Below are 115,343 nucleotides of genomic sequence, written 5' to 3'. Positions count from 1 at the left end.
GGAATTCACGCGACAACCCCTGCTTCGCTAGTCTGTACATCGTTCCAGCCGAGTTGTTGTATCGCCATATCGATTTTGCTGTTCAGTTCGATGTTGCTAAGAATACCTTCAATCAATGCCCTACAGGGACCAAAACGACTAACAGCATCCGCTTCGGTGCCGTTACCATGTATCTGGTTGCTGAGCTCAGAGAATAGGTCATATCCCTGCCCCGAGAACTGAACTGGGATTATTCGAGCCTCTTCGTCGACTTCCTTGAGTAGATGAGCAAACGGCTTGCGTCCACCATTCTTTCCTTCGATCGGCAGTTCATATGCAGCTGCCGCTGCGTGTGTAACTACTTCCATGATCTTCCTCAGATAAACCATTGCCCCGGCTCCCAATCCGACTTGATGAGCGACGATGGCCCGCTGAAGAAGCTGATACGGGTCAAGCACGACCTCGTCATCCTGAACAGGTTGGACCTTGCGGTGCTCTACCATTCGATCGAGACAAACCATCGGGGCGGGGCTGAAAAGGTCGCCTCTAACGCATCGGATGATAAACCAGGCACCGACCCGTTGAGAACATCCTGGGCAGCCGAGAACGGTGTCAATACTTGCACTGTGGCCTCCCATAACCAAGCACGAGAGCTTGCCGCGAGACTGGAATGAGCGCTGGTCCTTGCAGGTTTCGCACTCATAGTTCCTGAACACGGTGCCAACGTCCACGTTGCGGTGAGCACCTCGAGCAATACGCTTTGAACCTAAAAAATTCTCTACTTGCAGCGGATCGTTTGCCCGATCGACCGAACGGCTAAGCACTTCACTCAGTCTCATATCCGGCTCCTTCCAGACCTGCAACGATCGCATCAATCGCCGTCCGCAACTCGGCCTGCCGTGCCACGATCCGAGCGATCTCGGCATTCAGTTCGATTATGTCGACGGTCTCACTAAGGTTTTCGTGCTCGACGTAGCTGGACACTGCGATGTTGTAGTCGTTGATGGAGATATCCTCATTTGCCACCAGCTTCGCAAGGTGGTCTGCGTCCACGCGAGCTGCAAGAGTGTCGAGGATGTGATCTTGGTTCTCCGGAAGCAGCTTATTCTTATTGCCGAGGCGCTCAAACTCGGCCGAAGCGTCGACAAACAGAACGCTGTTGTCTTTCTTGGACTTCTTCAGCACAATGATGCATGTCGCAATCGTGGTGCCGAAGAACAGATCTGGAGGTAGCTGGATCACAGCATCGATGTAGTTGCTATCGATCAGGTACTTGCGGATCTTTGCCTCCGCACCACCGCGGTACAGCACTCCCGGGAACTCGACAATCGCCGCCGTGCCGTTGACCGCCAGCCACGACAGGATATGCATGGTAAACGCCAAGTCGGCCTTGGACTTCGGCGCAAGCACTCCCGCAGGGGCGAATCGTTCATCGTTGATCAGCAACGGGTTGGCGTCGCCCTCCCACTTGATCGAATAGGGCGGATTAGAGACAATCGCTTCGAACGGCTCGTCATCCCAGTGCGCGGGGTCGGTGAGTGTGTCACCGTGGGCGATGTTGAACTTTTCGTAGTTTACGTCGTGCAAAAACATGTTGATGCGAGCAAGGTTGTAGGTGGTCAGACTGATCTCCTGGCCGTAGAATCCGCCTACGTTCTCCCTGCCGAGCACCTTGACGAACTTGAGTAGAAGCGATCCCGACCCGGCAGCTGGGTCGTAGACCCGGTTGACCCGCTTCTTTCCCGCGACGGTGATCTTTGCGAGCACTTCGGAGACTTCCTGCGGCGTGTAATACTCACCGCCCGACTTACCGGCCTGCGAAGCGTACATCTGCATCAGATACTCGTAGGCATCGCCAAAGAGGTCGATCGAGTTGTCCCCGAAATTACCAAGCGGCAGATCCCCGATTGCGTCGAGCAGTTTGACTAACTTCGCGTTGCGTTTGGCGACGGTATTGCCGAGCTTGGAGCTATTAACATCAAGATCGTCGAATAGACCTTTGAGGTCGTCTTCGCTGTCAGTCCCGACCGCCGAACCTTCGATATTCTTGAAAACTCGCTCCAGGGTCTCGTTCAGATTGACGTCCTGTGCAGCGCGTTCACGGACGTTCTGAAAAAGCTCAGACGGTAGTATGTAGAAGCCCTTTTCCTCGACAGTATCCTTGCGGCCAAACTCGGCATTCGCATCAGCGAGTTTTGAATATTCGAAGCTCGCGTCCCCAGCTTGGATCTCAAGCGTGTTCAGGTATACGGTCAAATTTTCGGAGATGAATCGGTAAAAAAGCATACCCAAGACGTAGGTCTTGAAGTCCCAGCCGTCGACGCTTCCACGAAGATCGTTGGCGATCCGCCAGATGGTTTTGTGCAGCTCGGCTCTCTGGCCTTCTCGAGTTGAAGATGACATTTGCGGTTCTACTCCTACGCCTGTGGCAGACGAGCTTGCTCGTCGGTGTTTCCACTACCGTAGCGGTGTCGCTCAGCAGCAGGAAGGCACCACGCCCAGGGTTGCGGGAACACCTGGCCGAACAGGCTCAATCTTGCTGCGCACAACTGAGGACAACTCGACGTACTGCCATTTGCACTTGGGAACGCACAGATTCATCGATAATTCCGGCCGCGTCATGGTCATCCAGCACAACCATCGCACTGACGTAGGCAGTCGGGATCGTCAGTGGTGTGGAGCCGTGCAGCTACCGAGGCACCAGGCCAGCCACGATCCTGCCTGCCCTCCGCTCCAACGACTTCAACACCCGCTTCTTGAGGCGTTTCGATGACCGTACGCTTGAGTCTGATCTCCACCGACACCTGCGATAACGTGCGCGGAGTTCGCCCTGTCGATGCCGTGACGCCTGATCAACACCGAGGCCTCTCGAACGTCGATTGCCGCCAAGCACCGCAGAATCCCATGGAGCCGATCCGGCAGCCCATACCGCACCTCCGGCAGGATCTCCTTTACGTCTTGGATCGTGCCGCAGACACCCTCGGCGACATCATCTTTGACTGCGCAATCACGATCGGCTGGATATTCGTCGGCTGCACCAGCGGTTCCGGCAGAATCGGGGTCGACTGATCCAGCCCGCTCGCCAACAACGCACCCGCATCAGCGATATCGACGTCCACGAATTCCTCGGCCACCCCCGTCAACCCATCCAGAGCCGCCTTGTGCGCACCCAGCGAAGGATCCTCGTTCGTCCCGCCACCTACATAAACACGAACGCCATAGGCCGACCGTCGAGCCGCAGAATCGGACCCATCCGCTGAATCATCTGTCGCTTCGACGAACTGCTCGCGATGATCACCCCGGCATCCACCTCCGGCACACCAATAGTTCATTCAGCACTCGCGGCGCCAGCCGGAACCCACTCAGAGTGAAATCCGAGTGACCCCTGCCAAGTAACGGCTGCTGCGAACTGTCGGTACCCGATGCTTCGATGGCGGTATGTCACGACTCGACGAGGGGTTCCCGCCGCCGACGGCCTGTGTGCAGTGGTGTCAGCACCGCAGCTACGACCTCCATGTCCTCGACGACGGTGTGGAGGTGGACCTGGATTGGTGGAACGGCCACCTCGACAGGGCAGGTCATGATCTACGGCTGCGCGGCCGCAACCTAGACGGCGAAATCGTCGAGTACGGCGATGCCACCGTGCAGCGAAACGATCTTCGGTTCGGCACCGATCTGGCTGTAGGCGAACACGATTCGCTCGGACTGCTGTTTCTCTGCGCGGCCTGGCAGGGCAGCCACCGGCACCGCAGAGCGATGCGCCGATTCCCGGACATCATGAACCCGCACCTCAGCCGTCCCGACGAGAACCCCGTCGCCAAGACTCTTGCCATGCTCGACAGCTGTGTCCGCAACCGCGTAATGCCCGACCATCCGAACTCGACCTGGTCCGGCTGGCCCGACGCACCGGGCGTCGGAATGTCCTTGATGGCCACGTTCTTGTGGGCGGTGAAGGCGTCGGTCTATGGCGGACCGGCGCAGCTGATCGACCAATACGGAGTGTCGACACTCATCCACGAAGGGTGGCTCGAAGACCCGTCCGTCACCGGCTTCACTCGCCGCCGTTACGACCGCTACGTCGAACTCATCACCGCATGGGCCACCGACATCGACACCAGCCCCGAACTCGTCGAAATGTGGCTCGTGCAGCGCTGGAGCGCCCGCTTGAACGAAGCACGACACGGTCGGTACACCGCACCCACATTGTTTTGAACGGCCTAGTACCAACGCACCTCAGACCGACTTCCGCCCGCTCGTGACGACGCACCCGCCGGCAAGCGGTCATGATGTGGCGATGAGCATGCAGCTGCACGGGCGTTTCGGTCAGGTGCATCCCAAATGGTTCACCACGGCATTCTGGGTGATCCTCGTGGTGTCAACGTATTGGTTGGTCTTCAATTCGGATTGGCAATGGTGGTTTCTGCTCGCCGCATTCGGCGGAGCGGCCAATTACTGCTGGTGGCGGGTGCGACGGCCGCAAAAGCTGCGCGCACTGTGGGCACTGGCCTGTGGCCTGATCGCTACTGCCGCCCTGCTTTCCGCCGGGTGGGCCCTGCTGACTCCTTTCTCGGTGTCCAATGAAAGCGTAGGAAACAACCGAGTCGTCTGTGGCTCGATCGTCAACAGGGTCCCGGGCGACGACCCCCGCGAAACCGACGGCACGTCAGGAGAACTCATCGTGCGGGAGCGACCGATCCCGCAGAGAGAGTTCGTACGCGTATGTGCCAACAATTCGGACTACCGCACGAGCGACGTAGTGGGGGCTACCGTCACCGGGCTGTTGTTCACGTTTCGCGCGACCGGCCACCTCGTTCGGAGAGCGGACAGCACGACAGACGAGGCCACACAGTCGTTCAGGTCGTGAACCGTCGCTCACGGTGTCCTCGGCAGCTACCCTTCCGTCATGAGCCGCGTGAGGTCTCCGCTGATTCTCGTCGGCACCGTGGTGTTGGCGTCGACGGCGTGCTCGTCGAGCCTGAACCCGTTCACTGACGACGTCTCGTACCGCCCGCCTACAGCGACAATTGCTTCCTCCCCTGACTGTCTGGCCCAGAACATCTACACAAGACTGACTGGCTCGGGGCCATGGGATCCGGCGCTGACGTCCGATGCACCAGATCCGGGATACCCACCGGCCACTTTTCAGCCGGTTGCAGTGGTGAGATGTGAGCGGGGCACCGACGAAGCCGGGGGCATGACGGTCGACTCGGTACGGCTCGAAGGCAATATCGACGCCGTCGATACTGCGTTTTCGGCCGATTCGAAGCGCTTTCCCGACGGCGTCGTGGCTTCGTGTGTGTATGCCATGGATCCGGCGGTCGGCCTGTGGTTCGTGAACGAGGCCAGCGAAGCGTTTCGACCGGCATGGCCGGCGAGCCCGTGCGGTCTACAGAACGCACCGATGGAAGCACTCGCCGACCTCAACGAAGTGTCCAGGTCGCCTCACCCGACTGGCATCGACAATCGGTACAACACCTCGTGCGAAAGCAGTCCGTACGGACAGGGTTTCGACAACACGACACCGGAGGACGTGGCTGCTGCCGAGGAACGCGAACGGTCACAAGATGGTCCGGTGGTTCCGTCGTTGGTGATGCCGATAGAAGATGTGGACCAGTTGCAGTTGTGCACAGTTCGTACATCGAATCCTCTGGCTGCCGAGGGACTACCACCGGACTCCATCGTTTCTGCGGCTGGGACTTCGACGACTCTCGGCCGAGCGGAGAGCGCATCGATCGTCAGGTCGGTAGCGAACGCACCCCTCGCACCGGCCTGCAACGAGATCAGTACCCGCATTGCATCGACCGAACTACGCCGTCCTGACGGCTCGGGCCGATCATTCGTGTCCTTCGAGCTCGACGGTTGCCAACGCGCCGCGGGTTTCGGGTACTACCGCGCAATCCCCAGCGAAGCACTGTCGGCACTAACAGGCATCGAATGAAGGCCAGAAGCAGGGTTGTCAGAACACTCCACCATCTTCTATGGTTATTCCGGAATTACGGAATAACGGAATAACGGATGGGAGACCTCGATGCGACGCTCGACCTGGATATCGACAGCTTGTGTAGCTGCGCTGTTGGTGGGCGGATGCGCCACCGACAACGACGCAACCGCAACGACCGCCACCACTAACCCGACGCCGGATAACTGCGCTCCCGTCACGTCCACCGACCTCGCCACCGAGGACGGGTGGATCGGACTGATCGATCAAGCGCCCGACACCGTCGGCCTCGTCATCGACGACGGTCGCGGCCGAACCGTCGAACATCGGGCCGACCAAGAGCAGGTACTCGCATCCGCGATCAAGGTCGTGCATCTCGCCGCGTACGCCCAGGCAGTCACGAACGGCACCATCGACCCCAATGAGCAAGTGGCCCTATCGGATTGGGAACGCTGGTACGTGCCTGGCACCGACGCCAACGCTCACCCGAAGGCCTTGACCCGATTGGGCATTGCGAACGCCGGCACCAACGCAACCGACCCCAATGCCACGGTTCGTATCGACGCCATGGTGTCGGCCATGATCCAGGAGAGCGACAACTCGGTGCCCGACTACCTCCGATACCGACTCGGCGATCAGGCCCTCGTCGACGCCGCAGCAACCGGAGGTTGGGAGAACTTCGAGCTACCGAGCATGGTGGCCGACATGCTCTCGGTCTTCGATCCCGAACTCGCCGATGCAGATACCTGGGAGACCGCTCAGAAGTGGGCGTTCGACCCGCAGTTCCGGGCCCAGGTCGAGGCGTCCGTGCAAGTGCCGATCTACGAGGACCAGGCCGCCAGGGTCGAGAGCAGTTTCCGCGGCGGTTCGGCCGAAGAATTGAACGGAATGTATCGCGCCTTCACGGACGGGACCTACGGCGCGGCATCCGACACCATTCTGCGCCAACTGGAATGGCAACCTGCCGGCGACAGCGTCCGCGGTGTCGGGTTCAAAGGTGGCAGCCTCCCCGGTGTCCTGACCCAGGGATTCGAGCTGCGCCGCAACGACGGAACAGTCGCGACGGCGGTGTGGCTCACCGACGGACTGTCGGCCGACCGATTCGATCAAGCCATGGCCGGAACCGGCACGCAGCAGCAACTCATCATCGAGGCGATGCTCTCGACGGAGGTTCTGGACCGGATAGCCTGCGTGGTGTGAGCACAGAGTTCGAGTCGAGACTGGCAGAGCTGGAAGCCCGCGTCGCCGAGCTGGAACGACGCGACGCCCCTGAGCAGCCAGAGGCCAGGGAAACGACAGGCGGCATGATCGCCTACCAAGGCGACGTGCACCTGTACGGCACGGTCCGCTGGGACATCGGATACTCCCCCGACGCCATCGTGGAGTTACCCGTCCCGTCGGCATCAGAAGTGCTTGCGGCTCTGGGACATCCGGTGCGGTTGCGGATCGTCCGAACGCTGCTACGCGGCCCCGCGAACGCGGCGGATCTGCACGCGGCGGTGGGAGTCGGCTCCTCCGGTCAGGTCTATCACCACCTCAAGACGCTGAGTTCGGCGAACATCGTCGAGCAGCAGGGCCGCGGCGACTACCGAATTGCCGCGAAACGCGTCGTGCCCGTGCTTGTTTCCATGCTCGCTGCCGCCGATATCGCGGGCGATCTGGGCACCTGACCGCCTCGCGCAACCGTCGGATCAGGGCACGAACAACACACCCAACCCAGGGATCAGAGCGTTCGATGCCGGCGGGGCTTGCCACTGCTCACGGTTGTGGGTGACCGTCACGACCACCGGGCCCGCACCGGTCTGCGCGGTCGCTTCGAGAGGCAGATTGACCGGATATCTCGGCTCCGCGTTGATCGGTAGCGATGGGTCCTCGAGGGCTTCCCAGTGCCGTATATCGACCGCTCCGACGGCACCGGTGGCGAGATTGCGCCAGTTCACCGTCAGGAAGCGGTAATTGAACTGGTAGTAGTACGGCCTGATGTCTGCAGCCGCGAAGCGCACCTCACCCGGCTTCTCACCGACTGTCGCCTTGATCGGAATCGTCTGAACGAGTCCACCTGGAACCCCAGCCGGTCCGAACTCCGGCCCGGTGACGACGGGGACCAGAAGCTCGGACGTCGTGGTTGCCGCCGTCGCCTCGCCCACTCCCACACCGAGAACCAGAGGCACGGAGAGCGCCAGCGCCACTACTCCGCGTCGCAAAGATGTTCGCATTGTGTGCCTTTCGTTCGCGCTCGAATCAGGGGACCAGTACTACGCCGGCACCGGGGAGAAGAGTGTCGAGGTACGGAGAGCCCCACTGACCGCCGTTCGAGTAGTCCCGGGTGTGCGTCACCGTCACCACGACCGGACCCGAGCCGGTGTTCGCGACCACCTCGAGCGGAAGATCTTCCCTGCCGTAGGGACCTTCCGCCGGCGGTGTCGGATCGTCTTGCCAATGCCGAAGATCGGCCGCGCCCGTTGCACCCGTCGCCAAGTTCCGCCAGGTCAGGTTCAGATACCGGTAGGGATACTGGTCGGCGAACGGGGCGATGTTCGCCGCCGAGAAGCGGGCAACACCGGGCTCGTCACCCACGGTGGCTTTCATCGGAATGGTCTGGAAGAACCCGCCGGGGACGGCTCCGGGAGCGATCTGGAACCCGGTCACGATCGGCACTTGCAGATTCGTCACCTGCGGGGCCGCTGCTGCCGTACCCACCCCGATACCGAACACCAGGGGAACAGTGAGTGCCGTCGCTACTACCGCTCGTTGCAATGACTTTCGCAATCTGTATGCCTTTCGTCGATGTCACACAACGTGATTCCAGACAAGAACAAGTCTCACACCAGGCGTCTCAGGTTGAAGCTGAAACATCAACTGGTTCTTGAGTGTTCCGTCGTTTCACACTCGCAGGCGAAATGGCCGATAGTCCAGCCGTATACCGATTCGTGACGCGGTCGTGACACGAAAGACGTTAACAGACCACTTGGCCTGCTCGATAAAAGTGCCAAGAGGTGATGCACTTCGCAGCCACCGGTGAGGACGAACGAATGAGGCAAGTCCGCAACATCGTGGCCATGTGTGCCCTGGTCGCCGCGACCACCCTGGGAACCACCGCGTGTGGTTCCCAGGAGCCGACCAGCACCGATCCAGCACCGGTCACCAGCGCAGCGCCCGCTCCGTCAGCCGCCGACTCCCCCGACGTGGGCGGTGGCGCCGGAACGGACGGACCAGCGGTCGAGGCTCCGGAGGTGGTAACTCCGGCACCGGATCAGCCGGCCGATTCGGGACCTGCCGCTGTGGCGCCCGCTCCCAACCGCGACGACGTCAACGTCGATGCGCGCGATTTCGAGGAGGCCGGCAGCCAGTACTTCTTCCAGTCCCCCAGTGGGAATGTGTTCTGCGCATTCAATTCGGCCAATGCACCCGGGACGATCGTGGGCTGTCAGGTCCGCTACTCGGTACCAGGCAACACCGGCCGGGAATGCCTCAATACCGAGAACAACACCTACGGGGTGCAGATCCGCGAAGGCGGCACAGTCGAACAGATCTGCACCAACCAGGGAATCTTCTTCGGCGGGAATCCTGGCCCTCGAGTTCTGGAATACGGCCAGGTCATCGGAGTGACCGGCAATTTCTGCCGGTCCACCGAAGCCGGTATCACCTGCTACGACGGCGACAGAGGCTTCATGATCTCCCGCGACGCCAACATCGCTTTCTGATGAAGGAGCTCCGAATGTTACGCAGAACAGTCCTACTCGCAGCCACTGCTGCCCTCACTTTCGCACTGACGGCCTGTGGCGGCGAGGATGCCCCCACTGCTGCTCCGACCGCGGCCCCCACCGCCGCGTCGCAAATTCCCGCGCCGCCTCAGGTGACCATTGCAAACCCTCCGGTCGACACCACGGACACCGCCGCCGCACCGGAGTCCACCGATCCAGCGCAGAACCCCGCGAACCCCGTCAACAACACCGCACCGATCACACCCGTCGACCCGGCCCGCTACACCGCGTACGGCGACCAGGTCGGGTGGAAGTCCCCCTCGGGCAAGATCTATTGCAAGATCGGCGCGTTCGAATTCTCGTCCGGTTGCCAGTCGGGAGATGCTCCGGTACCGGACGGCGCGAATTGCGTCAACCCGTCGTTCACGATCGACCAGCTCAGTAAGGGCTTCTACATGACGCCGGGCAAGGTGACGCCGACCTGTTTCAACCAAGGCGAATTCGGAGTCGAGAACGCGCAGACGTTGGAATACAACACCTCCATCACGTTCAACGGGATGACGTGCTTCTCCCGCGCCGAAGCGATGATCTGCGACGCGGGCGGCGGGCACGGATTCGTGTTGTCGATGCAGCAAGCGACGTCGAACTGATGACGCGCAACAGGATTCGCACCGTTGTCTCCGCCCTGGCCATTGGGTGTGCCGGCATTCTTTTTACGGGATGTGACAGTTCGGACGCACCGACGGATGCAATGCCGTCGGTCATCCCCACTGTGGTCGGGGGTGCGCCGACTGCATCGAACGACGCGTCGCCACCGGTCTCCAGCGTTCAGCCCCCGATCAGCAGTGAACCCGACTCCGGTTCTGTCACAACACCATCGACCGAGACAACACCGATCACCCCGGTCGATCCCACCCGATACGCCGCGATCAACAACGAAGTCGGCTGGAAATCGCCGTCGGGAAACGTCTATTGCAAGCTCGGGTCCACGGAGTTCTCGTCGGGCTGCCAGGCCACGGACGCTCCCGTGCCCGACGGCGCGGACTGCGACAAGCCACCGTTCTCGGCCGACGAAATGAGCAAGGGGTTCTTCCTGGACTCGGGCAGAGTGACGCCGATGTGCTTCAACCAGGGCGCATTCGGAGTCGAGAACGCTCAGCCGTTGGACTACAACACATCCATCTCGTTCAACGGCTACACCTGCTACTCCCGAGTCGAGGCCATGATCTGCGACGCGGGCGACGGACACGGATTTGTGCTGTCGATGCAGCAGGCGACCTGGAACTGACCCGGAGGGTCAAGCAGTCATGAAGTCCCGGAGCACGGGGAGTCGCGTCGCCGAGCGATTCGCAAGAGTGGGGACGCAACCCAACAGACCCTTAGTGTACGGATGCGTCGCGGTTGCGACGATTTCCGCGGACGCCTTCTGCTCCACCAACTCGCCCCGGTACATCACCAGCATGGTGTCGGAGAATTCGAGGCACAGCTTGATGTCGTGACTGACGATGAGTAGCGCAGTCCCCTGCTCCTGGGTCAGGTTCTGCAGCAGCTCCATCGTTCCGCGAGCAAGAGATGCATCGAGCGCGCTGGTCGGCTCGTCGGCAATCAGCAGACGCGGAGACCCGCACAACGCCAAAGCCGTCATCACTCGTTGACGCATTCCGCCGGACAACTCGTACGGCCGACTCCGCATCACCCGTCGTGTGTCGGAGAGCCCAACCTTGTTCAACCAGTACGCGGTGGTATCCGCACGCTCACGCCTGCCCTTGATTCCCGCTCCCGCGAGCACGTGCTTGAACTGGCCCCCGATGGTCCACACCGGATCGAGTGCCGTCATGGCGTCCTGAAACACCATCGCAATTCCGTCGGTTCGCCGTGGCACGCTGCGACCGGTCTCCGGCCGGGCCGGGCTGCCCTCGAATTCGAGACGCGTCGATTCGACTGTTGCGCCCGCCGATACGTCGAGCAATCCAGCGATCGTCATGGCCAAGGTCGACTTCCCCGAACCCGATTCACCCACCAGAGCAACTCGCTCGCCGGGTGCAATCTCGAACGATGCCTTCCTCACCGCGACCACCGCAGAGTCACCGGTTCCGTACGTCACAGTGAGATCCTCGACACCGAGAACCGGCCGGTCGGTTACCAGCGAGTAGTCATCGGTGTCATGATCGCGACTGGAAAGCGAAAGCGATTCTCGCTCTGCGGTTGTCGTCATAGGGAACTCCTGCCGATACGCCGTCGATTAAGTACGGTGCCAATGGTCGCGGCACGGTGTTTCCCTGAGCCGCGTCGGCGGTAAACAGCGCATTACGCAACTCGTGCGCCGCGTCCATACGCCTCTGAGCGGGTATTTGTTCGTAAATTTCTTCGTTAAGGCCGCAGCGCAGACAACGGGTCGAACCCCGATGTCCGATATGCTCGTAGTCATCATCGGTGATCTCGACGTCGCGGCCACCTCGGATCTCCCATGCGCATCCCCGAAAGGCGATGACAGATGACTCGCCCCTTCTTCGACGACCAATCCGGCTCCGTTGCCGCCCATCTACGCAGACAGGCCGATGAGCAACGCGCGAGATACATTCGCGCGCAATCGAACCGCGGCGAGAAGTCCGTCACCTCCCCCCGCCGTGTGTACGAACTGATCCGCTCGGGAATCCGCCGCGGAACGATGCCGCACGACGAGGTTCTCTCCGAGCAACATCTGATCGAGACGTTGGGAGCAACGAGAAACGCTGTGCGCAAAGCACTTCAGATGCTTGCCGACGACGGCGTCGTACTGCGCGCACGCCGAGCAGGGACGTCGATCGCCCACGACATCGTGGCCGTACGCGACGGCGAAGTGGGCCCGAGAGCGTGGGCGGGCATGCCGGACGCAGGCCGACTGACGGTGGAGACACTGGAATGCAGACGCATCACTGCACCTGCGGTCATTCAGGAGTTCATCGGTACCGACGTGGAGTCGGTGATTCTGCTGGAACAGATCGGCCGAATGAACTCGAAGCCGCTCTACCTTCGCGTCGGCTACTGCATCACAGACTTCGACATCGACGAGTTCACCGAACGCATCGAAAGCAACCACTCGGAGTTCCCACCGATTTCCGTCGCGCATCATCGAATCTTCGGCACCACCTACGGCGGAAGCAGCTCCGTCGTCGAGGCCATCTCGTGCCAGGAACGGGCGGCCGAGCTACTCGAGATGCAAGTGGGATCACCGGTACTGTTGCGCGAGTTGATCACTCGAGATACCGATGGCCGTCCGTCAGAGCTCAGTTTCACTCACTTCCGAGCCGACCGAGTCGCCATCATCGGATCTACGGTCACTGCCGGTACCACCACCCTGAACTGACACCAGGGGGTCGTGCGAATACCGACCCCCTGGTGTCGATCAGTCAGAAGTCCAGCAGATTGTCGCGGAACTGCTTGTATGCATACGTATCTCGTACCAATCCGCGGCGACGCAAAGCAGGCACCAGCCCGTCGGTTACCTCGGTGTAATACCGACGCCCGAGCCGACCGGTCATCAGGAAGCCGTCACCACCGACAGCATCGATGACGTCCTCCATCTGTGCGGCCACGGTGTCGGGCGTGCCCACCAGCGGCACCGACGTGATCGACCACGTGGCAGCCAACTGGCGCAACGTCTTCGGAGTTCCGTCCTCGTTGAACTTGCTGCTACCCGAACCCGCGAGAAAATCTGCGAGCGTCGTACGGTGACCGTTGGTCGTCAGCTCCGGTGGCGGGGCATCGATGTCCATCGTCGACAGGTCGTTGCCTGTCACCGCGGAAATATGCGCCAGCGCAGCGTGCACACGTCCATCGGTGGCCTCGCGAGACCGCTCATCGAGTTCGCGAGCTTCGCGGTCGGTCTCACCCAGCACCGGGGACACGATGTAGAGAATCTTGATCGAATCCGGATCGCGGCCTGCGTCCGAGGCCATCGCCCGAACGTCCTCGCGATAGGCCTTCATCGCCTCGATGCCCTGAGCCTGGCAGATGATGGTGTCGGCATTGCGAGCGGCGAATGCGCGTCCGCGCGGAGATCCACCGGCCTGGCAGATCACCGGCCTGCCCTGGGGCATCGGCAGCGTGTTGAGCGGCCCACGCGTGCGGTGGAACTTGCCGACGTAATTCGCGTCGTGCACCTTGGTGTGATCGACGTAGGTGTTCGATGCCTTGTCCATCATCAGCGCGTCGGGTTCCCACGACTTCCAGAGCGCGTCGACTGCCTCGACGAATTCCTCGGCGCGCTCGTACCGTTCGTCGTGTGGCGGCAGTGCGTCCATGCCGAAGTTCTGGGCGGCGCGGTCCTCACTCGACGTCACCACGTTCCACCCCACCCGTCCGTGGGACATGTGATCGAGAGTCGACACCACCCGCGCCAGCAGGTAGGGCGGGTAGAAGCTGGTGGACATCGTGGTCACGATCCCGAGTCTCGACGTTGCCGCGGCCAACATCGGCACCAGTGCGACCGGATCGTGCTTCGGCGCATACTGCGCCTTCGCCAGATCGAACTCCGTCGTGCCGCCGTAGATGTCGGACACCATGGACGAATCCTCGAGCATCAGATAATCGAACCCTGCACGCTCGAGCGCCTGGGCCATCTCGACGTGAAAACGCCCGTCCGCCCAGGAATCGGAATCGGATCCGGTCCAGTGCGAGCTCCACACCGGTGGACGAAAGCTGGTGAACCAGCCCAGATGCATGCGCGGTGTACTCATCGGGCACCTGCCAGGTGCTCACGGAGATTGCCACCACGGTATCCGGTGCCTGCGACGCCCCGTCGTGCGAGTTCGGGCATCAGCCCGTCGCACACGTCGTCGACGTACCGACGATTGAGCACTCCACCGCCACCTCCGAAGAACAGGAAGCCGTCCCCGCCGACTTCGTCGATCACACTTTCCATCTCGTCTGCCACAGCGGCCGATGTGCCGACGAGCCGCAACGATTCTGTACGTTCCGTGGCCACGGTCTCGCGAATCGACCTGCCGTTCGCCCATTTCTGCAGGTTGTCCAGAATGCTGGTGCTCCCCTCGGTCTTCAGGTCGTCCGGAATCGGTTGGTCAACATCGAATGTCGAGAAGTCGATGTCCCCGGACAGCATGATCAGCCGGCGTGCGATGGCGGCATCGGTCGCCTGGTAGTAGCGCTCGGCCTTGCGCTTCGCGTCGTCCTCGGTCTCCCCCAGAATCGGCGTCACCATGTAGAGAACCTTGATGTCGTCGGGGTTGCGTCCGAATTCTGCGGCACGGGCCCGCACCGTGTTTCGGTACTCGCGCATTGCGTCTCGCCCCTTCGGCGCGGCGACAACAAGATCGGCGACTCGCGCCGCGAGATCGATCCCGGACTTCGACGCTCCCGCTTGGCACAGCACCGGCTTGCCCTGCGGACTCGGCAGGGTGTTGAGCGGGCCGCGGACCGAGAAGTGCTCGCCGACGTGATCGATGGTTCTGACCTTGGTGTGGTCCACGTAGGACTCGAGGCCGGGGCCGATCGGGGATGCGGCATCGGCGTCCCAGGACGCCCACAGCTGATTCGCGACGTCGACGAATTCCTCGGCGATCTCGTACCTGGCATCGTGGGTCGGCAGCGTGTCCTTGCCGAAGTTCTGTGCCGCTCGGTCCCCGGTCGAGGTGACGATGTTCCACCCCATCCGTCCGCGACTGAGGTGGTCGAGGGTCGACAGCAGCCGGGTGAGCAAGAACGGCGGGTAGAAACTCGTGGACGCGGTGACGACGATGCCGATTCGGTCGGTCTCGTACGCCAGGCGCGAGGCCAGTGCCATCGGGTCGTGCTTCGGTGCCCGGGGCGTCCATTTCAGTTCGGACTCGAACGTGCCGCCGTAGATATCGGTCAGCGCGGTCGAATCCTCCAGCATCACGAAGTCGATTCCCGCTCGCTCGAGCGCGCGCACGACGTCGACAGCGAAAGTTCCGTCGGCCCAGTCTGTTCCACCGGTTCCGGCATAGGGTCCGGTCCAGTCGGGGACGAGGTAGTTGGTGAACCAACCGAGAGTGAACGGTTGTGACATCGGTCCTCTTTTCCAAAGTGGTGGTCGTGAATGGTCGGGGCAGGGACGGCGGATTCCTCGGTGACGACCACCTTCGATTCGGGGGTCGACACGGCGACGGTCCGCCACGGCCGAAGTGCCAGTATGACGGCCAACGCCGCGACGGGGATGCAGGCGGTGAAGGCGAGAGAGTAGGACGCCTGAGCGATGACGGCACCGGCGACGAGCGGGCCGAGCATGGTGCCGACATCGAACGTGACCTGGTACACCGCAATGGGACTGCCGCCTCGCCCCGCCAGCACGTCGCCGACGGTCGCAGCGCTCGCCACCATGGCGCACGTGCCGCCCACTCCCCACAGCACCATCGTCAGCACCAGGATCGGCAGAGTCGGAACGAGGGCGAGAACGACGATCCCGAGCAGAATCAGACCGGATCCGAAGGCCAGCATGGGCCGTCGACCCCAGCTGTCGACGAGTTTGCCCGCAGGTTTCACGACGACGATCTGCACGACGGCGCCGACGACGAGAACCAACCCCGAGACGAAGGGGCTGCCGCCGATCACCGTCGCGACGAACAGCGGGATGAGGGTGAACCGCACCCCGTTGCCGACCCAGCCGTTGGCGAAGTTCGACGCGATCGACGCACGGAATCCACGGTGGCCGAGCGCACTTCGCAGCGTCATCGGCTCCGGTCGTGTTGTCGTATCGTGCGCGACACCGTTTGCGGCGTCCTTCTTGTCACTGGATCGGAACGCGAACCAGACGACGGCGACCCCGACGATCAGCGTCAGTGCGTGGGTGAGGAACGGTGCCCGAAGCGAGACGAGAGCGACCGCACCGCCGATCACCGGGCCCAGTACCCCGCCGATGAGGAAGCCGGACTGGAAGACGGACGCAGTTCTGCCTCCGGTTTCCGGGCTGCTGTAGCGGAAGAGTAGCTGCTGCCCGGCCACGGTGAACATCGCTGTTCCGACGCCGCCGACGGCCCGGAGCAACAACAGTGACAGAAACGTCGGAGCGAATGCTGCTGCCAGCGAGGATGTTGCGGCCAGCAGCAGTCCCGCGGTGAGGATCGTGCGTTCGTCGAACCTCATCAGCAGACGGGATGCACCGAACGACGCCAACACTCGGGTGAACGCGTAGATGCTCACCACCGACGAGGCCGCCAGATCGGACACCCCGAAGTCTCTGGCGAAGACCGGAATGACCGGAGCCACAACGCCGTAGCCGAGACCGATGCACACGTTGACGAAGGCCAACGCGTACACCGGGCCCGGTACCACCGAGTCTCTGCGTAGCAACCGCATCAGAAGGACATGAGATTCTCACGAAACATGTCGTGCTCGTATTCGGTACGGACGAGGCCGCGTCGTTGCAGCGCGGGGACGAGGCCTTCGGTGATCTCGCCGACGTAGCGTCGGCCGATGCTCCCGGTGATCAGGAATCCGTCACCACCGACGAAGTCCATCGTCTCGCCCATCTGCTCGGCAACAGAGTCAGGGGTGCCGACGTAGTGCACGTTCTTCATGGACCAGCCCAGTGCCGCTTTGCGCGGCGTATTGCCGTAGGACAGGAAGTCGCCGAGCGTCGTCCGGTGTCCGTTGGTGGAGAGTTCGGGGAACTCCTCGTCCAGTTCGTACGTCGACAGATCGATTTCGGTCAGCGCCGAAATATGGCCCAGCGCCGACTCGATGCGTGAATCGACGTCGGCGGTCATGCGCTCCACCTTGGCGCGCGCGTCGGATTCGGTATCCGCCAGCACGGGCTGGGTGATGAACATGATCTTGCAGCTGTCCGGATCGCGGCCCTCCTTCTCCATCCGCATTCGGATGTCGTCGCGGAACGCCTTCATCGCGGCCGGGTCCTTGGCCGCGCTGAGAATGGTTTCCGCGTTGCGCGCCGCGAATTCGCGACCCCGCGGCGATCCACCGGCCTGACAGATCACCGGTTCGCCCTGCGGTGACCGCGGCAGATTCAGCGGTCCGCGCGATGCGTGGTACTTGCCGCGAAAGTTCGTGACATGGACCTTCGTGTGATCGACGTACGTGCCGGTGTCCCTATCGAGGACCATCGCGTCCTCCTCCCACGAAGCCCACAACTGCTTGACGAGATCGACGAACTCGTCGGCGCGCTCGTACCGTTGGTCGTGTTCGGCCAGCTTGTCCATGCCGTAGTTCTGCGCGGCGCGGTCCTCGCTGGAGGTCACAACGTTCCAGCCGACGCGCCCGCCGCTGAGGTGATCGAGGGTGGAGAACCGTCGAGCGAGCAACCACGGCGGGTAGAAGGACGTCGAGCACGTTGCGATGATGCCGATGTGCTTCGTCGACGCAGTCAGCATCGGAACCAGCGTCACCGGATCGTGTTTGGGCGCATACAGTCCGTACTTCAGGTCCACCCTCGACGTCTGCTCGAAGGCGTCGGAGACCATCGACGAATCCTCGAGCATGATGTAGTCGAAGCAGGCTCGCTCGAGTGACCGGGCGAAGTCGACGTGCAATTCGCCGTTGGCCCACGTCCTGCCTTCGTCGCCGGCCCAGGTGGTGTTCCACGGCGGGTTGGAGAAGTTGGTGAACCACCCCAGATGAAATTTGGTCATGCCGTGCTCCTTGCTCTCGATGTGGGTAGATCACTTCTGTGCAGCCGAGACAGCTCGGCAGGTTCCTTCGGATGGATTCCGCGCAGGCCCGACGCCACGCTCGCCAGTAGCGCTGCGAATGCCATGGCGGCCACGGCGATGACGAATCCCGATGTCAACGAATCGGATCCGCCGTCCGGCAACATGTCGCTGTCGCCGGAGTACACCAATTCACGCAGCGTCGGCGGAAGTGCAGACACTGCGAGCACCAGGGCGAGCGCTGTGCTGAGGGTGACTGCAGTGTTGTCGAGGGACACCCGAAGTCCGTTGGCCATTCCCGAACGGTTCGGTGCCACGCCCACGTTGATCGCCGACGCATTTGCCGTCTTGAAGATCCCGCCACTGAGACCGAGAGCGAACAGCAGGGCAACGATGGGAACGTCCCGGGCCGGCCCCGCGATGTGCAGGGCGAGTACCGACAGCACCGTTGCGGTGCCGAGCGTGGACACCGTCGTCAACGTCCGCGTCGATACCCGCGTGGCCAGCGTGCCCGCGATCGGCGACATCACGGTGGTGCCGACGGCAAGTGCGGTGATCTGCAATCCGGCGTCGATGGGACTCGAGCCCACGACACTCTGCAGGTAGAGCGACATGGTCACGGCCACCGCGCCTTCCGCCATCGTCACCAGGAACGATGCGGTGTAGGCACTGCCGCGGAATCTGTCCGCCAGCAGTTTCGGATCCACGATCGGATCTGCGGCTCGCTTCTCCCACCACCAGAACAGCGGCACAGCGACCACGACGCACGCCAGCGGTACCACCGACTGCCACGCTCCGAAACCGCCACTGCCACCGCGATTCACCCCGTAGACCAGGCCACCGAGGATGACCATCGAGCCCAGCGCACCGCCGTAGTCCAAGGGTGCCCCGGCCGTCGGACGTGGTGTGCGGCGCAGGGTGATCCATGCCCAGACCGTCCCGACAACGCCCAGCGGAACCACGATTCCGAACACCCCACGCCACCCGACGGTTTCGGTCAGAACGCCACCGAGCAACGGTCCGACAGAGATGGCGAGCGACATGATCGTGATGTTCCAGCCGATACCGATCGAGAGCTTCTGCGGCTCGAACGCTTCGACGAGAAGCGCAGTGGTGTTGGTGATCACTGCCGCCGCGCCGATGCCCTGCACGACGCGTAAGCCGATCACGATGTCGGGGTCCGTCGCCGACGCGATCACCGCGGCACTGACTGTCAGACAGGCCAAGCCTGCGAGATACACCGGTCGGCGTCCGACAAGATCGGCGAGTTTGCCGAGCACCAGAATGAACACTGCCGTGGTGAGCAGGTACGCGAGTATGAACCAATCGGTTTGCGCTGCAGAGGCTCCGAGTCCCGCACTCATGTCCGGTAGAGCGACGGGGAGCATCGACACCGATACGAACGTGATGCTCATCCCGAGTCCGGTGACCGACAGCACGCGCCAGGGATACGAGTCGGGTCGCACCTGCGTCGACGGGCCGACCCCTGCAGCGACGATCAGAAGTCCATCAGGTTGTCGCGGAACAGTTCGTGCGCATATCCGTCACGAATCAGTCCACGCTTACGCAGCTCGGGCGCCAGACCATCGGCGATCTCACTGATGTACCGCCGGTTCACGCTTCCTGCGATGAGGAAACCGTCACCGCCGACCTCGGCCGCGATATCACCCATCTGCTCCGCCACCGCGTCGGCTGTGCCGATCAGTTGCACGGACTTCCTGATGTCCGAGCTCGCCGCCTCGCGCAGTGTCATCCCGGTGGTGTTGGCACCGATCAGGGCCATCGTTCCCCGGCCCGCATTGGTCTCGACGGTGGGAATCGGCGCGTCCAGATCGAATTTCGAGAAGTCGATACCGCTCGCATAGGACATCGAGGCCAGATTGACGTCGATGTTGTTGCGGAAGCCGTCGAGGATCCGCTCGTTCTTGTCCTGCGCTTCTTGCTGAGTCTCACCGAGTACCGGGCTGACGATGAACATGATCTTGCACGAATCTGGGTCCCGCCCCTCCACGATCATGCGGGCACGGACGTCGTCGCGGTACGTCTTCATGGCCTCGACGCTCTCGACCTGAGCCAGAATGGTTTCGGCGTGTTTGGCGGCGAAGCCGCGGCCTGCAGGAGAACCGCCGGCCTGGCAGATCACCGGTCGGCCCTGCGGCGTCGGAGTGGTGTTCAGCGGTCCGCGGGACGAGTGGTACTTGCCCTTGAAATCGATGTTGTGGACCTTGGCGAAATCCGCGAAAACGCCCGCTTCTCGGTCTAGGCGCACTGCGTCCGGCTCCCACGAGGACCACAGTTGCTTGACGAGGTCGATCCACTCGTCGGCCATCTCGTACCGATGATCGTGCTCGAACATTTCCTCGTAGCCGAAGTTCTGTGCCGTGCGCACGTTGTGCGAGGTCACCAGATTGACCCCGGCGCGCCCGTTACTGAGGTGGTCGAGCGTGGCTGCCGTGCGGGCCGCCATGTACGGCGGATGGAACGACGTCGTCATCGTGGCGATGAGGCCGAGACGCTCGGTGTGCTGACTCAGAATGGGAAGCAACGAGTTCGGGTCCTGCTTGGGCACCGACCGCGCATTGGCCAGCCACCACTCGGACGAACCACCGAACGAGTCCGGGACGAACGAACCGTCCTCGAACATGATGTAGTCGAATCCGGCACGTTCGAGCGATCGAGTCATGTCGATGTACAGCTCGGGGTGGTTCCATTCGGTGCCGCCCTCCCCCGACCACATCTGGTTCCACGACTGCACCTGCCAGCTCAAGAACCAACCAAGGTGGAACATGTCTTCTCCTCTTGTGTCGAGACCTACGGTCGGTCGATCAGAATGCGCGAAGGTTCTCGCGGAAGTGACTGTGCTCGTACGACGTTCGAGTCAGTCCACGTCGCTTGAGCGCGGGCACCAACCCGTCGGTGATCTCGGCGACGTAGCGCCGGTTCATCGGAGCTCCCGCAATGAGGAAGCCGTCGCCGCCCACCTCCTGCATGACGCCGTCCATCATGTCGGCGACGTCGTCGGGAGTACCGACGAAATCCAGGGTGTCGATGGCGCTGTGGCCGGTGATGCGCTCGCGTAGGGTCTGCGTTCCGTCGCCTTTGAACTCGGCGAAACTGCTTCGGTGCCCGTTGCTTTCGAGATCTGCCGGCAGCGGCTCGTCGAGGTCGAACTGGCTCAGATCGATACCGGACAGGTGCGAACGCCCGGCGAGGAGCGCGTCGATATTGCTCGACGCTGCATCTGCCCGACGCTTCTGCTTGGCCTTGGCCTCGGCCGTCGTCTCACCGAGGATCGGGGAGATCAGGTACATCACCTTGACGTCGTCGGGGTTGCGGCCGGCCTCGACGGCACCCTGGCGGATGTCCTCGCGGTAGCGTCGCATCTTCTCGGTGCCATGGGGATTGGAGATGATGGCGTCGGCATGCTTGGCGGCGAACTCCTTGCCTTTGTCCGAGCCACCTGCCTGCAGAAACACCGGCCGACGCTGCGGGCTGGGGATGGTGTTCAGCGGTCCCCTCGACTTGAAGAACTTGCCCTCGAAATCGATTCGGTTGACCTTCTCGTGGTCGGCGTAGATGCCGCCCGCCGAGGTGTCCGCATGCACCGCTCCGTCTTCCCAGGAGTCCCACAGTTTGCAGGCGAGCTCGACGAACTCGTCGGCGATGTCGTAGCGGAGATCGTGTTCGGGCATATCGAATCCGTAGTTCTGCGCGGCGCGAGTGTTGCTGCCGGTGACGATGTTCCAGCCGATTCGTCCCTCGGCGATATGGTCGAGCGTCGACATCAGACGCGCCACGGTGTACGGGTGGTAGAAGGTGGTGGTCAGGGTCGGAACGATGCCGAGATGCTTCGTCGTGTACGACAGGATTCCGGCGAGGACGGCAGGATCGTGTTTCGGTGCCGCGGATGCCGTTGCCAGGTAGTACTCCATCGAACCCTTGTAGGTGTCCGAGACCTGCACCGAGTCCTCCATGATGAGGAAGTCGAAACACGCCTGCTCAAGCGAGTGCGCCAGGTCCACGTACTGATCGGGCATCATCCAGTCGGTCGCACCGGTACCCGACCACGGCTGGTTCCAGGACTGAACGCCGAAGCCGGCTCCGAGGAACCATCCGAGGTGAAATTTGTTGGCAGTCATAGTTTTCTCCAGATACGAAACGAGTGAGAGGGTCAGAATTCGAGCAGGTTGTCGCGCAGATGATCGCTGCTGTACTCGGTCCGCATCAGACCTCGGCTCTGTAGAGCGGGCACGAGTCCGTCTGCGATCTCACCGATGTACCGCCGGTTGTGCGGCTGGCTCCAGATCAAGAAGCCATCCCCGCCGACCTCTGCCATGGCGTCGCCCATCTGCGCGGCAACAGCATCCGGTGTACCGACCAGCTCCATCGATTCGGTTCGGTAGGCCACGCAGGCCTCGCGGAGCGTTCGACCGTCGGCCCAGTTGCGGAAGTTCTCCAACGTGGACTGATGTCCGTTGGTGTGCACGTCCTCGGGCATCGGCTTGTCGAGATCGAACGTGGAGAAGTCGATCTCCATGCTCGCCGACCAGCCGATGAGCACACCCGCAGGATTGGCTCGAACCGCCGCCGCCTTGCGATCCTTACGCGCAAGCGCATCCTCGTGGGTCTCACCGAGGATGGGCGAGACCACGTACATCACCTTCGCCGAATCGGGATCGCGGCCGTGTAGTGCCATCCGGCGCCTGATGTCGGACCGGTACTCCTTCATCGCTGCAACACCTTTGGGCAGCGCCATGATCATGTCCGCATGCTTGGCCGCGAAGTCGCGGCCGGCAGGCGAGCCGCCCGCCTGCGTGATGACCGGTCGCCCCTGCGGTGACGGCAGAGTGTTGAGCGGCCCGCGTGAGGAGTAGTACTTACCCTGGAAGTCGATGGTGTGGACCTTGGTGTGGTCGACATAGGTGGACGTTGCGCGGTCCATCACCACAGCATCGGCATCCCACGAGTCCCAGAGCTTCTCGACCAGTTCCACGTACTCGTCAGCGCGCACGTAGCGCTCGTCGTGCGGGGGTAGCGCGTCCATACCGAAGTTCTGGGCTGCACGATCCTCGCTCGAGGTCACTACGTTCCACCCGATACGACCCGAGGACAGGTGATCGAGCGACGAGATCGAGCGTGCGAGAAGATAGGGCGGATAGAAGGACGTCGATGCGGTCAAGGCGATACCGAGATGACTGGTGGCCCGGGTGAGCAAGGGAGCCAATGCCATCGGATCACCTTTCGGTGCCCACCCGCCGGTCTTCAGGGTCGCTTCCGAACTGCCGCCGTAGGTATCGGAGACCATCGACGAATCCTCGAGGAGCAGGAAGTCGAAGCACGCGCGCTCGAGGGTCTTGGCGAAGTCGACGTAGAAATCTCCGTTCAACCAGTCTCCACTGTCGGAACCCTCGAACGCGGTGTTCCAGGACGTCGGTACGAAGCTGCCGAACCAACCGAGATGAAATCTGTTGTCTGTCATGGTCACATTCGTTCCTCGCTGGTCGTTCTTCCTCGGTGTAGATCAACTACACCGCGCGGATGTTTCGCCCGGCCACGTTCTCGGTAGCCGTCGGATTTCGCCGCGAATCACGGGCGTTTCCGCACGCAGTTCGGTCGGGAAGCCCGATATGACCACCGACCGAACTGCCTGCGGGAGTGCGCTCTACGAACCGAGCGTCAGATTGGAGTAGTCGATCCGGAAATCGGTGCGCTGTACGAACCCGCCGATGCCGGCGTCGAGGGCCACCGAGGGCCGTACCCTGGCGATGAAGATGTAGGGTGCCTGCTCGGTCATGCGGAGCTCTGCCTGATTCCAGAACACTCCGGCCTCGGGGCTCAGTGCATCACCGGCATCGAGCCCTTGGTCCACCATCGCGAGGAACTCGGGGTCGTTCCACAGCGCGATATTGGAGCCGCCACCCGGCTGGGTGAGCAACTGCAGCGAGTACGGCGGAGTCATCGTCACCGATGCACCGATGCTGAGGCTGGCCTGCACCTTTCCGGCCAAGGTGTCGGCATTGAGCTGCGCTGCAGGCACTTCCGCGATCGTGACGTCGATGCCCGCTTCGGCCGCGAACGACTGGATCTGAATCGCCGTGTCCTGCGCCGCCGGAAGCTGATTGTTGACGCTGAGGGTGAACGCAAGACCATCGGTCAAGCCGGCCTCCGCCAGCAGCGACTTGGCTCGCTCGGGGTCGCTGTCGTACTGGGGAAGATCGCTCCCGTCCCAGTTCGGTGCCTTGTCGTCGAGTACGTGGTTGTACTTGTATGCCCTGCCGAAGAAGACGTCGGACATGATCTGGTCGTACGGGATCGCGTATGCCATCGCCTGGCGAACGCGCACGTCGTCGAACGGCGCAGTGGTGGTGTTCATCGAGAACAGCAGGTACTGATTCGAAGTCGTCGTCGGGACGGTCACCGCGTCGTTGCTCTCCAGCGTGGCCTGGTCCGACGAGCGCAACGCCAGCGCGACATCTGCGTCGCCGCGGGTGACCATGTTCGCTCTCGTCGCGGGGTCGGCCACGACGCGTCGGATCATGCGCTTCACCTCGGGCTCACCGAGAACGAAGTTGGGGTTCGCCGTCATGACGATCTCCTGGCCGGGAGTGACGGACTCCAACATGTATGCGCCGTAACCGAAGTTGCCGCGCATCATGTCCTCGGCACCCCACGCGACGGCGTACGGGTCCTCGGGAGTGGCGTTCTCGATGAGGTAGTTGCTGTCGTAGATCGACCCGATGTTCTCGGCCAGGTTGGCCAACAGCGTCAGTCCGTAGCCGGCCTTCTCCACCGTGAAACTGACGGTGTAGTCGTCGACCTTCGTGATCTGGGTTGCCGGGTCGGTCAACATCGGCTTGTAATAGCCGGCCATACCGCCACCCGGGGTGGCGAACTTGCGCTCGAAGGACCACAGCACGTCGTCGGCGTCGAGCTCGTTGCCGTGCGCACTCATCACGCCCTGCTTCAGGGAGAAGGTGTAGACGAGCTGGTCGGGGCTGACCTCGTAGCTCTCCGCCAGGTACGGCTCGAAATTGTAGAAGTCCTGCACCAGTGCATCCGAGCCGTCCTCCTCGACGTACGGCTTGCGAATCAGCTGGGCGTGCATATTGTTGGTGACGTCCTGATTGTCGGTGCCTGCGGTGTAGCCGTAGTCGCGCACCACATTCGACGCCTGATCCGGTGTCACCACGACGATTTCGCCGGGGGTCGACGCCGAGGACTCGGTTCCGCCGTCCGAACAGGCACTCAACGCGAGGGCACCGACGAGCAACGGGACCGTCCACCTGAGTCCGATGGAAAGACGATGAGAGGTTTTCACGAGGATTTGTTCTCCTTCTTCGGTGCACGAGTGCAGGTGTCATCGCCGGTCGAGCCGGTGGCTTCGATCGCGGGAGATATTGGACAAGGGAGGTTTTCGCGGACCGCACTGTCCGTTGCGGCAGACGGCCGCTGTCAATGGGAGCGGCGGGTGCCTTTGGTCAACCTACGACCGACGATCGCCACCGAGGCGACGGTCAGACACAGCGCGAACGCGGGAGCGCCTGCCGACCACAGCTTTCCCATGGCGGCATCGCCTGCACCGCGGGTGATCATCGATCCCCACTCGGGGGTGGGCGGCGGCAGACCGACACCGAGGAAGCCGAGCGCTGCGGTGAGGATGATCGTCATGCCGAACACGACCGAGGCGTTCTGCAGCGCGGGGACCGACGAGTTGGGCAACACGTGTCGAAACACCAGTTGCGTCTCGGACAATCCAGCTTGGCGGGCCGCGTCGAGATACGCGTCGCCGCGCACCCGTAGTACTTCGGTGCGGACGAGCCTCGCCTGAATCGGCGCGAGAATGATCGAGAGCGTGAAAATCATGGTGATCGAGGACGTTCCGAAGAACGACACGACAACCAAGGCGACGATCACTGTGGGAACGGCTTCGAGCAGATCGAGGAAGCGCGCCGCGCCGCGGGCCAGAAAGCCGCCGAGTCCGCGGCCTGCCTCGTTCATTCCGATGGTGAGACCGATCAGAATTCCCGCCACGGTTGCGGCAACCGTGACCGCGAGGGCGATCGTCACGTCGATGCGGGCACCGGCGATGGTGCGCGAGAACACGTCGAGTCCGTTGGAGTCGGTGCCGAGAAGGAACTCGGAATCCGGTGACAGAGAGGGTGCGCCGACGACCTTGGTCGGATCGAACGGGACGATCCACGGCCCGATCAGGGTTATCAGCAGAATCAGGGCCAGCGGAACGAAGAGCACTATTGTGCCGACCGAGACCGATCTCCGTGTCGGCGGCCTCGCACTGCGAGTATCGGACTCGACTTTCTTCGGTACCAGAGCAACCATCAGGAACCACCTCCTGCTCGGCCCGGCTTGCGCCGCGGGTCGAGCAACATGTTGACGAGATCGACACACAGGAACACGATCAGCGAGATTGCAGCGACGACGAGCAGGAACCCCTGCAGCGCAATCAAATCCGTCGCCGCGACTGCCTCGACGGCGTATCGGCCCATGCCGCCGAGGCCGAACAGGGTCTCGAGGATGACCGCACCGCCGAGTAGAGAACCGAAGACCATGCCGAACAACGCGACGGTCGGCGGCAATGCTCGCCGGTACGCACTTGCATAGATGTACTTGCGGGCCGAGCCGGTGGCGATCTTGAACATCGTCGGTTGCGCGGTGAGACTCGAATCGAGAGCTGTCAGAAGCTGTTTGAGCAGAATCGGGGTGACCGAGAGCACCAGCACAGCGATCGGGAGCAGCAGGTGCGAGACCATCGAGGACACCACAACGGTGTCTCCCCGCAGAATCGCGTCGAGCAGCGGGAACGAGGTGAGCGGCTCGGGTTCGGTCAGTCCGGCCCGCACTCGGCCGGTAGGGGCGGGAACCACCTGCAGCGTGGCGTAGAACAGGAAGATTCCGACCACTCCGACGACGAATTCCGGAACGGCTCCGGCTGCCTGGGCGTAACCGCGAACAGCCCGCGCAGCAATGGATCTGGGCCGGGAGACGACTACTGCCGACAGCAGCAAGGTGATCGCCAGGAGAAACAAGAACGCAATTCCTGCGAGTTCGAGCATGCCCGGTAGCCGGTCTGCGATATCGGTTGTCACCGGCCTGCCGGTCATGATCGCGTTGCCGAGGTCGAAGTGCAGCAGGTCGCTCAGATACGACATCAACTGAGACCACAGGCTGCCGTCGAGACCGAGTTCGGCCTTCGTCGCCAGATAGTCGGCTTCGGTGGCTTCGGGACCGACCACTTCGCGGGCCGGGTCACCCGGGATAGCGCGTACCAGGAAGAACGCGGCGACCGCGAAGACCAGCAGATGCAGCGGTAGGACGGCCACTCGGCCGAGCCACCACCGTTGACGTCCGAGAAATGTCTTCATCGCGCAGCCGCCACGGCGAGTTGCTCGACTGCCTCGTCACCGCGGTACGCGTCGAGCAGCTCCGCCGTGTAAGGGTCCTGCGGTCGCTCGACGACATCGTCGGTGCTGCCGTGCTCGACGACGACTCCGTTCCGCATGACGACCAGGTCGCGCGCGATGAAGGCTGTTGCGGGGAGCCCGTGCGAGACGAAGACCAGTCCGCACTCCGATTCGATGCAGTACCGACGAAGCATGTTCAGGATCGCGCCCTGAACCGAGACGTCCAACGCGGACACCACCTCGTCGCACAGCAATATCCGGGGCCGAACGACCAAGGCCCGGGCTATCGAGAAACGCTGCCGTTGACCTCCTGAGACCTCCGAGGGATACCGGTCCGCCATCGAGGGGTGAATTTCGAGGGACTCCAATGTCTCGTCCACTCGTGCGTCTGCGGCCTTGGTGTCCATCCCGAGAAGCCGGAGGGCAGGTAGTCGTACCGCATCACGCAGTGTTCGGCGTGGATCGAAGGACGATGTCGTGTCCTGCGCGACATACTGCACCTTCGACCGGAATTCACGCCTGCCTGCCTTCGAGGACAGCACACCGTTCAGTTCGGCTCCGTTGTATCGCACGGAACCCGTCGTCGGCGAGAGCAGCCCGCACATCATCCGAACCAACGTCGACTTGCCGGATCCCGACTCACCGACGATTCCGATTGCCGAACTCGACGTGATCGTCATGTCGATGTCGTCGACAGCCGGTGTGCTGGATCCCGTGCGATCGAAACTCTTGCCCAGGTGTTCGACGTCGATCTCGGCGTACGCAGTGCGCGAATTGCCACTCATCAAGATCCTCCAAGCCGGTTGTCTCCAGCAGATCTGCTGCTTGTTCGCACAGCTTTCTCGACACGCATTACTGAAAGCGACCTCCGGCGTAACTGAAGTATTACGCCGCCTGAATCCGCTGGTCAGAGCCACCGTAACTTTATTAACGCCGTAGTGACGTAGGTCTCGGTAACCCTGCACGCCGGCATCGAGCGGCGTTATCGGAACCGACAAACCGCTCGAGCAGCGGTTGTTCGCGGCGTAATAACTCATTTACGCCTGCGCCACGTTGAGTAATCCCGTTGCAGCAGGCTTCGTTCATGAGCAACCGATGAGTTGCCCACCGTCACGAGAGGATTGGCATGAACGAGCACGCTTCCGCCGACAGCGTCGAGCCGACGCAGTTGTCCACCGATCGACTCCACTCGGGCGTTGCCCGATGATGCACCTCGGGTGGTTCTTCACCACCGGATTCGGAGTCTACGGCTGGAACCAACCGTGGTCGGGCAACGTGGCGTCGGACATCGGTCGCCCCGATCTGTTCGTCGATGCGGCAAAGAGCCTGGAGCGCGCCGGGTTCGACTACATCATGCTCGAGGATTCCTCGGTGTTGTCCGACGTGTACCGCGGAACCTTCGAGAGCTCGGTTCGACGCGGGACCACCGTGCGTTTCGACCCGATGCCACTCGTCCCACTGATGGCCGACGCCACCGAACGAATCGGCATCATCGCCACCGTCGCAACGACGTTCTACCCACCGTTTCTCGCCGCACGATTGATGTCGACCCTCGATCATGTGACCAAGGGCCGCGTCGGGATCAACCTCGTCACCGCGAGCGCCGACGGAGCCGCGCAGAACTACGGATTGCCCAAACAGATCGAGCACGATCTCAGATACGAGATGGCCGACGAATGGGTCGACGTCGTCTCGCAGTTGTGGGATTCGTGGGACGAGGATGCTCTTGTCCTCGACCCGGAGTCCGGAGTGTTCGCCGATCACCAGAAGATCCATCGGATCGACTTCGAGGGTGAGTACTACTCGTCGAGAGGCCCGCTGAACGTTCCGCGCAGTCCCCAGGGGCGCCCGGTGATCTGCCAGGCAGGGGGCTCTGCCGCCGGCCGCGCATTCGGTGCAAAACACGCGGACACCATCATCGCCAACGTCCGCGGACTCGACGCGATGAAGGAGTACCGAGAGGACATCAGCCGACGGTTGGTCGAGTACGGTCGTAAGCCGGACGACGTGAAAGTGCTGTTCCTGGTGAGTCCCATCATGGCCGACACCGACGACGAGGCCGCCGTGAAGCGCGACCGGATGCGCGAAGTCCAGAAGAACAACATCGACGGCATACTCTCCGCGATGTCCTACTTCAGCAGCACCGACTTCTCGCAATTCGACATCGACGCACCGGTACCGGATCTGACCCAGTACAACGGGCACCAGAGCACGTTGGCGGACATGGCGAAAACCGGCAAGACTTTGCGCGAGATCGTCGCCAACTACCCGACGACCGAATCCATGGAACTCGTCGGAACGGCCGAAACCGTGGCCGAAAAGATGGTGGAGGCAATGGAGTTCGTCGGCGGCGACGGATTCCTCATCGCATCCCCCGTTACTCGCAAGGTCATCTCCGAGATCAGTGACGGTCTCGCTCCCGCACTGCGTCGACGCGGAGCAATTCGCGACGGATACTCCCGAACCACGTTCCGCGAGAACCTCGCCGCCTTCTGACGTGGTGGCGTTGTGATCGCCAGGGTGCCATATCACCGCAGTACAGACCGCTGAAACATCCGCTGGGAGCGGCGCAATGGTTCCGCAACGATGGAGTCTCCGGACCGTCACGCACAACGTGTTGGCTGGTGCCGTCGCCTCGAAGAAAAGGTTCACGAATGAAAATCACTGTAGTAGCGGGCAATCCGAAACCCGAGTCGCGCACCCTCGATGCGGCGCGTGTTCTCGCCACCGCACTGACGGGTGAGCCCGGCAATACCGTCGACGTGATCACACTCGGCGCCGGGCTGCTCGGCTGGGGCGATGCTGCAGTGGCGGCCGCCGTCGAATCCGTCGCCTCGTCGGATCTCGTCGTCTTCGCCAGTCCGACCTTCAAGGCGACGTACACCGGGGTACTCAAGCTGTTCCTCGACCAGTTCGCCGGAGGCACCGGCCTGCAGAATGTCGTTGCCGTTCCACTCATGTTGGGTGCCGGGCCCGCTCATGCGATGGCACCGGACATGTTTCTCAAGCATGTTCTGGTCGAATTGGGCGCCATCACCCCCGCCCCAGGGCTTTACCTGATCGATTCCACCTACACCACCGATTCTCTTATCGCCGACTACGTCTCACGCTGGGGCGACACCATCGTCGCCGCAGCCCGAACCCGAACGGATGCATCATGACCCTGACCACCACAAGCCTCGACCAGTCCGTGCTACGAAACGCGTTCGGGCAGTTTCCCAGTGGTGTTGTCGCCGTCTGCGCAGAAATCGACGGGGTACAGGTCGGTATGGCAGCGAGCAGCTTCGTCGCGGTCTCCATCGATCCGCCTCTCGTCGCCTTCTGCGTACAGGACACCTCGACGACGTGGCCCAAGTTCACAGCAGCACCGCGCATCGGTATCAGCGTCCTCGGTGAGCTCCACGACGTCGCCGCACGAACCCTCGCGCAGAAGACCGGAAACCGCTTCGAGGGATTGACCACGACGACGACCGACGACGGTGCAGTCTTCATCGACGGCGCGAGCATGTGGCTCGACGCCACGGTGACCGAGCAGATCACTGCCGGTGACCACGACATCGTGCTGATGCGCATCAATGAACTCGAGATCAAGGACGGTATTGCACCGATAGTGTTTCACGGCAGCAAGTTCCGACGTCTCGCTGTGGATCTGTGATGAGTGCCGTCGAGCATGCCCTCGATGCACTTCGAGCCGGAAAGCCGGTGTTCGTCACCGACTCGGCCGATCGCGAGAACGAGGGCGACGTCATCCTCGCGGCCGACCGGGTCACTCCTGCGTGGACGGCGTGGACCGTCCGCAACACCTCGGGCCTGCTGTGCGCTCCGATGAGTGACGCCCGCGCGGACGCCCTGGAGTTACCGCCGATGGTGTCGAACAATCAGGACCCGAAGAAGACCGCCTACACCGTCACTGTCGATGCGGCCGTGGGCATCACCACCGGAATCAGCGCTGCGGATCGAGCCAGAACCCTGCAGGTCCTGGCCGATCCCGGTTCCGTCGCCACCGACATCATCCGTCCCGGCCACGTCCTACCGCTCCGGGCACGCCCCGGTGGCGTCCTCGAACGTCCGGGTCACACCGAAGCAGCCGTCGACCTGTGCGCGCTCGCCGGGCTTCCTGCGGTAGGTGTGATTGCCGAACTCGTCGCCGACGACGGTTCGATGATGCAGTTCCACGAGATCGAACGCCTCGGCTCTCGCATGCATCTGCCGGTACTGACCATCGAGGAACTCATCGCTTATCGCCGGCTCGTCGATCCCGCGCCGGTGGCGGTCCCCGCTCGTGTGGAACGAATCGTGGAGACCGTTCTCACCACACCGCACGGCGAGTTCCGGATGTTCGGCTACCTCGACCTCGAAACCGGCGCCGAGCACGTGGCGCTCGTCTCGGGAGATGTCCGCAACGACGCCATGGTTCGCGTTCACTCGGAATGTCTGACCGGCGAATCGTTCCTGTCGCAGCGATGCGAATGCGGCCCACAACTCACCACCGCTCTCGAGCGGATCGCCACCGAAGGAGGCGTACTCGTCTACCTCCGCGGTCACGAAGGTCGCGGAATCGGGTTGCTGAAGAAGCTTGCCGCATACCGACTTCAGGACGAGGGATTCGACACCGTGCAGGCCAACCTCGAACTCGACGAGCCTGCCGATGGACGCGAATACGGCGGCGCGGCAGCCATTCTCCACGACCTCGGGCTGACGACCGTTCGATTGCTGACGAACAACCCGGACAAGATTCGCGGCCTCGAAGCGCACGGTGTCGATGTCAGTACCCGCTTACCGATCATCGTGGGTGCGGCGCAGGCGAACATTCACTACCTCGAAACCAAGCGCGCTCACATGGGCCACCTGCTCCCCCGCAGTGTTGCCCAGGGTTGGTAGCCCACCCACTCGAACCGAGAACTACACCCGGCGCGCCGGAACGGTGATTCCGCGCGCGTCGAGGATGGGACGCACTCCCTCGGCGAAGTGATACGCCTCCTCGAGATGCGGGTAGCCCGAGAGGATGAACTCGTCGAATCCGGCGTCGTGGTACTCCCCGATGAGATTCGCGACCTCCTCGTGTGAGCCCACCAGAGCCGTACCCGCACCGCCGCGAACCAGGCCGACACCGGCCCACAGGTTTGGGTAGATCTCGAGCGAGTCCTTGCTGCCACCGTGCAGGGCCGCCATCCGCCGCTGGCCCTCGGACTGCGACGACGAGTGCAGCGCGTGTGCCTGGGACACCTGCTCCTCGGGGAGCTCGTCGAGGAGCTTCTGCGCGACGGCCCACGCCTCTTCGGACGTGTCGCGGCTGATGGTGTGCAGCCGGATGCCGTAGGTCAGCTTGCGGCCCTGGGCATCCGCCAGCGCCTGTACCTTCTCGATCTTGGCGCGAGCGTCGGCGGGCGGCTCACCCCACGTCAGATACGTCTGGACGTGCTTGGCGGCGACGGCCAGAGCGGGATCGGACGAACCACCGAACCAGAACTCGGGCAACGGGTCCGGCGCTTCCGACACCCGAGCGTCGGCGACCCTGAAGAACTCGCCCTCGTGATCGACCGACGACTCGGTCCAGATTCGATGCACGAGTCCGAGGAACTCGTCGGTACGGGCGTAGCGCCGATCGTGATCGATCCAATCCCCGAACCGACGCTGTTCGACGTCGTCGCCACCGGTGACGATGTTGAACAGCACACGCCCTTCCGAGAACCGCTGCAACGTCGCGGCCTGCTGCGCCGCCAACGTGGGCGGTGTGAGGCCGGGGCGGAAGGCGACGAGGAACTTCAGCCGTCGGGTGCTCTGCAGCAACGCGGCCGTGGTCAGCCATGCGTCCTCGCACCACGTTCCCGTCGGGGTCAGCACACCCTCGAAGTCGAGTCGGTCCGCGGCCTGGGCGACCTCGGTGAGGTAGCGCAGCGACGGGCGACGAAACCCGACCGGTTCGCGGAGGTTGCCGGATGCGTGGGACGCGCCGACGATGGAGCGGCCGTCGCCTGCGGTGGGGAGAAACCAGAAGATGCGTGCGGTCACGAGTGAACTCCTACGACGTGGTGGGTGATCAGTTGGTCGAGGCGGTCGCGTCGGCGATGGCGTCGTTGTACCGCGTGTCGACGAAGTCTGCGAACGTGTTGCCGCCGGGGATACTTCCGCTCTTGACGAACGCATCGAAGAGCGCCTGCTCGGACTCGATCACAGTGTCGTCCAATGCAATTGCGGGTCGCTGGCTTCGTCCTTGCGCCAATTCACCCGCAGCCGGGTCGATTCCGACGGCCGCGGAGTACGCCGCCGCCCACTCGGCCGGATTGGCCTCCGCCCATGCGGACGCCTTGGCCAGACGAACCACGAAGTCCTGGAGGGCAGTGTTCTTCGCGGGATCGTCCAATGCCTGCTGCGAGGCGATACCGAAGCCGTAACCGTTGGCGACGCCCTCGGCGGTCGTCAGCGTCTTCGAGCCGTTCTGCACCTGCGCTATCGCGGTGAACGGATCCCAGATCGCCCAGGCATCGACCTCACCGGAGGTGAATGCCGTCAGCGCATCGGCGGGCTGGAGAAAGACCAGCTGAACGTCGTCGGTGGTCAAGCCCGCCTTCTGCAGCTGGAGCAGCACATGGCCGTGCGCCGAACTTCCCTTGCCCACTGCGATCTTCTTACCTCGCAGGTCTGCGAACGACGCGAGAGTCGAATCTGCCGGCACGAGAATCTGATCCCCACTCGCATCGTTGCTGTAGGCGGAGACGACCTTGATGCGCGCGTTGGCTGCCACACCGAACACCGGCGGCGTGTTGCCCGTAACCGCGAAGTCGATCTGGCCGGCCGTTGCGGCCTCCACCTGAGGCGGGCCGGAGGTGAAGGTGGAGAACGCGACATCGTAGGGAGCCGAGTCCAGCTCCCCCGATGCGCGAAGCAGCGCCTCGGTGCCACCCTTCTGGTCGCCGACGTCGAGGGTGACCGTGGCGAGCTGGTCGTTGGAGACGAGTGCCGGGGCTTCGGTGGTCGCGGTGTCGCTGCCACGGGAGACGCAGCCGGTGAGTCCGACGACCGTCAGGGACAGGGCGGCCAGCACGCTGAGGGCGCGCAGAGATCGGTGTCGAGCGGGTGATGACATGCGTGAAAGATCCTTCGTATCAGTAAAATCAGTGGACGCCGAGAGCGCCGAGCAAGTGAGTGCGAATGCGAGAGAATCCGGCTGTTCCCCGGTCGCGGGGACGAGGCAGGTCGACGGGGACGGTCTCGGAAACGGCACCCCCGTCGAGCACCACCACCCTGTCCCCCAGGGCGATTGCCTCGTCGACGTCGTGGGTGACCAGCAGAATGCCGAAGCCGTGCCGTCCCCACAGATCGAGCAAGAGCGACTGCATGGTGAGCCGCGTGAGTGCGTCCAGCGCGCCGAACGGTTCGTCGAGGAGCAGCAGTTCGGGCTCCCCCACCAACGCCCGCGCCAGTGCTGCGCGCTGAGCTTGACCACCCGACAGTGTGAGTGGCCATGCGTCCCTCTTCTCGGCGAGACCTACCTCGTCGAGGGTGGCATCCGCGGCGATCAGTGCCTCGTTGCCCGTCACGCCCGCGGTGTTCAGACCGTAGGACACATTCTGCCGGACCGACCGCCACGGAAACAGACGTGGTTCCTGGAACGCCACCGCGGGATGTCCGGCGACATGCCGCTCACCCGTGTGGTCCGTGGACAGTCCGGCCAGGACGCGCAGAATGGTCGACTTGCCGGAGCCGGATCGTCCGACCAGCGACACGATTTCGCCTCGCTCGATGGACAGGTCGACGCCCTTCAGCACGTGACTGGAGCCGTAGAACTTGTCGATGCCGTGCAAGGTGGCGACGGACGTGGTTGTCGTGGTCATGATCGGGCATCCAATCGGTAACGGAGGGCGTGCTTTTCGAGGATTCGAACGATGCCGTCGGTGGCGATTCCCATGAGCGCGTAGACGACGAGTCCGAAGATGATGGTGTCCACCCGCAGGAAGTCCCGCGCATTGTTGATGATGTAGCCCAGTCCGGATTCGGCGTTGATCTGCTCGGCCACGATCAACGACAACCAGGCGATAGCCAACGACTGTCGAAGTCCCACCAACAACTGTGGGGCGATGCTGGGCAGGATGATCGTGGTGAACCGCTGACGCCACGAGAACCCGAGTACGACGGCCGTGTCGAGGAAGTCGCGATCGATCTGACGGATGGCCGAGAACGTGTTGAGGTACAGCGGAAACGCGACTCCGAGAGCGACCAGCAGGATCTTCGGAGTCTCGCCGATCCCGAACCACAGGATGAACAGCGGGATCAGGCCGAGGTGCGGTAACGCGCGCAGCATCTGCAACGGCGGGTCGACGGTTGCCTCGGCGAGCTTCGACAGCCCGACCAGCGCTCCGAGCGCAACCCCGATCAGCCCGCCGAGCAGGAGTCCCTGAACAACACGCGTTCCGGAAATAGCCAGCGCGTCGGCCAATTCACCGTTGCGCAGCAATTCCAGACCCGCGTCGAAGATCAGTGACGGTGCGGGCAGCACTCGTTCGGAGAGGACTCCGGCAGCACTGGCGATCTGCCACAGGACGAGGAGGACAACCGGTGACAGGGCGCGCAGCACCGTCCATCGGTACCGCTGCCACGCAGAGTCTTTCGGCGAGACGGGTGTGGCGCCGATGTCGGAGGCATCGCCGACGCGCGTGTCCACGGGTCCCGCGGGAGCGGCGTACGACGTCATGACCATGGGTACAGGCCTTCCGGTTGAGTGTGAGCAGGTTCGACTACTCACCTTCGATCACACCGGGGTCTACGACCAGGGTTCGAATCAGCGTGAATGCAAGTCGGGCAGAATCGGCCTTATGACTGTCGAGCCCATCCACACCGAGCGTCTGACCCTTCGTCTGTACGAACCCGACGACGCAGACCGGATTCTCGCGTACTACAGCGACCCGGAAGTCTGCCGCTACCTTCTGCACGAAGCGTGGACACACGCCGATGCCGTTGCGGCAGTGGGCAAACGGATGAAGCGATCAGGACTGCACACCCAGGCACTCGCGATGGTCGTCGAACACGAGGGAACGGTGGTGGGCAACGTCGAGGCATGGTTGGTCGACGGATCCCCGGCCCTCGTCGAGCTCGGGTGGACGTTCTCCCCCGACGTCGCGGGCCGCGGATACGCCACCGAGGCAGTGAACGCGCTGGTCGAGCACGTGTTCTCGCTACCCCAGATTCACCGGATCAGCGCACAGCTGGATGGCCGCAACGACGCGTCGGCCCGGTTGGCGGCGCGGGTCGGGATGCGTCAGGAAGCGCACTTCCGCCAGAACTGGTGGTGCAAGGGTGAATGGACCGACACCCTCGTCTACGCGATGTTGCGCGAAGATCGCTGAGTCGGTGGTGCGGAGGCATCGTGAGTAGAACCCGTGAGTGACGTTTCGACGCCGGGCCGTCGTTCGTCGTTTCGCCGGTTTCTGACGGCCGCAGTGATCAGCTCGGCCGGCTCGTCGGTGACAGCGGTTGCGATGCCCATCTTGGTCGTGCAGCTTCTGGACGCGACACCCTTCGAGGTCGGTGTGGTGAACGCTGCACAGTTCATCCCCTACGCGGTACTCGGGTTGGTCGCCGGGGTGTACGTCGATCGGTGGCGTCGCAAGCCGATTCTGGTGTGGGCCAGCGTCGGCCGCGCAGTGACGCTCGGCGCTGTACCGCTCCTGTGGCTCGCAGGCCTACTTCACATCTGGGTACTGATCATCGTGTTGCTCTTGTACGGATCCTTCTCGGTGTTCGGATTCGCTGCGATGCAGTCGTTGCTGCCTCGGTTGGTGCCACGCAGTCAACTGGTGCAGGCGAACGCTCGACTCGACCAAGCCGACGCGGCAGCAACAACATTGGGACCGACAGTCGGAGGCGGACTCGTAGGCCTGATCGGCGCTCCCCTGGTGATTGCCGTCGATGCCATCAGCTATCTCATCGATGCAGCACTCAATTCCAGTCTCGATGTGGACGAGCCTCGACCTACTGCTCCCGCCCGCAACCTGACCCGCGAAGTACGTGACGGTCTGAAGTTCACGTATCGCCACCGCACGCTCAACCCGCTCGCTGTCTCGACACACGTGTGGTTCCTCGCCAACGGAGCCGCATTGACCGTGCTGTCGCTCTTCCCGCTTCGCTCACTCGGGTTCAGCGCCGACACCTACGGATTGCTGCTGACGACGTTCGGTGCGGCCAGCCTCTTCGGAGCATCCATTGCCCACACGCTTGGCAAGCGAATCGGCTCGGGTCCAGCAGTCATCCTCGCCCGCACGTTGTATCCCCTCGCCTGGATTCTCGTAGCCCTCGCAACCGATACAACGGTCGGCCATGTTCTGGTTTTCGCAGCCCTCGGCCTGCAAGGCCTCGCGGCGGGAGCGGAGAACGCGAACGAGATGGGGTACTGGCAAGCGCTGACCCCGGATGAGCCGCTCGGGCGTGTGAATGCCGCCAGTCGCTCCGTCAACCGCACCATGGCGGCCGTCGGTGCCGTGATCGCAGGCCTGTTGGTCAGCATGATCGGTGAACGACCCACCCTGATCGGCGTCATCGTCGTATTCGCCATCGCCGCAGCCATAGTGGCATTCTCGCCACTGCGGCACCCTGAAGCCGAGTTCTGACACCACCATCCCAGGGCTGTGTCTGCGATGTGGTGCGTTCACCTCCAGACCATCTGTGGTTCGGTTCCGCGACATCGGCCGGTGACCGGAGTGCGACAGTCTCCGGGGAACTTCACTCGCACTCATAGGAGTTTCACGAATGGCCTCGCTTCGTAGAGCTGCCCGACTGGGCACACTCGCACTGGTCTCTGTCGTCTCCGCGTCCATGGGCGGCGTTGCCACGGCCGCTCCGGCCCGGACCGCGTCGCCGCTGTGTCAGGTCGCAGACCTCATCCCGACCGGATCGTCCGCAGGCCTCGGCTACCAATGTGCCGAAGCCGGTGAGCTTCTCGACCTCCCGATCGGCGAAGTGCATGCGACGCAACCGTCGCTCGGGTACGACGAGGTGTACTACAAGCTCGGTCGGTACACCCTCGGCAAAGACGAGATCAACAAGAAATTCGACGACTGGTGCGAGGCCAACGGCCAGGAAGAGGCCGCCTCCGCGTTGCCCGATGCCCGACTGGACAATCCGTCGTCGTTCACCTGCACCGTCCCCGTCGGCCAGGAAACGCCCGACACCATCGCGCCCATGAAGACGGTCGTCATCGGGCCGGGCGGTGTGCCGTACCTGACCGACGGGCACCACACGCTCACCTCGTTCTACGAAACGGCCGACGGCGGACCGAATCTGCACCTTCGCCTGCGGGTGGTCGCGAACCTCAGTGACCTGAGCCCTGCTGATTTCTGGGCGCGAATGAAGGCCGAGAAGTGGGTATGGAACTACGACGTCGACGGCAACGAGGTTCCCGTGGAGCAGCTTCCATCAGGAGTCGGCCTCGCCAAGTTCCAGAACGACAAGTACCGCAGCCTGATGTACTTCGCCCGCGACATCGGCTTCACCCCCGGCACCATCCCCTTCCAGGAATTCTATTGGGGTGCATGGGTTCGCGACTCCGGCTCTGTCGATATCAGCGGCTGGGACAGCAACAACCTGGCGAGCTACCTGAACACCGTCGAGTCTGTCTCCCGCGCTCAGGTGGCGGCCCCGAAAGACACTGTGATCGACAGTGGCCGAACCGCAGCGGAACTCGGCGCTCTGGACGCATGGAACGACGGGAAGGCAGCCACCAAGGGCGAATTCGGGAAGCTCTCGGCCCCGTACTCGGACGCCAAGCCCGGCAAACTGGCCTACGCCTTGCAGTACAAGTTAGGACTGCCCCGCTAGTTCCACGTCGCGTCAGTCCCACGTCGCGGTAGATCCAAGTCATGTCGCCGGGCCGGCGTCACAGACCGGCCCGGCGGCGAGACCGCAACCGCAAGGCCACGAAGACGACGACAGCAATCGCGACCGTCATGACGACGATCTTCTGCAGGATTTCGGCATACGCGTCGACCAGGTGCCAGTTCTCGCCCAGCTGATAGCCCGCGGTGACGAAAATGGTGTTCCAGATCAGACTGCCGATTGTGGTGAGTACGAGGAACTTCGTCATTCCCATCCGCTCGATTCCGGCCGGCAGGGAGATGAAGCTGCGAAACAGCGGGACCATGCGGCCCAGCAACACTGCCTTCGATCCGTGCTTGGCGAACCACGCTTCCGTTCGGTCGAAGTCGCTGGCCTTGATCAGTGGGATCCGCGCCACCAGTGCTCGCGTGCGCTCACGTCCGATGAGTGCGCCCACCGCGTAGACGATGATCGCGCCCAGGACCGAGCCGAGCGTCGTCCAGAAGAGCGCGGCACCGAAGGAGAACACTCCCTGACTGGCCGAGAACCCGGCAAGTGGGAGAACGAGTTCGCTCGGGATCGGCGGGAACAGGTTGTCGGCGCCGACGACAACGGCGGCACCGGGGCCGCCGAGCGCGTCCATGACACCGACCGCCCATCCGGCCAGCCCGTCGAGTTGCTCGGTTTCGGCAGCTGCAGCAATCAGTAAGTTGGACATTGCAATTCCCCTGTTCGTCGGTGTCGTGTGTCAGGAAGGACGCTGAAAACGCTATGAACTTCCTGACTGCGGGACATCGAGGAATACCGTCGAACATGACTGGGGTTGCCTCCGTGAAACCTTGCGGTTTTCCGCAATATCAGCGGCCCCACGCTCGGTTACGCTGCTCGAGTGCTGGCAAACCATGGCGTGTCCCCACCCGACCTGGCGGATCGAATGTCGATCAGCTCGGTTCTGCGGCGTTGGCTCACGGCACTGACCGGAGTTCTGCTCGGTAGCGTCACGGCGGTCCCGGCCCTCCTGTTCACCGTGGCAGCAGTACTCGCCCTCGCGCTGGCGCGCGTCCTCGGTCGGTGGGGACTGCCGTTGAGGGCTGCAGTCGATCGGGGCGCACTTGGTTTGAGCGAGTGGGAGATTCGGCGGATCACGCGCTTTCACGGCACACTCCACACAGACGTGCTGACACCTCGCCGCTGTCGCTGGTATCTCGGTGTGCGCTGGACGATCGGACTGCTCGGAACCGGCGTGGTCCTCTTCCTGATTCTGTGTGTCTTCGTGGCCGGCTCGATGGTCTCGGCGTGGATCCTGAACGGCAGCTGGGGGCTGGTCGAGAACTCCGACCGGGTCGACGGTGGACTCGTAGCGCTGGTGTCGCTGCCCGGAACTCTCCTGATCTTCGTCGCGGTTGTCGGGGTGGCCGGGGTGGGCTCGCTGGACCGCTGGTTCGCCGTCCATGTACTCGGCCGGCAGTCGGATCGGTTGCTGCACCAGCGGGTGGCCGAGCTGACGAGCAGCCGCGATCACGTGGTCGATGCCATCGACGACGAACGCCGCCGCATCGAGCGCGACCTGCACGACGGTGTGCAGCAGCAGTTGGTGGCGGTGGGGATGCTGATCGGCCGGGCTCGTCGCGCCGAAGAACCCGAGAAATTGCACGAGCTCCTCACCCAAGCCCACGTCGCATCCCAGGAAGCGATCAGCGAGCTGCGCGAGGTCGCCAACCGGGTGTACCCGATCGCGCTGGATCAGGCCGGTCTGCACACAGCGGTCGAGACGATGGCCGAACGGGCAAGTGTCCCTGTCCGATTCACGTACGAACTGACGGAGACGTTACGTCCGGCGGTGGAGACGGTTCTCTACTTCGTCATCTCGGAGGCGGTGACCAACGCAGCCAAGCACGCCTCGCCTCGACTGGTGGAGGTTTCCGTGACCCATCAGAGGTTCGACCGCGTTCTCGCAACCATCGTCGACGACGGGCCGGCGGGGCCGACCCGTGCGGGTCCGGCCTGTCCGGACTGTCCCGTCGTGTCGCGGCAATGGACGGCATCCTGACCGTGCACAGCCCGGTCGGCGGCCCGACTGTCGTGACGGCGAGCGTCCCGTGCGGGTGATCGTCGCCGAGGACTCCACGTTGCTGCGTGAGGGTCTGGTGCGCCTGCTGGTCGACGAGGGCCACGACGTGATCGCGTCCGTGGGCGACGCCGATGCTCTCCTCGCCGCCGTGGAACAAGATCGTCCGGACATCGTGGTCACCGACGTCCGGATGCCTCCCGATCACAGCGAGGAGGGACTACGGGCAGCACTGACGATTCGCGATCGATGGCCGGACGTGGCGGTGCTCGTACTCTCCCAGTACGTCGAAAACCGCTACGCGGCAGAGCTGATCAGCGGATCCGGAGGCAAGGTCGGATATCTGCTGAAAGACCGCGTCGCGCAAGTCGACGAGTTTCTGGACGCTCTGAACAGGGTTGCCGACGGCGGGACCGCCTTCGACCCGGAAGTGGTGCGACAGCTGTTGTCACGCTCCACGCGATCGAATCCACTCGAACGACTTACTCCCCGAGAGCGCGGTGTTCTCGAGCTGATGGCGCAAGGTCTCACCAATGCGCGAATAGCGGCCGATCTGTACATCTCGGTGAGCTCGGTCGAAAAACACATCAACGCTGTGTTCGACAAACTCGGATTGGCGAACTCCACCGGTATGAGCCGACGCGTCATGGCTGTGGTGGCCTACCTGCGCAGTCACAGCGATCCGTAGGTGGCGGATCCAGGCTGAACAGTCGTCAGTTTTCCCAGTCCGACCACAGCGTGCGGTACGGGCCGTCACGGGCGATGAGCTGATCATGAGTGCCGTCCTGCACGATCGCACCAGCGGACATGACCAAGACCCGATCGGCGTCCTGCGCAATGCGCAGCCGGTGCGCAATGGTGATGATGGTACTTCCGAAGAGGAGCTGCCGGACCGCTGTTTCGAGATGGCGAGCGGTGAGCGGATCGAACTGCGCCGTTGCCTCGTCCAAAACGACCACCTGCGGTTTCGCCAACACCATGCGCGCCAACGAAAGCTGCTGTTCCTCGACAGGAGTCAGCGGCCGTGGTCCTTCCGCAATCGGCCGGTCCAACATGAAAGTGTTCAGCAGGCTCGCCGCGCCTACTGCTGCCAGAACCTCAGCGAGGTTCTCGTCGTTAGCCGTCGGCGCGGCAATGCGCAGGTTGTCGGCAACACTGCCACTGAATACGAAAGAGTGTTGCGAGAGCATTCCCACCGTTCGACGCACTACCTCGGAGGGCAATTCCGCCAGCGGAACGTCGCCGTACCGAACACCCCCGGATCGAGGGGCATCGAGTCCCGAGATCACCCGTCCCAAGGTAGTTTTCCCAGCGCCTGACGGCCCGACGATGGCAACTCGCTGACCGGCGGGGACCGTCAGCGTGATGCCTTTCAGTACGTCACGGACCGACCCGCGGGATGGATCGCAGGGATACGAAAAGAACACTTCCGACACGATGAGATCGGCAGTGGTGTCGACGGAAGTGCGACCGTCGATATTGTGGCTTTCCAGTACCTTTCCGGAGGCACTGCTGTGAACAAATCCCTGCAAGCCCAAGATGCGAGCGAACGCCGCCCCGCCTACCTGGAGTTGATTCTGATGGGCGAGCACGGTGTCGATGTGAACAGCCAAATTCTGCGCGTACAAAGCTCCGGCCGTCACTGCAGCAAGTGGCGTTGCATCGTGGAGGTAAGCAATCCCGCCGAGTAGCAGCACCGTGGCAATCGGAACAGTGCGACCGAAATCGGCGATCACCCAGAAGGTCGACTGCAATCGCAAAACGCCCCGTTCAGCATCGCGGACGTCGTTGCAGGCGTCGACGATCCGCCTGTCCCACCACGACCCCCAGCCGTGCCGAGCCAAGGTGGGGGCTCCGGCACCGGACTCTGCCAATACCTGCGTCGCGACAGCCTTTGCAGCTTGGTTCGCCAGGAAGGCGGGGCGGGATCTACGCAGGAACCAACGGGTCACGGGAATCAAGATCGGCAGGCACAGCAGAAACGCAACGAGATATTTCCACCCGAGTAGGACCATCGCACCGAGCGTCATCACCATCATCAGAGAGGTGACGATCACCGCGGGCAACGAATTACGAGTGCCCCGCACCAATGCATCGATATCCCTGGTCACCCGGCTGAGTAGTTCGCCGACAGGAATCGCTTCCACCGTCGCCAACGGTGCCGCGAGGACCGACCTGATGGCGTCCTCCCGGAGTTCTGCCGCGATCGTCTCGGCCAGCGCGCCGGACAGGTACGTGGCCAACCACAGCGTGACGGCCTCGATCGCCAACGCGGCCAGCATCCAGCCTGCGATCGCCCACACTCGATCGGTCCCGTTCCGAACCTGATCCACCACCAGGCCGAGGAGGTAGGGCGACAGCAGTCCAGCCGCCACCGACGCGGCGTACGCCAACAGCGACGCCAGCGCCATGCTCCGATGCCGACGCAGAATGAAGACAGCTGCGCGGCGGACCTCGGACCGATCCGCAACAGGAATCACCGATGCGGGCACTACGCTTCACCTCGCAGCCGGCGGACCAGCCCTCGATATTCCGGCAATTGCAGAAGGTCTCGGTGCGTGCCCACAGCGGCGACGTCGTCTCCTGCACCCCCGAGCACGACGACTCGGTCGGCGTGCACCAGATGCGGGACACTGTGTGTCAGAACGACTGTCGTCCGGCCGGCACGCAGTTCACGGATACGCGACACGACGGCGGACTCGGTAGAGACATCCAACGCAGCCGTGGGATCCACCAGAACAAGCACCTCGGGTGCAGTACTCAGCGCCCTGGCAAGCCGCAGGCGCTGCCGCTCGCCGCCCGAAAACTCCATCGCACCTGCAGTCATGTCACTATCGACGCCATCCGGAAGGGCCGCGAGTATGTCGGATGCCATCGCGGCTGCCACCGCCGAAGGTTGCCGCTCGACGTCCTCGAACCCGTTGTCGCCCAGACCGTCACATGGTGGAGTAAGTACTTCACGCAACGTTCCGGAGAACAAATAATCTTCGGTGCCCACGATCTGAACCGTCTGGTGCCGACCAAAGGTGGCATTGGCGAGTTCGAGGCTGGTGGCGTGCCAGTCGCGCACATCCAACGACGTCACGCCCGTGTATGCGCCTGGGGTGATCGACGCGCCGATTACCGACTCGAGCCGCTTCAACGCTGCAGGGAAGTCCTGCTGACGAACTGCGGGTGTATGACTGATGGGATTGTCGGCCAACCATTCTTCGATTCGCTGTTGCGAAATGACGCCGGCTGCCCTGAGCTGACGAGCCCGCATGATGTAGTTCAGCGGATTGCTCAGAAATACGGTGTACCCGTATGCGGTGACGACGTTGCCCACCGTGATCGTGCCCGACAGCGCCAGCTTCGCACCGACGGCGACAGTGACGATCTTATAGATTCCCGACACCACCCCTCGGAATGCCGACGCTTGCGCATCGGCTTTCGAAAGATCGGTTCCGGATCGCTGAAGCGCCTGAGACGACGCAGCATAACGCTGTAGAAAGGTCTGCGCAGCGCCCAAACCTCGGATTACCCTGGCACCACCACCGATGTCTCGGGCAACCTGCGTCAGGTCGTCACTTCGTTTGCGTTGCGTCACCTGACGACGCCGATAGTTCAGCAGCACAACATCGTTCGATATCAGTGCGATGACCGCACCGACCAGGATTACCAGGCCGAGCTGCCACGACGTGGCCAGCATGGCGCCCCCGACCAACAGCACCGCGATCAGCCCGCCGATGCCGCGAGCGAGTGCGGAAACCCCGTTGGCGACGCTGCTGATATCCACCATGCCGAGGTTGACGGCGCTGTATGCCGATGGTGCAACTCCCAGGTTGGACGTCCGCCTCGACAGCACACGCATGAGCGAGACTTCGCACTCGACACGGAGGAGCATGCTGGTGCGTTCTTCGGCAAGTATCGCCACCGCGCCACCGGCGGCGATCGCCAAAAGCACGGCACAACGGTGCACGATGTCCGTGACGGTCGTACTCGACGCAACAATTGCGTCGATGGTGTTGCCGATCCACCATGGAGTTAGCGCGAAGAACAGCATCCAGCAGCAGGCGAAAGAAGTCGCCAGTGTCAGTCGCCGCAGAATATGGACACCATCGAACACGGCAAAAGACGATCCGGGTATCAGGCGCCCGAGACACCGCTTCCGGTGGTGCATGGCTGCGCTGTCGCCGGTCTTTGCCTCGTAGTCTGAACTGCCCGTGACGCACCCGCCGATCTGCTCGAACGGACCAAATCCTTCCCAGCATTCAACATACGCCATCAACTCTGCTCAGCCTGCTACCGCCGATCGCGTCGACTCGCAGCCAAGCGTCACGAAATCGATACGTGCAAAGCCTAATTGGCGACAAAACACCCAATTGTCGATAACCGCCCAGTGAGCGCAAACCTCATATTCCACGCCGACGCGATCGGTCTTGTTTGTCGTTGTTCGCCGAATACACAGCTGCGCCGAGCCGATTCGACTACCAGCGATCGACGTGCAGCACCGTCTCGATCGGATCCCGCGGAGCGATCTTGAACGTCTCACCCGTGTAGTACGCCGTTGGAATGAGCGCACCCTGGTGGAATCCCTCGGGGATGCCGAGTAGCTCGGAGATCTCGGCTTCCTTCGCGAGATGGATTGTCGTCCAGGCCGTTCCGAGGCCACGAGCGCGTGCGGCCAATGCGTAGTTCCACACAGCAGGTAGCAGCGAACCCCACAGTCCCGCTTGGTTTCCTGCCGGAAGCGTCTTGCCGGCCTGGATGCACGGAATCAGCAGCACCGGAACTTCACCCATGTGCTCGCCGAGCCATCCGGCACTGTCTCCGACGCGCTTCTGCACCGAGGCACGTTCCGGATCGTCGGCGAACAAGGCCGAAGCGGAATGCTTCGATGCCTGATACTCGGCGAACAGTTCGCCGTAGATCGCACCGATGCGGGCACGAAGATCAGGATCGGTGACGACGACCCACTGCCACCCCTGCTTGTTCGAGCCGGACGGTGCCTGCAGCGCGATCTCGAGACATTCCTTGATCAGCTCAATCGGCACCGGCCGCGTCAGGTCCAGGCGCTTGCGGACGGTGCGCGTCGTGGTCAGCAGTTCGTCGGGAGTCAGATCGACAATCGGGAAGGAAGTCACCTCTCGATCATGCACCATGCGGTCACCTCTGGGCCCGATCGACCAGTTCCTCGTTCGCAGCGTCCCACTGCGCGGCCATGGACCTGCCCCCGTGCCCGTCACCCTCGTCGACGATGAGTGTCGATCCGGGCCACTTCCGGTGCAGACGCCACGCAGTGAGGGCGGGTCCGGATACGTCGCGTCGGCCGTGGATCAGGACGCCCGGGACATCGCGTAGACCGCCGGCACGATCGAGGAGAGGCGGATCGCAGAACCCGTCGTGCGACCAGTAGTGCGCCGTCAGCCGCACGAAGGGCCAGCCGGAATTGGTCATCCTCCCACCTGGGATCGCGTCTGATACAGCCGGTGCCGATCGAAATGTGGACGTCTTCCCACAATGCCCATTCTCGGGATGCACTGTCGCGCAGTGCAAGGTCGGATGAATTCAACAGACGGTCGTAGGCGTCGACGATTCGACCGTGCCCGCGGCCATAGCCGACGCCGGCCTGCTCGGCGAAGGTAGCGAAACGATCCCACGCCTCGGGGAAGATCGCGCCGACGCCCTCGGTGATCCAGTCGACCTCTTCACGACCGGTCGTAGTGACGGCGCACAAGACAATGCCGAGGACACGCGTCGGATGTGCAAGGGCGTAGGCGACGGCGAGGGTTGATCCCCAGGACGCGCCGTTGACGATCCAGGCGTCGATGCCGAGGTGATCACGCAGGGCTTCGATATCGGCGATCAGGTGCGCAGTGGTGTTGGTAGCCAACGACGTCGAGGGATCCGACGCGTGCGGAGTGGACCGTCCGCACCCGCGCTGCTCGAATCCGACTGCGCGAACACGGGACAGGTCGAAGTGTCGACGAAACTGACTGGCGTTCAGGGTCCCGCCTGGTCCGCCGTGCAGGTAGACCGCCGGGACGCCGTCGGACGGACCCCGTTGCTCCCAGTAGATGCGTTGACCATCCCCTACATCCAACATTCCGTGCAGTGTCGGCTCGTCCTCCAGTGTCATGACGCCATCACATCATTCGAGAGGCAGCATCTGGCGGATCACTGCCCACGCGGAGGCGTCGACCCACGAGGGGTTGGATTGCTGCGGCGATCGAAACACCTCGAGCATCGACAGCTCCTCGATGGACCGAATATCCGACGCGAGGATCGGCTCATCGAACAGAGTGATGTTGGTCGAGACCTTCCACTGCGGGCCGGGGACCGGGGTGCCGGTCAACCGACCCGCACCCCAGATCCCGCGTCGCGGATGGCTACTGACCCAGAACAGCACGGGTTGCCCGGGTGCCATCAGACGCGTTCGGTAGTTGTCGGCGACGCACCAGTGCTCGTGAGCACGTCCGGCTTCGACCATCGGTGCCAGATCGGTCTTGTGCGGATTGCACTTGATCACCCACGCACCGAGCGTGTGGTCGGTAATCGCCCGTACGGTCACCGCAGCCAGCGTACCGAGCGTCAGGCCACTGCGTCGTTACCCTGAGCTGCCGAGACCACCAAATTGCTTGCCGTCAGAGCTGTTCCACCCTTGACGGCGTCGATCCACTGACCTGTCGACGCTACCGCCGCGAAGTTCGACTGAAGGAGCACCATCAGAGCCTTGTGCAGTTGCTCGGCCGAGACGGTGCCCGCCTCGTTGGAGAGGTTGATCGCGCCGGTGGCGTCGGACAGGATCTCGACGGTCAGGTCCAGCGCCTCGGCGTCGGCACTGGAGGCGAGGTCGCAGTTGTTGGTCATGTAGCCGACGATCGTGACAGTGTCGATGTTGTTGCCCTGCAACCACTTCGCGACGCCGGTTCCAGCGAACACGCTGCTGTACTTCTTCTCGACCCGCTCGAAGGACGGCTGCACGACGGCCTGAATATCGGGGTGCAGCTCGTATGTCGGGGTGCCCTTCACGAAGGCCGGTGCGCCCTCGGGCATCTCGTGCTGCACGATCGCAACGGGAAGTTCCTGCGCCACAGCCGCTTCGATGGCGCGGACGATGTTGGCCAACGACTCGTCTCGCGGCGGGTACTGGATCTGCAGCACTCCCTCGAAGTACTCCTGCTGGACGTCGATGACGATGAGTGCCCTGCGCGGTGCGGTCATGCTGTTCTCCCTCAGTGGACGTTCTCGGTCGCTTCTCATCCTCCGGTGCACACCTTGCGTTCACGAGTGGCACGGATGCATACTTTCGATGGATTTGCGCCAACGTTCGAGATCGGAGTCGGCCATGCGCATCGCGCTCTATGTGTTCGATGGCATCACGATGTTCCACCTCGCTGCGCCGTTGATGGTGTTCGGCGAGGTGACCCGACTCGGGCTCGCCGCGGACTGGGTGACGCGAGTGTGGTCCGACGAAGCCGGTTCGATCCGCACCGAGGAGGGGTTTCCGGTCGGTGAGATCGCAGGGCCCGATACCGTCGCCTGGGCCGATATCGTCATCGTGACATCGTGGCCGGAGTCGTTGCCTCACATAGGCACTGACTTCTCGAACGCACTCCGCAGAGCACATACGCGAGGCGCAGAGATCGCGGGCCTGTGCCTCGGTTCGTTCGCCGTCGCAGACACCGGGCTACTCGCAGGCCGCCCCGCAGTCACACACTGGACCAAGATGACCGAGCTGCGGGAGCGAAATGCACACGCCGGCGTCGACGAGTCGGTTCTCTACATCGACCACGGAGACGTGATGACCTCTGCGGGAACCGCGTCATCGATCGATTCCTGTCTGCACATAGTCCGCAAGCACCTCGGTTCGGCTGCCGCCACGCGTGTGGCGCGCAGCCTGGTGGTCGCACCCCATCGCGACGGTGGTCAGGCGCAGTACATCGAACGGCCGGTCATCGCGGCATCCGGCGATACCGCGATAGCCGACGTACAGAGCTGGGCACTCGAGCGACTCGACGAGCCCATGCCCATCGAGCGACTGGCCGAACACGCGCGCATGAGCCGACGCAGCTTCATCCGTCAGTTCCAGCTCGAGACGGGGTCCACGCCGGCCCGCTGGGTGTTGGACAAACGACTCGAGGAAGCGCGAAGCCTGCTCGAAACGACCGATCGCAGTATCGAGAACATCGCTGCCCTGTGCGGATTCGGCAGCACCGTCACTCTGCGTCAGAACTTCCGCTCGGCATTCGCGGTGACACCGACGGCATATCGACGGCAATTCGCCGTCGGTTGTGCGCCCACAGGTGCGGTCGACAGGCAAGGATGAGCGACGTGATCCTGTGGATAGTTGCCGGAGTAGAGCTCGCCGCCATCATCGCACTCGGTGTGGTCCTGATCGTCTCGCGCCGAAAGTTGAAGCACACGCGCCGAGCACTCGACCGCGCTCTCGAATCCCAGCAACGCCGTAAGCGACGCGGCCTGGTTCCCTTCGCTATCAGAACCGCCTTCCACACCACGGACTTGCTCATCAACAAGGGCTTCGGCGCAACGGTCCGCAACTCAGTCGAGGATCTCGCCGGCTGGGCGAAGGTGGAACGCCCCGATCTGGCACGCATGACCGCCGACGGCGACATCGTGGTGATGTTCTCCGACATCGAGGGGTCGACCGCACGCAACGAGGAACTGGGCGACCGCGGCTGGGTGAAACTGCTCGAGAAGCACAACAAGCTGATCCGCAAACACGTCGACGACCACGGCGGTCACGTGGTGAAGAGCCAGGGCGACGGATACATGATCGCTTTCTCCGACCCAGCGCAGGCGGTGCGCTGCGGAGTGAAGGTGCAGGAAGCGCTCTTGGAGAACCCCGATCGGTGGGACCGCATCCGCGTCCGCATGGGCGTGCACGTGGGCAGTTCGGTGCGACGCGGCGACGACCTCTTCGGACTCAACGTGGCCATGGCAGCACGCGTCGCAGGACAGGCCGATGGCGGTGAGATTTTGGTCAGCGAACCGGTGCGCAATGCAATCGGCGCGGCGCATGATCTGAGTCTCGGAACGCCCCGCGACGTCGAACTCAAGGGAATGAGCGGAAGTTTCCAGTTGTATCCGGTGACGCTGCCGGTGTTGCCGGCTGCCGAGGTCGCCCTGAACGAATGAACGCGCCATTCAGTACGTCTGAGCGCGTGAAAGTCGCATTGATCCCAACCGGGGCGGGCTGTGGACCGAATGTTGTTGCACCCCAATACGAATGAATGGCCCATTCACAACGTCTGAGCGCGTGAATGGACCATTCATTTGATGGGGGTGAGCCAGAAAGAACTACTGCTTCGCCGACTCCAGAGCCTCGTTGAAGGTCTTGGACGGACGCATCACAGCGGCGGTGGCTTCAGGGTCGGGGTAGTAGTAGCCGCCGATGTCGACTGCCTTGCCCTGGACCTCGTTGAGCTCGGCGACGATCTTCTCTTCGTTGTCGGCCAGCGTCTTGGCCAGCGCAGCGAAGTGCTTGGCCAGCTCGGTGTCCTCGGTCTGCTCGGCCAGTTCCTGCGCCCAGTACAGCGCGAGGTAGAACTGGCTGCCACGGTTGTCGAGTTCACCGGTCGAACGCGACGGGCCCTTGCTGTTCTCGAGCAGCTTGCCGGTGGCGGAGTCGAGTGCCTTGGCCAGGATGGTCGCCTTGACGTCGCCGGTCTTGGTGCCGAGGTCTTCGAGGCTGACTGCCAGAGCCAGGAATTCACCCAGCGAATCCCAGCGCAGGTGGTTCTCCTCGATGAGCTGCTTGACGTGCTTGGGAGCCGAGCCACCCGCGCCCGTCTCGTACAGTCCGCCGCCTGCCATCAGAGGAACGATGGAGAGCATCTTGGCGCTGGTGCCGAGTTCGAGGATCGGGAACAAGTCGGTGAGGTAGTCACGCAGGATGTTGCCGGTGGCCGAGATGGTGTCGAGTCCGCGGACCAGACGCTCCATCGTGTACCGGATGGCCCGAACCTGCGACATGATCTGGATGTCGAGGCCCTCGGTGTCGTGATCCTTCAGGTACTTGCGCACCTTGCCGATGAGCTCGTTCTCGTGCGGGCGGTACGGGTCGAGCCAGAAGACGACCGGCATTCCGGATTCACGCGCACGCGTCACGGCGAGCTTGACCCAGTCCTGGATCGGAGCGTCCTTGACGATGCACAGACGCCAGATGTCGCCCTCTTCGACGGTCTGCGTGAGCAGCACCTCGCCGGTGGCGATATCAGTGATGTTGGCGACGCCTGCCTTCGGTACCTCGAAGGTCTTGTCGTGCGAGCCGTACTCCTCGGCCTTCTGCGCCATCAAGCCGACGTTGGGAACGGTGCCCATCGTCGTCGGATCGAACTGGCCGTTGGTCTTGCAGAAGTTCACCATCTCCTGGTAGATCCGGGAGAAGGTCGACTCGGGGTTCACGGCCTTGGTGTCCTTGGGACGACCGTCCGCTCCCCACATCTTGCCGCCGGCGCGGATCATCGCGGGCATCGATGCGTCGACGATCACGTCGCTGGGCGAGTGGAAGTTCGAGATGCCGCGAGCGGAGTCGACCATCGCAAGCTCCGGACGGGTCTCGTGACACTTGTGCAGGTCTTCGATGATCTCGTCGCGCTTGGACGCCGGGAGCGTCTCGATCTTGGTGTACAGATCGGACAGGCCGTTGTTGACGTTGACGCCGAGCTCTTCGAAGATCTCGTTGTGCTTGGCGAACGCGTCCTTGTAGAACACGCGGACGGCATGGCCGAAGACGATCGGGTGCGAAACTCGCATCATCGTCGCCTTGACGTGCAGCGAAAGCATGACGCCGGTCTCGTAGGCGTCCTGCATCTCGGCCTCGTAGAAATCGAGAAGCGCCTTCTTGCTCATGAACATCGAGTCGATGACGTCACCGTCGGTGAGCGAGACCTTCTCCTTGAGCACGATCGGCTCGCCGTCGGCGGGCAGCAGCTCCATCTTGATCTCGCGGTCGCCGTCGACCACGGTCGACTTCTCACCGTGGTAGAAATCGCCCTCGCGCATGTGCGCGACGTGGGTGCGTGACGCCATCGACCACTCGGTCATGCTGTGCGGGTGCTTGCGCGCGAATTCCTTCACGGCCTTGGGCGCGCGGCGATCCGAGTTTCCTTCACGCAGAACAGGATTGACCGCGCTGCCGAGGCACTTGGTGTACCGGTCGCGGATCTCGCGCTCTTCGTCGGTCTTCGGGTTGCCGGGGAAGTCGGGGATCGCGTAGCCCTTGTCCTGTAGCTCCTTGACGGCAGCGAGCAACTGCGGCACGGAAGCGCTGATGTTCGGCAGCTTGATGATGTTGGTCTCGGGCAGCTGCGTCAGCTTGCCCAGCTCGGCGAGGTTGTCGGTCACTCGCTGGTCTTCGTTCAGGTAATCGGGGAACTCGGCGAGGATGCGATTGGCAACGGAGATGTCACTCGACTCGACGTTGATCTCGGCCGCGCTGGCGAAAGAACGTATGACCGGCAGAAACGCGTGAGTCGCCAACATGGGCGCCTCGTCGGTCAGGGTGTAAATGATGGTCGGCTTCTTCGCTGTCATGTTTCGCCTTTGCCTCAGTTTCAACGTCGTCTTTTGGATGCGTCCAACCTCGACTTTAATGGTCGAATCTGCTGCTGTGCGGGGCAGTGGGGTATCACTCCATCCACGCGCCGAAGTTACTGACCAGTAGCAGTTCTGCAGGTCGGCAGACCCACCTCCCCAGGCCCGGATCGACCGGCATGGCGCACCGGTACAAAAAGATGGCCGATTTTTACAATCGAGACATCGCACTGGGCGGGCACCATGGAGCGCACACCCCCACGACCGCCGCCGTGAACCGGGCGCACGCAAATCCACGAGAAAGAATTCCTCCGACAACAGGCTAGGCAAAAGTACCGCTGCACCGGCCGAAACCGACTTTCCGTAACCCGATTATCCGGGATGCACATTACCGATAGAACGCCGCATATCTGCCGAAAAACACGAGCAGGGTGCGGCTTTTGCATATCCTTTTCACGAAAGCCCAATCCCGACGCTGGACCACCAATCATGTTGCACCACATGATGTTCGGTGATCCGTTCTCCCTCACTACCCACTGGAAGTACCGGTGAGGTGATGGAAACGCAATGGATTCAGCGTTTAATGGACGCGACACAAGTCGAGTTTAGATTTCCGTCCATGACAAGAAATCGAATGATCTTCAATGCATTCCAGATGAATACCGTCTCGCACACCTATCACGGTCTGTGGCGCAATCCGAAAACCACCCAGGTGCACTTCGACACCCTCGACACGTGGGTCGACCTCGCCAAGACGCTCGAACGCGGCAAGTACGACGCCCTCTTCCTGGCGGACGTTGTCGGGATCGATCCCGCGTACGAGGGCAAGTGGAACGCGTACATCGAGGAGGGGCTGCACATGCCCTGTCACGACCCGGCTGCTCTCTGCGCTGCCCTCATCGGGGCAACCGACAACCTCGGACTCACGTTCACCAGCTCGATCCTCACCGAGCACCCCTTCAGCTTCGCTCGCAAGATGTCGACGATGGACCACCTGAGCAAGGGGCGAATCGGGTGGAACATCGTCACCAGCGCCACCCACTCGGCCGCGCAGAACTTCGGCTTCGACAAGATCGTCGAGCACGACGAGCGATACCGCTGGGCAGACGAGTACATGAAGGTCGTCTACAAGCTGTGGGAAGGATCGTGGGACGACGGCGCGGTGCTCGCAGATCGCGAAGCCGGGGTCTACGCCGATGCCGACAAGATTCACCGGATCTACCACCAGGGAGAGCGTTACAAGGTCCTCGGCCCACACATGGCGTCCCCGTCCCCGCAGCGCACACCGGTCATGTATCAAGCCGGATCGTCGAAAGTGGGACGTGAGTTCGCATCTCGTCATGCCGAGGCCACGTTCGTCGTCTATCCCACGATCGAGGGAGCTCGCAAGGGAATCGCCGAGCAGCGCAAGGAAACGGTGGCCGCCGGCCGCAACGCCGGTGACCTCAAGTTCATCCAGGGCTTCTCGTTCGTCGTCGGCTCCACCGAGGAAGAGGCCTGGCGCAAGTCCGCCGAAATCGACGAGGACATCAGCTATCGGGGCTTGGCCGCACACATCGGCCGCGACATGGGCATCGATGTGTCCGGCTTGGACCCGGACATGCCGATCGAACAGACCTCCATGTCCGGAGTGCAGGGATACGCCCGCATGTTCGAGGACTCCAACAACGGACAGAAGGCCAAGGTCTCCGATCTCGTCGGGGCCCTGTCGTACGCCAGCCGCATGGTGGGCACCCCCGAGCAGATCGCGGATCAGCTCAAGCAGTGGCAGGACGCGGGCGTGGACGGCGTCAACCAGATCATCCAGTACTTCCCACAGTCGGCGGAGGACTTCGTCGACTACGTCATCCCGGTGCTGCAGGAACGTGGACTCGCGCAGAAGGAATACGGATCCGGCACGTTGCGCGAACGCATGTTCCCGGAGATCGGCCCTCAGCTCCCCGATCGGCACGCAGCCGCCAAGTACCGAGGAGCCTTCGTGCGCGACGCCGAGGTCAGTGGCACGGGCGGAACACACGTCGACTGGGTCACCGCCGGCGTCTGACACGTCGCCGCAGCTCTCACACATCGCTCTGCAGGACGGGGGATGGCCGCACTCGGCGGCCATCCCCCGCTCGACCAGTCACCTTCAGCACTCAGAACGGCGGTCACACATGACTCGGATGGCAACACCACCCTCACTCTCACTCGTCGACGTCTCCGACGACACGAGCCTGCTTCGGAAGACATTCGCGCTGTTCCCGTCGGGCATCGTCATGCTGTCGGCCGTCATCGACGACGTGCCCGTCGGTCTCGTGGCCTCCTCCTTTCAGGTAGGGATCTCCGCCGACCCACCCCTCGTGCTGTTCGCCGTGCAGCACACCTCGACCACCTGGCCGAAGCTGCGCAGATCGCCGCGCCTCGGGGTGTCGGTGCTCAGTGGACTCCATCGATCCTCGATCGGTCAGCTTTCCTCGAAGTCCGGAGATCGATTCGACGGGATCGACTCGTTCACCTCCGAGACCGACGCGCACTTCATCGGCGGTGCCGCAGCGCACCTCGAGTGCAGCATTCACAGCGAGATTCGAGCCGGCGACCACGACGTCGTGCTGATGGAGGTGCACCGCATGGGCAGCGATCCGAACACCGAACCCCTCGTATGGCACGGATCCACCCTGCGGTCCCTGACCCCACCCGAACCCACTCACTGACCTCGACGCGAACGGACCCCTCATGCTCACCACGAATATGGTTGTCGCACTGTCTCTCACACCGACCGACCAGTCGGACCCACGGTGGCTGACCGACCCACCCGCCGCCGAGACCGTTCGCATCCGGGCAGATGACCTCGCCACGGCTCAGCTCGCCCGAGCACGCCTGCGCGCGGCGCACAGCGACCACGGGTGCCCGGCAGATGCGCCGTCGGTCGTTCTCGACGTCGCGGTTCACGTAGCGCACGACGCGAGAACAGCGCGCACGGAATTGGCCGACGCACGAGTCCACGTCCCCAGGACCGTCTGTTACATCGGCACACCGTCGGGTCTGGCCGGACTCATCGCCGACCTCGAGGCAGCACACGTGGCAGACGGGGTGACGATCGTTCCCCTGCTCGACACTCATCGTGCCGAGCTCGAACGCTGTCTTCTCGACGAGGTCCTGCCGATGCTGCACACCGAGGCAGCCCACTGCGAATCGACGTACCGCAGAACGGCCTGACGCACGACGACCGCCACGGTCGAGGTTGTTACGCCGGGGAAATACAGCCGTCAATCACGCGATCTACCGTCGAGCGGTCTGATCGCCGACACCGGGAGGAGGGCCCACGTGCCGTACTGGTCCACGTCCGGGCTGAGCCCCCAGGAACAGGTGAGCTACTGGGGTGACGTGGTGTGCGAGGCATTCACACCGTTGACCCCCCATCGAGGCCGTTCGCAACGGGACCGCAGCTCCGTACCCGACGGCGTCCCGGGCTGGGTCGACTCGCAGGAACTGGCCGTGATCAACTGCGCCGAAATATCATCGGTCACACAGGTTCTCGCACACGGTCGACGTGAAGTCGCGCGAGCGCCATTGGACGCCGTATTCGTCAACCTGCAACTGGAAGGGACCTGCCTAGCCGAGCAGGACGATCGTCGCTCGCTGATCACCCCCGGCTCGATCACCGTCTTCGACACCACCCGCCCCTACCGGATGGAGTATCGCGAACCGGAGGGCAGCGATATGTGGAAGGTGCTCTCGTTTCGCATTCCGCGGCAATTGTGGAATCCCGACCGAGTGACGGGAAGCTGCATCGACACCACGGCGGGTGCGGGCGCGCTGGTGGGAACGATGATGTCGGTGTTGTGGAAAGAGAGTACGACGCTGGACCCCGTCGCCCTCGCGACACTCGATCGATCGTTCGTCGACGTGCTGACCGCGGTGGCCGGATCGACGACGACCACCCGCGATTCGGAGACACGCGACAACGCCACCCGAATGATGCTGCGCCACTACATCCGCACCGCCCTACCGTCCGGCCGCGTCAGCGCCGACGCCGCAGCGCGCGAGGCGATGATCTCGACCCGCACGATGTACCGCCTACTGAACGCAGCCGGCACCACCTTCTCCGAATGCGTGCGCCACGAACGCATGAACGGCGCGATACGAGACATCCTCACTGCCGATCCCGCGGTCACTCTGGGCGAGATCGCTGCCCGGTGGGGCTTCTACGACAGCTCGCATCTGACGCGTACATTCCGCCGTCAATTCGATTGCACGCCCATGGAGTACCGGACGCGTCACCGCGACGGCGGGCCTCGCGCCCCTTCCTGACCACTGACGGAGCATCCGATTTGCCCGAATAGGAACAACGGGCCCCTCCCCGACCGTTGAACGAATCATGACGACCTACAAAACTGTCAATCCTGCCGACGGCACAACTGTCAAGGAATTCGAGACTCTCGACGCGGCCGGCGTCGAGCGCGCACTGGCCGACGCACACGCCGGTTTCCAGACGTGGCGCAAAACCCCACCCAAGCACCGTGCCGAAATTCTGCACAAGGTCGCCGACCTTTACACCGAGCGTTCCGACGAACTGGCCCGAACCATCTCCCTCGAAATGGGCAAGCCCCTCACCGAATCCCAAGGCGAGGTGGAGCTGTCGTCGAACATCTACCGCTACTACGCAGACAACGGACCCGCGCTGCTCGAGGACGAGACGCTCGACGTCCCCGGCGCGGAAGACACAGTGCTGCAGCGGAAGCCAGTGGGTGCCCTCGTCGGCGTCATGCCGTGGAACTTCCCGTACTACCAGGTTGCCCGGTTCGCCGGCCCGAACCTGATGGTGGGCAACACGATTCTGCTCAAGCACGCACCGAATTGCCCGCAGTCGGCTTTGCTGATGGAGGAGATCTTCCAGCAGGCCGGGCTCCCCCAGGACGCGTACATCAACATCTTCGCGACCAACGACCAGATCGCCGATATGATCGCCGACCCACGCGTGCAGGGTGTTTCGCTCACCGGCAGCGAGCGGGCCGGCACCTCGGTCGCCGAAACCGCCGGACGCAACCTCAAGAAGGTCGTGCTCGAACTCGGCGGCTCGGACGTGTTCATCATGCTCGACTCCGACGACATGGACGCCACGGTCGAGTCCGCGACCCGGGCGCGGCTGTCCAACGCAGGCCAGGCCTGCAACGCCGCCAAGCGCATCCTCGTCGCCGAGGAGTTCTACGACGACTTCGTCACCAAGCTCACCGCATCGTTCGAGGCCGTTCAGACCGGTGACCCGTTGGACGCGAACACCACCCTCGGCCCGCTGTCGTCGCAGACCGCCGCCGATACGTTGATCGAGCAGATCGACGACGCCGTCGCCAAGGGCGCGACGCTACTGACCGGCGGTAAGAAGATCGACGGACCGGGGGCATTCGTCCAGCCGACGCTGCTCACCGACGTCACCCCGGACATGCGTGCGTACAGCGAAGAGCTGTTCGGACCGGCAGCGGTGATCTACAAGGTCGAAAGCCCGCAGCAGGCAATCGAATTGGCGAACTCCTCTGCCTACGGCCTCAGCGGCTCGGTGTGGAGCGCCGACCTCGACAAGGCTCGCGACGTCGCCGAGCAACTCGAAGTTGGCATGGCCTTCGTCAACGAACACGGCACCACCCTGCCCGGCCTACCGTTCGGCGGAGTCAAGCGCTCCGGTGTCGGCCGTGAGCTGGGACCTTGGGGCATGGACGAGTTCGTGAACAAGAAACTCGTCAGAGTGTCCGCGAAGTAGATCCTGTTGGCACGGCTCCCCGGGCAGTTGTCCGGGGAGCTTTGTCGTGCCGCGGTCATACTGTTCCGATGATTGTCGAACACGCACTGTTGCACGTCGTCCCCAGTCGAACCGACGAATTCGAGGCCGCGTTCGCCGACGCGAAGTCGATCATCTCCTCGATGCCGGGGTTCGTGAATCTGACTCTGTCCAAGGGCATCGAGCAGCCCGATGTGTATCTACTGCTGGTGGAGTGGGAACGACTCGAAGACCACACCGAGGGCTTTCGACAGTCCGACCGGTATCAGGAGTGGAAGACCCTGTTGCATCACTTCTACGAGCCGTTTCCCGTCGTCGAGCATTTCGACCCGATACTGCAGGCGTAGGAGATAAGTTCGAGTCTCGTCCTTATCGCCGCTCCGAGGAGATTTTCGTGGCCAACGCTTCGACGTTCGTATCCAAGCAGGACGACATCGAGATCAGCACCTACACCTGGACCACGTCCGTCGATCCGGCTCGCGGCGTCGTACAGATCGCGCACGGACTCGCCGAACACGGCAGCCGCTACGCCCGCTTCGCCGCCGCGCTGAACGACGCCGGATTTCACGTCGTCGCGTCCGATCATCGCGGCCACGGAGAGTCGATCGTCGACACTCCGGGTGATTTCGGTGCCGCCGCCTTCGCCGGGTTGTGGGCCGACATCGAGCAACTCGGCGAATCGTTGCTGAACGAGTACCCGGACCTGCCACTGTTCCTGTTCGCTCACTCGATGGGTTCGTTTGCCGCGCAGCATGTTCTGATCGAGCGATCGGATCTGTACGAGGGTGTGGTGTTGTCGGGATCGACCACGCTGGACGTTCTCGCCGCCGGAATGGCCGACGCCCCCGCCGGGGACCTGAGCGTGTTCAACGCCGCCTTCGAGCACCGCACCGGATACGAATGGCTCTCTCGCGACGAGGCCGAAGTGGACGCCTACGTCGCCGACCCGCTGTGCGGCTTCGACCTCCCTGAGTCGACGGTCCCGGCGCTGTTCGGTGAGGCCGAGAAGCTCGCCGATCCACACAACCTCGAGCAGATCCGCACCGACCTGCCGCTGCTCATCACCTCGGGAACCGACGACCCTCTCGCAGACGGCGGACAGTTGATCGAAACCCTCGCGTCCCGATACCGCGAGGCCGGCATGAGCGACGTCACCGTCACCTTCTACCCCGGTGCCCGCCACGAGATCCTCAACGAGACGAACCGTGACGAGGTCACCGCGAACATCATCGGCTGGCTCACCGACCGCGCCGACTAGGACTACCGCCGTCGAAGCTGCACGGGCTGCCCGTCCTCCGGGAAGGGCAGCGACGTGAAGTTCAGCGGCGCAACGTAATCGGGATCGACCGACCAGTCGAACCACAGCAGCAGATGGTGCATGATCGTTTTGATCTCCGCACCCGCGAAGAACATGCCGATGCACTTGTGCACGCCGCCGCCGAACGGCTCCCAGGCATAGCGGTGCACCTTGTCCTCCCGGCGATCATCGGCGAATCGGCAGGGGTCGAACTTCTCGGGGTTCGGCCAGTACTGCGCCATGTGATGCGTGAAGTGCGGGGCAACCGACACATACGTCCCTGCGGGAACGAACTTGCCCTGCACCTCGGTGTCTTTGATTGCCCGGCGGGCAACCACCGGGGTCGGCGACACCAAACGCAGACATTCCTTCATCACCAGATCGACGCTGGGAAGTTCGTCGAGTTGCGCCAACGTCGGCGCATCGGTGCCGAGAGCCTCGGAATCGGCACGACACTTGTCCTGCCACTCCGGATGCTGGCCGAGGTACTGCATCATCGTCGACAGCGTGATCGTCGACGTGTCGTGCGCAGCCATGAGCAGGAAGATCATGTGGTCGATCACTTCGTCGTCAGAGAAGCGCTCGCCGTTCTCCCCTTCGATGTGGCAGAGAACCGAGAAGAGGTCGTCGGTTTCCTGTGCGCGCCTGGCCGGTAGGTAGCGGCGAAAGAAGTCGTCGAGCACAGCCCGGCCGTCCAGCCCCCGCTTCCACCGCGTTCCCGGAACCCGATAGCGCACGATCGAGGTCGCGGCCTGGACGCACGCCACGAAACTGGCGTTGAGTTCCGCGATGTCGGCGTCGGTACTGTCCTCGGCACCGCCCATGAAAATGCTCGTCGCAACTTCCAGCGTCAGGGCTTTGAGCGCGGGGTAGACCTGGAAGTCGCGTCCGCCCTGCCAGGCGTCCAATCCCGTTGCCGTGACCGGGTTCAACGCGTCGACGGACTTGGTGAGGCGGTCCCGGGTGAAGGCCTGCTGCATGATTCGGCGGTGCCGCAGATGCTCCTCGGAGTCGAGCAGCATCAGACCGCCGTGGAAGAAGGGCCCGATCAGCAGGGACCACCCGTCGCCGTTGACGAACGCCTTGTCCGCGTTCTGCAGCACCTGCTGGCACGCGTCGGGACCGAGGACGGTGATCCACTTCTGCCCGGCCATCGTCAGCCACGACACTTCGCCGTACTTCTCCCACCGACTCCCGAGCAGTTTCAGGGGGTCGCGGATGTACTCGAGGGTGTGGCCGACGACGGGCAGACCGCCGTCGCCGAACACCGGTTGTAGCGTCGAATCAGCAGGTGGAGCTGCGAGAGCACGGGACATTGTCGACCTCCATCAATCTGACAGAGCGTCCTGTCAGATGAGATGTAGTCTGCGTCACAGTTATCTCCTCTGTCAAGATCTATCCATGGCCTCCACCACCCGCCGCTACAACGGCATGAGCGCCGACGATCGCCTTGCCGACCGTCGGGCCCGTTTGCTCGATGCCGGGCTCGAGGTGTTCGCGGCCGCCGGGGCCAAGGGCGCAACCATGACCGCCATCTGCGCGCACGCCAAGCTGACCGAACGCTATTTCTACGAAAACTTCAGCAGCAGAGACGATCTACTCGAACGAGTGGTGGATTCGATATCCGACGAGATCCGAGCCAAGGCGCTCGACGCGCTGCACTCCCCCGCACCTACCGTCGAGGAACAGGTGCACAACGCCATCGCCGCGTTCGTCGGCGTGCTCACCGAGGACCCCCGCAAGGGCCGCGTCGCGATGATCGAATCGCTGGCCGTCGACTCACTCCGGGCGTACCGACGACAGTCCATGCGCGCGTTCGCACACCTGGTCGCCGAACAATCACGCGAACTCTACGGTGACCAGGCTTTCCCCCAACCGCAGTCGGAGATCAACGGCCTGCTGTTCATCGGCGGACTCGCCGAACTCGTGATCGCCTGGCTGAACGACGAAATAGACATCACGCCTGCAGACATCGTCGACGCCGCAACCCGGCAGTTCATCGCGACTGCGCACCGCTGAGGTGCCTTCGGCAGTGGCGTGATCAGGTGCCCGCTGAGGCACTTAGACGCACCACTGCGCCGAAGGCGCACTCCTACCGGTCGAAGTGCGACTTCGAGATCTGGCCGTGCACGCCGACGGTCTTGTCGACCACCTGCGAGACCGTGAAGTTCGCGGCAGCGGAGAGGTATGCGTACGCCGTCGCCCGGTCCATGCCGAGATCCGTCTCCAAGAAATCGAGAGCATTGACCACAGCGCGACGCATGGCGGCGTTCAGGTCCGAACTCTGGCCGCCGACAGCACCGTCCGGATCGGACAGGCCGATCGGGATCCATGAATCCTCGTTCTCTGCAAAAGGATACGAGTACGCGACGGATGGCGCGTCTCCACTGCCTGCCTTGCAGACGGTGAGACGGAAGGTGCCGCGCAGCGACCCCTCCATCGCGGTGAGCGCAACCTCGCCGTCGCCCATCGCCATGTGCGGATCGCCGACGTAGAACAACGCGCCCTCCGCGAACACGGGCAGGTAGAACGTCGAACCGACCCCGAGCAGACCGACGTCGATGTTGCCGCCGCCGAGCGTCGGAGGAATCGAATTGGCGTTCGGGGACGTCAGACCCGGGTCACTGGCGAACGCAACGCCCATCATGCCCATGAACGGTCGCAGCGGAAAGCGTACGGCCGCATCGCCGTACCGCATCACGCCCTGCCCGTCCTCGACTGCCGTGAACGTGGACACGTTGCCGTACTGCGTCGGGTCACCCGACTTCCTGCCGTCGTTTCCGATCGGCGGCATGACCTCGTCCAGGCTGATACCTGCAGGTGCCTCACCGGACGCGGTGACCGCCAGAGATCCCTTGCCGTGCCTGCTCGACACCACGCCGTACGGAACGCGGGGAATCGCCTCGAGCGTCTCGATCTTGAGCACGTCGCCGCGCTGCGCACCCTCGACGAACACCGGGCCCGTCACCACGTGCGGTCCGTCGAGGTCGAAGTTGCGCACCGTCCGGTCGTACCCGCCGGCAATGTCGATCGCGTCCTGCAGCACATCGGACTCGGAAACACCTTTGCCGCCAAAGAATTCGACGGGGTCGCGGCCCTGGTCTTCGAGGATCCCCTCATGGCTGAGCGCGTCGATGGTCACCGTTTCACCGGACTTCATCTGCAGCACCGATTCGGACTCGACCGTCGGGACGTAGCCCCACAGGACCTTGTCGACCTCCGAGCTCAGGTAGTGATCGCCGGAGATGTCGCCGGCTCCGGGCTGAAGAATGCCTACCGGTGCCGGTGCCGACGAACTCGAAGCGGAGGTGCTCGTCGACGAGGTCGAACACGCTGCCGTTCCAGCAATTCCGACGCCCGCGCCCAAGGCGGCGACCGCCTGGATGAATCCGCGACGACCGATCCCCTTGGTGATCGTCTCTGCTGCCTGCTCCGCCATCGAACGCGCCATGGTGCCTCCTGAATTGTCCGAATCTCGAACGTAGATCAGGGGTGTTTCTCGGCAGTTACGAACGCGCGTCGCCCCAATTGCTCAGCTGGGGTCGCTGCCCCCGATTGCCGACCACCAGAGCGCGGTGACTGCAGCCAGCAGACTGACTGCGACGAACTGAGCGAATCCTCCCCCATCGACGATCAGCCACAGCAGGCCGATGAACGGGCCGGCCACCGTGGCGGGGGCGTCGAGCATGATTCGGCGGCGTAGCGATCCGAATCTTTCACTGCGCGTGCGTAGATCGGACTCTTTGAGACGAGGGGCATCGAGGGGTGTTCCGGGAGGTAATGAGGTGCGACGTCGCCCCGACGGCAGCGCAACTATCCCCGGTTCGACGACAAAGGCCCGGCGTCCGAGAATCGATGTGCTCATGCGGGCATCGGCATCGGGGACGATCGCCAGCAGCCCGGTGTGGAAGTAAACCGGGTACCAGGCCCGCCCTTTGTTCTCGTGGACCTCCAGGTAACCGCGCGATCGCATGCGATGCTGAAAACGCACCCGTCGCACTGTGGTTCGAGCAGTAGCTGTCTGTGCTGATCGCCCGGACAGGAGAGCGCACGCCACCGACCAACCCGTCCAAACGAGGACGATCAGTGCGACGAACACACTCAGTGGAGCTATGACGACAACGGTCGATGCCGCGACAACCAGACTGATTGCCGCGACACCGACCGGATAGCCGAGCCCGTTCTTTATTTCAGGAACCCGACCTTCGAGTAGTCGAGATCGCCGAAGCCCGGTGCTCCGAAGTTCGCGAGATTCGACTTCGTCGCGTAGGTGAAGGGACGCTGGAACAGCGTCAGGCTGTGGCCCTCGGCCCAAATCGCCTTGTCCGCCTCGTTGTAGTCGGCGATACGTGCGTCGTCGTCGAGCTCGCCGGCCGCCTTGTCGAGCAGACCGTTGATCTCGTCCGACCCGACCTGACCGTAGTTCTGCAACGTGCTGCCGGGCGTCAAACGGAAGATGCCGTCACTGCTGGAGGTGTACGGCGTTCCCTCCCAGGTGAAGTGCGTGACGTCGAAAGCACCGACCAGAATGTACTTCTCGAAGAAGTCGTCCGACGGCACCGCGTCGATGATGAGGTTGGCACCGACAGCCTTGAGGTTCTGCTGGATGATCTGTGCTTCCTGCGTCGCATTCGGGGTATCGGCCGGAATGATGTCGTGCAGATCGAGCTGCTGGCCGTCCTTCGAGCGGAACTCACCGTTCATCGTCCAGCCGGCGGCGTCGAGCTCGGACTTGGCCTTCTCCGGATCGAACGTGACGTCTCCGTTGTTGGCCTGGTAACCCTTCTGACCGTCGACGTAGATATGACTGTTCAGCACCGTCGGGTTGGAGGTGATCTGACCGAGCTGCGAAGTGGCCAGATAGTCGCGGTCGATTGCCTTCATCAGGGCCAGCCGCACGGCCTTGTCGGACGTGATCCGACCCGGCGCACCGTTGAAGTCGAAGTGCCGGTACTGCGACCCGAGGCTCTGCCGCAGGTCGACGTCCGGAATGCCTCGGGCAACCTTGAATGCATCGGCACTGCTGCCCAATTCGAAGTAGTCGATCTCGCCGCTCTGCAACGCACCGATGGAGGCCGTGGTGTCGAGAGGCAGGTACGTGATGGTATCGAGCACAGCCGGATTCTCACCCCACCAGTCGGGGTTGCGCTCGGCAACAATGCGTTTGCCACCCGGTTCGATGTTCCGGATGCGGAACGGTCCTGCCGTGGCCGGCATCGTGCTCACGGAGCCAGTGTTGAAGGCCTCGACACTGCTCATGGATTCTGCGGGCATCAAAGGAACAAAGAGGGAGCGCCAGTCGCCGAACTTCTCGGCGTAGGTCAGGATCACCTGCTGGTCGTTCTCGCCGCGGACGACCGATTCGACCTTGTCGTACCCGGCCGTCGACGATGCCTCGTACGCCGGGTCCTTGCCGCTGTTAGCAGTCCACTGGGCGATGAGGTCGGTGTAGTCCAACGGACGGCCCGTGCTCCACTTGGCCTTCGGGTTGATGTTGTAGGTGACGACCTGTTTGCCGTCGACCTCCGACTCGGTGATGTCGGTGAAGAAATCGGTCGCGGTCGACAGGCTCGCGTCGGGTGCTGCCTTGAACGCCGTCGGCATCAGCGCGGCGTAGTACCGCGCGGCATCGACCGTCGTGCCGTCGATTTGGTAGTAGTTGTAATTGGTCGGCACCTGCGAGAGCGGGAAGTTCATGTTCCCGCCCTGTTGCAGATCGCTGATCGGATGCGGATTGATCTGCGCTCCGCTCTCGAAGGACGCAGGCGCATCGGGGTTGGGCCCGGTATCACCGGAGCTGCACCCCGCCACCAGTCCCACAGTGGTCACGGCCACCGCGATCGGGACCAGTGCCCGAAATAGCTTGGCTCTCATCAGTTCACCTTTCTCAGTGTGCCGTATCTTGCGGGTCAGATGGCGTCGGCCAGTTTTGCGGCCTCGGCGATTCGGGCTCGTTGGAGCACGGGATCGGGGATGGGGATGGCTTTCAGAAGTGCCCGTGTGTATGGGTCCTTGGGTGCGTCGAATATCTTCGCCGTCGGGCCCTTCTCCACGAACACTCCGTTGCGCATCACGGCCACTTCGTCGGCGAGGTGACGCACCACCGACAGATCGTGCGAGACGAACAGATACGCCAGACCGAGCTCCTCCTGCAGATCCTGCAGTAGGTTCAGCACGCCCGCCTGGATCGACACGTCGAGCGCAGACACAGGCTCGTCGAGGACCAGGATCGACGGCTTCAACGCCAAAGCCCGTGCAATACCGACACGTTGACGCTGCCCGCCGGAGAACTGCGTGGGATACCGATCCGCGAGTTCGGGACGCATTCCGACGGTGTCCATCAGTTCCCGAACCCTGCGGGTGCGCTCGTCGACCGGGACGCCGTTGATCTTCAACGGCTCGGCGATGATCTCCCCCACCGGCATGCGGGGATCGAGTGAGCCCATCGGGTCCTGAAACACGATCTGGATGTGTGCGCGCAACTTTCGTTGCTCGGCGCGGCTCAGGCTATAGGGCTCGACGCCGTTGATCTCGATCGAACCCTGCTGTGGCTTCACGAATTCCATGATCTCGAGCAGAGTCGTCGACTTGCCGCACCCGGATTCACCGACGATGGCCAGAGTGGATCCGGCGTGCACGTCGAAGCTGATGCCTTGCACGGCAGGCACGTCCCCGGCCCGACGCCGCAGCACGGAGCCCTTGAACATCGGGTAGCTCTTGTGCAGATCGGTCACCGACAGCACCGGAGCATCCTTCGGCACGGTCACCACCAACTCCGCCGGTGCCTCCGACCGCGGGGCACCCTCGAATTCCGCCTCCACCGACTCGGCCGTCGCCGCATCGATGCGGATGCACGCCGCGCTGTGATTCGGGGCAACCTGAATCAACGGCGGTTCGCCTTTGTCGCAGGCCTCCGTGTGCAACGGGCATCGGGGCCCGAACGGGCAGCCCGTCGGGAGATTCACCAGAGCGGGCGGTGTGCCCTCGATGGGCACCAGCCGCTCCTGCGCAGGACGGTCCGGGCGAGGGACAGAGCCGAGCAAGCCCACTGTGTAGGGCATGGACGGGTGCGCGTACAGCTCGTCGACCGGAGCAGTTTCGACGGCGCGCCCGGCGTACATGACCATGGCCCGATCGGCAACTCCGGCAACGACTCCCAGGTCGTGCGTGATGAACACGACGCCAGCGCCGGTGACGTCGCGGGCGGTACGGAGCAGATCAAGGATCTGCGCCTGGATCGTCACGTCGAGAGCAGTGGTGGGCTCGTCGGCGATGATGAGATCGGGATCGTTCGCGATGGCCATCGCGATGACGACGCGTTGGCGCATACCGCCGGAGAACTCGTGCGGATACGACTTCGCCCGTGTTTTCGGATCTGCGATGCCGACCAGATCGAGCAACTCCAAGGTGCGCTCCTCGACCTTTGCCTTGCTCAGCGACGGGTTGTGCACGGAGATCGCTTCGGCGATCTGGTCGCCGATGCGGTAGATGGGAGTCAGCGCCGTCAGCGGATCCTGCGAGATCATCGCCACCGAACGCCCACGCTCACGGGACATCTCACGATCGGACAGTCCCAGTAGCTGACGGCCGTTCAGCTCGATGGACCCGGTGACGCGTGCGCTCTGCGGGAGCAACCCCATGACGGCCAGGGACGAGACCGACTTACCGGAGCCGGATTCGCCGACGATGGCCATGACCTCGCCCTTGTCGACCTGATAGTCCAGACCACGCACTGCCGTGACACGGCCTTCTTCGCTCGGGAAGCTGACTTCGAGTCCGCTGACCTTCAACACCGGCACAGTCTCAGCCACGTGCCTGCCCCCTCGTCGAGTTCGGATCGAATGCGTCGCGCAGGCCGTCGCCGACGAAGTTCGTCGCCAGCACGATCAATACCAGCGCGCCACAGCAGAACGCGAACAGCCACGGATACGTCAACGCGGACGACGTACCGTCCGCGATCAGTGTGCCGAGAGAGACGTCGGGCCGTTGGACACCGAAGCCGAAGTAGCTCAGCGACGCCTCACCGATGATGGCGATACCCACGTTGAGCGTGACGTCGACGATGAGGATCGAGGCCATCGACGGCAGCACGTGCTTGCCGATCACGCTGCTCGGCGTTGCGCCCATGTACTTTGCGGCACGGATGAATTCGCGCTCGCGCAGCGATCGCGTCATCGCCCGGATGATGCGCGAGGTGATCATCCACGCGAACGCCGCAAGCAGCAGTACCAGGATGAAGAAGCTCTTGTCGCGAAACAGCGGCGAGCAGATCGCGATGACCAGGAAGCTCGGGACGACGAGCAGAACATCGGCGACCCACATCAGCGCGCGGTCGGTCCAACCGCCGAAATACCCCGCCACCGCACCGACGACACCTGCGAGCACCGTGGAGATCAACGCGACGAGCATGCCGATGATCAGCGACTTCTGCAGACCACGCAACGTCTGAGCCAGGACGTCCTGCCCGATCTGGTTGGTGCCGAACCAGTGCCGGGTGGTCGGCGGCGAATTGAGCGCGTACGCGTCGAGTTCCTCGTAGGTGAACGGGATGAAATGCGGGAGCACGAATGCGCCGACGAACATCGCCACGAGTACCACGATGCCCACCAGCGCCGGCCGGTTGCGCAGGAACCGGCGCAACACCAAGCGCCTGCGGGTGATCGGAGCCGTCGAGTCGCTCGGGCCGTCCACCGCGGTGATCTCGGGAACCACGGGTGTCGCCATCGCCAGTCCTTTCTTTCGTCCGAGGTGGTGGGTCAGTCCGCGTAGCGAACGCGCGGGTCGAGAGCGGCGGTGAAGATGTCGGTCAACATGCCGGAGACGAGCACCGACAGAGCGGTGAACAGCGAAACTGCAAGCGTGATGTTGATGTCCTGACTGGTGATGCCGTAGATCAGCCAGTCCCCCATGCCGTACCAACCGAAGACGCGCTCGGTGAACGTGGCACCGGTGATCACCGCGCCCATACCGAACGCGAACAGCGTCGCCATCGGGATCAGAGCAGTACGGAAACCGTGCTTGAAGATCGCGCGGCCGCGGGTGAGCCCTTTGCCGCGCGCCGTGCGGATGTAGTCCATGTTCAGCTCGTCGAGCATGGAGCTGCGCATGTAGCGGCTGTAACCGCCGATGGTGAACAACATCAGGACGACGGTCGGCAACAGCAAATGCTGTGCGCGGTCGATGATTTCGTTCATCAGACCGGGGGCGAGCGTTGTCGACGTCTCACCGGTGTATTGGAAGAACTGGCTTCCGGTGCTCTGATTGACCTGCACAGCAAGGTATTTGAGAACCGGTGCCAGAACCAGGATCGGAGTGCTGATGAGGATGAACGTCACGACAGTCGCGACGTGATCGAAGATCTTGTACTGCCGGACGGCACCGTACGCACCGACGAGCGTGCCGAGCACGGCGCCCAGGACGGTGCCGAGCACTACCAACCGCAGCGAGACGAGGATGCGTCGCCACAGTTCGTCGTTGACGGAGCCGGCCGCGATGGTCTGACCGAAGTCACCATGAAGCACAGCCCACAGCCACTTCAGATAGCGCAGCACGGGGTTGTCGTCCAGATGCAGCGCGGCGCGCTTGGCATCGAGTACAGCGCTCGACGGCGGCGGATTGCGACTGAGCAGATTGGACAGCGGATCGAACGTGAGCGAGGCCAGAAGATAGGTCAGAAACGTCGCGATGAGCAGTAGGACGACGTAGTTCAGCAACCTCCGCGCAAGATAACCGCCCACGCGAAACCACCTTCCATCGAGCACCACGGCCGTGCCCGATGGCACTGCTCTCGGCATTGTTCACACCGCGTGTTACCTGCTTGTTTCGTTAGCGGTGGAAACAGACATTCCACAAGATAGCACCACGAATTCGTCTTTCGTTCACGGTAGCGGAAGTACCTCCGGTACATCGGACAATGCGGAACAGGCGGTGCCAGAACAAGTCTGAACGTCGAATTTACGAAGGTTCACCTAAATCATCGGTTTCTGGAACGAATTCCCGACATTGCGGACAAGGCCGGAAATAGGTGCTTTCAGCTCACATCGGTAGATTCTCGACCATGCCGACTGATTCCACACCCGACGGGTTCGCCTTCGAGCGGTTCGATGTCATCGATGCCGGATCCATCGCCACGACCTTCGCGGCCAAGGATCACCGATCCGGGCTGTACATCCTGCACTTCACGAACGACGAGGCCTTCGTCGGATACTCCGACTCCGTGGCAGCCCAATTCGCCGCCGACCGCGCCATCTGGGCCGACATCGAGTCGCTCGACTTCGCCCCCGGGACCGAGGGCAAACTCGAGCAGTTGACAGCGCTCGTCTCGCAACTGATCGACCTGCGTCAGCGTCCGGCGGAGCCGACCGCGATCGGCGACGCACCGAGCGCGAAAGCCGCATTGCCGAAGGAACGCGCCAAGCGCGCAACGCTGCTGGACGCGGCCGTCGGGCAGAGCCGTCGACGGTTCTGGGAGCTGTCCGACCACATCGCTTACCCCGCCATCCGCAGCATCGTGGCCGACTACATCAACTCCTCTATCCCCGATCCGGCGAACACCGAGAAGTACCTGTGGCAGATCAGCGCTCTGTCCGACGCACAGGACGAGAGCGGTCCTCGACGTCTGCTGACGCTGACGTGCGGCGGATTCGAAACCCTTCGCGTCGACGAGATCATGCACGACGACGACACGATCGAGCTGGACCTGCGCATCAATACCAACGTTCCGCGCGACCGGACCGACGAGCAGCTCGAGATCTCCAACGAGACCGTCAGCGCCGGACGCGGACCGTACCGAGACGAACGCGTGTGGTCGTGGTCGATCGACCTCGGGGCGCTGCTGGAAGAGGACGTGGACGTTGACCTGGGTATCGACGACGACACTTTCGACGACCTCGCCTACGGCCTCAACGCTCGACTGATGCGGTCCGGAAACTCAACGGGCGCAGCGGCACACAACCACGATCTCGCGGCCGACCTACTCGCCGAAGCGTACCGGCAGCTGTTCGAGGCCGAATGAGCGAACGGCTGTGGTACGTCTCGTACGGGTCCAATCTGCTGCAAGAGAGGTTCCATACCTACCTGACCGGATCCGACGAGCACTCGGAATTCGGCGCGCACCCGCCGGCACCCGCCGCGTCACTACCTACCGAACAACGGTGGCTGTGGATCGATCATGCGCTGTACTTCGCGGGCGTCTCCCGGCGCTGGACCGGAGCATCCGCCTTCGTGTCGACGAAGGTCGATCCTGCGAATCGTTCTGTAGCGCATGGCTATCTGATCGAACGAACCCAGTTCGCTCACCTGGCTGCGGTCGAGAACGTCGTCGCAGCCATCGATGTCGGGGCGACGGAGACGCTCGCCGTCGGACAGTGGTCGCAGCTGGAAGTGGATCGCGAGGGCGAGAGCTTCCGCGGGAAATACGATGCACTGCTGCGGCTTCCGGACATCGACGGAATTCCGGCCTTCACACTGACCAGCTCGATCGTGCGGGAGCCCGGCGCACCGTCGAGCAGATATCGCTCGACGATTCGCCGCGGGCTGCTCTCCGCAGCGCTCGATGTGGACGTCGACGCTTACCTGGAAGCCGCCGTCGAACGATCGGCGGAGTTCACTTCAGCGCATCGAGGTTCGTCTTGAGCAGCAGCACGTTGTAGTCCGACCACCGAGATGCAGTGAAGTACAGGTCTTTTCCGCTCGACATCGGATGAATGAACGGTGCGTAGATACCGCCCGCCGTCTGGTTCGCGTCGAGGATCGTCTTCGGCGCGCTCCACGGTCCCTCGGGATTCTCGGCGGTGCGCGCGACCAACGTACGAGAGTTCTCGTCCCCGTACATCATCACGTACCGGCCGAGGTAGTCGTTCCACGCAACGGACATTTCGCTGACCGGACCCTTGACGATGGCGACGGTATCGCCGATGTTCTTCGACCACTGCTTGGTTGGGTCGGGATCCTGCGTCGAGTACTCGTACGCGTCGAGATTCTCGATGTCGGCCGACGCGACCCGTGAGACGAAGGCATCACCGAATCGTCCGTTGGGGGTGCCGAACTGGTACAGGGTCTTACCATCGCGGCTCAGCACGTAGGCACTCTGCTGGAATTTCCCCTGGCTCTCGTGGACATTGGTGAAGCCGGGGATCGTGACGCCCTTGTTGACGCGGATCGTCTTGGGATCCGTCGTCCAATTCTGGCCGTTGTCGGTCGATTTGGCCGTCGCGGAGTAGTTCGTGATCCAGCGACCGGGCGCGCCCCAGCTCTGCACCGACATGTAGTTGATGTACTGGGTGCTGCCGATCGCGATGGCCGCCGTGGGGATGGTCGTGTCCTCGACGCTCGGTAGCTTTGCGCTCGAGATGATCTCGGCGGCATAGCGTGGATTGTCGGCTCGGACAACAGCACCCGAGGTGCTGTTGTTCGGGTCGGCCGGGCCGATCTTGATCCCTTGGGAGAGATCGGTCGACGCCTTGTCCGACCGGAACAGAGCATTGCTGCGCCACTGCGCATTTCCGGACGAGCAATCGCCGAACGTGTCGCCGAACGCCATCAGGATCTGGCCGGAGCCGTTGTCCCAACTGATGCCCAGGTCGGTTCCCGACATCGCCAGAGTGTTGTAGGTGTCGTTCACGCTCTGCGGGCCGGTGACCCAGGCGATGCTCTGCGTGTTGCCGGTGAGGCGCGGAAGAGGGCCCTGCGGACCCTGGGGGTTCTTTCCCGACATCCCCGCGCTGCCCGAGGACCCGAAGAGCGGCGACGAGCCCGGTCCGCCGAGGCCACCACACGGCTCGGCCGAGACGGTCGGCGCGGTCAGAGCGCTGAGCCCGCTCACTGCCAGTGCCAGGACAGCCCCGACAGCGATCTGCCGACTACGTACACGCATGGACGAACCCACCGTTTCCCGTGTGACCCACGATACTCATGTGACTGATGGGACGAGTGTTACGCAAATCTACTCATCGCGCAACAAATGGGTCGTGTCGGTACTTGACAAATCGCCTACTGCGGGAATGACACTCGTGTGATTAGCCGGAAATCATGCGTGCGTGCGTCGTGTCCAGAACCAGCAGGGCTACGCCTTGGACCACAACTGCCGTTCCGTGGCCTAACGCCTGGTCGGCAGTGATCCGGCGGCGGAAGCGAGGCTTCCTGACGGCGATGTGCGCACCGGTCGCGATGTAGAGGACGTCGAGACCCGCGTTGATCCACAAGAGCCGGCTGAGGCTCGCAGCCGTCGGCGGCTTCGAATTCAGTGCGCCGGCACCCGCGATCGCCAGGTCGATCGCACCCCACCCGGCCGTCTGCAGACCGAACGCTCGTCGTGCGGGCGACGAGCCGCGCAACGCCAACATGGTTCCGGCGAGCACACTTCCACCACCCCACACCGTGAGACGACGGCCGAGCCGCTCGGCGACGATGGGAGCTTCGATTGGGGTCATGGTTTCCAGTGTGCCGTGTTCGGCGGCAGCGCAGTTCGAGGATGGAGCGCTCGACAGAGTGCGCTGTCACCGGGGCGTGCTGATCACCAACCGAACGGGTTCGAGTCGGATCCGGGCAGCCAGCTGTTGCCCGGTCCCGACCACCCATTGGCTTTGACCATCTTCTTCGCTGCACGCTGATTGCGTCCGATCAGGCGGTCGAGATACAGGTGGCCGGCCAGATGGTCGCACTCGTGCTGCAGACACCGAGCCAGGTAGCCCTCGCCCTCGACCGTCACCGCATTCCCCTCCACATCGACGCCGGTGACGCGGGCCCACTCGGCGCGTCCCGTGGGGTACCGCTCCCCAGGGACCGACAGACACCCTTCGGGGTCCTCCGGGGCTGGCATCGTCTCCGGGATCGCCGACGTCTCGAGCACCGGATTGATCACGTGCCCGCGGTGACGCACTCCGCTGTCGCGCAGGTCGTAGACGAAAGCTGCGCGCGGATCACCGACTTGGTTGGCCGCGAGGCCGGCCCCGTGCGCGGCGGTGTTCGTCTCGAACAGGTCGTCCACGAACGCTGCCAGTTCCGCATCGAACTCGGTGACGGGAGTGGCTCGGGTCGTCAGACGCGGGTCGCCGGCAATGAGGATGGATCGAATCGCCATGCGACGAGGTTACTGTCGAAGCATGGCCCACTCCCGTCGCTCCCCCACGGCTCACCCCGCGGACAAGGTCTGCGCATCGTGCGGGCGGAGAATCGAGTGGCGCAAGAAGTGGGAGAAGAACTGGGATGACATCAAGTACTGCAGCGACGCGTGCCGGCGACACAAGGTGAGCAGCACCGACAAGGAACTCGAAGACAAGATTCGCACCCTGCTCGACGCCAGATCCCGCGACGCCACGATCTGCCCCTCCGACGTGGCACGAGCACTGTCCGACGACGGATGGCGCGAGTTGATGGAGCCGGTCCGCCGCGCTGCTCGCCGCATGGTCGACGCAGGAGAAGTAGAGATCACCCAGAAAGGATCCGTGGTCGATCCGTCCACTGCGAAGGGCCCGATCCGTATTCGCTGGAAGCGTTGACCGGCGTCGCAGAAACGTGTCGGTGGGTGGGTATAGCTTTCGTGGTGTGAAGACATGGGGGGATGTGTTCGGGCTCGGGGACCAGGAATTGGTCTCCGAGCTCGCTGACGTGACCTCCCTCGAAAACGCACTCGCTGCAACCAGATTGACGCTGCTTGCTGAAATCGACCGACGCGGCTTGGCGATGAAACTCGGTCACTCGTCCGTCACCCGCTGGTACGCCCGATCGGTCCGGATCACCGACGGATCAGCCGCCCGCCAGAACGCACTGGGATACTGGCTGCACGATCACCACACCGTGCTCGACGCCCTCGCCTGCGGTGAGATTCACGCCGCGCACGCCGCAGCAATCGCCGAGGGCTACGACGTCGTTCTGCTGGCCGACCCCACCCTCGACGAGCAACGACGCGACGCAATCGTCGCCGAACTCCTCGACACCGCGATACGCAATACCGCCGGTCAGGTCACCTCACGTGCGCAAGCACTGGCGCACTCTGCGGCGGACGACGCCCGAGCTCGGCACGAGAAGGACCGACGCGAGCAACAACAACGAGAGCAGGAAAAGCGGGAGCAGGAGCATCAAGATCAGGCGGGGCGGAGCGATCATTCAGCGACTCCAAGCGGCAGGCTGCCCGACCCGGAACCGCCTGCACCCGAGCCGGTTCCGCCGACTCCCGCGCCGGCACCGGTGTCGGAGAACCCGGACCTGAACCGATTCGATCTTCATCCTCTCGCGAACGGTCGTTATCAATTCGGTGGCAACGCCGACCGATTGCTGGCCGAGAAGCTGCTCACCGCCCTGTCGGCGTTGACGGCTCCGCGGCCCGGTCCCGGTGGCGAGCGCGATCCACGGAGCCCGTCGAAGCGGCGAGCCGACGCCCTTGATCAGATCCTCGACCGACACCTGCGCGGCAGCAACCGCGGGTCGGCGGGCGGGTCTCGCGCGTCGGTGCACCTGATCGTTCCACTGCGGGACTTGCTCGCCCACCGCGGCAAGGAGCAACCCGGAAGCGCAACAACGGATCCGACGGGAACGAGTGCAGTCGCCGAGAGTGTTTCGAGCGGCGGTGCCGGCCGTCACGGTGTCGGTTCCGGCGGCGACGCTGTGCGTCACGAAGAGGGTGACAGCACCGGTCCCACCGACCCGCGTCCTGACGGCGCTGCCCGAGGCCATACCGACGCTCGCGGCGATGCAACAGCCGGCGGTGATGGCGGCGGGCAGAGGCCTGCGCCCGAGCCGGGCGATGCCGGTGCCCGCGGCAAAGTAGCAGCGGGCGGTGATGGTGCCGGGCAGAAGTCTGCGCCGGAGCCGGGCGACGCCGGTGCTCGCCGCGGGGCAGCAGCCGGCGGCGATACTGCCGGTGGTGGTGGTGGTGGTGGTGCCGGGCAGGGGTCTGCGCCCGAGCCGGGCGACGCCGATGCTCGCCGCGGGGCAGCAGCCGGTGGCGATACTGCCGGTGGTGGTGGTGCCGGGCAGGGGTCTGCGCCCGAGCCGGGCGACGCCGACTGGCCGTTCCACCTCGACTGGACCGGCCCGATCAGTCGCTTCCTTGCCGAACTTCTCACCTGTGACGCAGACCTGACCCCGGTCATCGTCGACCACCACGGCGTTCCGCTCGCGCTCGGGCGCACCACCAGGCTCGCCAGCGACGACCAACGCATCGCCCTGACCATCCGCGATACCTGCTGCGTGATGTGTGGCCGCCCCGCGCAGTGGTGCCAGGCCCACCACGTGAAGTTCTGGGAAGACGGCGGCGCAACCGATCTGAACAACCTCGCGTTGGTGTGCGGGGAATGCCACCGCCTCGTCCACCACGGCGACTGGCAATTGATCATGGGCGAGGACGGACACCCGTACGCCATCCCACCCGAATCCGTCGACCCCACAAGACAACCCATCCCCACCTACCACCGACGAAAACGGCGAGCAGCCTGACAACAGGTCAACCGCGCAACTCTCGCTTGAGCAGCTTCCCGCTCTGGTTGCGCGGTAACTCGTCGACGAACGTGACTGTCTTGGGCACCTTGAACGGGGCGATGCGACCCTTGACGTGGTCGATCAACGCCTCCACCGACAACTGCTGCCCGTCCTTCAGTACGACGACCGCAGTGACCGCCTCGATCCACCGGTCGTCGGGGGTCCCGATCACCGCGACCTCGGCCACCGCCGAATGGGTGTAGATCGCATCCTCCACCTCGCGTGACGCGACGAGAATGCCGCCGGTATTGATCACGTCCTTGATCCGGTCGACGACGGTGATGAACCCCTCGGCATCGCGGGTCACCAAATCGCCGGAATGAAACCACCCGTCCGAGAACGCATCTGCCGTCGCCTCCGGCTTGTCCCAGTAGCCGTCGCACAACTGAGGGGAACGGTAGAGGATCTCGCCGGGCTCACCGTCCGGAACATCGTTGCCGTCGGCGTCGACGACGCGGGTCTCGACGAAGAACACCGCGCGGCCGCACGACGCCGGCCTCGCTTCGTGCTCAGCAGGCAGCAATACCGTTGCCAGCGGCCCTATTTCGGACTGCCCGAAACAGTTGTAGAACTCGATGTCCGGATACCGCTCTCGCAGTCGGGTGAGCACTGTGACCGGCATTATCGACGACCCGTACTGCGCCTTCTTCAAGGACGAGAGATCGCGCGTCTCCAGATCGGGGTGATTGGCCAGCGGAACCCACACCGTAGGTGCCAGGAACAGCGACTTGATCTTCTCTTCTTCTATGCGGCGCAGGATTTCCGGAACGTCGGGCCTACGCATCAAACGCACAGTGGCACCCACAGACAGGTACGGCAGCATGAACACGTGCATCCCCGCCGAGTGGTACATCGGCATCACTAGCAGCGGATCGTCGTCCTGAGTGAACCCGAGAGCGATGACACACGAGACGTACTCCGCAACCAGCGCACCGTGAGACATCATCGCGCCCTTGGGTTTCGACGTCGTTCCGGAGGTGTAGAGCAACTGAGCGAGGTCGGTCGACTCTGCGGCGGAGTCGAGGTCGGAACTGTCGCCGTCCGTGCCCAGCACATCGGGAAGAGACACCACGTGCTCGATGCTCAGGTTGGTGCGAACCGAGTCGAGGATGGGTGCCAACGCTGGGTCGACCAGCACCGCGCGTGAGCCCGACTGATCCAGCAAGTACTGCAATTCCTCGCCCACGAGCGCGTAGTTGATCGGAACATGCACCAACCCGGCTCGGACACAGGCGAGGAACGCGACGACGTACGCGTCGGAGTTGACGCCGTACGCCGCCACACGGTCACCTTTCTCCAACCCCATCGCACGCAGTCGACGAGCGGCGCGGGTGACCGCGGTATCGAGTTCTCGGTAGGTGTGGCTGCGTCCCTCGAACGTCACCGCGAGACGGTCGGGGAATTTCGCTGCCGACCGTCGCAGGACGCCGTCGACGGTGTTCACTCGTGTTCCGCTGCTCATCACCCGACGTTATAGGACGTCCAAGCATTTCGTCCCGTGTTTGGCTGCCCTTACGGTTCGCACAGGACAAGTGGGGCATGCGGGAAGGTATGACAGCCAAACAAGCACTGGACAGCCTCGAATCGGCCTCCTTTCTCGACGGAGCCAGCAACGCGATCAACGGAGTTCTCGCGCCCGCACTCGACGACACCGCCATCGGTTCCGCGCTCCGCGGACGGTGGATCGGACACCCCATCCACCCTGCGCTGGTCAACGTCACCATCGGCAGCTGGACGAGCGCAGTGGTACTCGACCTGATGAATCACCAGTCCCGGGCGAGCAAACTGGTCATCTCCGTCGGGCTGGCGTCCGCACCGGCAGCTATCGCCACCGGTTGGGCCGACTGGTCGACGATGAACGTTCGCCAGCGACGGGTCGGGATGATCCACGCGGCCTCGAACGCGACCGGCGTATTCCTGTTCCTCGGCTCCTACCTACGACGCCGCAAGCACACCGACGGTGTTGCCAAAGCGCTCGCCGCGGCTGGTCTCGCTTCCGCCAGCGTGGGTGGACTCATCGGAGGTCACCTCGCCTACAGCTCGACCGGCGGTGACACGACATCAGTGGTTCAACACCACGCCTGACGCCGCGGAGTGCGCATCAGCGGTCTGGCCGTGGACTGTACGCAACGAGCCTGAGCAGCATTTCCGTACGCCGTACGGTAGACTGCGTCGGCCCCGGGCGAACCAGCGCCGGGGGCGGCGAAAGGCGACTCCCGCGCAATGACTCCAGCCCAGCCGATGATCTCCACTCCGCCAGCCACACCTGACCAAGACCTGTCCACCATCATCGTTCGCGGTGCCCGCGAGAACAATCTTCGTAATGTGAGCCTCGACCTGCCCAAACGTTCGCTCGTCGTGTTCGCCGGCGTCTCCGGGTCGGGCAAGTCATCGCTGGTGTTCGACACCATCGCAGCCGAGGCTCAACGACAGATCAACTCCACGTTCACCGCGTTCGCGCAGACGTTCCTTCCGTCCTACGGTCGGCCCGACGCGGATCTGATCGCCAACCTGTCGGCCGTCGTGATCGTCGATCAGAAGCGTCTCTTCGGTGGCCCGCGTTCGACGGTCGGCACGATCACCGACATCGGGGACTGGCTACGCATGCTGTGGTCCCGCGGCGTCACGCCGTCGATCGGCTACGCCAACGCATTCTCGTTCAACGACCCCGCCGGCATGTGCCCCGAGTGCGAGGGGCTCGGCGAAGCAAAGGTCGTCGACCTCGGCGAACTGGTGGACGAGTCAAAGTCCTTGCGAGAAGGGCCGTTCAAGCATCCGGACTTCGAGGTCGGCAAATGGCCGTACCGGGTGTTCTCCGACTCGGGTCTGTTCGACCTGGACGTCCCGATCGAGCAGTACTCGGCCCGCGAGCGCCACATCTTCTTCGACGCCAAGCCCGGCGAGGTCGAGGTGACGAACCCGGACGCAGCCATGAAGAGCTACGAGGGCATCGTCTCCCGCTTCCGACGCAGCTACCTGGCGAAAGACGCCGATGCGCTCAAGGGAAAGTCCAAGCTGGCGTTCGAGCGCATCGTCACCCGGGGCACCTGCGAGGACTGCGGCGGCTCTCGATACAACGAGACCATCCGAGGTGCCACCCTCGAAGGGTTGTCCCTGCCCGACGCCTTCGCGATGCAGGTCTCCGAACTCGCCGACCGCATCGACGGCTGGCAGATCAAAGGCCTGGGCACCTTCACCAGCGAAATCGTCACGCAACTACGCAGACTCGTCGATCTCGGGCTGGGCTACCTCAGCCTGGACCGCGCTACGTCGTCGCTCTCCGGTGGTGAATCGCAGCGCATCAAGATGGTCCGGCACCTGGGAGCCACACTCAACGACATGCTCTACGTTTTCGACGAGCCGACCACCGGGTTGCACCCCCGCGACGTGCACCGCCTCGACGACATGCTGCTCGCGCTCCGCGACAAGGGCAACACCGTCCTCGTCGTCGAGCACGACCCCGAGGTGATGGCCATCGCCGACCGCATCGTCGAGATCGGACCCGGTGCAGGAAAGGCCGGCGGCACAGTCGTGTTCGAGGGAACCTACGACGAGCTGCGTGACGCCGACACCCGGACCGGTGCCGCCCTGCGTCGTGAGAACATCGAATTGCGCACTCCCCGTACTCCTTCCGGCTGGCTGAGCATCACCGGAGCACGCACCCACAATCTGCGCGACGTCAGCGTCGACGTTCCGCTGGGCGTGCTGACCGCCGTCACCGGGGTCGCCGGTTCCGGCAAGTCTTCTCTCATCCACGGGCACCTCCGCGAGGCCGCGCCGGACGCCGTCATCATCGACCAGGCCCCCATCCGCGGCTCGCGCCGCTCCTCCCCCGCGACGTACACCGGGCTGCTCGACCCGATCCGCGCGCACTTCGCCAAGAAGACCGGCCAGCCACCATCGCTGTTCTCACCCAACTCCGACGGGGCCTGCCCCGACTGTCAGGGCAGTGGCGTGATCTTCACCGATCTCGGATTCACCGACCCGGTGACCAGCACATGCGAGACGTGCCAGGGCAGGCGATTTCGGTCGGGCGCGATCCGGCATACCGTCGACGGCGTCAGCATCGCCGACATTTTCGAGATGTCCGTCGAGGACGCGCAGGACTTCTTCGACGTCAAGAGGATCCGCGACATTCTGCGGCGGTGCCGAGACGTCGGGCTCGGTTACCTCTCCCTCGGCCAGAACCTCTCGTCGTTGTCCGGTGGCGAGCGCCAACGCCTCAAGCTCGCCACCGAGCTGGTCGGATCGTCACCGGTGTTGGTACTCGACGAACCGACGACCGGCCTGCACCCGTCGGACGTGTCGAATCTGATCGCGTTGTTGTCCGGGATGGTCGACGAGGGCAGATCGGTGATCGTCATCGAACACAACCTGGACGTCGTTGCCGCTGCCGATTGGGTCATCGACCTCGGCCCCGACGGCGGGCACAACGGCGGCCTGATCACGTTCACCGGAACGGTGGATGGGCTGCTCACCTCGGACACCCACACCGGGCGGTACCTGGCGCGCAGCCTGGGACGGTGACCGAAGACCCGATAGTGTTGGCCCTCCAGGGACATCGGACACAGGAGTGGCAGTGCAGCGTCGATCGGCACGAATGATCTCAGCAGGGTTCGCGGTCGTCGCGCTCGTTGCAGCCGGGTGCGGCAGTTCGACGACGGATGCACCGCCTGCCACCCCGTCCGCTGCGTCGAACGGGGAGTTTCCCAAGTCGATCGCGTCGGGCTCGGACGGCGGGACCGTCACCATCGACGCGATGCCCCGCACGATCGTCTCGCTCAGCCCGACGGCGACGGAGACCCTGTTCGCTGTCGGCGCGGGTGAGCAGGTTGCGGCCGTCGACGATCAGTCGGACTATCCTGCCGACGCGCCGAAGACCGGCCTGTCGGCATTCACGCCGAGCCTCGAGGCGATCGTCGCGTACGACCCCGATCTGGTGATCACCTCCACCGACTTGGGCATAGTGACATCCACCCTGGCCGATGCGGGGGTCCCGACGCTGTTGCTGCCGGCCGCCACGAGCCTCGACGACGCGTACTCGCAGATCGAACAGGTGGCCGACGCGACCGGGCACGACGCCGAAGGCGACGCAGTGGTCGCGCAGATGCGTGACCGGATCGACGCCGCCGTCGCGAGCGTGCCGACGCGCGAAGAGCCGTTGACGTACTTCCACGAACTCGACGACACGCTGTACACCGTGACCAGCCAGAGCTTCGTCGGGCAGATCTACGGCCTCTTCGGTCTGCGGAGCATCGCCGACGGCTCCGATGCAGGCGACTACCCGCAGCTGTCCGCAGAGACGGTGATCACCGCGGACCCCGATGTGGTCTTCCTCGCCGACGCCCAATGCTGCGGAGTGACAGACCGATCCGTCGCAGTTCGGCCGGGCTGGGGGTCGATGCGCGCCGTCCGGGACGGCAGGATCTTCCCGATGGACGAGGATCTGTCGAGTCGATGGGGTCCTCGAATCGCGGACCAGGTGGAGGCCGTCGCCGCGGTGGTGCAGCAGATTCCGGCGTGAGTCACTCGTACCCGATCCGCACCTCGTCCACGAACTCGTCTGCTGCCCAACCCAATCGAGCCCTGGTCAGGTCGGGCAGGGTGACCGTCATCTGTACGAGGTACTGATCGACAATGTGGTGGACGACGACATAGCGGGTCCGGGCGAACAGCGTCCGACCGTCCCAGTCGTATCGGCCGGCGATCGAGACGGACGGGAGTCCGCGCAGCGGTGCTCGGTCGCGACTGACTTCGACCCAACCCGGCAACGCCCGTGAGTCTCCGAACCCGCACTTCAGCAACGAGATCGGGTCCACTGATCGCGTGAACTTACCCACCAGAGCCATTGCATTCGGCACGAACCCGTCGACGGCGTTCGCCGGCGAACACAGCACCGCGGTGGCATGCGGGAACAGGTGCTCGGGAACCAGGTCCCAGCCCGGCATTGCCGGCAATTCGAGACCGAACCTGTTGCATTCGCTGCGATGTACGGGCACGAGTTCGACACCCTGCTGCTGCAGAAAACGTTCGATCGATCCCTCGCGAACCGTCACTGGACAGCATTCCTTCCAGCGGAGATCGAGGCGGCTCGGTCGGCGCGGATGCGCTCGAGCAGACTGGGTGGACGCAGCAACTCGCGCGCATCGTCGTGGCCCAGTTGCTCACGAGCCCAGGGATTGTCGCGACACCATTGCAACAGCGCGAGCAACGAGTTCGGTTCGACCTTCTTCTCGCACACCATCAGCATCAGCTCCTGATCCGATTCGCTGTCGGCTTCGCGATACACAACCCGGACAGTGGGGTACAAGTGCGGATGGGGCACCGCCGGATTCGGATGTGTTTGTGGCTGCAGTCCGAGAATCCCGTCCCACGGAACAACCGTGACGTCGCTGGTCACCTTCCATGCCCGACGTCGATAGATCTCCTGCACTATGCCGTCGGGATGCAGTGAAATTCTCGTCCGGTTGACGATGACGAATCCCAGGACGAAGCACAGCAGCACCACCGGGGCTCCGACGAGCGTCGATATCTCCGCCCTGAACTGGCGACGTCCGGGTTCGTCATCCCTCCAGTGGAAGTACGACACGCCGAGCAGAACCGCGAAGGCGAAGATCAAGGTCCGGAGCAAAAAGTCTCCGCGCCCAGGCACCGCCAAGCCACGTCCCACCACGGCAACATCGATCGGTCGTACGAAACGCGACAACCGAGCCGATCCGACACCGGACAGCATCACCGACTGCCCGAGTGCCACGATCACAAAAAACGCGAGCCAAGACAATCCCATGAGCACGTCTGGGTGAAGATGCTCGAACAGAACCACCACGGTCACGAGGATTGCTACAGATGCCCCCGCAAGACCGGCGAACGCTACGAGCCACCCGATATGGACACTTCGCCACGTTCTCACCCACAGTGGATACTTCTGTCCTACCACGCTTTTGCTCAGCACATCCTCACGCTGTGGCGTCCGGCTGTCCCTGTACTCGCTCATTTCCCTGCCGCCTCGAACAGCTTGTCCACTCCGTAGCTGACGAGTCCGCCCAGAGCGATTCCGCCAGCAGCGCCGACCACGGTCCCAGGTCCCGGAACGACGGAACCCGCCATGCCACCCAGGACACCGAACGCCCAGGTCGTAACTGCTCCCGCGGCAATCGGTGTGACCTCGACGATGACGGCTTCGGTCGGGTCCATGCCGTCATCAATTTTTCCCGCGATCCCGGGAATCGCGCCCGCAGCGACTCCGAAGACCCCGAGCCCACGGCCGATGTTCCTGGCAACATCGTCGACGGAATCGACACCGGGAAATTCCAGCGCCCGCCTCGTCACGGCGGCCATGCCGCCGATCACCGTCGATGCTACGGTCGTCGGCCAGTCCGGCATCCACGAGAACGATCCGTCCGGGTTCTCGACGAACTTTCCCGGCGGGCTGCCCAGCGCAAGAGCGGTCAGCAGCTTCGTGGGCTCGGCCAACTGCTGCGCAGCGTCGAGGGCGGCCCGCTCTGCCTGCTTCAGCGCATCCTGAATGTCCTCCGTCAACTGAACTGCAGCAGAGCGCAGTTCGTCGGCCTGGCGTACTTTCTCTTCGCCCAGGCTGTCCGGAATCAGCGCGATCATCCCGTCGGGATCGACCACACCGTCTGCCTGTACGGCGAACCCGCTCGCGGTCGCCGCCGACACCTGCGCCTGCAGATGCGCCTTCGCGGCGTCGACCATTCCTGCTGCGGTCTCGAATGCCTTACCGAGTGAATCGATCTCACCGCACACGGAGCTCATCCGGGAGCATTCGGCCACCACGCGTTCTGCCGCGGCGCTCGCTGCCTCGCCGGTCCACGTCTCGGCCAGCACATCCTGCTCCTCCAACACCCCGGTGCGCTGGCCGTTGACGCGCTCGACGATCTCGGCCAGTTCGATCATCGTCTTGCGCATCGACTCCGGCTCCCAGCCCGCAACGTGCGGCACGGTCGGCGTCATTTCGGCTGGTCCATCGCAGCGAGGCGGCGAGCGAGTTCGTCGTCGGCGATCTCGTAGTTCTGCGCGACGCCGCGGGCAATGTCTGCGACGCATTCGGCCCGGCCGGCCAGTGCTGCAACAGCTCCCGCCGCCGCCGCCGCGGCCGCCGCACATGCTGCGCCGAAGTCGGTACCCTGCAGCGCATTCTCGGACTCGCGGAACGGGGCGAGGGTATCCAACTCGGCGATCGCCTCCCCCGTTCCCGACAACACATTCGAGAACTGCCGCAGAATCACTGGATCCACATTCACTGTCATGACGCTCCCCCGAGTCGCACCGTATCGACGCCCGGTGAATCGGCGTCATCGGGTTTGACGCCCGTGGGCTCGGATCGGTTCCGTCCGGTCCGATTCCGGAGTCGTGAATGCGGCGGGTACCGTTGGCCCGGCTAACGATATAGGGGGTGCTCGCCATGAACGGCCGTCGACTGTCGTTCGCTGCCGCGGCCGGACTCGCGGCGGCGATGGGCGTCGGGCGATTCGTGTTCACGCCGCTGCTACCGATCATGGTCGATGCGGCAGAGCTGACACCGAGCAGCGGTGCCGTCATCGCGACCGCGAACTATGCCGGCTACCTCGTCGGGGCAATCGTGTTGTCCGTGCGCCCGTCGATCAATACGACGACGTCGTTCAGGCTGTGGACGGTCGTGCTCGTGGCCAGCGAATTGGCCATGGCTGCTGTGCATTCCACCGCAGCGTTCTCGGCGCTGCGGTTCCTGGCCGGCCTGGCGAGCGCCGCGGTCTTCATCGCGTGCGCGAGCACCGTGACGAAACATCGCGCCGACGGTGCCTCCCCCGGTATCGCGTTCGGCGGCGTCGGCGCAGGCATCGCGGCGTCGGGAATTCTGACGTTGCTCGTCGGGCCACATCTGTCGTGGGAGGCGCTGTGGGCGTGCTCGGCGATGCTGACAGTCGTCCTCGTCGCCCCGGCGTGGACGCTGCGGGTGCATGCCGAGCCAGCAACGCGGGCTGCGCCCGGCGACATCGACGGCAGGACCCGAACCGTATGGCGGACATTGCTGTTCGCGTACTTCCTCGAGGGTCTCGGCTACATCATCGTCGGTACGTTTCTCGTGGCGGCGGTCGGTGGCCACGGCAGCACATCGGTGGGTCCGGCGGTGTGGATCGTCGTCGGATTCGCCGCGGTACCGGCGACGGTGCTGTGGCAGGCAGTCGCCCGCCGAACCAGTATGCGCAACGCCCTGGTGGCAGCGTTCGCTTTGCAATCGATCGCAGCGGTACTCCCCGCCCTGACCGGGAACACCGTCGCCGCAGTGTTCTCGGCTCTGCTGTTCGGCGGAACGTTCATGGGCATCACGATGCTGACGATGAGCACCGCCCAGACATTGCCCATCGGACGTACCGCAGCGACGCTGACCGCGGTCTACGGCGTCGGGCAGGTACTCGGCCCACTGATCGTCGCACCTGCCATCGGCGACTCGTATTCGATTGCCTTCGCTGTCGCGACGGGAGTGCTCGTGCTCGGGACTGCCGGGGCCGTACAGGTGTCCCGACTGACCGCGTCGCGTTGAGGACAGCGCACTCGACTCAGTGCTGTGGGTCGTAACCCGGAACCTGTGCCAGAGTCTCGAACGTGCGTGCCCGGCCCCATTCCACGTGGGCGAACGCAACAGCGGCAGCCAAGTCCGGGTCCCCCTTGGCGATGGCGTCGACGAGGGAGACGTGCTCCCCGTGTCGCAGCGACGGATCCCGTTCGAGATTGGCCATGTTGAGTCGATTGCTGCGCTCCCGCAACGGTTCCATGATGACCGGGAACAGTCTGTTGGCGGACAATGCCTCGATCCCCGAGTGCACTCCTGCGCTTGCGTGATGAAATTCGAGTAGATCGCCCCGGTCGAGCGCTGCACCTGCACGGGACACGGCATCGACCAACGACGAGGAATCCGAGCCCGCCGCCACTGCGGACGCTGCCCGTCTAGCCACGAGTGGCTCGAGCGCGGACCTGATGTCGTACAACTCGTCGACAGAACTTCGGGTCACGGCCGTCACCACGGCAGGACGTCTCGGCGACAGAGTCACCAACCCGGCTGCTTCGAGCAACGGAAGAGCCTCGCGAATCGGCACCCTCGACACCTGCAGCTCGGTTCCCAGATTGCGCTCACTCAGTGTTTCACCAGGCCGGAGGCGGCCGTCGAGGATGCGTGTTCTGATCGCGTCGAACACCGCACGCGACAGCGACTCGCGACCTTCCGTGGAAGCCATGATGTTTGTATACCAGCGAGTTGAAGGTATACCGCGCATCCGCAGGCTCCGGCGGCGGATGTCGCAACGCTCAAACGTCCAAGGAAAGAACCAGGTGAGAGCATTTGGAAACGCAAGTGTTACTGCCAGGAAACCTTCCACGGCGCGCATCTCCGTAAATTCTCCGCTGTTGGTATACCACTGAGCGAGAGGCACTGGGATGAGCGTCCCGACCACGAACGAGAAGCAGTCACCGATCGACCCACCGCCCGAGGCGGCCGGTCTCAGCGAACAGATCGAGGCGTCGTACTCGAAGATCGGCCTCACCACTGCGCACTTCGGCATTGTCGCCATGGTCCTGTTCGGTGTGTTCTTCGACGCCGTCGAACAGAATGCCGTCGGCATCACCGGGCCGCTACTGCGTGAATCCTGGGGCCTCGGCGGCACCGAGATCGGACTGCTGAACACAGCGACGTTCACCGCCGTCGCACTCGGCCGCATCCTGGCCGGCGCGGTGATGGACCGTTTCGGTCGTCGAACCCTCCTCGGTGCAAACCTGCTCGTGTTCGCATTCGGCTCGCTACTGTGCGCATTCGCACCCAACTACGAAGTATTGGTGGGCGCTCGATTCCTGGTCGGGCTCGGACTCGGCGGTGAAATCGCCGTGGCGGTGATCATGCTCTCCGAGTTCTTCTCCGCCAAGCATCGCGGTACCGCGGTCGGCATGATCAACGTCGCAGCGGCCGGCCTGGGCAACATGCTCGCCCCACTGTTCGGCGTCATCGTCTTCGCCATCTTCACCGGTGACGATCGCTGGCGTTGGCTGTTCGGTCTGCTCGTGCTGCCGGCACTCGCGGTCGTGTTCTATCGCCGCTCGCTTCCGGAAACACCGCGCTTCCTCGCGGCGACGGGCCGTGTGGCCGAGGCCAACACCGTCATCAACCGCCTCGCGCAGGGCAAGCTTCGTGGCGCGCTCGACTCCGAGGTTCAGTACTTGAACGTCGACACCTCGGTCGACGAACAGGCCGCACCGCGCGCACGGTGGACGGAAATGTTCGGCAAGCGTTACCGCAGAAGCACTCTCGCCCTCGGCATCGCCGTCTGCATGTCCTACGCAGCCCAGATCTCGATGCTCACCCTCATCCCCGTCATCCTGACCGAGCGGGGAATGTCGATCTCGAGTGCGCTCTGGTACACCCTCGTGATGCAGTCCGGGTCGCTGATCGGCGCTCTGACCGCCGCGCTCATTGCTCGCAAGCTTCCACGTAAAGTGACGTTGACCTGCGGAGCGGCGCTCGGCATCGTTGCCGGACTCGGATTCGGCTTCTTCGCAACCTCTATCGGCCTCGTACTGTTCTTCGGTGCGCTGTTCAATTTCTCGGTCATCATCCTCAACACGACTATCTGGCTGTTCGCGCCCGAGCAATACCCGACGCGAATCCGTGGCCTCGCGACGTCGGTGATCCTGGCGCTGGGCTCCCTCTCCGGCGGACTGTTCCCGCTCATCGCCGGAGCCGTCCTGGACTCGTCCGGCGTGGGTGCCATGTTCGCGATGCTGGCGGGCCTGTTCATCGTGTGCGGAATCGCCGTGCAGTTCCCGAAAGAGACCTTCGGACAACCCATGCCGGAAGATGGCTGAACCGTGAAGATTCTCTTGATCAACCCCAACTCGAACACTGCAACGACGCAGCTGCTCGTCGACGTCGCGCGGCGTTGGCTCTACGACACAGAATTCACCGTCATCGGGGTCACCGCGGGTACCGGACCGGCGATGATCACCGGCACCGAACAGCTGCGTGCTGCCGAAGCGGATGTCGTAGCAGCGGCCCTCGACGCGATCGAGCACCATGACCCGGCCGCCGTGATCGTCGGCGCGTTCGGTGATCCCGGTGCGGCCGAACTCCGAACCCTCGTCGACATTCCGGTCATCGGGATCGGCGAGGCAGGAATCCTGCACGCCGCACGAGGCGGTCGCCGCTTCGCGATCGCCACCACCACAGCCGATCTCGCCGCCCCACTCGATGCACTGACTCGTGCCACCGTGCCCGACGGCGATTTCGCGGGTGTGTTCCTCACTGCGTCATCGCCGTTGGTCCTGGCCGAGGACCTCGCATCGAGCGTTGTCGAACTGGGAACAGCGGTCGATGCAGCAGCGGCCGCCGGAGCCAGCGCCGTCGTCATCGGCGGCGGACCGTTGAGCGATTCGGCTCGGCGGCTGGCGCTGCGCACCGACGTGGACGTCATCGAGCCGGTTCCGAGTGCCGTTGCGATGGTCGTCGACAGAATCTCGAGCGCGGTGCGCAGCTGAGCTACCGTCGCCCGAAGGCCCTGGACACCAGCCAGCCCTCGACCATTCCGGCGAGGAAGATGCCCGCGATCGGTGCGTACTTGCGCACCGGTTCGGGCAGCAGGCTCATCGCGTTCAACTCACCGCCGATCGGGCTCGCAACAGCAGCCCTCACCGCTGCCGGCGTGGTTGGATCGGCCGTAGCCGAACCACTGAGCAGCGCACCGAGATTGACGGCGAACTGCTGCAGCACCTTGTTCGAGACCGCGACGATCGCGCCCTTGCCGAACGAGACGATCTTTCCGCTGATGACCAGATCGGTGTTCAACGTCAACCGCGAGCGGTCGCCGATCGCCTCGACCGACAGATCCACCTGAGCCTCGGCATCGCCGTTTCCGTGCGAGTCCGCGCCCTTGGCTTCGAGTGAGAGCGTGCGGGTCTCGGCGTCGACCTCGAGGAACCGAATGGTGCCCGCGTACGAGGCGCTGATCGGCCCGACCTTCACTTTGACCCCGCCGAGAAATGTCTCACCGTCTTTGCCGGTGATGGCGGCACCCGGTACACAGGTCGCCACCTTCTCGACGTCGTTGATCAGCCGAAAGACGTCATCGGCCGATGCGTCGATCTCGAGGGTATTGGTCAGTATCACTGGGAAACTCCGTTCACACAGCCGACGCAGCGGCGCTGTTCGGCGCACGAGTCGATGGCCTCGACGATGGTCTGGTATCCGGTGCAACGGCAGTAGTTCGAGGCGACCACCTCGCGGATCTCCTCCTTGGTGGCGTCCGGATGCTCGGCGAGATAGCCCTCGGCCAGCATCAGAAATCCAGGCGTGCAGAATCCGCACTGCAGGCCGTGGTGGTCTGCGAATGCCTGCTGTAGGTCACTCAATTCGCCGTCCCGGCCGAGTGATTCGACGGTCCGGATGTCGGAGCTCTCGACCTGCGCCGCGAAGGTCAGGCAGGCGCGAGCCGGTTTGCCGTCGATCAGAACGGTGCAGGCACCGCACACGCCGTGCTCGCACCCCACATGGGTTCCGGTCAGCTGCAGGTCGTGCCGTAGCACGTCGACCAGGGTGCGGCGTGGCTCGCTGATCACTTCGTGCTCGATACCGTTGACGGTCAGTTCGATCAGTTGCTTGTTGCTCATGGCCTTCCCTTCGCCAGTGCCGCCTGTACTGCGACGGGAGTGATCGGTGTGTCGTTCAGTTCGACTCCGGTGGAACGCAATCCGTCGTTGACGGCATTGAGCACCGCGGCCGGTGCGCCGATCGTTCCACCCTCACCTGCCCCTTTGGCTCCGGATTCGGTGAACAGGCAGGGAGTTTCGAGGTGATGGATCTCGATGTCGGGAATCTCGCACGCCGTCGGCACCTTGTAGTCGATGAAGCTGGCGCACAGCGGGTTTCCATTCTCGTCGTACGACACCTGCTCGAACAACGCGCCGGCGATCCCCTGCGCGATCCCGCCGCGGCACTGGCCCTCGACGATCTTCGGATTGATCGCGACCCCGCAGTCCTCGACACAGACGTACTTCAGGATCTCCACTTGCCCGGTGCCCTCGTGCAATTCGACGACGACGCCGTGGGTGGCGTTGGAGAACGTGCCGTCGTTGAACACGTCGAAACTCGCCGTCGCGGACAACCCCGGCTCGACCCCCTTGGGCAGCAACTGTGCCTTCAGATACGCGACGTCGGCGATATCCCGGTAGGTGACGTACTTCGAGTGGTCGTCACGCTGACGCACCCGCCCCGAGGCCAGCTCGACGTTGTCGTCGCGAGTCTCCAGCAGGTGCGCGGCGATCTCGCACAGCTTGTCTCCCAATTTGGTCGACGCCAGCGCCACCGCACTGCCGCCGATGGTGATCGAGCGAGAGGCGAACGATCCGAAGCCGTACGTGATCCGGTCGGTGTCGCCCTGCACGATCTTGACCTGATCGACCGTGATTCCCAGTCGGTCGGCCACGATCTGCGCCATGGTGGTCTCGTGGCTCTGCCCGTGGCTCATCGTTCCGGTGGTCACGACGACGGTGCCGGAGGTGTCCATCCTGACCTCCGAGATGTCGAATCCGGGGACCACGTTCATCTTGCGGGCCGCGAATGCACTGCTGCCGTATCCGGTTCGCTCGCTGAAGCACGAGTAGCCGATGCCGATGTGTCGGCCGTCGGCGGTCGCCCGCTCCTGAAGGTCGTACCAACCGCCGTCCCGCAGCGTCTGCTCGCACAGGTTCAGGGCCTCGAGGTACGAGCCCGGGTCGTAGGTGATGTTGTTGACACCGGTGTACGGGAACGCGGTGATCACGTTGCGCCGCCTGATCTCCACTGCATCGAGCTGCAGTTCGCGAGCCGCTCGCTCGAACAGCCGCTCCATCACCATCACGTACTGCGGGCGTGACACTCCGCGGTACGGCGCCGTCGGTGCCTTGTTGCTGAACACGGAACGACCCCGCACCCGATAGGCCGGAACCTGATACACCCCCGGCATTTCGGCGGAGGCCATGAGCGGCTCGATGCCCGCGGTGAAGGGGTAGCACGAGTACGCACCCATGTCGCACACGACGTCGGCGTCGAGGCCGAGAATGTGCCCCTCGGAATCGAACGCGGCCCGCACGTCGTACTGCTGCTCGCGTGCCAGGAAGGACGCCGTCAGTGCGTCCTTGCGATCCTCGATCCACTTGACCGGGCGACGGAGCTTCAATGCAGCTGCCGCGACGGCGATCTCCTCGCGGCCGACGACGCACTTCTGCCCGAACCCGCCGCCCATGTCGGGCACGACGACCCGAACCTGGCGTTCGTCGAGACCGAGGCACTGCGCGGTGACTGTCCGAACCTGGTGCGGGACCTGCGTGCAGATATAGATGATCAACTGTTCGTCGCGGTCGTCCCAGTAGGCAATGCATCCGCGGGTCTCGAGCGGCAGTGCGTTCTGACGCCCCGTTCTGGACTGCACGGACACCACGGTGTGTGCGTCGTGAAAGATCTCGTCGATGCCCTCGGTGGCGAACATCTGCACGTCCACGACGGTGTTGTTCGGCACCGAATCGTGCACCAGGGGCACGCCCTCGGATATGGCCTGATCTGCGGAGGTGACTGCGGTGACGGTCCGGTACGACACTCGTGCCGCTTCGAGTCCGTCCTCGACGCTGTACGCATCGGCGGCGACGACGATGGCCAACGGCTCACCGACGTAACGTACGACGTCGTGCGCCAGGACGGGCATGTCGGTGGGCACGAATTCGCTGAGCGGACGGGATAATTCGGCGCGAATCGGCCGCAGGTCCAAGTCCGCCGCAGTGAAGACGCGGTGTACTCCCTCGACCCCTGCGACATCACCGACATCGAGACCGGTGATGTGTCCGGCCGCCACGGTGCTGCGCACGAACTGGGCGTGCAGCATGCCCGGCATCGCGATGTCATCGACGAATCTGCCTCGGCCGGTGAGCAATCGAGGGTCCTCGCGGCGTGCGACCGAGGTGCCGACGAACTTGGGCGTGAGAACCTGATCGACGCTCATGTGGGCACCCCCTGCGATACCAGTGCGTCGCTGCAGGCTTCGGCCACCAATGTGCGCACCAGGGTGCGCCGATATTCGGCAGTGACCATGCCCTCGTCCTCCAATTCCAGTTCCTCGGCTGCGGCATCCGCACAGTCGCCGAACGTTCCACCGGCGGCCAGAACGGCCTCACCTGCGGACGATCGAACGGGAGTCGCGCCCACTCCCGCGAGAGCGACGCGTCCACCCACCACGGCCACACCGTCGAGATCGAGGGATACGGCCGCGCCCACGATCGCGAAATCACCCTGTCGCTCGGCATACTCGGTCACCGCAGCGTGTGGTGCCGGGTGCGGGAACACGATCTCGACGATCATCTCGTCGAACGCGAGATCGGTGGAGTAGTACCCGAAGAAGAACGAGTCTGCCTCGACGGTTCGCCGCCCCCGCACGCTCTCGACGACGATGCGGGCGTCGAGCAGGATGGCGAGCAAGCACCATTCCGCGGTGGCGTCCGCATGAGCGATGCTGCCTCCGACAGTTCCGCGCGTACGGATCGGGTAGTGCCCCACCCACCGCATGGCCTGGCGAAGAACAGCGAAGTCCGTTCCCACGTCTCCGGATTCGACGTCGTGGTGGGTGGTGAGCGCTCCGATGTGGAGGCCGTCGGATTCTCGGCGGATGTAACGCAAAGTGTTCAACCCACCCACGTCGACCAGATGTCCGGGCCGGGCGAGGCGGAAGTTCATCATGGCGACCAGGGACTGGCCTCCGGCGATGATCTTCGCGTCCTCGCCCAGCTCGGCCAGCAGCCGCACTGCACCCGAGACATCGCGTGCCCGGTGGTAGTCGAACTGCGCGGGCTTCATCAGACCCGAGCCTCGCCTGCGACTACCTCGGCGGGTTCGTCGACGAGGGTGTCGAGTTCGCGCCCCTTGGTCTCCGGTGCGAAGTACGCCATCCAGATAACCGCGAACAGCACGAACGCTGTGACGATGCCGAATGTCAACGGCAGACCGAGGATCGGCCACATGACCGAACCGAACAGGAGAGGAGCGAATCCGGTGGCCACCCGACTGACCGAGGATGCGTAGCCGAATCCCGAGGCGCGAATATTGGTGGGGTACAACTCGGAGACGTAGCAGTACAGCACCGGGATGGTCAGCTGGATGACGAATCCGAAGATGCCCAGCCAGATCAGAGCTGCAGACTGGATGTCGAGCATGACAGCGAACAAGACCAGCGCACTACCGGCGATAGGACCCGACAACCCGATGACCCACTTGCGACCGAATATCTCGACTATGAACGCCGAGGTGAGCACACCGACGATGCCTACTCCGGTCATGAGCGTCGTACCGGCGAAGGCTGCGAACTCGCCGTAGCCCTCGGCCCGCAGGATGGACGGCATCCAACTGAGCGCCGCGTAGTACAGCAGCATGATCGACACGAACAGCATCCACGCTGCGGCGGTAATGCGTGGGCTGTAGCGCCAGACCGATTTCAGCTGTGTCAGAGCCGCTTTCATTCCGCCCGGCCCCTTCGGCGCGGTATCGGCGACGATGACGTACTCGACGGCCTCGGATCCGGTGCGCGTCACCATGTCGTCGATGACGGCGCGGGCCTCGACTTCTCGGCCGACCTTGGCGAGGTAGATCGGCGACTCGGGGATGCCGCGTCGAACCCAGAACAGCAGCAGCGCAGGCAGAACCATGAACAGCAGCATGTAGCGCCAACGAACGTCTCCGTCGATGGGGACGAGAAGCGTGGCGACGACGCCGCAGATGGTGGCACCGATGGGCCACCAGACGTCCATCGCGGACAGAATTTTGCCGCGAATTCGGCGGGGTGAGAATTCGCTGACCAGCGCGTAGTCCACGGGGATGCAGCCGCCGAGGCCGAACCCGGCCAGGAACCGCAGGATGATGAAGATCTCGAAGCTCGGCGCGAAAGCGCCGAGGACCGAGAACAGCGCAAAGATCAACAGCGTCAACGAGAATGCGCGCTTACGCCCGACTCGGTCGGCGATCGTTCCCCACACGACGGCGCCGACGGCCATGCCGATCAGGTTGCCGGTGGCGACGAGCCCGCGCTCGGCCTGGGAGAGGTCCCAGTAGCTGCCGAGCAGGGGCGTCAAGAATCCGTTCAGCGCTACGTCCCAGGCGTCGAACATGTAGCCCAGCCCGCCGATGATGAAGATCTTGCCCTGCACACCCCATTTCCAGGGGAGCTCCTGTACTACCTGATCACCAGTCTTCATCGCAGCCTCCGGCGCGGTGTTGTGGTCCGAGGTCGTCATCGGACGAACGAGTAATGGAATTTCTCGTCGTCGCTGTCGTCGAGCGGAGTACCGCTCCACAGCCAGTCGTACGAGATGTCGGACTCCCCATCGAACGACGCCAGTGTCGCGTCCCGCTTCTGCTGCTCGGGTCCATCGGGTATGTGGTAGAAAGTCTTGTTCTGCAGGCTCGCGTCCTGCACCATCCGCGCGTGCCGGGCTCGGCGAAAGACGTAGCGTGCCAACGCGTCGTCGATTCCGCTCGAGGTGACCTTCGCGAGTTCCTCGGCGAGCACGGCCGCATCTTCCATCGCCTGCGACGCGCCCTGCGCCTGGTACGGCAGCATGGCATGGCACGCGTCGCCCAGCAAGGCGACGCGGCCGTCGGTCCAGCGAGGATCGGGTCTGCGGTAGTAGAGCGCCTGGCACAGCACGTTCTCGTCGGCCTTCGAGAGCATCGCGTGGGCGCGGTCGTCCCAGTCCGGGAACGTCCCCATCAGTTCCTCGGGCCCGACGAGCCGCGGTCCGCCGTCGCGGACCTCGTCGGTACACGGGGCCAGCGCAACGACATTGAGGTACTCACCGTTACGGATCATGTAGTGCACCAGGTGTCGGTCGGGTCCGTACCAGATGGTGCTCTGGTATCGGTCGACGAGCCAGCGGGTGGCCGGGTCCTTGACGATGCGATCACCCGGAATCAAAGCGCGATAGGCCATTTCACCGGAGAACACGAGAGTATCGGGTAGACCGATCAGATCGCGCACGGTCGAACGAATACCGTCGGCTCCGATGAGCAGGTCCGACTCGTAGCGTCTTCCGGTTCCGGTGACCGCGACGGGCCGCGTCGGATTCGTTCGATCGACCTCGACGACCTTCGCGTCGGTCTCGAACACCACCATCGGGCCCGGGCCGTCGGGGTCCAGGCACTGCGCATGAATGGCCGAATGCAGGTCCGCGCGATGGTAATGCCAATACGGCGCATTGAACGTCTTCTTGCAGTACTCGCCGAGGGCGGTGAGCGCAATGACCTTGCCGTTCTCCCACCGCCTGCGCACCTGGTCCATCGGCTCGGTCTTGATCGCTTCCAGCTTGTCACGCATCCCGAGAGCGATGAGAATGCGGCTGGCGTTCGGTGCGGTCTGGATGCCTGCTCCGACCTCGCCGAGCTCGGCAGCGGCTTCGAGCACCGTCACCTGGATGCCCCTGTGCCGCAAAGAGAGCGCCGCGGTCAGCCCACCCAAACCGCCGCCCGCGATCACCACTTCGATCGGTGCCATGTCAGCTCTCCACCAATCGACCTTCGGTGACGACATCGATGCCGTCGATGGATACGGTGCAGGCGCGCATTCCGATGTCGAGGTGCGCGTAGGAATCTCGGCCGAGTACGGGATGCGGGCCGGTGGACCACAGGAAGCTGCCGGCGAACGCTCGGGCGTCCATGCCCATGATGTCGTCCTTGCCGTACATCGCCGCAGCGAACCAGTCGCCGGTCTTCATCAGTCCCCAGCCCATGTGAGACAGGTAGCGCGCCCACTTGTCGTTGGAGTCCGCGAAGAACATGTTGAGCAATGCAGCTTCACCCCCGCCGGTCACCTCGTCGATGTGGCCGTTGGTGACCGTCAGAGTCGTCTCGTCCCGGACGTATTCCTTGAACGGCAACAAGATATCGCCCTCGGAGAGCACGATCTTTCCATTCGAGATCTCCGGCCAACACAACACCATGGTGGACGGCCAGTGATCCCAGCGGCCCTTGTCGTCGGCGAAGCCCACCTGGAACTCGGGCTGCGAATTGCTCAGCTGCACGGTCAGATCGGTGCCAGCGTCGTTGGTGATGCGCATGGTCGAGCCGCTGCGGATCAGATCGACCCCCGCCTGGACCCGTTCTTTGTCGCCGTCCTGCGGCATGTTCCGGATCAACACGTCCGGGGCGTCGCAGACGAAGATGATGCGCGTGCCGGCGGCCAGAATTTCCTGCTGAATGGGCGCATGGATGAAGCCCTCACTGGTGAGGTCTACCACCAGGTCCGCACCCTTGAGCATGTCCTGAGCCACCGAACTGTTCATGACCGAGACAAGCCCGGGGCCTGCACCGGTGTGCGTGCTGGGCATCGGTGCGGGGCTGCCGCCCGGGACGGTGGCCGCGAGTACCTGTGCGCCCAGGCTCTGGGCCGCTCCGAAAGCAGCCGAGATGTAGTCACCACGGCTCGACGGTTCCGCGAGAATCACCACCTGTTCTCCGGGCTGAACTTTGCACAGCTCGAGCTGACGGGTGAAGGCGCGCAACAGATCAGCTGATCGCAGATCGAACATCTCGGTTCCTCTCGTGATCGTTCTCGGTCGTTCGTGTCTCGGTGATACCGCCCAGTCGGGCAAGATCTTTCAGATAGGGCACTTCGTCGCGTGCGTCTTGCAGTTCGCGTCTGGAGACCGTCGCCGAGACCGATCCGACGGTCTCGGCCATCTCGACGATGGTGCGGCCCTGCGGCCCGACAATGACGCTGTGTCCGGCGAACCGCGGTCCGTCGCCGGTCTGCCCGGTGAGCCCCGCTGCGGCCACGACAACACCGTTCTCGAGTGCGCGGGATCGCGTGAGCAGCTTCCACACGTGCAGGCGGACGTGACCGAAGGCCGACGGCACGGCGATGATATCGGCTCCTCGCTGCACCAGATCGCGGACGGTCTCGGGAAACCCTGCCTCGTAACAGATCACGACGCCGATTGATCCGAACGGGGTGTCGACCAGCAGACCGCTCTGCGCACCCGGGGTGAACACCGCGTTCTCACGGTCCCACAGAAACCGCTTGTGTCCCAGGGCAAGCAGACCGTCCGGACCCACGACGAGTGAGCTGTCGAAGACGACTCCCTCGGAATCGCGGAACACCATTGCCGTCACCAGAACCGTATCGGTCTCGGCGGCGAGTTCTCCGAGCGCGATCGATGTGCGGCCGGGCACCGACTCGGCCATCGCGTCGATGCTGCCGAGATCGTAACCGCTGGCGAACAGTTCGGGCAGCACGATCACCTTGGAGCCACCGGCGGCGAGAACACGGACTTCCGAGCTCACCGCGTCGATATTCTGCTGCCAGGCACCGGTTCGCGAACTGGTCTGCACCACAGCGATATCGAACGTATCGACCACCGGCCGAGCGTCGACGCCGCGCAGATGCGCCGAGGTGGTCATTGCGCCACTCGATTCATGTCGGTTGTGTAGAACGGGCCGGCCAACCTGCCGAGGAATCGGTGTTCGAGCGTGTCGACGTGCAGATCGTCGGTGAGCAACCCCGGTCTGCTGGTCACCGTCGTGACGGTCCCGAGCACGAGAGTGTCGGAACCGAGTGCGATTTCCTGGAGCGTCCGGCATTCGAGAGAGACCAGGGATTCGAGCACCGACGGGGCCGAGACAGACACCGATGGAACGGCCGTCATGTGCGAGAGCTCGAACTCGTCGACGTCCGCGTCCACTGTCGCGAAACTTGCGGTCACGGCGTTCACAGTCTCCGCCGACGGGATGTTGACGACGAATTCGCCGGTGTCGCGGATATTGACCAACGTGTCCTTGAATTCGCCCGGAAAGCCGATGCGCTCACCGATGGAGATCATCAGGGTGGCCGGGTTCCGTGACGCGACGTTGAAGAAGCTGAACGGTGCCAGGTTGCGAACACCGGTGCCGGACACTGTGGAGATCCAGGCGATCGGGCGTGGCTGCACCGCACAGGACAAGAGTTTGTACACATCCCCCGACGACATCGAATCGATGTCGTGGCGGGTGCGGTCCGTGAGCTCCAGAGAGTCGCCTACCTGGGAAGTCATCGAAACGAGCCTTCTTTCGCTTGCTGTGCAACCGGTCGTGCAACCGATTGCGTAGCCCTGACGATAGGGGGGTTTCACGCTCGATGTCGAGCATTGGCCAACAAATCGAAGACCAATTAATGGCACCGTTACACGGGCACCGATCGCGTAACCTCCGCCTTACTCGCCGCGCAGACCGGCCCTGGCCGTATCGATCGGACTGCCGTCTCGACGCGGAGGTCCGTACCCCTCCGACGTCCCGTCGACGATGCGAACCTCGTCCTCCCACGGAACTCGGTAGGTTCCGTCGGCGAGATCGCGGACGTAGGTGTACGGGCAATCGCGCGCCCCGCCGTCGAGCGCGGTGTACCCACGATGCCCCAATTGATAGATGTTGTTCTCCACGCCCCACTCGCGCCGGGCAGCATCGGCGCGGGCCGGTTCGATCGACACCGTCACCACCCGGTCGGGGGTGGAGTCGCCGCGCTCGACGATCGTGCCCTCGAAGTCGCACACCATCGCCTCACCCATGGACGGGATACCGTTGCCGTCCTCCCCGGCCAAACAGACCGAGGCCGTGAACGCCAGGTTGTGGAATGCATTGGCCTCGTTGGTGATACGCCAAGACTGCCGAAGCGGGAACTTGTATCCGGCCGTGCGCAGCAGCACATTGGCACCGCGGTAGCTCGCCTCCCGCGCCATCTCCGGGAACATCCCGTCATGACAGATCAACAGCGACAGCACCGAACCCTTCGGCCCCGTGCAGACCGGTAGGCCGATGTCGCCGGGCTCCCAGGGCTCCTTGGGCGTCCAGGGATGAAGTTTGCGAACGTACAGGGCTATCTCCCCCTGATCGTCGACGACGATTCCGGAGTTGAACGGCGCTCCGCCGGGGTTGCGTTCCATGATGCTGAAGCACCCCCAGACCTTCGACTCGCGGCACGCCGCACGCAATCGCTCCACCTGCGGACCGTCCATGTCGCACATCACCTCGTCGGACGCCCACGAGGACTTCCGCAGACCGTGCAACGAATACTCCGGGAACACAACGAGGTCGAGTGCGGCGAACCCGGCCTTCGCCTCACGCAGTTGCCTGCACACGCGATCGGTCGTCTCGTCCACATCGGCCATGCTGGTGATCAGCGGAACCTGCTGCTGCACCAGGCCGAGAGTGAGAGACGTCGGCGATGGATTGAGACCACCCAAACCTGTCATCAGAAGTCCGTTCCTCGGGGGCAACTTATTGCGCAAACGATTGCGCACGGTGCTAGCTTAGGGGCCAGCAGGGGTCGGGGCAGGTCCGACGGATGATCGAGGGGAACCGCAAGTGGACAGCACCAGTTCGGGGAGCGTCACGCTCAAAACGGTCGCGGCTGCTGCGGGAGTGCATGTCTCGACCGTTTCCCGAGCGCTGCGCCGCGTCGCGCTCGACCCGGCCGGCGCCAGTGCCGGAGATCTGCGACTGTTCGAGCTGGCCCGCGAGATGGACTACGTGCCCAATCCCAACGCGGCGAGTCTGACCACGAAGAAATCCACCGCCTTCGGCGTCCTGGTGCCACGACTGACCGATGTGGTGCTCTCCGCGATGTACGACGCGATCGAGGAAACGGCCAACCGCGCGGGCTACGAGACGTTCGTCGCGAACACCCACGACGATCCGGTCCAGCAGCGACGACGGATCGACCTTCTCGTCGGCCGCAACGTCGACGGACTGATCTTCGGCGACGCCCGCCTCGACAGTGAGAATCTCGAGAACCTCCATCGTCGGGGCATCAAATTCGTCCTCGTCAGCCGTCGATACCCCGGGATGGCCTCGGTGACGTGCGACGACCATCGCGGCGGCTACCTGGCCGGCGAACACCTCGCCCGACTCGGCCACACTCGCGTGGGCATCGTGTCGGGTCCGGCCTGGGCCAGCACCGGAATCGACCGGCTCGAAGGCTGCCGCGCCGCTCTGCACGACGCCGGCATCGACGTCCCGGACGAGTACGTTCGGGAAGAGGGGTTCGATCCCGACGCCGGAAGACGCGGGGCCAGCGCACTTCTGGCGCTGCCGACTCCGCCGACGGCCATCTTCGCGACCAACGATTTCAGCGCCATCGGAGTGCTCGGCGTGCTGCGTGAGTCGGGGCTGCAGCCAGGACGCGACGTAGCCGTCGTCGGCTACAACGACATCTCGATCTGCAGCGAGTTGACCGTTCCGCTGACGACGATTCACAGCCCCCACCGCGAAATCGGCACGCGCGCAGCAGAAATGCTGCTGGCGGTCACCCACGGACTTCCGGCGTCCTCGATGGCGTTGACACCGACACTCGTCGTGCGTGACTCGACGGTTCCGGGACGGAGGGCCCCCTCACTCTCCGACCAACCCGTCGGTACGTGATCGAAGCGGAGCCGTCGCCGGTCCTCGCTCGGTGACCGCAAGTGCTGCAGCAGCATTGGCCCGCAGCGCCGCGTCGTACAGACCGAGTCCACGGGAGAGTCCCGCCAACAACACCCCGGCGTGAGCATCGCCCGCACCGTTCGAGTCCACCGCCTGCACCTCGAACCCCGGAACCGATTGCGACGTTCGTCCACCGCCCGCGATTCGACAACCGTCCGGACCGGTACGGACTACCACCGCCGCATCGGGCCGCACCCTCGTCACCAATTCGGCTGCGATGGAGTCGATATCGACCTCATCCGTCATGAGCATGCCCTCGCGTAGATTCACGCTCACGATGTCGGCACGGGCGAGAACGGCGTCCACCACGTCGCGGTTCAGCGTGGCGATCAACGGGGACGGATCGAACAGCACCGTGACGTCCGCGGGTAGCGTCGGTAGCCACGCGGTCAGTGCCGCGGCGTTGCTCTCGTGCGCCAACCCGTAGCCGGTGATGTACACCGAGTCCGCACTCCGTACCCCTGCCGCCTCGAGGTCCCCGATGCTCAGTTCCGCCTCGGCCCCAGGGTAGGTCACGAACGTGCGCTCGGTGTTCGCATCGACGAGGGCGATGCAGAATCCCGAGTCCTGCTCAGCAGGAACAGCGTTGACGACAAGAGCACCGCTGGAAGACAGAGCTTCACGGACGATCGAACCGTAGTGGCCGGACCCGTATCTGCCGGCGAAGATCACCGGCAGGTCGTCACGAATCGCAGCGACCATCACATTGAGTCCACCGCCCGCGGTCTCGTTCAGTGACGTCGCCACGACGTCACCTCCCGGAACCGGCACTTCGGGTACGGCCATCACCACGTCGACGATCACCTGACCGGTGTGGATCAATCGTGGAGTCACCGAGAAACCGTCTCGGTTCGCCGCGCTCCACCGGTGACGAGATAGAGCCCGGCGGCGATCACGAACGATGCCACCCAGCCGAGTCCGTTGTCACCGATCCAGCTGCCGGACAGCGGTCCGGTGTAGATCACGTCGCCGTCCACCGTGATCGCAGTGAACAGAAAGCCCACCACGATTCCCGCCGCCCAGCTCGCGAAGGCGTACCAGTTGACTCCTCCGGTGTACCAGTAGCGACTGGTGTTGCCCACGTTCATGATCGATGCCGCGTCGTACGTCTTTCGTTTGATCATGTCGGACATGAACACTCCGAGCCACGCTGTGAGCGGAACTGCCAGAACCGAGATGAACGTGATGAACGGGCCGTAGAAACCGTCGGAGATAAGCATGAAGTAGATGGCGCCGACGAACGTGACGAACACGTCGACTCCGACCGCATAGACCCGCTTGATCCGAAAACCGAGGGTCAACGTCGTGAGACTGGCCGAATACACCGAAAGATGGTTGGACAACAGCAATCCGCCGAATGCGGTGATCAGATACGGAACGGCCATCCAAGCCGGCAGAATTTCTCGGATTGCCGCAACCGGATCCGATGCGGACGCAAGGCTGTTGTCGCCTGCCGACAGCAGCGCGCCGAGTCCGATCAGCAGAACGAGAGGAATTCCGGCTCCGGCCGCGCTGGAGAGCACCAACGAGCCGGCTCCCACACTCTTTCGCTGGTACCGCGACATGTCGGCTCCGGCATTCGCCCAACCGATACCTGTTCCGGCAGCGATGGTTCCGACCCCGATGACCATCGCGCTGATGGATCCGGCCGGAGTACTGGTCACTGCAGTCCAGTCGACGGTGGCGATCAGGAAGATCGCGACGAAGATGTTCAGCGCACCGAAGATCCACGTCGACCAGCGTTGAATGACGAGGATCGCCGCATGCCCCAGACCGCTGACCACCAGTGTCAGCACGATGAAGACGACGATGGACACGATCGTGACGACGGCATGATCTTTCGCGACGCCGGATCCACCGAAGATCAGTGTGAAGATCGACAGCAGTACAAATGCCGCGGTCGTGGTGTTGACGGTTTCCCAGCCGAGTCGCGACATCAGTGAGACCAGTGTGGGGCCGATGTTTCCGCGCACCCCGAAGGTTGCCCGCGACAACGTGAGACTGGGTGCCCCGCCACGTTTACCGGCAATCGACACGATTCCGACGATGGCGAACGAACCCGCCGCGCCCACCAGCGCCACAATCAATGCTTGCCAGATGTTCAGACCGGTGAAGACCACCAGGGTTGCCCCGAGCGGTAGACCGAGGATGGAGATGTTCGCGGCGAACCACACCCAGAACAACTGCAGCGGGTTACCGTTGCGCTCGTCGTCCGGAACGGGCTCGATCCCCCTAGTTTCCAGCGACAATACGTCGACTGTCGTGTCCGATGCAGACGTGGAAGCGGATGAGGTCATGGTTGTGCTCCAAGGGTGAGTCGAACTGTGTCAGTTCGTGTTACGGAGAGCGAGCAGTCGATCGACGATGGGCTCCAGATCGAGCTTGTTCACGTCGGTTACCGTTCGTATCGCTTCGCCGGGCCACGCTGCCAGGCCACCGACGGCACCGCGGACAGCACCTGCTATCGCTGCGATGGTGTCGGTGTCGCCGCCGATGGTGGCGGCTGCCAGTACGACGTCCCATGGGTCGTCGTACGCAACGGCCAATGCGAAGGCCGCTACCACTGATTCCTGTGACGCGACGGACGTGCCGATGACGTCTGCCACTGTGTCCGTGATGTGCCTGTCGGCGGACTTGCCGACCAGCTCGACTGCCCAACGAATACGGGCTGCGATGTTTCCGCCGGCGACCCAATATCCACGGGTGGCCCCCTCGGTGGCGGCGGCGACACCGATGTCGACCGCCTCGTGCAACTCGGCACCTGCGATCCCGGCACTGATGGCACCGGCAACCGCTGCGGCGGAAGCTATTCCGAGAGAGGTGTTGTGGGTGACGAAGCTGCAACTGTAGATCGCGTCGACGAACGGCACGATACCGCCGTCCAACGATGCCGCAATTGCCGCGGGTGTGATTCGCATGGCCGCACCGTTGGTGCTGCCGAACTTGCCCGCCTCGTTCGGATCGGAGCCGTCGAGTATCCGTTCCACGGCTCGCTTGGTGGACGGTCCCAGCAGATCCAGCGATCCGCGCGCGGACATCTCGGACTCCCACGCGATCAAGGCGCGGGCGAAAGCCGAGGGATCGACCACACCGTCACCGTCGACGATCAACTGCGCCAACATGATCGCCTGCTCGGTATCGTCGGTGATCGAGCCTGCCGACATACCGTGCGCGATGAGCTGACGCGGACCGGCGGCAACGAATCCGCGCAACTGTCCGTAATCCTCGACGATGTCCTCCCGGCGCATCGATTGCGTCGGCATTCCCAGGGCATCGCCCAGTGCCAGTCCGTAGAAGGCCCCGAGGGCGCGGTCACGCGAAGTAGACATGTACACAGTCCTTGCCGGTGAGGCGGTGAGATAGATCAGGAGTTGAAGGTGAGATGGAGCCGAAAGCGCTCGGGTGCAAGGAGACTGACGACTTTTTCGACGAATCGACCCGATGCGTCCCGACTGACCCGGATGCTGTGCAGGTAGGGAGTGCCTACCGGCACTTCGAGAACTGCCGCGTCGGCCGAGTCCACCGGAACCACCGACACCCATTGCTCGCCACTGGCCGCCACGAGCCCCGCGGACCTCAAGGTTGACGTCAGTGAGTCCCCCGCCAATCCGTTCTCGGGCAGGTCCGCGAGCGTTCCCAGTGCCGGAATACGGCTGCGCTCCAACGACACCGGACGCCCGTCGACCACGTGTCGCACTCGATCGACGGCAACGAAGTTCAGAGTCGGAGTTCCGGCCTCGGCAGCCAGTTCTGGGTCCACGATGCGCTCGATGCGGAGAGTGCGGGTGTGCATCTCGACACCGGCGGACGACAGCGCCCGAGCCCAACCGTCTGCGGTCTCGATCTGATGGCCGTCGAAGGTGACGAGCGATCCTATGCCGCTGCGTTTTTCGATCAGCTTCTGATCTTCCAACGCACTGAGCGCAGAACGAATGGTTCCGCGGCTGACCGAGAACTCGCGGGCGAGTTCGTTCTCTCCTGGCAGGAACGAGCCGGAGGGGATGTCGCCGGACTCGATGGTGTTCTTGAGTGAGGCGAGCACCTGGTGACGCTTGTGCCGCGCACGCTCCGATGTGCGCTGGGTCATAGCGGGCTCGGTCATGTCAGTACCGTACATCGCAAAAGTGAACCTGTACAGAGCCTGTTCATTTTTGCCGACCTCTCCAGCGAACGGCATGTCGGGACAGCCCCATTCTTCGATGGGTGCCGGCCCGGAATATCGCCACGTGACGGAGATCGCGCCGGGCCTCTACCTGGGCTTTCCTCGCGCGGGACCGATCGCTCTGCACTTCTATGTTTGATACGCCCTCGGCACAGGGAAGGCGTCGAACTGGCGCACGTGAGGCACATCGATCCGAACGCGCCACTACATCCGAGGAGAATTTCACATGCCCACCACAGTGGCCGATCAGCTCGTTCGAGGACTCGTCGACGCCGGCGTACAACGCATCTACGGCATCGTCGGCGACAGTCTCAATCCGGTGGTCGACGCAGTGCGTCGTACCGGCGGATCGGCCAAGGGCGGTATCGACTGGATTCACGTACGACACGAGGAGGCCGCGGCGTTCGCTGCATCGGCCGACGCGCAGACCACCGGCGCTCTGGCAGTATGCGCAGGTTCGTGCGGCCCGGGCAACCTGCATCTGATCAACGGCCTGTTCGACGCACACCGTTCCGGCGCACCGGTTCTGGCGATCGCATCGCACATTCCCAGCAGTGAGATCGGCTCGGGCTACTTCCAGGAGACACACCCCGATCGACTCTTCGGCGAATGCTCGCTCTACAACGAGTTCGTCTCCACCGCGGAGCAGGCACCTCGGGTGTTCCGTGCAGCGATCAATGCCGCTGTCACCGGGGGCGGGGTGTCTGTTCTGACGCTCCCGGGCGATATCGCCGAGCTGTCGGCCGCAGGAACGATGGACCCCATCGCCATTCCCTCGGCACCGATCGTCACACCGCCCGCGGCGGACATCCAGACACTGGCCGACGCCATCAACAACGCCGAGAAGGTTGCCATCTTCGCCGGTTACGGCGTCAAGGGTGCCCATGACGAGGTGGTCGCATTTGCCGACACCATCGGCGCTCCCGTCGGACATTCGTTGCGCGGCAAGGAGTTCATCCAGTACGACAACCCGTACGACGTCGGCATGACGGGGCTGCTCGGGTACGGAGCTGCGCATGCCGGGATCCACGACGCCGATCTACTCATCCTGCTCGGCACCGACTTTCCGTATCAGCAGTTCCTCCCCGAGGACGTCACGACCGCGCAGATCGACATCGATCCCACCAAGCTCGGCCGTCGAACCTCGGTGCAGTACCCGATCCACGGTGATGTTCGCGCCACCCTGAATGCATTGGCTCCGTTGGTCACTCGCAAGACAGACCGCCGCTACGTGGAGAAGTGGGTGGACAAGCACAACGACCTGATGGGCAAGACCGTCGGCGCGTACACCCGCAACGCCGAGAAGCTCGTTCCGATCCACCCCGAGTACGCCGCCTCGGTGCTCGACGACCTCGCCGCCGACGACGCAGTGTTCACCACGGACACCGGCATGTGCAACGTGTGGACCGCGCGCTACATCAACCCCACCGGCCGCAGAGCTTTCGTCGCGTCGATGCTGCACGGATCCATGGCCAACGCGTTGCCACACGCCATCGGAGCGCAGTTCGCCAACCCGGGCCGCCAAGTTGTCTCGATCTCCGGCGACGGCGGCTTCTCGATGCTGCTCTCCGAACTCTTGACCGTCGCGATGTACAAGCTGCCCGTCAAGATCGTGCTGTTCGACAATTCGACGCTCGGCATGGTCAAGGCCGAGATGCTCGTCGATGGCCTGCCCGACTTCGGCGTCGACGTGCCCCAGGTCGACTACACCGGCATCGCTGCCGCAGCAGGCCTCCACGCGCAACGCGTCGAGAAGCCCGAGGACATCCGCAGCGCACTCGAGGCGGCTTTCGCGGTCGACGGCCCGGCACTGGTCCAGTTGATCACCGACCCGCTCGCGCTGGTCGGTGCCGCCGACCATCACCGGAGAGCAGATCAAGGGATTCGCGCTCGCGATGAGCAAGGTCGTACTCAACGGCGGCGTCGGCGAGGCCGTTCGGATGGCGAAGTCGAATCTGCGCAACGTGCCGCGACCGTAGATCGGACCTCACGTCTCTCGACGTCGGCGCGACGGGTGACCCTCGAGGTCTCACCCGTCGCGCCGAGTTCTGTCGCAGGTGCCTCGATCCACCGTTCGGCGTGCGGCCGACACCGAGCGTCGATCGCCGGGTTTGCGGCTATTCTCGACGGACCGCCCAAACCGGACATCGCGATCCGGGAATCGACCGTTCGGAAGGCACCACCATGGCCATCGACTACACCCGCAAGCCCTCGGCCGGGCAATCCTCGGCGTCGCAGGCCGGAGCTCCCGTCAGTCTGAGCAAGGTCACGCTGTCCAAGGCGTCGCCGACGATCAGCCTCACCAAGTCCGGCGAGAAGCAGGGTTCGATGCGGGTCAACCTGAACTGGTCCACCGGCGCACCCGCTGCACAGCCGAAGAAGAAGGGCTTCCTGGCAAAGCTGGCTGCCGCGTCGTACGGTTCGGGCGGAGTCGATCTCGACCTCGGGTGCCTCTACGAATTGCGCGACGGCTCCAAAGGCGTCGTACAGGCGCTCGGTAACAGCTTCGGTTCACTGCAGGATGCGCCGTTCATCGCTCTCGACGGCGACGACCGTTCCGGTTCGGTCAGCGGCGGCGAGAACATGCACATCAATCTCGCCCACCCCGAGAAGTTCGCCCGCATCCTGATCTTCGCAATGATCTACGACGGCGCACCGAACTGGGCTGCCGTCGACGGAGTGGTGACGCTGTACCCCACCAGCGGACCGCAGGTGGAGGTACGACTCGACTCGGCCGAGAACTCTGCGCGGATCTGCTCGATCGCACTGTTGGAGAACACGTCTGCCGGAATCACGGTCACCCGTGAGGTCGAGTACATCCAGGGCAGCCAGGCCGACCTGGACAAGAAGTACGGTTGGGGACTGCGCTGGGCGGCGGGGCGCAAGTAGTCAGAGAGGTTGCGGCGGAGTCATTTCCAGCCGCACGCCGATCAGTCGAACCTCTCGATTGTGGTCGAGGCGATCGACGAGGGCCACTGCAGCCGAGGTCAGAATCTCCGGATCGAAGGTCGGCGCACCGACGATCGGCGCGCTGACGGTATGCGTCTCGAACGGTGCGTAGCGTATCTTCAGTGCCGCTCGCACGGCCGGCCGGTTCTCGGCTTCGATGTCTGCCAACACTTTCGACGTCAGAGCCGCGACCTCTTGCCGAATCACGGACCACTCGGCGACGTTGGTCTGGAATGTGACTTCGCGACTGTGTGATCGCGCTACCCACGGCTCGGACGTGACCGGCGCGAGATCGATACCCCGCCCCTTCGTGCCGAGCCAGGGGCCGATCTTCGGTCCGAACGCCGCAGCCAGGTCCGCATCGTCGGCATCGGCCAATTCACGAACGGTCGAGATGCCCAGTGCGGTGAGCCTCTTCGAGATCTTCTTGCCGATCCCCCACAGCGCGTCGGTACCACGCTCACCCATCACCTCGAACCAGTTGTCCTGCGTCAGCCGGTAGACGCCCTGCGGCTTGTCGAAGTCGGTCGCGATCTTGGCTCGTAACTTGTTGTCTCCGATGCCGACCGAGCAATGCAACCCTGTCGCGTCGAACACCGAGTCGTGCACTGTCTTGGCGAAGCGCTCCGGGTCATCGGTCTCGACACCGAGAAATGCTTCGTCCCAGCCGATCACCTCGACTACGACACCCAACGTCCGCAGCGTGTCCATCACCATCGCCGACGCCTCGTCGTATGCCGGTTTGTCGACCGGGAGAAAGACCGCGTCGGGGATCTTCTTCGCGGCAATGCGCAGCGGCATCCCGGAACCGACACCCTTGGCCCTCGCCTCGTACGACGCCGTCGAGACCACACCGCGCTCGGTCGGATCTCCCCTACCGCCGACCACCACTGCTTTGCCCACCAGATCGGGGTTGCGCAGCACTTCGACGGCAGCGATGAACTGGTCGAGGTCGACATGCAGTACCCATCGGCGACGCCCTGGGTCGGTTGGGGTGCTCCCGGTCATGGTGCCCAGTGTGCCCGTGGTGTCTCATGGCGCAATGACGAAATCGATATCTCGCACCATCGGCCGGGTCGTACTCGGGGCGTTCCTCGTCTTCGCCGGCCTGAGCCACCTGTTCTGGGCGCGCAGCACTTTCGCCGCCCAGGTGCCCGGGTGGGTGCCACTGAGCACCGACTTCGTCGTGCTGGCATCGGGGGTCGTCGAGATCGTGCTCGGGCTGGCACTGCTGTTCTGGACTGCCCGCGCACCGCTCGTCGGCTGGGTGGTCGCGGCCTTCTTCGTCGCGGTGTTCCCCGGCAACATTTCACAGTTCGTCACGCACACCGACGCGTTCGGCCTCGACTCCGACACTGCACGAGGAATCCGATTGCTGTTCCAGCCATTGTTGATCCTGTGGGCGCTGTGGTGCACCGGGGCATGGGCGAAGTATCGATTGTCACGACACGGGCGCACCCGGAGTCAGTAGGCGGACCGCTGCCCGGCAGGAACGATGCCGTGGTGCAACTGGGCCACGTCGGGGTGTGCTCGTGTGCGGGACTTCCATGCGTTCTCGCCGTAGGTGCTGTAGATGGGGTTGTCGGGATCGTTCTCGACTCCCCTTGAATGCTGCGCCAATTCGGCAGGCAGCTCGATCACCGGTACGACGGCATCGAGCGCCGGGCTCAGGAAGTGTGGCACCGATATCCGGTCGATGCCGGGCCCAGGCGCGACCACCCGGTGCCGCGTGGCCCGGAGGTAACCACCGGTTGCCACTTCCAACAACTCGCCGATGTTGACGATGAATGCCCCGGCCAACGGCGGCACATCGATCCACGTATCGGGAGTCGTCTCCACCTGCAGTCCGGACGAATCCGGTTCGACGAGGAGCAGCGTCAGCACTCCGGAATCCTTGTGTGCGCCGACGCCCTGCGAGTGATCAGGCGTGCCCGGGTAGCGCACGACCTTCATGAGGGTTGCTGGTGCGGTGGCGAAGGCCTGGTCGAACACGTTCCGGGATGCGCCGAGCGACTGCGCCCAATGCCGGAGGAGACGGAGGCCGAGGCTCGAGACCGTCCGCTCCCACTGCTCGAACGTCTCCCGGAATCCTGCTGGCTGCGAGGGCCACAGATTGGGGCCCTGAAGATTCCAGTAGCCTTCTCCACCCTCGATCGCCGGCCGTTCGGGTCCGATGTCGATCTGCTCCCGCCAATCCACCCGACCGTTGGTCAGCTCTCCACCCACCCGCGAATAGCCGCGGAAATGAGGGCTCTTCAGCTGACTGATCTCGTCTTTGACATCGTCCGACACAGCAAAGAACTCCCGTGCCAGACGCAGCACGTCGTGCATTCGCTCGGTCTCGATCCCGTGCCCGACGAGGTAGAAGAAGCCCGACCGATGGGCGGCCTCGCGTAGTGCCCGCTCGAACGCGGATGGATCCTTTTCGGCCGAAGCAAGATCGAGAACAGGAAGCATGCTCGCGATTGTCCTCCCCACCTGACGCGTCGGCCAGCACTGTTGAGGTTCCGTGAATATCCATGCGCGAATGCCACACTGGACGCCATGAGCCATGGAGCACTCGACATCACAGTCGTCGGTCACGGCGCTGCCACCTATCCGCCCGAGCAGTGCACGCTGTCGCTGACCGTCCGTACCGACGGACGAACGGCGGAGTCGGCGTCCGAGCCGGCCCAACAACTCGTCCGCGAGCTGACGCGTCTTGTCGAGCCGCTCTACAGCAGCGACGGCGGCCCCATCGATCGATGGTCCGTCGATCAGGTGCGGCACTCGCGGAACCGGCCGTTCAACCACGACGGCGAACAACTGCCGTACGTCTACCAGGCGGAGGCGTCGGTGGAAGTACAGTTCAGCCAGCTCGACCTCGTCGATGCCTTCGTCTACGCAGCCTCTGCGCTCGAGGGTGTGTCGATCGATCACTTCGATTGGGACCTGACCGAATCGAGCCGGATCTCGCAAACGCTGGCAGTACGTGAACTCGCCGTTCAGGACGCGGTGGCCAAAGCCGAGGCCTACGCGTCGAGCCTGGGGAGAACGAGCGTGCACGCCGTCGCGATAGCCGATCCAGGTCTGCTGCCGGGGACCGCAGAGCACGGCGGCCCCGACGCCTCCCCTCGCATGTTCGCCGCGAAGTCGGCCCCGGCCGGGTTCGCGCTCAAACCCGAGAACATCACGATCGTTGCGAGCGTGCACGCCCGATTCACCGCTACCTGACTCCGCGCGCATACGCTCGACCCATGAATCGAGACGATGCCCGACGCCTCTGGCCGCGGCCACCGCTGTTGCCTCGTCCGATCCTGATGGATCAGCGCTGGGAACGGCTGGTCTTCTTGCATTGGCAAGTCCCGAGTTCGGCCGTCGCCCCGCTGCTTCCCGAAGGATGTGAACCGGACGAGTTCGACGGTTCGACCTGGGTCGGCCTGATCGGCTTTCACATGGTCGGTGCCGGACTCGGATATCGGCACCCGGTTCCCTATTTCGGTACGTTCGGGGAGATCAACGTCCGGCTCTACTCCGTCGACGCAGAGGGTCGACGCGGCGTCGTGTTCAGATCATTGGAGGCGTCCAGACTGGCAGTCGTGTTGGGCACCAACGTCGCTCGCATTCCGTATCGCTGGGCATCCATCGACATCGACGACGACACCACCACGATCGGCTACCGCAGCCGACGGCTCGCTCCCCCGCATCGCGGTGCCACGACCGATTTCGGAATCGTCCGAGGAACACGCGACATGTCCGAGAACTCACTGGCCGTGTTTCTCACCGCGCGATGGGGGTTGCACACCTCGCTGGCCGGCCGGCTGCTGTACGTACCGAACGTGCACCGACACTGGAACCTGGTCGATGCCGAACTGACCCACTGCTCCGACGAACTCGTTGCTGCGGCAGGCCTGCCCGGCGTCAGCACACGACCGCCGGACTCGGTGCTGTATTCACCGGGAGTCGAAACCCAGTTCGGAAAGCCCTACGCGGTTCGCGGCCGATAGAAGATCACGTGTCCCGAGGACAGCTCGACTACCCAATCGCCGTGGGCCTCGTCGCCTTCTTCGGAGCTCGAGCTCGACGTGACGCTCTCCCGCAACACGAGATAGCCGGAATCGAGCGGAAGGTCGAACAGCAGCTTCGTGCCGTCCGAGAATTCGACAGCCGGCTCGTCGCCCGTCGACAACCGAACCACAGTCGCTCCGATGGACGGGAGACCTTCGACAGTCGGCCCTTCCGTACCGGGGTGCTCCGGGGCCGGCCACGACTCGACGGCTCCATCCGGTCCGCACAGGACTGTGGACCCGTCTGCGGCGCAATACTCCCAGGATTCGACTTCGTCGCGGGGACGAGCCACCACTGTGTGCCCGCCGGCGAACGCCATTCGCAGCACGCCCGATCGGTCGTAGTCAACGTCCTCGCACACGAGACCGTGCAAGGCCGCGAAGGCTCGTAAACCCTCGAACTGATTGTCTTCGTCGACCGTGAGGTCATCGATCACCACTTCGCTGAAGGAAATGGTGGCTCCATCGTCGAATTCGATGGTCAGATCGAAATCGAGCAGAATTCTGCTGACACGGTGCTGGTCGACGGCGAGTTTCATCGACTTCGACTGTGCCACACAGCCGAGTCCCGGTACACAACCGAGCACGGCACACCCCGGGTTGTTGGGGACTGGAGAGTCGTCGGTGTCGCGATCGGCGCGCATGGGTTCGGTTGTGGGGGTGATGGTTTCGAAATGCGGAATGCCCCCGACCGTGAGGTCGGGGGCATTCCGTTAAATTGTGTTCGGCGGTGTCCTACTCTCCCACACCCTGTCGAGTGCAGTACCATCGGCGCTGGAGGGCTTAGCTTCCGGGTTCGGAATGGGACCGGGCGTTTCCCCTCCGCTATGGCCGCCGTAACTCTGCGAAACAGTGTCACGAGCGGTCTCAGTCGGAGAACACGTCCCCCACGTGCTGTCGGGGTGGTGTTTCGTCGTGGACCTGTATTCGATTGTGCTTGCTGAACAACTCGTGTGTTGTTTCAGATATTGCACAGTGGACGCGTAGCTTCTTCGTGGTAAGTCCTCGGCCTATTAGTACCAGTCACCTGCATACATTGCTGTACTTCCAGTTCTGGCCTATCAACCCGGTGGTCTGCCGGGGGCCTTACCCCCTCGAGGGGGTGAGAAACCTCATCTTGGAACAGGCTTCCCGCTTAGATGCTTTCAGCGGTTATCCCTTCCGAACGTAGCCAACCAGCGGTGCTCCTGGTGGAACAACTGGCACACCAGAGGTTCGTCCGTCCCGGTCCTCTCGTACTAGGGACAGCCTTCCTCAAGTTTCTTACGCGCGCGGCGGATAGAGACCGAACTGTCTCACGACGTTCTAAACCCAGCTCGCGTGCCGCTTTAATGGGCGAACAGCCCAACCCTTGGGACCTACTCCAGCCCCAGGATGCGACGAGCCGACATCGAGGTGCCAAACCATCCCGTCGATATGGACTCTTGGGGAAGATCAGCCTGTTATCCCCGGGGTACCTTTTATCCGTTGAGCGACACCGCTTCCACTTGCCGGTGCCGGATCACTAGTCCCGACTTTCGTCCCTGCTCGACTTGTCAGTCTCACAGTCAAGCTCCCTTGTGCACTTGCACTCGACACCTGATTGCCAACCAGGCTGAGGGAACCTTTGGGCGCCTCCGTTACATTTTAGGAGGCAACCGCCCCAGTTAAACTACCCACCAGGCACTGTCCCTGAACCAGATCATGGTCCGAGGTTGAGGTATCCAATACGATCAGAGTGGTATTTCAACAACGACTCCACAGTAACTGGCGTCACCGCTTCACAGTCTCCCACCTATCCTACACAAACCGAACCGAACACCAATACCAAGCTGTAGTGAAGGTCCCGGGGTCTTTTCGTCCTGCCGCGCGTAACGAGCATCTTTACTCGTAATGCAATTTCGCCGAGTCTATGGTTGAGACAGCTGAGAAGTCGTTACGCCATTCGTGCAGGTCGGAACTTACCCGACAAGGAATTTCGCTACCTTAGGATGGTTATAGTTACCACCGCCGTTTACTGGGGCTTAAATTCTCAGCTTCGCCATTGCTGGCTAACCGGTCCTCTTAACCTTCCAGCACCGGGCAGGCGTCAGTCCGTATACATCGTCTTACGACTTCGCACGGACCTGTGTTTTTAGTAAACAGTCGCTTCTCACTGGTCTCTGCGGCCCACACCAGCTCAGGAAGCAAGTTCCATCACCGGCAGGGGCCCCCCTTCTCCCGAAGTTACGGGGGCATTTTGCCGAGTTCCTTAACCATAGTTATCTCGATCGCCTTAGTATTCTCTACCTGACCACCTGTGTCGGTTTGGGGTACGGGCCGTGTAACAACTCACTAGAGGCTTTTCTCGGCAGCATAGGATCACTGAATTCGCCTCAATCGGCTACGCATCACCTCTCAGGCTGTGTGAACGGCGGATTTGCCTACCGTTCGCCCTACAGGCTTACACCAGTACAACCACTGACTGGCCCAGCTACCTTCCTGCGTCACCCCATCGCTTGGCTACTACCAGATCAGGTCCCACGCATCCACCACACCCCTCACTCTCGAAAGAGATCGGTAACGTGGATTCAGGGTGGTTAGTATCACTGATTCACCATGGGCGCGGTTACACGGGTACGGGAATATCAACCCGTTGTCCATCGGCTACGCCTGTCGGCCTCGTCTTAGGTCCCGACTCACCCTGGGCGGATTAACCTGGCCCAGGAACCCTTGGTCATTCGGCGGACGAGTTTCTCACTCGTCTTTCGCTACTCATGCCTGCATTCTCACTCGCGCAGCCTCCACACCTGGATCACTCCGATGCTTCCATGGCTGCACGACGCTCCCCTACCCACCCACACACCTGGCTGAACCCTCGCAAGGATTCAGCGGGCTATTGTGTGAGTGCCGCAGCTTCGGTGGTGTACTTGAGCCCCGCTACATTGTCGGCGCAGGATCACTTGACCAGTGAGCTATTACGCACTCTTTCAAGGGTGGCTGCTTCTAAGCCAACCTCCTGGTTGTCTTCGCGACCCCACATCCTTTTCCACTTAGTACACGCTTAGGGACCTTAGCTGGCGATCTGGGCTGTTTCCCTCTCGACTACGAACCTTATCGCCCGCA

The 115,343-nt window shown here is 63.5% G+C and carries 106 protein-coding genes, 2 rRNA genes and 3 pseudogenes (2 of these 111 running past the window's edge); 45 read left to right on the top strand and 66 right to left on the bottom strand.

The genetic code is table 11. The features are described from left to right. From BH93_RS09335 to BH93_RS09320, 4 genes are all read right to left on the bottom strand, one after another. On the bottom strand, window positions 1-9 hold the beginning of the coding sequence (locus BH93_RS09335) for a restriction endonuclease subunit S (protein WP_037171283.1). 1,161 nt of this gene lie to the left of the window's left edge; 9 of the gene's 1,170 nt are visible here — the first part of the coding sequence; it begins with the start codon at window positions 7-9; its stop codon lies off the left edge, out of view. Next, window positions 6-818 (bottom strand): hypothetical protein, encoded by an 813-nt coding sequence (locus BH93_RS09330; protein ID WP_155290834.1) that lies wholly within the window; start codon window positions 816-818, stop codon window positions 6-8. The genes BH93_RS09335 and BH93_RS09330 overlap by 4 nt, the downstream gene beginning before the upstream one ends. Then, window positions 805-2,382, bottom strand: coding sequence for a type I restriction-modification system subunit M (locus tag BH93_RS09325; protein ID WP_037171279.1), 1,578 nt, complete (start codon window positions 2,380-2,382; stop codon window positions 805-807). Before BH93_RS09325 ends, BH93_RS09330 begins: the two co-directional genes overlap by 14 nt. Window positions 2,383-2,930: 548 nt before the next feature. Then, the gene (locus BH93_RS09320) at window positions 2,931-3,113 is read right to left on the bottom strand and encodes a hypothetical protein (protein WP_165712675.1); all 183 of its coding nucleotides are present in this window, start codon (window positions 3,111-3,113) and stop codon (window positions 2,931-2,933) included. Between the two features lie 304 nt (window positions 3,114-3,417). Between BH93_RS09320 and BH93_RS09315 the strand changes: the two genes are divergently transcribed. From BH93_RS09315 to BH93_RS09295, 5 genes are all read left to right on the top strand, one after another. Then, window positions 3,418-4,191 carry an 8-oxoguanine DNA glycosylase OGG fold protein gene (locus BH93_RS09315; protein WP_037171274.1) on the top strand — a complete coding sequence of 258 codons (774 nt, stop codon included), beginning with the start codon at window positions 3,418-3,420 and terminating at the stop codon, window positions 4,189-4,191. Between the two features lie 82 nt (window positions 4,192-4,273). Next, window positions 4,274-4,843, top strand: a complete 570-nt coding sequence (locus BH93_RS09310) for a hypothetical protein (RefSeq protein WP_037171272.1) — start codon at window positions 4,274-4,276, stop codon at window positions 4,841-4,843. Between the two features lie 39 nt (window positions 4,844-4,882). Next, window positions 4,883-5,917 carry a hypothetical protein gene (locus tag BH93_RS09305; RefSeq protein WP_242459169.1) on the top strand — a complete coding sequence of 345 codons (1,035 nt, stop codon included), beginning with the start codon at window positions 4,883-4,885 and terminating at the stop codon, window positions 5,915-5,917. A gap of 90 nt (window positions 5,918-6,007) precedes the next feature. Beyond that, window positions 6,008-7,117 carry a serine hydrolase gene (locus BH93_RS09300; protein WP_037171270.1) on the top strand — a complete coding sequence of 370 codons (1,110 nt, stop codon included), beginning with the start codon at window positions 6,008-6,010 and terminating at the stop codon, window positions 7,115-7,117. Continuing rightward, window positions 7,114-7,587, top strand: a complete 474-nt coding sequence (locus BH93_RS09295; protein ID WP_037171269.1) for an ArsR/SmtB family transcription factor — start codon at window positions 7,114-7,116, stop codon at window positions 7,585-7,587. Before BH93_RS09300 ends, BH93_RS09295 begins: the two co-directional genes overlap by 4 nt. 21 nt (window positions 7,588-7,608) lie before the next feature. Here BH93_RS09295 and BH93_RS09290 read toward each other — a convergent pair whose 3' ends face one another. Together BH93_RS09290 and BH93_RS09285 are read right to left on the bottom strand one after the other, a co-directional pair. Beyond that, window positions 7,609-8,133: a hypothetical protein gene (locus BH93_RS09290; protein ID WP_052064799.1), complete on the bottom strand. Its 525-nt coding sequence runs from the start codon at window positions 8,131-8,133 to the stop codon at window positions 7,609-7,611. Between the two features lie 25 nt (window positions 8,134-8,158). Next, complete coding sequence (locus BH93_RS09285; protein WP_242459168.1) at window positions 8,159-8,686, bottom strand: hypothetical protein; 528 nt, start codon at window positions 8,684-8,686, stop codon at window positions 8,159-8,161. A 263-nt stretch (window positions 8,687-8,949) separates the two neighbouring features. On the opposite strand from BH93_RS09285, the gene BH93_RS09280 reads away from it, so the two are divergent. The 3 genes from BH93_RS09280 (at window position 8,950) to BH93_RS09270 (ending at window position 10,909) form a co-directional block, all read left to right on the top strand. Continuing rightward, window positions 8,950-9,621, top strand: a complete 672-nt coding sequence (locus BH93_RS09280; protein ID WP_080738899.1) for a hypothetical protein — start codon at window positions 8,950-8,952, stop codon at window positions 9,619-9,621. 14 nt (window positions 9,622-9,635) lie between these two features. After that, entirely contained in the window at window positions 9,636-10,271 is a 636-nt protein-coding gene (locus tag BH93_RS27790) for a hypothetical protein (RefSeq protein ID WP_197914586.1), read from the top strand. A gap of 101 nt (window positions 10,272-10,372) precedes the next feature. Then, window positions 10,373-10,909, top strand: a complete 537-nt coding sequence (locus BH93_RS09270; RefSeq protein WP_052064797.1) for a hypothetical protein — start codon at window positions 10,373-10,375, stop codon at window positions 10,907-10,909. 9 nt (window positions 10,910-10,918) lie between these two features. Here the strand turns inward: BH93_RS09270 and BH93_RS09265 are convergent, their stop codons facing one another. Further along, the gene (locus tag BH93_RS09265; RefSeq protein ID WP_037171267.1) at window positions 10,919-11,836 is read right to left on the bottom strand and encodes an ABC transporter ATP-binding protein; all 918 of its coding nucleotides are present in this window, start codon (window positions 11,834-11,836) and stop codon (window positions 10,919-10,921) included. 279 nt (window positions 11,837-12,115) lie between these two features. Between BH93_RS09265 and BH93_RS09260 the strand changes: the two genes are divergently transcribed. Further along, window positions 12,116-12,967: a GntR family transcriptional regulator gene (locus BH93_RS09260; RefSeq protein WP_037171266.1), complete on the top strand. Its 852-nt coding sequence runs from the start codon at window positions 12,116-12,118 to the stop codon at window positions 12,965-12,967. Window positions 12,968-13,010: 43 nt separating this feature from the next. On the opposite strand, the gene BH93_RS09255 is transcribed toward BH93_RS09260, so the two are convergent. The 12 genes and pseudogenes from BH93_RS09255 to BH93_RS09205 all read right to left on the bottom strand — a co-directional run bounded on the left by BH93_RS09255 (window position 13,011) and on the right by BH93_RS09205 (window position 28,446). Beyond that, window positions 13,011-14,339 carry an NtaA/DmoA family FMN-dependent monooxygenase gene (locus BH93_RS09255; RefSeq protein WP_037171265.1) on the bottom strand — a complete coding sequence of 443 codons (1,329 nt, stop codon included), beginning with the start codon at window positions 14,337-14,339 and terminating at the stop codon, window positions 13,011-13,013. Further along, complete coding sequence (locus tag BH93_RS09250; protein ID WP_037171262.1) at window positions 14,336-15,649, bottom strand: NtaA/DmoA family FMN-dependent monooxygenase; 1,314 nt, start codon at window positions 15,647-15,649, stop codon at window positions 14,336-14,338. Before BH93_RS09250 ends, BH93_RS09255 begins: the two co-directional genes overlap by 4 nt. 155 nt (window positions 15,650-15,804) lie before the next feature. After that, window positions 15,805-16,935: pseudogene (locus BH93_RS27910) on the bottom strand (MFS transporter); the annotation flags it as partial. Next, window positions 16,935-18,224: an NtaA/DmoA family FMN-dependent monooxygenase gene (locus tag BH93_RS09245; RefSeq protein ID WP_037171260.1), complete on the bottom strand. Its 1,290-nt coding sequence runs from the start codon at window positions 18,222-18,224 to the stop codon at window positions 16,935-16,937. The gene BH93_RS09245 and the pseudogene BH93_RS27910, both read right to left, overlap by 1 nt. Beyond that, entirely contained in the window at window positions 18,221-19,657 is a 1,437-nt protein-coding gene (locus tag BH93_RS09240) for an MFS transporter (RefSeq protein WP_155290832.1), read from the bottom strand. Before BH93_RS09240 ends, BH93_RS09245 begins: the two co-directional genes overlap by 4 nt. Window positions 19,658-19,740: 83 nt before the next feature. Further along, a complete protein-coding gene (locus tag BH93_RS09235; protein ID WP_037171255.1) occupies window positions 19,741-21,030 on the bottom strand; it encodes an NtaA/DmoA family FMN-dependent monooxygenase in 1,290 nt (429 codons plus the stop codon). Between the two features lie 37 nt (window positions 21,031-21,067). Continuing rightward, a complete protein-coding gene (locus tag BH93_RS09230; protein ID WP_037171254.1) occupies window positions 21,068-22,381 on the bottom strand; it encodes an NtaA/DmoA family FMN-dependent monooxygenase in 1,314 nt (437 codons plus the stop codon). A gap of 32 nt (window positions 22,382-22,413) precedes the next feature. Beyond that, window positions 22,414-23,721, bottom strand: a complete 1,308-nt coding sequence (locus tag BH93_RS09225) for an NtaA/DmoA family FMN-dependent monooxygenase (protein WP_037148450.1) — start codon at window positions 23,719-23,721, stop codon at window positions 22,414-22,416. A 183-nt stretch (window positions 23,722-23,904) separates the two neighbouring features. Next, entirely contained in the window at window positions 23,905-25,560 is a 1,656-nt protein-coding gene (locus tag BH93_RS09220; protein WP_037171253.1) for an ABC transporter substrate-binding protein, read from the bottom strand. Between the two features lie 134 nt (window positions 25,561-25,694). Further along, window positions 25,695-26,579 carry an ABC transporter permease gene (locus tag BH93_RS09215; protein WP_052064794.1) on the bottom strand — a complete coding sequence of 295 codons (885 nt, stop codon included), beginning with the start codon at window positions 26,577-26,579 and terminating at the stop codon, window positions 25,695-25,697. Next, window positions 26,579-27,622, bottom strand: coding sequence for an ABC transporter permease (locus BH93_RS09210; RefSeq protein WP_037171252.1), 1,044 nt, complete (start codon window positions 27,620-27,622; stop codon window positions 26,579-26,581). The genes BH93_RS09215 and BH93_RS09210 overlap by 1 nt, the downstream gene beginning before the upstream one ends. After that, complete coding sequence (locus BH93_RS09205; protein WP_037171251.1) at window positions 27,619-28,446, bottom strand: ABC transporter ATP-binding protein; 828 nt, start codon at window positions 28,444-28,446, stop codon at window positions 27,619-27,621. Before BH93_RS09205 ends, BH93_RS09210 begins: the two co-directional genes overlap by 4 nt. Window positions 28,447-28,864: 418 nt before the next feature. On the opposite strand from BH93_RS09205, the gene BH93_RS09200 reads away from it, so the two are divergent. The 4 genes from BH93_RS09200 to ribA all read left to right on the top strand — a co-directional run bounded on the left by BH93_RS09200 (window position 28,865) and on the right by ribA (window position 32,542). Beyond that, window positions 28,865-30,157, top strand: coding sequence for an NtaA/DmoA family FMN-dependent monooxygenase (locus BH93_RS09200; protein WP_037171250.1), 1,293 nt, complete (start codon window positions 28,865-28,867; stop codon window positions 30,155-30,157). A 158-nt stretch (window positions 30,158-30,315) separates the two neighbouring features. After that, entirely contained in the window at window positions 30,316-30,822 is a 507-nt protein-coding gene (locus BH93_RS09195) for an NAD(P)H-dependent oxidoreductase (RefSeq protein WP_037171249.1), read from the top strand. Next, entirely contained in the window at window positions 30,819-31,316 is a 498-nt protein-coding gene (locus BH93_RS09190) for a flavin reductase family protein (RefSeq protein WP_037148462.1), read from the top strand. Before BH93_RS09195 ends, BH93_RS09190 begins: the two co-directional genes overlap by 4 nt. After that, complete coding sequence (gene ribA / locus BH93_RS09185) at window positions 31,316-32,542, top strand: GTP cyclohydrolase II (RefSeq protein ID WP_037171248.1); 1,227 nt, start codon at window positions 31,316-31,318, stop codon at window positions 32,540-32,542. Before BH93_RS09190 ends, ribA begins: the two co-directional genes overlap by 1 nt. 21 nt (window positions 32,543-32,563) lie before the next feature. Here ribA and BH93_RS09180 read toward each other — a convergent pair whose 3' ends face one another. Genes BH93_RS09180 through BH93_RS09165 form a run of 4 tightly spaced genes read right to left on the bottom strand, consistent with a single transcriptional unit; the run spans window position 32,564 to window position 36,353 of the window. Then, on the bottom strand, window positions 32,564-33,673 hold the full coding sequence (locus tag BH93_RS09180; protein ID WP_037171247.1) for an LLM class flavin-dependent oxidoreductase: 1,110 nt from the start codon (window positions 33,671-33,673) through the stop codon (window positions 32,564-32,566). Window positions 33,674-33,701: 28 nt separating this feature from the next. After that, window positions 33,702-34,748 (bottom strand): ABC transporter substrate-binding protein, encoded by a 1,047-nt coding sequence (locus tag BH93_RS09175; protein ID WP_052064793.1) that lies wholly within the window; start codon window positions 34,746-34,748, stop codon window positions 33,702-33,704. Window positions 34,749-34,776: 28 nt separating this feature from the next. Then, complete coding sequence (locus BH93_RS09170) at window positions 34,777-35,496, bottom strand: ABC transporter ATP-binding protein (protein ID WP_037171246.1); 720 nt, start codon at window positions 35,494-35,496, stop codon at window positions 34,777-34,779. Continuing rightward, a complete protein-coding gene (locus tag BH93_RS09165) occupies window positions 35,493-36,353 on the bottom strand; it encodes an ABC transporter permease (protein WP_080738898.1) in 861 nt (286 codons plus the stop codon). The genes BH93_RS09170 and BH93_RS09165 overlap by 4 nt, the downstream gene beginning before the upstream one ends. A 121-nt stretch (window positions 36,354-36,474) precedes the next feature. Between BH93_RS09165 and BH93_RS09160 the strand changes: the two genes are divergently transcribed. The 3 genes from BH93_RS09160 to BH93_RS09150 all read left to right on the top strand — a co-directional run bounded on the left by BH93_RS09160 (window position 36,475) and on the right by BH93_RS09150 (window position 39,472). Further along, window positions 36,475-37,005, top strand: coding sequence for a GNAT family N-acetyltransferase (locus tag BH93_RS09160; protein WP_037171390.1), 531 nt, complete (start codon window positions 36,475-36,477; stop codon window positions 37,003-37,005). A gap of 33 nt (window positions 37,006-37,038) precedes the next feature. Further along, window positions 37,039-38,265, top strand: coding sequence for an MFS transporter (locus tag BH93_RS09155; RefSeq protein ID WP_037171245.1), 1,227 nt, complete (start codon window positions 37,039-37,041; stop codon window positions 38,263-38,265). Between the two features lie 139 nt (window positions 38,266-38,404). Then, on the top strand, window positions 38,405-39,472 hold the full coding sequence (locus BH93_RS09150; RefSeq protein WP_037171244.1) for a ParB/Srx family N-terminal domain-containing protein: 1,068 nt from the start codon (window positions 38,405-38,407) through the stop codon (window positions 39,470-39,472). Between the two features lie 58 nt (window positions 39,473-39,530). Here BH93_RS09150 and BH93_RS09145 read toward each other — a convergent pair whose 3' ends face one another. After that, a complete protein-coding gene (locus tag BH93_RS09145; protein ID WP_037171243.1) occupies window positions 39,531-40,187 on the bottom strand; it encodes a DedA family protein in 657 nt (218 codons plus the stop codon). A gap of 171 nt (window positions 40,188-40,358) precedes the next feature. On the opposite strand from BH93_RS09145, the gene BH93_RS09140 reads away from it, so the two are divergent. Beyond that, a complete protein-coding gene (locus BH93_RS09140; protein ID WP_242459166.1) occupies window positions 40,359-41,519 on the top strand; it encodes a sensor histidine kinase in 1,161 nt (386 codons plus the stop codon). Window positions 41,520-41,568: 49 nt separating this feature from the next. Continuing rightward, window positions 41,569-42,225 (top strand): response regulator, encoded by a 657-nt coding sequence (locus BH93_RS09135; protein WP_037171242.1) that lies wholly within the window; start codon window positions 41,569-41,571, stop codon window positions 42,223-42,225. A gap of 25 nt (window positions 42,226-42,250) precedes the next feature. On the opposite strand, the gene BH93_RS09130 is transcribed toward BH93_RS09135, so the two are convergent. From BH93_RS09130 to BH93_RS09105, 6 genes are all read right to left on the bottom strand, one after another. Then, window positions 42,251-44,029, bottom strand: a complete 1,779-nt coding sequence (locus BH93_RS09130; RefSeq protein WP_052064792.1) for an ABC transporter ATP-binding protein — start codon at window positions 44,027-44,029, stop codon at window positions 42,251-42,253. Beyond that, window positions 44,029-45,642, bottom strand: a complete 1,614-nt coding sequence (locus BH93_RS09125; protein ID WP_165712672.1) for an ABC transporter transmembrane domain-containing protein — start codon at window positions 45,640-45,642, stop codon at window positions 44,029-44,031. Before BH93_RS09125 ends, BH93_RS09130 begins: the two co-directional genes overlap by 1 nt. A 361-nt stretch (window positions 45,643-46,003) precedes the next feature. Next, window positions 46,004-46,660 carry a nitroreductase family protein gene (locus BH93_RS09120; RefSeq protein ID WP_037171388.1) on the bottom strand — a complete coding sequence of 219 codons (657 nt, stop codon included), beginning with the start codon at window positions 46,658-46,660 and terminating at the stop codon, window positions 46,004-46,006. A 98-nt stretch (window positions 46,661-46,758) separates the two neighbouring features. Then, a complete protein-coding gene (locus tag BH93_RS09115; RefSeq protein WP_242459165.1) occupies window positions 46,759-47,655 on the bottom strand; it encodes an alpha/beta fold hydrolase in 897 nt (298 codons plus the stop codon). 12 nt (window positions 47,656-47,667) lie between these two features. Continuing rightward, on the bottom strand, window positions 47,668-48,087 hold the full coding sequence (locus BH93_RS09110; protein ID WP_242459164.1) for an EVE domain-containing protein: 420 nt from the start codon (window positions 48,085-48,087) through the stop codon (window positions 47,668-47,670). A gap of 20 nt (window positions 48,088-48,107) precedes the next feature. Then, window positions 48,108-48,740 carry an isochorismatase family protein gene (locus tag BH93_RS09105; RefSeq protein WP_037171239.1) on the bottom strand — a complete coding sequence of 211 codons (633 nt, stop codon included), beginning with the start codon at window positions 48,738-48,740 and terminating at the stop codon, window positions 48,108-48,110. A gap of 124 nt (window positions 48,741-48,864) precedes the next feature. On the opposite strand from BH93_RS09105, the gene BH93_RS09100 reads away from it, so the two are divergent. Together BH93_RS09100 and BH93_RS09095 are read left to right on the top strand one after the other, a co-directional pair. Further along, window positions 48,865-49,845 carry a GlxA family transcriptional regulator gene (locus BH93_RS09100; RefSeq protein ID WP_037171238.1) on the top strand — a complete coding sequence of 327 codons (981 nt, stop codon included), beginning with the start codon at window positions 48,865-48,867 and terminating at the stop codon, window positions 49,843-49,845. After that, window positions 49,842-50,675, top strand: coding sequence for an adenylate/guanylate cyclase domain-containing protein (locus BH93_RS09095; protein ID WP_037171237.1), 834 nt, complete (start codon window positions 49,842-49,844; stop codon window positions 50,673-50,675). The genes BH93_RS09100 and BH93_RS09095 overlap by 4 nt, the downstream gene beginning before the upstream one ends. Window positions 50,676-50,837: 162 nt before the next feature. On the opposite strand, the gene BH93_RS09090 is transcribed toward BH93_RS09095, so the two are convergent. Next, window positions 50,838-53,075, bottom strand: a complete 2,238-nt coding sequence (locus BH93_RS09090) for an NADP-dependent isocitrate dehydrogenase (protein WP_037171236.1) — start codon at window positions 53,073-53,075, stop codon at window positions 50,838-50,840. A gap of 619 nt (window positions 53,076-53,694) precedes the next feature. Here BH93_RS09090 and BH93_RS09085 point away from each other — a divergent pair. From BH93_RS09085 to BH93_RS09055, 7 genes are all read left to right on the top strand, one after another. Further along, window positions 53,695-55,119: an NtaA/DmoA family FMN-dependent monooxygenase gene (locus BH93_RS09085; protein ID WP_052064791.1), complete on the top strand. Its 1,425-nt coding sequence runs from the start codon at window positions 53,695-53,697 to the stop codon at window positions 55,117-55,119. A 118-nt stretch (window positions 55,120-55,237) separates the two neighbouring features. After that, window positions 55,238-55,765 carry a flavin reductase family protein gene (locus tag BH93_RS09080; RefSeq protein WP_037171384.1) on the top strand — a complete coding sequence of 176 codons (528 nt, stop codon included), beginning with the start codon at window positions 55,238-55,240 and terminating at the stop codon, window positions 55,763-55,765. 22 nt (window positions 55,766-55,787) lie between these two features. Continuing rightward, window positions 55,788-56,270: a hypothetical protein gene (locus BH93_RS09075; protein ID WP_052064790.1), complete on the top strand. Its 483-nt coding sequence runs from the start codon at window positions 55,788-55,790 to the stop codon at window positions 56,268-56,270. 108 nt (window positions 56,271-56,378) lie between these two features. Next, window positions 56,379-57,365 (top strand): helix-turn-helix domain-containing protein, encoded by a 987-nt coding sequence (locus BH93_RS09070; RefSeq protein WP_242459163.1) that lies wholly within the window; start codon window positions 56,379-56,381, stop codon window positions 57,363-57,365. A gap of 67 nt (window positions 57,366-57,432) precedes the next feature. Beyond that, window positions 57,433-58,809 (top strand): NAD-dependent succinate-semialdehyde dehydrogenase, encoded by a 1,377-nt coding sequence (locus BH93_RS09065; protein ID WP_037171234.1) that lies wholly within the window; start codon window positions 57,433-57,435, stop codon window positions 58,807-58,809. 68 nt (window positions 58,810-58,877) lie between these two features. Further along, window positions 58,878-59,174 carry an antibiotic biosynthesis monooxygenase family protein gene (locus tag BH93_RS09060; RefSeq protein WP_037171232.1) on the top strand — a complete coding sequence of 99 codons (297 nt, stop codon included), beginning with the start codon at window positions 58,878-58,880 and terminating at the stop codon, window positions 59,172-59,174. Window positions 59,175-59,221: 47 nt separating this feature from the next. Continuing rightward, complete coding sequence (locus BH93_RS09055) at window positions 59,222-60,085, top strand: alpha/beta fold hydrolase (protein WP_052064789.1); 864 nt, start codon at window positions 59,222-59,224, stop codon at window positions 60,083-60,085. Window positions 60,086-60,087: 2 nt separating this feature from the next. On the opposite strand, the gene BH93_RS09050 is transcribed toward BH93_RS09055, so the two are convergent. After that, the gene (locus BH93_RS09050; protein WP_037171230.1) at window positions 60,088-61,440 is read right to left on the bottom strand and encodes a cytochrome P450; all 1,353 of its coding nucleotides are present in this window, start codon (window positions 61,438-61,440) and stop codon (window positions 60,088-60,090) included. Between the two features lie 85 nt (window positions 61,441-61,525). On the opposite strand from BH93_RS09050, the gene BH93_RS09045 reads away from it, so the two are divergent. Further along, a complete protein-coding gene (locus tag BH93_RS09045; protein ID WP_197914584.1) occupies window positions 61,526-62,143 on the top strand; it encodes a TetR/AcrR family transcriptional regulator in 618 nt (205 codons plus the stop codon). A 73-nt stretch (window positions 62,144-62,216) separates the two neighbouring features. Here BH93_RS09045 and BH93_RS09040 read toward each other — a convergent pair whose 3' ends face one another. The 6 genes from BH93_RS09040 to BH93_RS09015 form a co-directional block, all read right to left on the bottom strand. Beyond that, window positions 62,217-63,575: an acetamidase/formamidase family protein gene (locus BH93_RS09040; RefSeq protein WP_037171227.1), complete on the bottom strand. Its 1,359-nt coding sequence runs from the start codon at window positions 63,573-63,575 to the stop codon at window positions 62,217-62,219. 81 nt (window positions 63,576-63,656) lie between these two features. Then, window positions 63,657-64,115, bottom strand: a complete 459-nt coding sequence (locus tag BH93_RS09035; protein ID WP_155290831.1) for a hypothetical protein — start codon at window positions 64,113-64,115, stop codon at window positions 63,657-63,659. 194 nt (window positions 64,116-64,309) lie between these two features. Continuing rightward, entirely contained in the window at window positions 64,310-65,998 is a 1,689-nt protein-coding gene (locus BH93_RS09030) for an ABC transporter family substrate-binding protein (RefSeq protein ID WP_037171225.1), read from the bottom strand. Between the two features lie 35 nt (window positions 65,999-66,033). Beyond that, window positions 66,034-67,935, bottom strand: a complete 1,902-nt coding sequence (locus tag BH93_RS09025; RefSeq protein ID WP_037171223.1) for an ABC transporter ATP-binding protein — start codon at window positions 67,933-67,935, stop codon at window positions 66,034-66,036. Beyond that, on the bottom strand, window positions 67,928-68,848 hold the full coding sequence (locus tag BH93_RS09020; RefSeq protein WP_080730695.1) for an ABC transporter permease: 921 nt from the start codon (window positions 68,846-68,848) through the stop codon (window positions 67,928-67,930). Before BH93_RS09020 ends, BH93_RS09025 begins: the two co-directional genes overlap by 8 nt. 32 nt (window positions 68,849-68,880) lie before the next feature. Then, on the bottom strand, window positions 68,881-69,861 hold the full coding sequence (locus BH93_RS09015; protein ID WP_032394960.1) for an ABC transporter permease: 981 nt from the start codon (window positions 69,859-69,861) through the stop codon (window positions 68,881-68,883). Between the two features lie 320 nt (window positions 69,862-70,181). Between BH93_RS09015 and BH93_RS27905 the strand changes: the two genes are divergently transcribed. Further along, complete coding sequence (locus BH93_RS27905) at window positions 70,182-71,138, top strand: hypothetical protein (RefSeq protein ID WP_242459162.1); 957 nt, start codon at window positions 70,182-70,184, stop codon at window positions 71,136-71,138. Continuing rightward, the gene (locus BH93_RS09005; RefSeq protein WP_052064787.1) at window positions 71,135-71,758 is read left to right on the top strand and encodes a hypothetical protein; all 624 of its coding nucleotides are present in this window, start codon (window positions 71,135-71,137) and stop codon (window positions 71,756-71,758) included. The genes BH93_RS27905 and BH93_RS09005 overlap by 4 nt, the downstream gene beginning before the upstream one ends. On the opposite strand, the gene BH93_RS09000 is transcribed toward BH93_RS09005, so the two are convergent. The 3 genes from BH93_RS09000 to BH93_RS08990 form a co-directional block, all read right to left on the bottom strand. Continuing rightward, window positions 71,730-72,998, bottom strand: a complete 1,269-nt coding sequence (locus BH93_RS09000; RefSeq protein ID WP_037171369.1) for a DUF4185 domain-containing protein — start codon at window positions 72,996-72,998, stop codon at window positions 71,730-71,732. The two genes, BH93_RS09005 and BH93_RS09000, sit on opposite strands and share 29 nt — an antisense overlap. Before the next feature lie 142 nt (window positions 72,999-73,140). Continuing rightward, complete coding sequence (locus BH93_RS08995) at window positions 73,141-73,554, bottom strand: DUF6992 family protein (RefSeq protein WP_052064786.1); 414 nt, start codon at window positions 73,552-73,554, stop codon at window positions 73,141-73,143. Between the two features lie 83 nt (window positions 73,555-73,637). Next, a complete protein-coding gene (locus BH93_RS08990; protein ID WP_037171221.1) occupies window positions 73,638-74,204 on the bottom strand; it encodes a peptide deformylase in 567 nt (188 codons plus the stop codon). Here BH93_RS08990 and BH93_RS28275 point away from each other — a divergent pair. The 3 genes and pseudogenes from BH93_RS28275 to BH93_RS27895 all read left to right on the top strand — a co-directional run. After that, window positions 74,182-74,319, top strand: a pseudogene (locus tag BH93_RS28275) (DUF2256 domain-containing protein); the annotation flags it as partial. The gene BH93_RS08990 and the pseudogene BH93_RS28275 sit on opposite strands and share 23 nt — an antisense overlap. Window positions 74,320-74,370: 51 nt before the next feature. Then, entirely contained in the window at window positions 74,371-74,622 is a 252-nt protein-coding gene (locus BH93_RS27900) for a DUF3253 domain-containing protein (protein WP_242459224.1), read from the top strand. 46 nt (window positions 74,623-74,668) lie between these two features. Next, window positions 74,669-76,558 carry an HNH endonuclease signature motif containing protein gene (locus tag BH93_RS27895; protein ID WP_242459161.1) on the top strand — a complete coding sequence of 630 codons (1,890 nt, stop codon included), beginning with the start codon at window positions 74,669-74,671 and terminating at the stop codon, window positions 76,556-76,558. A 7-nt stretch (window positions 76,559-76,565) separates the two neighbouring features. Here BH93_RS27895 and BH93_RS08975 read toward each other — a convergent pair whose 3' ends face one another. Further along, window positions 76,566-78,062: an acyl-CoA synthetase gene (locus BH93_RS08975; RefSeq protein WP_037171214.1), complete on the bottom strand. Its 1,497-nt coding sequence runs from the start codon at window positions 78,060-78,062 to the stop codon at window positions 76,566-76,568. An 89-nt stretch (window positions 78,063-78,151) separates the two neighbouring features. Between BH93_RS08975 and BH93_RS08970 the strand changes: the two genes are divergently transcribed. From BH93_RS08970 to BH93_RS08960, 3 genes are all read left to right on the top strand, one after another. Beyond that, window positions 78,152-78,685, top strand: a complete 534-nt coding sequence (locus BH93_RS08970) for a DUF2231 domain-containing protein (protein ID WP_052064784.1) — start codon at window positions 78,152-78,154, stop codon at window positions 78,683-78,685. 138 nt (window positions 78,686-78,823) lie between these two features. Next, window positions 78,824-81,127, top strand: coding sequence for an ATP-binding cassette domain-containing protein (locus BH93_RS08965; RefSeq protein WP_242459160.1), 2,304 nt, complete (start codon window positions 78,824-78,826; stop codon window positions 81,125-81,127). A gap of 73 nt (window positions 81,128-81,200) precedes the next feature. Beyond that, entirely contained in the window at window positions 81,201-82,124 is a 924-nt protein-coding gene (locus BH93_RS08960; protein ID WP_052064815.1) for an ABC transporter substrate-binding protein, read from the top strand. Window position 82,125: 1 nt separating this feature from the next. On the opposite strand, the gene BH93_RS08955 is transcribed toward BH93_RS08960, so the two are convergent. The 4 genes from BH93_RS08955 to BH93_RS08940 are packed head-to-tail and all read right to left on the bottom strand — an operon-like array spanning window position 82,126 to window position 84,870. Continuing rightward, window positions 82,126-82,656 (bottom strand): LpqN/LpqT family lipoprotein, encoded by a 531-nt coding sequence (locus BH93_RS08955; protein WP_052064783.1) that lies wholly within the window; start codon window positions 82,654-82,656, stop codon window positions 82,126-82,128. Further along, window positions 82,653-83,594 carry a hypothetical protein gene (locus tag BH93_RS08950; RefSeq protein WP_155290828.1) on the bottom strand — a complete coding sequence of 314 codons (942 nt, stop codon included), beginning with the start codon at window positions 83,592-83,594 and terminating at the stop codon, window positions 82,653-82,655. Before BH93_RS08950 ends, BH93_RS08955 begins: the two co-directional genes overlap by 4 nt. After that, a complete protein-coding gene (locus BH93_RS08945; RefSeq protein WP_052064782.1) occupies window positions 83,591-84,574 on the bottom strand; it encodes a hypothetical protein in 984 nt (327 codons plus the stop codon). The genes BH93_RS08950 and BH93_RS08945 overlap by 4 nt, the downstream gene beginning before the upstream one ends. Continuing rightward, window positions 84,571-84,870 carry a type VII secretion target gene (locus BH93_RS08940; RefSeq protein ID WP_037171208.1) on the bottom strand — a complete coding sequence of 100 codons (300 nt, stop codon included), beginning with the start codon at window positions 84,868-84,870 and terminating at the stop codon, window positions 84,571-84,573. Before BH93_RS08940 ends, BH93_RS08945 begins: the two co-directional genes overlap by 4 nt. 155 nt (window positions 84,871-85,025) lie before the next feature. Between BH93_RS08940 and BH93_RS08935 the strand changes: the two genes are divergently transcribed. Then, complete coding sequence (locus tag BH93_RS08935; protein ID WP_037171206.1) at window positions 85,026-86,144, top strand: YbfB/YjiJ family MFS transporter; 1,119 nt, start codon at window positions 85,026-85,028, stop codon at window positions 86,142-86,144. Window positions 86,145-86,160: 16 nt separating this feature from the next. Here BH93_RS08935 and BH93_RS08930 read toward each other — a convergent pair whose 3' ends face one another. After that, window positions 86,161-86,835 carry a GntR family transcriptional regulator gene (locus BH93_RS08930; protein ID WP_037171204.1) on the bottom strand — a complete coding sequence of 225 codons (675 nt, stop codon included), beginning with the start codon at window positions 86,833-86,835 and terminating at the stop codon, window positions 86,161-86,163. Window positions 86,836-87,034: 199 nt separating this feature from the next. Between BH93_RS08930 and BH93_RS08925 the strand changes: the two genes are divergently transcribed. After that, entirely contained in the window at window positions 87,035-88,453 is a 1,419-nt protein-coding gene (locus BH93_RS08925; protein ID WP_037171203.1) for an MFS transporter, read from the top strand. A 3-nt stretch (window positions 88,454-88,456) separates the two neighbouring features. Next, complete coding sequence (locus BH93_RS08920; protein ID WP_037171202.1) at window positions 88,457-89,122, top strand: aspartate/glutamate racemase family protein; 666 nt, start codon at window positions 88,457-88,459, stop codon at window positions 89,120-89,122. A 1-nt stretch (window position 89,123) separates the two neighbouring features. Here BH93_RS08920 and BH93_RS08915 read toward each other — a convergent pair whose 3' ends face one another. The 10 genes from BH93_RS08915 to BH93_RS08870 all read right to left on the bottom strand — a co-directional run bounded on the left by BH93_RS08915 (window position 89,124) and on the right by BH93_RS08870 (window position 99,874). After that, a complete protein-coding gene (locus BH93_RS08915) occupies window positions 89,124-89,750 on the bottom strand; it encodes an SRPBCC family protein (protein ID WP_037171201.1) in 627 nt (208 codons plus the stop codon). Further along, the gene (locus BH93_RS08910; RefSeq protein WP_037171199.1) at window positions 89,747-90,250 is read right to left on the bottom strand and encodes a (2Fe-2S)-binding protein; all 504 of its coding nucleotides are present in this window, start codon (window positions 90,248-90,250) and stop codon (window positions 89,747-89,749) included. Before BH93_RS08910 ends, BH93_RS08915 begins: the two co-directional genes overlap by 4 nt. Continuing rightward, the gene (locus BH93_RS08905) at window positions 90,247-92,613 is read right to left on the bottom strand and encodes a xanthine dehydrogenase family protein molybdopterin-binding subunit (RefSeq protein ID WP_037171198.1); all 2,367 of its coding nucleotides are present in this window, start codon (window positions 92,611-92,613) and stop codon (window positions 90,247-90,249) included. Before BH93_RS08905 ends, BH93_RS08910 begins: the two co-directional genes overlap by 4 nt. Then, complete coding sequence (locus tag BH93_RS08900; RefSeq protein WP_037171196.1) at window positions 92,610-93,461, bottom strand: FAD binding domain-containing protein; 852 nt, start codon at window positions 93,459-93,461, stop codon at window positions 92,610-92,612. Before BH93_RS08900 ends, BH93_RS08905 begins: the two co-directional genes overlap by 4 nt. After that, complete coding sequence (locus BH93_RS08895; protein WP_242459159.1) at window positions 93,461-94,891, bottom strand: MFS transporter; 1,431 nt, start codon at window positions 94,889-94,891, stop codon at window positions 93,461-93,463. The genes BH93_RS08900 and BH93_RS08895 overlap by 1 nt, the downstream gene beginning before the upstream one ends. Next, complete coding sequence (locus BH93_RS08890; protein WP_037148522.1) at window positions 94,888-96,147, bottom strand: FAD-dependent monooxygenase; 1,260 nt, start codon at window positions 96,145-96,147, stop codon at window positions 94,888-94,890. Before BH93_RS08890 ends, BH93_RS08895 begins: the two co-directional genes overlap by 4 nt. 1 nt (window position 96,148) lies before the next feature. Beyond that, entirely contained in the window at window positions 96,149-97,180 is a 1,032-nt protein-coding gene (locus BH93_RS08885) for a hypothetical protein (protein ID WP_032402929.1), read from the bottom strand. Further along, a complete protein-coding gene (locus BH93_RS08880; protein ID WP_052064781.1) occupies window positions 97,158-98,051 on the bottom strand; it encodes a carbon-nitrogen hydrolase family protein in 894 nt (297 codons plus the stop codon). The genes BH93_RS08885 and BH93_RS08880 overlap by 23 nt, the downstream gene beginning before the upstream one ends. Next, on the bottom strand, window positions 98,048-98,680 hold the full coding sequence (locus BH93_RS08875; protein ID WP_080738886.1) for a flavin reductase family protein: 633 nt from the start codon (window positions 98,678-98,680) through the stop codon (window positions 98,048-98,050). Before BH93_RS08875 ends, BH93_RS08880 begins: the two co-directional genes overlap by 4 nt. A gap of 159 nt (window positions 98,681-98,839) precedes the next feature. Further along, a complete protein-coding gene (locus BH93_RS08870; RefSeq protein ID WP_037171195.1) occupies window positions 98,840-99,874 on the bottom strand; it encodes a formamidase in 1,035 nt (344 codons plus the stop codon). A gap of 112 nt (window positions 99,875-99,986) precedes the next feature. Between BH93_RS08870 and BH93_RS08865 the strand changes: the two genes are divergently transcribed. Further along, a complete protein-coding gene (locus BH93_RS08865; protein ID WP_037171194.1) occupies window positions 99,987-101,042 on the top strand; it encodes a LacI family DNA-binding transcriptional regulator in 1,056 nt (351 codons plus the stop codon). Here the strand turns inward: BH93_RS08865 and BH93_RS08860 are convergent. The 4 genes from BH93_RS08860 to BH93_RS08845 are packed head-to-tail and all read right to left on the bottom strand — an operon-like array spanning window position 101,013 to window position 105,204. Then, complete coding sequence (locus BH93_RS08860; RefSeq protein WP_037171193.1) at window positions 101,013-101,936, bottom strand: PfkB family carbohydrate kinase; 924 nt, start codon at window positions 101,934-101,936, stop codon at window positions 101,013-101,015. The genes BH93_RS08865 and BH93_RS08860 overlap by 30 nt on opposite strands. After that, complete coding sequence (locus BH93_RS08855) at window positions 101,933-103,399, bottom strand: purine-cytosine permease family protein (RefSeq protein ID WP_032402932.1); 1,467 nt, start codon at window positions 103,397-103,399, stop codon at window positions 101,933-101,935. Before BH93_RS08855 ends, BH93_RS08860 begins: the two co-directional genes overlap by 4 nt. A gap of 30 nt (window positions 103,400-103,429) precedes the next feature. Then, on the bottom strand, window positions 103,430-104,431 hold the full coding sequence (locus BH93_RS08850; protein WP_037171192.1) for an ADP-ribosylglycohydrolase family protein: 1,002 nt from the start codon (window positions 104,429-104,431) through the stop codon (window positions 103,430-103,432). 35 nt (window positions 104,432-104,466) lie between these two features. Beyond that, complete coding sequence (locus BH93_RS08845; RefSeq protein ID WP_165712669.1) at window positions 104,467-105,204, bottom strand: GntR family transcriptional regulator; 738 nt, start codon at window positions 105,202-105,204, stop codon at window positions 104,467-104,469. Window positions 105,205-105,490: 286 nt separating this feature from the next. On the opposite strand from BH93_RS08845, the pseudogene BH93_RS08840 reads away from it, so the two are divergent. Both BH93_RS08840 and BH93_RS08835 read left to right on the top strand, forming a co-directional pair. Beyond that, window positions 105,491-107,243: pseudogene (locus BH93_RS08840) on the top strand (pyruvate dehydrogenase). A gap of 205 nt (window positions 107,244-107,448) precedes the next feature. Beyond that, window positions 107,449-108,153 (top strand): TerD family protein, encoded by a 705-nt coding sequence (locus BH93_RS08835; RefSeq protein ID WP_037171355.1) that lies wholly within the window; start codon window positions 107,449-107,451, stop codon window positions 108,151-108,153. On the opposite strand, the gene BH93_RS08830 is transcribed toward BH93_RS08835, so the two are convergent. Continuing rightward, window positions 108,154-109,221: a DNA polymerase IV gene (locus BH93_RS08830; protein WP_037171191.1), complete on the bottom strand. Its 1,068-nt coding sequence runs from the start codon at window positions 109,219-109,221 to the stop codon at window positions 108,154-108,156. Window positions 109,222-109,255: 34 nt separating this feature from the next. On the opposite strand from BH93_RS08830, the gene BH93_RS08825 reads away from it, so the two are divergent. Further along, window positions 109,256-109,684 carry a DoxX family protein gene (locus BH93_RS08825; RefSeq protein WP_037171353.1) on the top strand — a complete coding sequence of 143 codons (429 nt, stop codon included), beginning with the start codon at window positions 109,256-109,258 and terminating at the stop codon, window positions 109,682-109,684. On the opposite strand, the gene BH93_RS08820 is transcribed toward BH93_RS08825, so the two are convergent. Then, a complete protein-coding gene (locus BH93_RS08820) occupies window positions 109,678-110,670 on the bottom strand; it encodes an isopenicillin N synthase family dioxygenase (RefSeq protein ID WP_037171190.1) in 993 nt (330 codons plus the stop codon). The two genes, BH93_RS08825 and BH93_RS08820, sit on opposite strands and share 7 nt — an antisense overlap. A gap of 87 nt (window positions 110,671-110,757) precedes the next feature. On the opposite strand from BH93_RS08820, the gene BH93_RS08815 reads away from it, so the two are divergent. Together BH93_RS08815 and BH93_RS08810 are read left to right on the top strand one after the other, a co-directional pair. Next, window positions 110,758-111,426, top strand: a complete 669-nt coding sequence (locus tag BH93_RS08815; RefSeq protein ID WP_037171189.1) for an SIMPL domain-containing protein — start codon at window positions 110,758-110,760, stop codon at window positions 111,424-111,426. Window positions 111,427-111,449: 23 nt separating this feature from the next. Next, window positions 111,450-112,199: a YqjF family protein gene (locus BH93_RS08810; protein ID WP_242459158.1), complete on the top strand. Its 750-nt coding sequence runs from the start codon at window positions 111,450-111,452 to the stop codon at window positions 112,197-112,199. Here the strand turns inward: BH93_RS08810 and BH93_RS08805 are convergent. The 3 genes from BH93_RS08805 to BH93_RS08795 all read right to left on the bottom strand — a co-directional run. Then, window positions 112,178-112,798 carry a DUF6188 family protein gene (locus BH93_RS08805; RefSeq protein WP_197914582.1) on the bottom strand — a complete coding sequence of 207 codons (621 nt, stop codon included), beginning with the start codon at window positions 112,796-112,798 and terminating at the stop codon, window positions 112,178-112,180. The two genes, BH93_RS08810 and BH93_RS08805, sit on opposite strands and share 22 nt — an antisense overlap. A 183-nt stretch (window positions 112,799-112,981) precedes the next feature. Then, window positions 112,982-113,098, bottom strand: a 5S ribosomal RNA gene (gene rrf / locus BH93_RS08800). A gap of 154 nt (window positions 113,099-113,252) precedes the next feature. Next, window positions 113,253-115,343: ribosomal RNA gene (locus BH93_RS08795) — 23S ribosomal RNA — on the bottom strand (it continues 1,063 nt past the right edge of the window).

Origin of the sequence: Rhodococcoides fascians A25f, from assembly GCF_000760935.2 — a bacterium.
Classification (GTDB): domain Bacteria; phylum Actinomycetota; class Actinomycetes; order Mycobacteriales; family Mycobacteriaceae; genus Rhodococcoides.
The sequence above is the reverse complement of the archived record's forward strand: the minus strand, read 5'-3'. Positions and strand labels throughout refer to the sequence as shown.

Bases quoted from the DNA above. Each gene is read 5' to 3' on its own strand.
- BH93_RS09215 (WP_052064794.1), bottom strand. From the start codon at position 26,579: ATGGTTGCTCTGGTACCGAAGAAAGTCGAGTCCGATACTCGCAGTGCG.
- BH93_RS09005 (WP_052064787.1), top strand. From the start codon at position 71,135: ATGAGCGAACGGCTGTGGTACGTCTCGTACGGGTCCAATCTGCTGCAA.
- BH93_RS09230 (WP_037171254.1), bottom strand. From the start codon at position 22,381: ATGACTGCCAACAAATTTCACCTCGGATGGTTCCTCGGAGCCGGCTTC.
- BH93_RS09290 (WP_052064799.1), bottom strand. From the start codon at position 8,133: ATGCGAACATCTTTGCGACGCGGAGTAGTGGCGCTGGCGCTCTCCGTG.
- BH93_RS09085 (WP_052064791.1), top strand. From the start codon at position 53,695: ATGACAAGAAATCGAATGATCTTCAATGCATTCCAGATGAATACCGTC.
- BH93_RS08930 (WP_037171204.1), bottom strand. From the start codon at position 86,835: ATGGCTTCCACGGAAGGTCGCGAGTCGCTGTCGCGTGCGGTGTTCGAC.
- BH93_RS09190 (WP_037148462.1), top strand. From the start codon at position 30,819: ATGACCCTGACCACCACAAGCCTCGACCAGTCCGTGCTACGAAACGCG.
- BH93_RS09260 (WP_037171266.1), top strand. From the start codon at position 12,116: ATGACTCGCCCCTTCTTCGACGACCAATCCGGCTCCGTTGCCGCCCAT.
- BH93_RS08820 (WP_037171190.1), bottom strand. From the start codon at position 110,670: ATGCTTCCTGTTCTCGATCTTGCTTCGGCCGAAAAGGATCCATCCGCG.
- BH93_RS09175 (WP_052064793.1), bottom strand. From the start codon at position 34,748: ATGTCATCACCCGCTCGACACCGATCTCTGCGCGCCCTCAGCGTGCTG.
- BH93_RS09075 (WP_052064790.1), top strand. From the start codon at position 55,788: ATGCTCACCACGAATATGGTTGTCGCACTGTCTCTCACACCGACCGAC.
- BH93_RS09145 (WP_037171243.1), bottom strand. From the start codon at position 40,187: ATGTCCAACTTACTGATTGCTGCAGCTGCCGAAACCGAGCAACTCGAC.
- BH93_RS09150 (WP_037171244.1), top strand. From the start codon at position 38,405: ATGGCCTCGCTTCGTAGAGCTGCCCGACTGGGCACACTCGCACTGGTC.
- BH93_RS09115 (WP_242459165.1), bottom strand. From the start codon at position 47,655: ATGACACTGGAGGACGAGCCGACACTGCACGGAATGTTGGATGTAGGG.
- BH93_RS08925 (WP_037171203.1), top strand. From the start codon at position 87,035: ATGAGCGTCCCGACCACGAACGAGAAGCAGTCACCGATCGACCCACCG.
- BH93_RS08905 (WP_037171198.1), bottom strand. From the start codon at position 92,613: ATGAGCGTCGATCAGGTTCTCACGCCCAAGTTCGTCGGCACCTCGGTC.
- BH93_RS09205 (WP_037171251.1), bottom strand. From the start codon at position 28,446: ATGAGTGGCAATTCGCGCACTGCGTACGCCGAGATCGACGTCGAACAC.
- BH93_RS09060 (WP_037171232.1), top strand. From the start codon at position 58,878: ATGATTGTCGAACACGCACTGTTGCACGTCGTCCCCAGTCGAACCGAC.
- BH93_RS09305 (WP_242459169.1), top strand. From the start codon at position 4,883: ATGAGCCGCGTGAGGTCTCCGCTGATTCTCGTCGGCACCGTGGTGTTG.
- BH93_RS09105 (WP_037171239.1), bottom strand. From the start codon at position 48,740: ATGACCGCACCGCGCAGGGCACTCATCGTCATCGACGTCCAGCAGGAG.
- BH93_RS09080 (WP_037171384.1), top strand. From the start codon at position 55,238: ATGGCAACACCACCCTCACTCTCACTCGTCGACGTCTCCGACGACACG.
- BH93_RS08885 (WP_032402929.1), bottom strand. From the start codon at position 97,180: ATGTTCGATCTGCGATCAGCTGATCTGTTGCGCGCCTTCACCCGTCAG.
- BH93_RS09270 (WP_052064797.1), top strand. From the start codon at position 10,373: ATGCCGTCGGTCATCCCCACTGTGGTCGGGGGTGCGCCGACTGCATCG.
- BH93_RS09160 (WP_037171390.1), top strand. From the start codon at position 36,475: ATGACTGTCGAGCCCATCCACACCGAGCGTCTGACCCTTCGTCTGTAC.
- BH93_RS08990 (WP_037171221.1), bottom strand. From the start codon at position 74,204: ATGGCGATTCGATCCATCCTCATTGCCGGCGACCCGCGTCTGACGACC.
- ribA (WP_037171248.1), top strand. From the start codon at position 31,316: ATGAGTGCCGTCGAGCATGCCCTCGATGCACTTCGAGCCGGAAAGCCG.
- BH93_RS08815 (WP_037171189.1), top strand. From the start codon at position 110,758: ATGAGCCATGGAGCACTCGACATCACAGTCGTCGGTCACGGCGCTGCC.
- BH93_RS09200 (WP_037171250.1), top strand. From the start codon at position 28,865: ATGATGCACCTCGGGTGGTTCTTCACCACCGGATTCGGAGTCTACGGC.
- BH93_RS08935 (WP_037171206.1), top strand. From the start codon at position 85,026: ATGAACGGCCGTCGACTGTCGTTCGCTGCCGCGGCCGGACTCGCGGCG.
- BH93_RS09255 (WP_037171265.1), bottom strand. From the start codon at position 14,339: ATGAGTACACCGCGCATGCATCTGGGCTGGTTCACCAGCTTTCGTCCA.
- BH93_RS08965 (WP_242459160.1), top strand. From the start codon at position 78,824: ATGACTCCAGCCCAGCCGATGATCTCCACTCCGCCAGCCACACCTGAC.
- BH93_RS09300 (WP_037171270.1), top strand. From the start codon at position 6,008: ATGCGACGCTCGACCTGGATATCGACAGCTTGTGTAGCTGCGCTGTTG.
- BH93_RS09315 (WP_037171274.1), top strand. From the start codon at position 3,418: ATGTCACGACTCGACGAGGGGTTCCCGCCGCCGACGGCCTGTGTGCAG.
- BH93_RS09240 (WP_155290832.1), bottom strand. From the start codon at position 19,657: ATGAGCATCACGTTCGTATCGGTGTCGATGCTCCCCGTCGCTCTACCG.
- BH93_RS09040 (WP_037171227.1), bottom strand. From the start codon at position 63,575: ATGGCGCGTTCGATGGCGGAGCAGGCAGCAGAGACGATCACCAAGGGG.
- BH93_RS08970 (WP_052064784.1), top strand. From the start codon at position 78,152: ATGACAGCCAAACAAGCACTGGACAGCCTCGAATCGGCCTCCTTTCTC.
- BH93_RS08950 (WP_155290828.1), bottom strand. From the start codon at position 83,594: ATGAGCGAGTACAGGGACAGCCGGACGCCACAGCGTGAGGATGTGCTG.
- BH93_RS09065 (WP_037171234.1), top strand. From the start codon at position 57,433: ATGACGACCTACAAAACTGTCAATCCTGCCGACGGCACAACTGTCAAG.
- BH93_RS09090 (WP_037171236.1), bottom strand. From the start codon at position 53,075: ATGACAGCGAAGAAGCCGACCATCATTTACACCCTGACCGACGAGGCG.
- BH93_RS08975 (WP_037171214.1), bottom strand. From the start codon at position 78,062: ATGAGCAGCGGAACACGAGTGAACACCGTCGACGGCGTCCTGCGACGG.
- BH93_RS09100 (WP_037171238.1), top strand. From the start codon at position 48,865: ATGCGCATCGCGCTCTATGTGTTCGATGGCATCACGATGTTCCACCTC.
- BH93_RS08995 (WP_052064786.1), bottom strand. From the start codon at position 73,554: ATGACCCCAATCGAAGCTCCCATCGTCGCCGAGCGGCTCGGCCGTCGT.
- BH93_RS08900 (WP_037171196.1), bottom strand. From the start codon at position 93,461: ATGAAGCCCGCGCAGTTCGACTACCACCGGGCACGCGATGTCTCGGGT.
- BH93_RS09050 (WP_037171230.1), bottom strand. From the start codon at position 61,440: ATGTCCCGTGCTCTCGCAGCTCCACCTGCTGATTCGACGCTACAACCG.
- BH93_RS08845 (WP_165712669.1), bottom strand. From the start codon at position 105,204: ATGACCGAGCCCGCTATGACCCAGCGCACATCGGAGCGTGCGCGGCAC.
- BH93_RS09280 (WP_080738899.1), top strand. From the start codon at position 8,950: ATGAGGCAAGTCCGCAACATCGTGGCCATGTGTGCCCTGGTCGCCGCG.
- BH93_RS09095 (WP_037171237.1), top strand. From the start codon at position 49,842: ATGAGCGACGTGATCCTGTGGATAGTTGCCGGAGTAGAGCTCGCCGCC.
- BH93_RS09030 (WP_037171225.1), bottom strand. From the start codon at position 65,998: ATGAGAGCCAAGCTATTTCGGGCACTGGTCCCGATCGCGGTGGCCGTG.
- BH93_RS09210 (WP_037171252.1), bottom strand. From the start codon at position 27,622: ATGAAGACATTTCTCGGACGTCAACGGTGGTGGCTCGGCCGAGTGGCC.
- BH93_RS08835 (WP_037171355.1), top strand. From the start codon at position 107,449: ATGGCCATCGACTACACCCGCAAGCCCTCGGCCGGGCAATCCTCGGCG.
- BH93_RS08895 (WP_242459159.1), bottom strand. From the start codon at position 94,891: ATGACGACCTCGGACCACAACACCGCGCCGGAGGCTGCGATGAAGACT.
- BH93_RS08960 (WP_052064815.1), top strand. From the start codon at position 81,201: ATGATCTCAGCAGGGTTCGCGGTCGTCGCGCTCGTTGCAGCCGGGTGC.
- BH93_RS08870 (WP_037171195.1), bottom strand. From the start codon at position 99,874: ATGACAGGTTTGGGTGGTCTCAATCCATCGCCGACGTCTCTCACTCTC.
- BH93_RS08855 (WP_032402932.1), bottom strand. From the start codon at position 103,399: ATGACCTCATCCGCTTCCACGTCTGCATCGGACACGACAGTCGACGTA.
- BH93_RS09225 (WP_037148450.1), bottom strand. From the start codon at position 23,721: ATGACAGACAACAGATTTCATCTCGGTTGGTTCGGCAGCTTCGTACCG.
- BH93_RS08825 (WP_037171353.1), top strand. From the start codon at position 109,256: ATGACGAAATCGATATCTCGCACCATCGGCCGGGTCGTACTCGGGGCG.
- BH93_RS09165 (WP_080738898.1), bottom strand. From the start codon at position 36,353: ATGACGTCGTACGCCGCTCCCGCGGGACCCGTGGACACGCGCGTCGGC.
- BH93_RS09195 (WP_037171249.1), top strand. From the start codon at position 30,316: ATGAAAATCACTGTAGTAGCGGGCAATCCGAAACCCGAGTCGCGCACC.
- BH93_RS08910 (WP_037171199.1), bottom strand. From the start codon at position 90,250: ATGAGCAACAAGCAACTGATCGAACTGACCGTCAACGGTATCGAGCAC.
- BH93_RS08940 (WP_037171208.1), bottom strand. From the start codon at position 84,870: ATGACAGTGAATGTGGATCCAGTGATTCTGCGGCAGTTCTCGAATGTG.
- BH93_RS08850 (WP_037171192.1), bottom strand. From the start codon at position 104,431: ATGTCTACTTCGCGTGACCGCGCCCTCGGGGCCTTCTACGGACTGGCA.
- BH93_RS09045 (WP_197914584.1), top strand. From the start codon at position 61,526: ATGGCCTCCACCACCCGCCGCTACAACGGCATGAGCGCCGACGATCGC.
- BH93_RS27790 (WP_197914586.1), top strand. From the start codon at position 9,636: ATGTTACGCAGAACAGTCCTACTCGCAGCCACTGCTGCCCTCACTTTC.
- BH93_RS08890 (WP_037148522.1), bottom strand. From the start codon at position 96,147: ATGGCACCGATCGAAGTGGTGATCGCGGGCGGCGGTTTGGGTGGGCTG.
- BH93_RS09250 (WP_037171262.1), bottom strand. From the start codon at position 15,649: ATGTCACAACCGTTCACTCTCGGTTGGTTCACCAACTACCTCGTCCCC.
- BH93_RS09265 (WP_037171267.1), bottom strand. From the start codon at position 11,836: ATGACGACAACCGCAGAGCGAGAATCGCTTTCGCTTTCCAGTCGCGAT.
- BH93_RS09245 (WP_037171260.1), bottom strand. From the start codon at position 18,224: ATGACCAAATTTCATCTGGGGTGGTTCACCAACTTCTCCAACCCGCCG.
- BH93_RS08810 (WP_242459158.1), top strand. From the start codon at position 111,450: ATGAATCGAGACGATGCCCGACGCCTCTGGCCGCGGCCACCGCTGTTG.
- BH93_RS08880 (WP_052064781.1), bottom strand. From the start codon at position 98,051: ATGACCACCTCGGCGCATCTGCGCGGCGTCGACGCTCGGCCGGTGGTC.
- BH93_RS08830 (WP_037171191.1), bottom strand. From the start codon at position 109,221: ATGACCGGGAGCACCCCAACCGACCCAGGGCGTCGCCGATGGGTACTG.
- BH93_RS08945 (WP_052064782.1), bottom strand. From the start codon at position 84,574: ATGACGCCGACCGTGCCGCACGTTGCGGGCTGGGAGCCGGAGTCGATG.
- BH93_RS09020 (WP_080730695.1), bottom strand. From the start codon at position 68,848: ATGGCGACACCCGTGGTTCCCGAGATCACCGCGGTGGACGGCCCGAGC.
- BH93_RS27905 (WP_242459162.1), top strand. From the start codon at position 70,182: ATGCCGACTGATTCCACACCCGACGGGTTCGCCTTCGAGCGGTTCGAT.
- BH93_RS09325 (WP_037171279.1), bottom strand. From the start codon at position 2,382: ATGTCATCTTCAACTCGAGAAGGCCAGAGAGCCGAGCTGCACAAAACC.
- BH93_RS09235 (WP_037171255.1), bottom strand. From the start codon at position 21,030: ATGTTCCACCTTGGTTGGTTCTTGAGCTGGCAGGTGCAGTCGTGGAAC.
- BH93_RS08875 (WP_080738886.1), bottom strand. From the start codon at position 98,680: ATGACTTCCCAGGTAGGCGACTCTCTGGAGCTCACGGACCGCACCCGC.
- BH93_RS09170 (WP_037171246.1), bottom strand. From the start codon at position 35,496: ATGACCACGACAACCACGTCCGTCGCCACCTTGCACGGCATCGACAAG.
- BH93_RS09000 (WP_037171369.1), bottom strand. From the start codon at position 72,998: ATGCGTGTACGTAGTCGGCAGATCGCTGTCGGGGCTGTCCTGGCACTG.
- BH93_RS08805 (WP_197914582.1), bottom strand. From the start codon at position 112,798: ATGAAACTCGCCGTCGACCAGCACCGTGTCAGCAGAATTCTGCTCGAT.
- BH93_RS09310 (WP_037171272.1), top strand. From the start codon at position 4,274: ATGAGCATGCAGCTGCACGGGCGTTTCGGTCAGGTGCATCCCAAATGG.
- BH93_RS09330 (WP_155290834.1), bottom strand. From the start codon at position 818: ATGAGACTGAGTGAAGTGCTTAGCCGTTCGGTCGATCGGGCAAACGAT.